Annotated in this window: 112 protein-coding genes and 1 pseudogene (2 of these 113 running past the window's edge); 72 read left to right on the top strand and 41 right to left on the bottom strand. The window is 45.3% G+C overall.

The genetic code is table 11. From position 1 onward, the window contains the following. Window positions 1–260, top strand: partial view of a TadE/TadG family type IV pilus assembly protein gene (locus tag J4N42_RS19910; protein WP_252031491.1) — the 3' portion only. Its footprint begins 172 nt before the window's first position; the window shows 260 of its 432 coding nt (coding positions 173–432); the start codon falls outside the window, past its left edge; its stop codon occupies window positions 258–260. Continuing rightward, complete coding sequence (locus tag J4N42_RS19905; RefSeq protein ID WP_252031488.1) at window positions 257–709, top strand: TadE family protein; 453 nt, start codon at window positions 257–259, stop codon at window positions 707–709. Before J4N42_RS19910 ends, J4N42_RS19905 begins: the two co-directional genes overlap by 4 nt. 83 nt (window positions 710–792) lie before the next feature. Here J4N42_RS19905 and J4N42_RS19900 read toward each other — a convergent pair whose 3' ends face one another. The 4 genes from J4N42_RS19900 to uraH all read right to left on the bottom strand — a co-directional run bounded on the left by J4N42_RS19900 (window position 793) and on the right by uraH (window position 5,724). Beyond that, the gene (locus J4N42_RS19900; protein ID WP_252031485.1) at window positions 793–2,154 is read right to left on the bottom strand and encodes an 8-oxoguanine deaminase; all 1,362 of its coding nucleotides are present in this window, start codon (window positions 2,152–2,154) and stop codon (window positions 793–795) included. Between the two features lie 100 nt (window positions 2,155–2,254). Beyond that, the gene (locus tag J4N42_RS19895) at window positions 2,255–3,664 is read right to left on the bottom strand and encodes a nucleobase:cation symporter-2 family protein (RefSeq protein WP_252031482.1); all 1,410 of its coding nucleotides are present in this window, start codon (window positions 3,662–3,664) and stop codon (window positions 2,255–2,257) included. Between the two features lie 205 nt (window positions 3,665–3,869). Beyond that, window positions 3,870–5,210 carry an NCS2 family permease gene (locus J4N42_RS19890; RefSeq protein WP_252031479.1) on the bottom strand — a complete coding sequence of 447 codons (1,341 nt, stop codon included), beginning with the start codon at window positions 5,208–5,210 and terminating at the stop codon, window positions 3,870–3,872. A gap of 160 nt (window positions 5,211–5,370) precedes the next feature. Then, a complete protein-coding gene (gene uraH / locus J4N42_RS19885) occupies window positions 5,371–5,724 on the bottom strand; it encodes a hydroxyisourate hydrolase (protein ID WP_252031476.1) in 354 nt (117 codons plus the stop codon). Window positions 5,725–6,122: 398 nt separating this feature from the next. Here uraH and puuE point away from each other — a divergent pair, with 398 nt between their 5' ends. The 5 genes from puuE (at window position 6,123) to J4N42_RS19860 (ending at window position 10,628) form a co-directional block, all read left to right on the top strand. After that, window positions 6,123–7,061 (top strand): allantoinase PuuE, encoded by a 939-nt coding sequence (gene puuE, locus J4N42_RS19880; RefSeq protein ID WP_252031452.1) that lies wholly within the window; start codon window positions 6,123–6,125, stop codon window positions 7,059–7,061. Between the two features lie 2 nt (window positions 7,062–7,063). Beyond that, window positions 7,064–7,579, top strand: a complete 516-nt coding sequence (uraD, locus tag J4N42_RS19875) for a 2-oxo-4-hydroxy-4-carboxy-5-ureidoimidazoline decarboxylase (RefSeq protein ID WP_252031449.1) — start codon at window positions 7,064–7,066, stop codon at window positions 7,577–7,579. Between the two features lie 173 nt (window positions 7,580–7,752). Continuing rightward, window positions 7,753–8,739: an allantoicase gene (gene alc / locus J4N42_RS19870; protein WP_252031446.1), complete on the top strand. Its 987-nt coding sequence runs from the start codon at window positions 7,753–7,755 to the stop codon at window positions 8,737–8,739. Between the two features lie 18 nt (window positions 8,740–8,757). Beyond that, window positions 8,758–9,336 (top strand): ureidoglycolate lyase, encoded by a 579-nt coding sequence (locus J4N42_RS19865; RefSeq protein WP_252031443.1) that lies wholly within the window; start codon window positions 8,758–8,760, stop codon window positions 9,334–9,336. A gap of 14 nt (window positions 9,337–9,350) precedes the next feature. Further along, window positions 9,351–10,628, top strand: a complete 1,278-nt coding sequence (locus J4N42_RS19860) for a urate hydroxylase PuuD (protein WP_252031440.1) — start codon at window positions 9,351–9,353, stop codon at window positions 10,626–10,628. A 215-nt stretch (window positions 10,629–10,843) separates the two neighbouring features. Here the strand turns inward: J4N42_RS19860 and J4N42_RS19855 are convergent, their stop codons facing one another. Beyond that, complete coding sequence (locus J4N42_RS19855; protein WP_252031439.1) at window positions 10,844–11,584, bottom strand: class I SAM-dependent methyltransferase; 741 nt, start codon at window positions 11,582–11,584, stop codon at window positions 10,844–10,846. 305 nt (window positions 11,585–11,889) lie between these two features. On the opposite strand from J4N42_RS19855, the gene J4N42_RS19850 reads away from it, so the two are divergent. From J4N42_RS19850 to J4N42_RS19830, 5 genes are all read left to right on the top strand, one after another. Then, on the top strand, window positions 11,890–13,032 hold the full coding sequence (locus J4N42_RS19850) for a sugar diacid recognition domain-containing protein (protein WP_252031436.1): 1,143 nt from the start codon (window positions 11,890–11,892) through the stop codon (window positions 13,030–13,032). Between the two features lie 179 nt (window positions 13,033–13,211). Next, a complete protein-coding gene (locus J4N42_RS19845) occupies window positions 13,212–14,576 on the top strand; it encodes a GntP family permease (protein WP_252031434.1) in 1,365 nt (454 codons plus the stop codon). Window positions 14,577–14,598: 22 nt separating this feature from the next. After that, entirely contained in the window at window positions 14,599–15,732 is a 1,134-nt protein-coding gene (locus J4N42_RS19840) for a glycerate kinase (RefSeq protein ID WP_252031431.1), read from the top strand. A gap of 313 nt (window positions 15,733–16,045) precedes the next feature. Then, complete coding sequence (locus J4N42_RS19835) at window positions 16,046–16,201, top strand: hypothetical protein (protein ID WP_252031428.1); 156 nt, start codon at window positions 16,046–16,048, stop codon at window positions 16,199–16,201. Next, window positions 16,188–18,380 carry a hypothetical protein gene (locus J4N42_RS19830; RefSeq protein WP_252031425.1) on the top strand — a complete coding sequence of 731 codons (2,193 nt, stop codon included), beginning with the start codon at window positions 16,188–16,190 and terminating at the stop codon, window positions 18,378–18,380. Before J4N42_RS19835 ends, J4N42_RS19830 begins: the two co-directional genes overlap by 14 nt. Before the next feature lie 86 nt (window positions 18,381–18,466). Here the strand turns inward: J4N42_RS19830 and J4N42_RS19825 are convergent, their stop codons facing one another. Next, window positions 18,467–20,488, bottom strand: coding sequence for an alkyl/aryl-sulfatase (locus J4N42_RS19825; protein WP_252031422.1), 2,022 nt, complete (start codon window positions 20,486–20,488; stop codon window positions 18,467–18,469). Between the two features lie 200 nt (window positions 20,489–20,688). Between J4N42_RS19825 and J4N42_RS19820 the strand changes: the two genes are divergently transcribed. Next, window positions 20,689–21,588, top strand: a complete 900-nt coding sequence (locus J4N42_RS19820) for a LysR family transcriptional regulator (RefSeq protein WP_252031419.1) — start codon at window positions 20,689–20,691, stop codon at window positions 21,586–21,588. A gap of 83 nt (window positions 21,589–21,671) precedes the next feature. Here J4N42_RS19820 and J4N42_RS19815 read toward each other — a convergent pair whose 3' ends face one another. Both J4N42_RS19815 and J4N42_RS19810 read right to left on the bottom strand, forming a co-directional pair. Continuing rightward, window positions 21,672–22,826 (bottom strand): BamA/TamA family outer membrane protein, encoded by a 1,155-nt coding sequence (locus J4N42_RS19815; RefSeq protein WP_252031416.1) that lies wholly within the window; start codon window positions 22,824–22,826, stop codon window positions 21,672–21,674. A gap of 73 nt (window positions 22,827–22,899) precedes the next feature. Further along, window positions 22,900–23,760, bottom strand: a complete 861-nt coding sequence (locus tag J4N42_RS19810) for an ABC transporter substrate-binding protein (RefSeq protein WP_252031413.1) — start codon at window positions 23,758–23,760, stop codon at window positions 22,900–22,902. A 449-nt stretch (window positions 23,761–24,209) separates the two neighbouring features. On the opposite strand from J4N42_RS19810, the gene J4N42_RS19805 reads away from it, so the two are divergent. The 5 genes from J4N42_RS19805 (at window position 24,210) to J4N42_RS19785 (ending at window position 27,315) form a co-directional block, all read left to right on the top strand. Then, entirely contained in the window at window positions 24,210–24,677 is a 468-nt protein-coding gene (locus J4N42_RS19805; protein ID WP_252031410.1) for a hypothetical protein, read from the top strand. A gap of 110 nt (window positions 24,678–24,787) precedes the next feature. Continuing rightward, entirely contained in the window at window positions 24,788–25,327 is a 540-nt protein-coding gene (locus J4N42_RS19800) for a hydrolase (protein WP_252031407.1), read from the top strand. A gap of 57 nt (window positions 25,328–25,384) precedes the next feature. Further along, the gene (locus tag J4N42_RS19795; RefSeq protein ID WP_252031404.1) at window positions 25,385–25,873 is read left to right on the top strand and encodes a GNAT family N-acetyltransferase; all 489 of its coding nucleotides are present in this window, start codon (window positions 25,385–25,387) and stop codon (window positions 25,871–25,873) included. Between the two features lie 248 nt (window positions 25,874–26,121). Next, on the top strand, window positions 26,122–26,748 hold the full coding sequence (locus J4N42_RS19790; RefSeq protein WP_252031401.1) for a LysE family translocator: 627 nt from the start codon (window positions 26,122–26,124) through the stop codon (window positions 26,746–26,748). Window positions 26,749–26,796: 48 nt separating this feature from the next. Next, window positions 26,797–27,315: a phosphoribosyltransferase gene (locus J4N42_RS19785; RefSeq protein WP_252031398.1), complete on the top strand. Its 519-nt coding sequence runs from the start codon at window positions 26,797–26,799 to the stop codon at window positions 27,313–27,315. 170 nt (window positions 27,316–27,485) lie between these two features. On the opposite strand, the gene J4N42_RS19780 is transcribed toward J4N42_RS19785, so the two are convergent. Together J4N42_RS19780 and J4N42_RS19775 are read right to left on the bottom strand one after the other, a co-directional pair. Further along, the gene (locus tag J4N42_RS19780; RefSeq protein WP_252031395.1) at window positions 27,486–29,057 is read right to left on the bottom strand and encodes a cryptochrome/photolyase family protein; all 1,572 of its coding nucleotides are present in this window, start codon (window positions 29,055–29,057) and stop codon (window positions 27,486–27,488) included. Then, complete coding sequence (locus J4N42_RS19775; RefSeq protein ID WP_252031392.1) at window positions 29,054–30,313, bottom strand: DASH family cryptochrome; 1,260 nt, start codon at window positions 30,311–30,313, stop codon at window positions 29,054–29,056. Before J4N42_RS19775 ends, J4N42_RS19780 begins: the two co-directional genes overlap by 4 nt. Window positions 30,314–30,468: 155 nt before the next feature. On the opposite strand from J4N42_RS19775, the gene J4N42_RS19770 reads away from it, so the two are divergent. Then, window positions 30,469–31,188, top strand: coding sequence for an SDR family NAD(P)-dependent oxidoreductase (locus J4N42_RS19770; RefSeq protein ID WP_252031389.1), 720 nt, complete (start codon window positions 30,469–30,471; stop codon window positions 31,186–31,188). On the opposite strand, the gene J4N42_RS19765 is transcribed toward J4N42_RS19770, so the two are convergent. Then, window positions 31,161–31,313 carry a DUF2256 domain-containing protein gene (locus J4N42_RS19765; RefSeq protein ID WP_353505359.1) on the bottom strand — a complete coding sequence of 51 codons (153 nt, stop codon included), beginning with the start codon at window positions 31,311–31,313 and terminating at the stop codon, window positions 31,161–31,163. The two genes, J4N42_RS19770 and J4N42_RS19765, sit on opposite strands and share 28 nt — an antisense overlap. Before the next feature lie 164 nt (window positions 31,314–31,477). On the opposite strand from J4N42_RS19765, the gene J4N42_RS19760 reads away from it, so the two are divergent. Beyond that, window positions 31,478–31,822 carry an antibiotic biosynthesis monooxygenase family protein gene (locus J4N42_RS19760; RefSeq protein WP_252031383.1) on the top strand — a complete coding sequence of 115 codons (345 nt, stop codon included), beginning with the start codon at window positions 31,478–31,480 and terminating at the stop codon, window positions 31,820–31,822. Between the two features lie 72 nt (window positions 31,823–31,894). Next, complete coding sequence (locus J4N42_RS19755; protein ID WP_252031380.1) at window positions 31,895–32,671, top strand: phosphotransferase family protein; 777 nt, start codon at window positions 31,895–31,897, stop codon at window positions 32,669–32,671. Window positions 32,672–32,784: 113 nt separating this feature from the next. Here J4N42_RS19755 and J4N42_RS19750 read toward each other — a convergent pair whose 3' ends face one another. Beyond that, window positions 32,785–33,981, bottom strand: coding sequence for a sugar efflux transporter (locus tag J4N42_RS19750; protein WP_252031377.1), 1,197 nt, complete (start codon window positions 33,979–33,981; stop codon window positions 32,785–32,787). A gap of 194 nt (window positions 33,982–34,175) precedes the next feature. Here J4N42_RS19750 and J4N42_RS19745 point away from each other — a divergent pair, with 194 nt between their 5' ends. From J4N42_RS19745 to J4N42_RS19715, 7 genes are all read left to right on the top strand, one after another. Next, on the top strand, window positions 34,176–35,072 hold the full coding sequence (locus tag J4N42_RS19745) for a helix-turn-helix domain-containing protein (protein WP_252031374.1): 897 nt from the start codon (window positions 34,176–34,178) through the stop codon (window positions 35,070–35,072). A 32-nt stretch (window positions 35,073–35,104) separates the two neighbouring features. Beyond that, complete coding sequence (locus J4N42_RS19740; RefSeq protein ID WP_252031371.1) at window positions 35,105–35,647, top strand: AAA family ATPase; 543 nt, start codon at window positions 35,105–35,107, stop codon at window positions 35,645–35,647. A 175-nt stretch (window positions 35,648–35,822) separates the two neighbouring features. After that, window positions 35,823–36,425: a sugar O-acetyltransferase gene (locus tag J4N42_RS19735; RefSeq protein WP_252031368.1), complete on the top strand. Its 603-nt coding sequence runs from the start codon at window positions 35,823–35,825 to the stop codon at window positions 36,423–36,425. Between the two features lie 36 nt (window positions 36,426–36,461). Next, window positions 36,462–36,920 (top strand): GNAT family N-acetyltransferase, encoded by a 459-nt coding sequence (locus J4N42_RS19730; RefSeq protein WP_252031365.1) that lies wholly within the window; start codon window positions 36,462–36,464, stop codon window positions 36,918–36,920. A gap of 80 nt (window positions 36,921–37,000) precedes the next feature. Further along, window positions 37,001–37,609 carry a LysE/ArgO family amino acid transporter gene (locus J4N42_RS19725; protein WP_252031362.1) on the top strand — a complete coding sequence of 203 codons (609 nt, stop codon included), beginning with the start codon at window positions 37,001–37,003 and terminating at the stop codon, window positions 37,607–37,609. A 92-nt stretch (window positions 37,610–37,701) separates the two neighbouring features. Then, on the top strand, window positions 37,702–38,505 hold the full coding sequence (locus tag J4N42_RS19720; protein WP_252031359.1) for a carbon-nitrogen hydrolase family protein: 804 nt from the start codon (window positions 37,702–37,704) through the stop codon (window positions 38,503–38,505). A gap of 39 nt (window positions 38,506–38,544) precedes the next feature. Next, the gene (locus tag J4N42_RS19715; protein ID WP_252031356.1) at window positions 38,545–39,057 is read left to right on the top strand and encodes a lipocalin family protein; all 513 of its coding nucleotides are present in this window, start codon (window positions 38,545–38,547) and stop codon (window positions 39,055–39,057) included. A 28-nt stretch (window positions 39,058–39,085) separates the two neighbouring features. Here the strand turns inward: J4N42_RS19715 and J4N42_RS19710 are convergent, their stop codons facing one another. Then, window positions 39,086–40,045 carry a LysR family transcriptional regulator gene (locus tag J4N42_RS19710; RefSeq protein ID WP_252031353.1) on the bottom strand — a complete coding sequence of 320 codons (960 nt, stop codon included), beginning with the start codon at window positions 40,043–40,045 and terminating at the stop codon, window positions 39,086–39,088. Window positions 40,046–40,275: 230 nt separating this feature from the next. On the opposite strand from J4N42_RS19710, the gene J4N42_RS19705 reads away from it, so the two are divergent. Beyond that, a complete protein-coding gene (locus tag J4N42_RS19705) occupies window positions 40,276–41,292 on the top strand; it encodes a DUF1214 domain-containing protein (protein WP_252031349.1) in 1,017 nt (338 codons plus the stop codon). An 80-nt stretch (window positions 41,293–41,372) separates the two neighbouring features. On the opposite strand, the gene J4N42_RS19700 is transcribed toward J4N42_RS19705, so the two are convergent. The 6 genes from J4N42_RS19700 to J4N42_RS19675 all read right to left on the bottom strand — a co-directional run bounded on the left by J4N42_RS19700 (window position 41,373) and on the right by J4N42_RS19675 (window position 49,993). Further along, the gene (locus tag J4N42_RS19700; RefSeq protein ID WP_252031347.1) at window positions 41,373–42,026 is read right to left on the bottom strand and encodes a S1 family serine peptidase; all 654 of its coding nucleotides are present in this window, start codon (window positions 42,024–42,026) and stop codon (window positions 41,373–41,375) included. Between the two features lie 292 nt (window positions 42,027–42,318). Beyond that, a complete protein-coding gene (gene guaD, locus J4N42_RS19695) occupies window positions 42,319–43,653 on the bottom strand; it encodes a guanine deaminase (protein WP_252031345.1) in 1,335 nt (444 codons plus the stop codon). A gap of 74 nt (window positions 43,654–43,727) precedes the next feature. Then, complete coding sequence (gene xdhC / locus J4N42_RS19690) at window positions 43,728–44,543, bottom strand: xanthine dehydrogenase accessory protein XdhC (RefSeq protein ID WP_252034106.1); 816 nt, start codon at window positions 44,541–44,543, stop codon at window positions 43,728–43,730. Window positions 44,544–44,640: 97 nt separating this feature from the next. Beyond that, window positions 44,641–47,031, bottom strand: coding sequence for a xanthine dehydrogenase molybdopterin binding subunit (xdhB, locus tag J4N42_RS19685; protein ID WP_252031343.1), 2,391 nt, complete (start codon window positions 47,029–47,031; stop codon window positions 44,641–44,643). Further along, window positions 47,024–48,469, bottom strand: a complete 1,446-nt coding sequence (xdhA, locus tag J4N42_RS19680; protein WP_286036683.1) for a xanthine dehydrogenase small subunit — start codon at window positions 48,467–48,469, stop codon at window positions 47,024–47,026. The genes xdhB and xdhA overlap by 8 nt, the downstream gene beginning before the upstream one ends. Before the next feature lie 324 nt (window positions 48,470–48,793). Beyond that, window positions 48,794–49,993 carry an MFS transporter gene (locus tag J4N42_RS19675; protein WP_252031341.1) on the bottom strand — a complete coding sequence of 400 codons (1,200 nt, stop codon included), beginning with the start codon at window positions 49,991–49,993 and terminating at the stop codon, window positions 48,794–48,796. A 475-nt stretch (window positions 49,994–50,468) separates the two neighbouring features. Here J4N42_RS19675 and J4N42_RS19670 point away from each other — a divergent pair, with 475 nt between their 5' ends. The 4 genes from J4N42_RS19670 to J4N42_RS19655 all read left to right on the top strand — a co-directional run bounded on the left by J4N42_RS19670 (window position 50,469) and on the right by J4N42_RS19655 (window position 56,314). Further along, the gene (locus J4N42_RS19670; RefSeq protein ID WP_252031339.1) at window positions 50,469–52,253 is read left to right on the top strand and encodes an IucA/IucC family protein; all 1,785 of its coding nucleotides are present in this window, start codon (window positions 50,469–50,471) and stop codon (window positions 52,251–52,253) included. Then, complete coding sequence (locus J4N42_RS19665; protein ID WP_252031337.1) at window positions 52,246–53,166, top strand: GNAT family N-acetyltransferase; 921 nt, start codon at window positions 52,246–52,248, stop codon at window positions 53,164–53,166. The genes J4N42_RS19670 and J4N42_RS19665 overlap by 8 nt, the downstream gene beginning before the upstream one ends. After that, window positions 53,166–54,932 (top strand): IucA/IucC family protein, encoded by a 1,767-nt coding sequence (locus tag J4N42_RS19660; RefSeq protein ID WP_252031336.1) that lies wholly within the window; start codon window positions 53,166–53,168, stop codon window positions 54,930–54,932. The genes J4N42_RS19665 and J4N42_RS19660 overlap by 1 nt, the downstream gene beginning before the upstream one ends. 71 nt (window positions 54,933–55,003) lie before the next feature. Then, a complete protein-coding gene (locus tag J4N42_RS19655) occupies window positions 55,004–56,314 on the top strand; it encodes a lysine N(6)-hydroxylase/L-ornithine N(5)-oxygenase family protein (protein ID WP_252031332.1) in 1,311 nt (436 codons plus the stop codon). A gap of 88 nt (window positions 56,315–56,402) precedes the next feature. Here J4N42_RS19655 and J4N42_RS19650 read toward each other — a convergent pair whose 3' ends face one another. After that, window positions 56,403–57,419: a helix-turn-helix transcriptional regulator gene (locus J4N42_RS19650; RefSeq protein WP_252031329.1), complete on the bottom strand. Its 1,017-nt coding sequence runs from the start codon at window positions 57,417–57,419 to the stop codon at window positions 56,403–56,405. Window positions 57,420–57,798: 379 nt separating this feature from the next. On the opposite strand from J4N42_RS19650, the gene J4N42_RS19645 reads away from it, so the two are divergent. Continuing rightward, complete coding sequence (locus J4N42_RS19645; RefSeq protein WP_252031326.1) at window positions 57,799–58,794, top strand: linear amide C-N hydrolase; 996 nt, start codon at window positions 57,799–57,801, stop codon at window positions 58,792–58,794. A 69-nt stretch (window positions 58,795–58,863) separates the two neighbouring features. On the opposite strand, the gene J4N42_RS19640 is transcribed toward J4N42_RS19645, so the two are convergent. Further along, entirely contained in the window at window positions 58,864–59,601 is a 738-nt protein-coding gene (locus tag J4N42_RS19640) for a GntR family transcriptional regulator (RefSeq protein WP_252031324.1), read from the bottom strand. A gap of 664 nt (window positions 59,602–60,265) precedes the next feature. On the opposite strand from J4N42_RS19640, the gene J4N42_RS19635 reads away from it, so the two are divergent. Genes J4N42_RS19635 through J4N42_RS19620 form a run of 4 tightly spaced genes read left to right on the top strand, consistent with a single transcriptional unit; the run spans window position 60,266 to window position 65,848 of the window. Then, entirely contained in the window at window positions 60,266–62,083 is a 1,818-nt protein-coding gene (locus J4N42_RS19635) for an extracellular solute-binding protein (RefSeq protein WP_252031321.1), read from the top strand. Window positions 62,084–62,094: 11 nt separating this feature from the next. Next, window positions 62,095–63,183 carry a microcin C ABC transporter permease YejB gene (locus J4N42_RS19630; RefSeq protein WP_252031318.1) on the top strand — a complete coding sequence of 363 codons (1,089 nt, stop codon included), beginning with the start codon at window positions 62,095–62,097 and terminating at the stop codon, window positions 63,181–63,183. Beyond that, a complete protein-coding gene (locus J4N42_RS19625) occupies window positions 63,183–64,223 on the top strand; it encodes an ABC transporter permease (protein ID WP_252031316.1) in 1,041 nt (346 codons plus the stop codon). Before J4N42_RS19630 ends, J4N42_RS19625 begins: the two co-directional genes overlap by 1 nt. A 2-nt stretch (window positions 64,224–64,225) precedes the next feature. Further along, complete coding sequence (locus J4N42_RS19620) at window positions 64,226–65,848, top strand: ABC transporter ATP-binding protein (RefSeq protein WP_252031314.1); 1,623 nt, start codon at window positions 64,226–64,228, stop codon at window positions 65,846–65,848. A gap of 81 nt (window positions 65,849–65,929) precedes the next feature. On the opposite strand, the gene J4N42_RS19615 is transcribed toward J4N42_RS19620, so the two are convergent. From J4N42_RS19615 to J4N42_RS19605, 3 genes are all read right to left on the bottom strand, one after another. Continuing rightward, entirely contained in the window at window positions 65,930–67,261 is a 1,332-nt protein-coding gene (locus J4N42_RS19615) for a GGDEF domain-containing protein (RefSeq protein WP_252031312.1), read from the bottom strand. 128 nt (window positions 67,262–67,389) lie between these two features. After that, window positions 67,390–69,114, bottom strand: coding sequence for an EAL domain-containing protein (locus J4N42_RS19610; RefSeq protein ID WP_252031310.1), 1,725 nt, complete (start codon window positions 69,112–69,114; stop codon window positions 67,390–67,392). Window positions 69,115–69,378: 264 nt separating this feature from the next. Continuing rightward, window positions 69,379–69,801: a PPC domain-containing DNA-binding protein gene (locus tag J4N42_RS19605; protein ID WP_252031308.1), complete on the bottom strand. Its 423-nt coding sequence runs from the start codon at window positions 69,799–69,801 to the stop codon at window positions 69,379–69,381. A 283-nt stretch (window positions 69,802–70,084) separates the two neighbouring features. On the opposite strand from J4N42_RS19605, the gene J4N42_RS19600 reads away from it, so the two are divergent. From J4N42_RS19600 to J4N42_RS19590, 3 genes are all read left to right on the top strand, one after another. Beyond that, window positions 70,085–71,734: a response regulator gene (locus J4N42_RS19600; protein ID WP_286036696.1), complete on the top strand. Its 1,650-nt coding sequence runs from the start codon at window positions 70,085–70,087 to the stop codon at window positions 71,732–71,734. 43 nt (window positions 71,735–71,777) lie between these two features. Beyond that, window positions 71,778–72,662: a LysR family transcriptional regulator gene (locus J4N42_RS19595; protein WP_252031304.1), complete on the top strand. Its 885-nt coding sequence runs from the start codon at window positions 71,778–71,780 to the stop codon at window positions 72,660–72,662. A 96-nt stretch (window positions 72,663–72,758) separates the two neighbouring features. Then, window positions 72,759–73,235, top strand: a complete 477-nt coding sequence (locus tag J4N42_RS19590) for an RNA-binding S4 domain-containing protein (RefSeq protein WP_252031302.1) — start codon at window positions 72,759–72,761, stop codon at window positions 73,233–73,235. 75 nt (window positions 73,236–73,310) lie between these two features. On the opposite strand, the gene cueR is transcribed toward J4N42_RS19590, so the two are convergent. Further along, window positions 73,311–73,697, bottom strand: coding sequence for a Cu(I)-responsive transcriptional regulator (gene cueR / locus J4N42_RS19585; RefSeq protein WP_252031300.1), 387 nt, complete (start codon window positions 73,695–73,697; stop codon window positions 73,311–73,313). 211 nt (window positions 73,698–73,908) lie between these two features. Further along, window positions 73,909–75,534, bottom strand: a complete 1,626-nt coding sequence (locus J4N42_RS19580) for a putative bifunctional diguanylate cyclase/phosphodiesterase (protein WP_252031297.1) — start codon at window positions 75,532–75,534, stop codon at window positions 73,909–73,911. A 281-nt stretch (window positions 75,535–75,815) separates the two neighbouring features. On the opposite strand from J4N42_RS19580, the gene J4N42_RS19575 reads away from it, so the two are divergent. From J4N42_RS19575 to J4N42_RS22635, 4 genes are all read left to right on the top strand, one after another. Further along, a complete protein-coding gene (locus J4N42_RS19575; protein ID WP_252031294.1) occupies window positions 75,816–77,009 on the top strand; it encodes an acetate/propionate family kinase in 1,194 nt (397 codons plus the stop codon). Window positions 77,010–77,197: 188 nt separating this feature from the next. Beyond that, window positions 77,198–77,503 carry a Fis family transcriptional regulator gene (locus tag J4N42_RS19570; protein WP_252031291.1) on the top strand — a complete coding sequence of 102 codons (306 nt, stop codon included), beginning with the start codon at window positions 77,198–77,200 and terminating at the stop codon, window positions 77,501–77,503. 289 nt (window positions 77,504–77,792) lie between these two features. After that, window positions 77,793–78,041, top strand: a complete 249-nt coding sequence (locus tag J4N42_RS19565) for a hypothetical protein (protein ID WP_252031288.1) — start codon at window positions 77,793–77,795, stop codon at window positions 78,039–78,041. 75 nt (window positions 78,042–78,116) lie between these two features. After that, complete coding sequence (locus J4N42_RS22635; RefSeq protein WP_286036681.1) at window positions 78,117–78,251, top strand: hypothetical protein; 135 nt, start codon at window positions 78,117–78,119, stop codon at window positions 78,249–78,251. A gap of 217 nt (window positions 78,252–78,468) precedes the next feature. Here J4N42_RS22635 and J4N42_RS19560 read toward each other — a convergent pair whose 3' ends face one another. Then, the gene (locus J4N42_RS19560; RefSeq protein WP_252031285.1) at window positions 78,469–78,807 is read right to left on the bottom strand and encodes a cytosolic protein; all 339 of its coding nucleotides are present in this window, start codon (window positions 78,805–78,807) and stop codon (window positions 78,469–78,471) included. Window positions 78,808–79,176: 369 nt separating this feature from the next. Between J4N42_RS19560 and J4N42_RS19555 the strand changes: the two genes are divergently transcribed. The 3 genes from J4N42_RS19555 to J4N42_RS19545 all read left to right on the top strand — a co-directional run bounded on the left by J4N42_RS19555 (window position 79,177) and on the right by J4N42_RS19545 (window position 83,567). Next, window positions 79,177–80,412, top strand: a complete 1,236-nt coding sequence (locus J4N42_RS19555; protein WP_252031282.1) for a membrane dipeptidase — start codon at window positions 79,177–79,179, stop codon at window positions 80,410–80,412. 294 nt (window positions 80,413–80,706) lie between these two features. Continuing rightward, window positions 80,707–81,933: a dipeptidase gene (locus tag J4N42_RS19550; RefSeq protein ID WP_252031280.1), complete on the top strand. Its 1,227-nt coding sequence runs from the start codon at window positions 80,707–80,709 to the stop codon at window positions 81,931–81,933. A gap of 383 nt (window positions 81,934–82,316) precedes the next feature. After that, window positions 82,317–83,567 carry a DEAD/DEAH box helicase gene (locus J4N42_RS19545; protein WP_252031277.1) on the top strand — a complete coding sequence of 417 codons (1,251 nt, stop codon included), beginning with the start codon at window positions 82,317–82,319 and terminating at the stop codon, window positions 83,565–83,567. A 137-nt stretch (window positions 83,568–83,704) separates the two neighbouring features. Here J4N42_RS19545 and J4N42_RS19540 read toward each other — a convergent pair whose 3' ends face one another. Both J4N42_RS19540 and J4N42_RS19535 read right to left on the bottom strand, forming a co-directional pair. Continuing rightward, window positions 83,705–84,118, bottom strand: a complete 414-nt coding sequence (locus tag J4N42_RS19540; RefSeq protein ID WP_252031273.1) for a VF530 family protein — start codon at window positions 84,116–84,118, stop codon at window positions 83,705–83,707. Between the two features lie 112 nt (window positions 84,119–84,230). Beyond that, on the bottom strand, window positions 84,231–85,118 hold the full coding sequence (locus J4N42_RS19535) for a LysR family transcriptional regulator (RefSeq protein WP_252031270.1): 888 nt from the start codon (window positions 85,116–85,118) through the stop codon (window positions 84,231–84,233). 106 nt (window positions 85,119–85,224) lie between these two features. On the opposite strand from J4N42_RS19535, the pseudogene J4N42_RS19530 reads away from it, so the two are divergent. The 6 genes and pseudogenes from J4N42_RS19530 (at window position 85,225) to J4N42_RS19505 (ending at window position 88,804) form a co-directional block, all read left to right on the top strand. Then, window positions 85,225–85,526 (top strand): annotated as a pseudogene (locus J4N42_RS19530) (putative quinol monooxygenase). Further along, the gene (locus J4N42_RS19525; RefSeq protein WP_252031268.1) at window positions 85,523–86,497 is read left to right on the top strand and encodes a Gfo/Idh/MocA family protein; all 975 of its coding nucleotides are present in this window, start codon (window positions 85,523–85,525) and stop codon (window positions 86,495–86,497) included. The pseudogene J4N42_RS19530 and the gene J4N42_RS19525 overlap by 4 nt, the downstream one beginning before the upstream one ends. A gap of 228 nt (window positions 86,498–86,725) precedes the next feature. After that, a complete protein-coding gene (locus tag J4N42_RS19520) occupies window positions 86,726–87,091 on the top strand; it encodes a hypothetical protein (RefSeq protein ID WP_252031265.1) in 366 nt (121 codons plus the stop codon). 142 nt (window positions 87,092–87,233) lie between these two features. Then, window positions 87,234–87,608, top strand: a complete 375-nt coding sequence (locus J4N42_RS19515; RefSeq protein ID WP_252031262.1) for a DUF4345 domain-containing protein — start codon at window positions 87,234–87,236, stop codon at window positions 87,606–87,608. A 46-nt stretch (window positions 87,609–87,654) separates the two neighbouring features. Further along, complete coding sequence (locus J4N42_RS19510) at window positions 87,655–88,101, top strand: DUF3291 domain-containing protein (protein WP_252031259.1); 447 nt, start codon at window positions 87,655–87,657, stop codon at window positions 88,099–88,101. 76 nt (window positions 88,102–88,177) lie between these two features. Beyond that, complete coding sequence (locus J4N42_RS19505) at window positions 88,178–88,804, top strand: HD domain-containing protein (RefSeq protein ID WP_252031256.1); 627 nt, start codon at window positions 88,178–88,180, stop codon at window positions 88,802–88,804. Window positions 88,805–88,858: 54 nt separating this feature from the next. Here the strand turns inward: J4N42_RS19505 and J4N42_RS19500 are convergent, their stop codons facing one another. Both J4N42_RS19500 and J4N42_RS19495 read right to left on the bottom strand, forming a co-directional pair. After that, on the bottom strand, window positions 88,859–89,887 hold the full coding sequence (locus J4N42_RS19500) for a methionine synthase (RefSeq protein WP_252031253.1): 1,029 nt from the start codon (window positions 89,885–89,887) through the stop codon (window positions 88,859–88,861). Window positions 89,888–89,981: 94 nt separating this feature from the next. After that, window positions 89,982–90,956, bottom strand: a complete 975-nt coding sequence (locus tag J4N42_RS19495) for a DUF1852 domain-containing protein (protein WP_252031250.1) — start codon at window positions 90,954–90,956, stop codon at window positions 89,982–89,984. A gap of 301 nt (window positions 90,957–91,257) precedes the next feature. Between J4N42_RS19495 and J4N42_RS19490 the strand changes: the two genes are divergently transcribed. Then, on the top strand, window positions 91,258–92,067 hold the full coding sequence (locus J4N42_RS19490; protein ID WP_252031247.1) for a sulfite exporter TauE/SafE family protein: 810 nt from the start codon (window positions 91,258–91,260) through the stop codon (window positions 92,065–92,067). 158 nt (window positions 92,068–92,225) lie between these two features. Here the strand turns inward: J4N42_RS19490 and J4N42_RS19485 are convergent, their stop codons facing one another. Next, entirely contained in the window at window positions 92,226–92,588 is a 363-nt protein-coding gene (locus tag J4N42_RS19485; protein ID WP_252031244.1) for a VOC family protein, read from the bottom strand. A gap of 214 nt (window positions 92,589–92,802) precedes the next feature. On the opposite strand from J4N42_RS19485, the gene J4N42_RS19480 reads away from it, so the two are divergent. The 6 genes from J4N42_RS19480 to J4N42_RS19455 all read left to right on the top strand — a co-directional run bounded on the left by J4N42_RS19480 (window position 92,803) and on the right by J4N42_RS19455 (window position 95,798). Then, a complete protein-coding gene (locus tag J4N42_RS19480) occupies window positions 92,803–93,156 on the top strand; it encodes a tRNA-binding protein (protein WP_252034104.1) in 354 nt (117 codons plus the stop codon). Between the two features lie 49 nt (window positions 93,157–93,205). Then, window positions 93,206–93,706: a GNAT family N-acetyltransferase gene (locus J4N42_RS19475; protein WP_252031241.1), complete on the top strand. Its 501-nt coding sequence runs from the start codon at window positions 93,206–93,208 to the stop codon at window positions 93,704–93,706. Between the two features lie 17 nt (window positions 93,707–93,723). Then, window positions 93,724–94,260, top strand: coding sequence for a GNAT family N-acetyltransferase (locus J4N42_RS19470; RefSeq protein ID WP_252031238.1), 537 nt, complete (start codon window positions 93,724–93,726; stop codon window positions 94,258–94,260). Between the two features lie 72 nt (window positions 94,261–94,332). After that, a complete protein-coding gene (locus J4N42_RS19465) occupies window positions 94,333–94,716 on the top strand; it encodes a VOC family protein (RefSeq protein WP_252031235.1) in 384 nt (127 codons plus the stop codon). A gap of 10 nt (window positions 94,717–94,726) precedes the next feature. Continuing rightward, entirely contained in the window at window positions 94,727–95,386 is a 660-nt protein-coding gene (locus J4N42_RS19460; protein ID WP_252031232.1) for a CatB-related O-acetyltransferase, read from the top strand. A gap of 190 nt (window positions 95,387–95,576) precedes the next feature. Then, window positions 95,577–95,798, top strand: a complete 222-nt coding sequence (locus J4N42_RS19455; RefSeq protein ID WP_005472135.1) for a VF530 family protein — start codon at window positions 95,577–95,579, stop codon at window positions 95,796–95,798. A 76-nt stretch (window positions 95,799–95,874) separates the two neighbouring features. On the opposite strand, the gene J4N42_RS19450 is transcribed toward J4N42_RS19455, so the two are convergent. Further along, window positions 95,875–96,087: a hypothetical protein gene (locus tag J4N42_RS19450; protein WP_252031229.1), complete on the bottom strand. Its 213-nt coding sequence runs from the start codon at window positions 96,085–96,087 to the stop codon at window positions 95,875–95,877. A gap of 337 nt (window positions 96,088–96,424) precedes the next feature. Here J4N42_RS19450 and J4N42_RS19445 point away from each other — a divergent pair, with 337 nt between their 5' ends. From J4N42_RS19445 to J4N42_RS19435, 3 genes are all read left to right on the top strand, one after another. Continuing rightward, a complete protein-coding gene (locus tag J4N42_RS19445; protein ID WP_252031226.1) occupies window positions 96,425–96,838 on the top strand; it encodes a VOC family protein in 414 nt (137 codons plus the stop codon). Window positions 96,839–96,865: 27 nt separating this feature from the next. Beyond that, window positions 96,866–97,312, top strand: a complete 447-nt coding sequence (locus J4N42_RS19440; RefSeq protein WP_252031224.1) for a GNAT family N-acetyltransferase — start codon at window positions 96,866–96,868, stop codon at window positions 97,310–97,312. 293 nt (window positions 97,313–97,605) lie between these two features. Then, entirely contained in the window at window positions 97,606–97,956 is a 351-nt protein-coding gene (locus J4N42_RS19435) for a hypothetical protein (RefSeq protein WP_252031221.1), read from the top strand. Between the two features lie 48 nt (window positions 97,957–98,004). On the opposite strand, the gene J4N42_RS19430 is transcribed toward J4N42_RS19435, so the two are convergent. Beyond that, complete coding sequence (locus J4N42_RS19430) at window positions 98,005–98,337, bottom strand: PBPRA1643 family SWIM/SEC-C metal-binding motif protein (protein WP_252031218.1); 333 nt, start codon at window positions 98,335–98,337, stop codon at window positions 98,005–98,007. A 176-nt stretch (window positions 98,338–98,513) separates the two neighbouring features. Here J4N42_RS19430 and J4N42_RS19425 point away from each other — a divergent pair, with 176 nt between their 5' ends. Both J4N42_RS19425 and J4N42_RS19420 read left to right on the top strand, forming a co-directional pair. Beyond that, complete coding sequence (locus J4N42_RS19425) at window positions 98,514–98,732, top strand: DUF6500 family protein (RefSeq protein WP_252031215.1); 219 nt, start codon at window positions 98,514–98,516, stop codon at window positions 98,730–98,732. A 55-nt stretch (window positions 98,733–98,787) separates the two neighbouring features. Then, on the top strand, window positions 98,788–99,117 hold the full coding sequence (locus J4N42_RS19420; RefSeq protein ID WP_252031212.1) for a hypothetical protein: 330 nt from the start codon (window positions 98,788–98,790) through the stop codon (window positions 99,115–99,117). Window positions 99,118–99,200: 83 nt separating this feature from the next. Here J4N42_RS19420 and J4N42_RS19415 read toward each other — a convergent pair whose 3' ends face one another. Further along, entirely contained in the window at window positions 99,201–99,458 is a 258-nt protein-coding gene (locus J4N42_RS19415; RefSeq protein WP_252031209.1) for a hypothetical protein, read from the bottom strand. Window positions 99,459–99,682: 224 nt separating this feature from the next. Between J4N42_RS19415 and J4N42_RS19410 the strand changes: the two genes are divergently transcribed. Continuing rightward, window positions 99,683–100,009, top strand: coding sequence for a 2Fe-2S iron-sulfur cluster-binding protein (locus J4N42_RS19410; protein ID WP_252031206.1), 327 nt, complete (start codon window positions 99,683–99,685; stop codon window positions 100,007–100,009). A 14-nt stretch (window positions 100,010–100,023) separates the two neighbouring features. Here J4N42_RS19410 and J4N42_RS19405 read toward each other — a convergent pair whose 3' ends face one another. Further along, complete coding sequence (locus J4N42_RS19405; RefSeq protein WP_252031204.1) at window positions 100,024–100,452, bottom strand: VOC family protein; 429 nt, start codon at window positions 100,450–100,452, stop codon at window positions 100,024–100,026. Window positions 100,453–100,779: 327 nt separating this feature from the next. On the opposite strand from J4N42_RS19405, the gene J4N42_RS19400 reads away from it, so the two are divergent. Beyond that, window positions 100,780–101,400 carry a substrate-binding periplasmic protein gene (locus tag J4N42_RS19400; protein WP_252031201.1) on the top strand — a complete coding sequence of 207 codons (621 nt, stop codon included), beginning with the start codon at window positions 100,780–100,782 and terminating at the stop codon, window positions 101,398–101,400. A 30-nt stretch (window positions 101,401–101,430) separates the two neighbouring features. Here the strand turns inward: J4N42_RS19400 and J4N42_RS19395 are convergent, their stop codons facing one another. Together J4N42_RS19395 and J4N42_RS19390 are read right to left on the bottom strand one after the other, a co-directional pair. Next, window positions 101,431–103,278: a methyl-accepting chemotaxis protein gene (locus tag J4N42_RS19395; RefSeq protein WP_252031198.1), complete on the bottom strand. Its 1,848-nt coding sequence runs from the start codon at window positions 103,276–103,278 to the stop codon at window positions 101,431–101,433. 407 nt (window positions 103,279–103,685) lie between these two features. Beyond that, window positions 103,686–105,665, bottom strand: coding sequence for a methyl-accepting chemotaxis protein (locus tag J4N42_RS19390; RefSeq protein WP_252031195.1), 1,980 nt, complete (start codon window positions 105,663–105,665; stop codon window positions 103,686–103,688). A 347-nt stretch (window positions 105,666–106,012) separates the two neighbouring features. Here J4N42_RS19390 and J4N42_RS19385 point away from each other — a divergent pair, with 347 nt between their 5' ends. Further along, window positions 106,013–106,333 (top strand): DOPA 4,5-dioxygenase family protein, encoded by a 321-nt coding sequence (locus tag J4N42_RS19385; RefSeq protein ID WP_252031192.1) that lies wholly within the window; start codon window positions 106,013–106,015, stop codon window positions 106,331–106,333. Between the two features lie 111 nt (window positions 106,334–106,444). On the opposite strand, the gene J4N42_RS19380 is transcribed toward J4N42_RS19385, so the two are convergent. Further along, a complete protein-coding gene (locus J4N42_RS19380) occupies window positions 106,445–107,065 on the bottom strand; it encodes a hypothetical protein (RefSeq protein ID WP_252031189.1) in 621 nt (206 codons plus the stop codon). Between the two features lie 167 nt (window positions 107,066–107,232). Then, window positions 107,233–108,627, bottom strand: coding sequence for an MATE family efflux transporter (locus tag J4N42_RS19375; protein WP_252031186.1), 1,395 nt, complete (start codon window positions 108,625–108,627; stop codon window positions 107,233–107,235). A gap of 95 nt (window positions 108,628–108,722) precedes the next feature. On the opposite strand from J4N42_RS19375, the gene J4N42_RS19370 reads away from it, so the two are divergent. Further along, window positions 108,723–109,577, top strand: a complete 855-nt coding sequence (locus tag J4N42_RS19370) for an AraC family transcriptional regulator (RefSeq protein ID WP_252034103.1) — start codon at window positions 108,723–108,725, stop codon at window positions 109,575–109,577. An 80-nt stretch (window positions 109,578–109,657) separates the two neighbouring features. Here the strand turns inward: J4N42_RS19370 and J4N42_RS19365 are convergent, their stop codons facing one another. Next, window positions 109,658–111,442: a choice-of-anchor I family protein gene (locus J4N42_RS19365; protein ID WP_252031183.1), complete on the bottom strand. Its 1,785-nt coding sequence runs from the start codon at window positions 111,440–111,442 to the stop codon at window positions 109,658–109,660. A 266-nt stretch (window positions 111,443–111,708) separates the two neighbouring features. On the opposite strand from J4N42_RS19365, the gene J4N42_RS19360 reads away from it, so the two are divergent. Beyond that, a complete protein-coding gene (locus tag J4N42_RS19360) occupies window positions 111,709–114,021 on the top strand; it encodes a methyl-accepting chemotaxis protein (RefSeq protein ID WP_252031181.1) in 2,313 nt (770 codons plus the stop codon). A 38-nt stretch (window positions 114,022–114,059) separates the two neighbouring features. Further along, window positions 114,060–115,343 carry the 5' portion of an ATP-binding protein gene (locus J4N42_RS19355; RefSeq protein ID WP_252031178.1) on the top strand. It continues 1,005 nt past the right edge of the window, so only the first 1,284 of its 2,289 coding nucleotides appear in the window; the start codon lies at window positions 114,060–114,062; its stop codon lies beyond the right edge, outside the window.

Genomic DNA, 115,343 nt, shown 5'->3' with positions numbered 1-115,343 from the left:
CTTCAGGCTGTGGCCCAATCATTGGTGAGGAGGGCAACATTAAGCAGTTAGTGGTCTACGGTACGCTCAGCGACAGTACAGACGCGATACTGTCTGATTGGGAAACGACCGATGTGTCTGTCTCATGTGAGAATAACCTCTTTGTTACCGTCTCTGCTGATTATACTTTTTCCCCGATTTTTGCCGATACGATACCTAGCACTGAGATCTCGTTAGCCATACCTATGAATGCGTCAACTGTCATGAGAATCAGCCAATGAAGAAAATGAATGGTGTCACCGTAGTTGAGTTTGCAATGACTTCCACTTTCTTAATGTTAGTGCTACTCGCCGTGGTTTCCATTGGCCATTTCATGTACTCCATGCAGGCCGTAAATGAAGCGGTCCGTGCCGCAGCTAGAATGGCGGCAGTTTGCCAAGTAGGCGATGTGGCTGTGAAGAATTATGTTGCCAGCTATAGCTATATTTCGTCTATCGGTAGTGACAATATCGAGATTGAATACCTCGATGGCAGTAGCAATGTACTCGTAGGGCCTAGCCCAGAGGATGTACGGTTTGTGAGAGCCAGAGCGGTGAACCTTGATTACCAATTTGTCGCTTTACTTACGTTCTTGGGCGAGAACGGATTAATGGCACTGCCAAGCTTTGAGACGACTATTCCCAGCGAAAGTTTAGGGCTGGTACCAAACGATACAGATACCAACTGCTAGTCTTCGTGAGTAATAAACAAGGCGAAAAATAAAAGGGCGACAATCAGTCGCCCTTTTTATTTTACGTGCCGATTCAAACACGTTTAAGCAGAAAGTGCTTTCTTACCCAGCTTTGCTGCTGCGGCTCTATGGCGATGAAGAAGATCTTGCATATCCACGCCAACGACTTGTCCATCAAGGACACGCCATTTACCTGCGACCATCACTCGGTCGGCTTGTTGTGCTCCGCACAGTAGGAGCGCTGCAAGTGGATCGTGGCTACCAGAGAAGCGAATATCGTCGAGCTTGAACATTGCAACGTCGGCTTGTTTACCAATATCGAGCACACCAATATCGCTGCGCCCCATCGCGGCTGCAGAACCTGCTGTTGCCCAGCGTAGAGCGTCGGTATGGGTGACATTGGCAGAGCCGTATTGGAGGCGCTGCAAATACATTGCCATACGCACTTCTGCAATCATATTTGAGCCGTCGTTAGAGGCTGAGCCATCAACGCCTAAACCGACTTTCACGCCAGCGGCTTCTAGGTCGTTGTTTTTACAAATGCCCGATGCCAACATCATGTTAGACGTTGGGCAGTGGCTGATACCCACCCCCGCTTTTCCGAGGCGTTTGATCTCTTCAACATTGAAGTGAATGCCGTGTGCTAGCCATGTTCGGTCGTTAAGCCAGCCTACGTCTTCTAGGTAGTCCACTGGGCGCATGCCAAAGCGTTCCACACAGAAATCTTCTTCGTCGAGAGTTTCACATAAGTGAGTGTGCATCATCACTTGTTCTTGCTTGGCGATACGCGCTGTTTCTTTCATGAGTTCTGTGGTGACAGAAAATGGAGAGCAAGGCGCAAGGGCGATTTGAATCATCGCACCCTCATGATGCTGATGGTAATCACGAATTAACCGTTGGCTATCATCGACGATCACTTGTTCAGATTGAATGGTATGTTGCGGTGGTAAACCGCCATCATCGACACCTAGGCTCATTGAACCACGAGTAAATATCGCTCGGACTCCCAATTTCTGCGCCGCTTCAACTTGTAAGTCGATAGCATGCTCTAGGCCTGTGGGCAGCAAATAGTGGTGGTCGGAAGCGGTAGTACACCCAGACATCATCAACTCAACCAGTGCAAGCTCGGTTGCCACACTCATCATTTCTTCGTCGAGGTTTGCCCAAACTGGGTACAGGCTTTGTAGCCAATGGAACAGCTCTTTGTTGAGGGCGTCTGGATAGGCGCGAGTGAGAGTTTGGTAGAAGTGGTGGTGAGCGTTAATCAGCCCCGGTGTGACCACGTGACGTGATGCATCGACACTGTAGTCGACGGTGACACTCGGTTCTTGATTAAGCGCGACAAGTTCTACGATGGTATTGCCTTGAATAACAATGCCACCGCGGGCGTCTTGCTGTGTGCCAGTGTAGATTGCAAGAGGATGTTTAATCCAAATGGTTTCCATTCATAAGTATCCTTAGCCATCTCAGCCTTTTCAGGGAAGAGGGTCTTTGTCGTTTTTTAGTGAGTTAACGTCCGTGCATTATGCACGGACAGGAATTCGATTAATCTTGCTGTGCTTTAAGTGTAGCGGGTGCAACAGTGTCTTCCGCTTCTGCACTCTCATTTTTTTCAACCAGCTCTTGTTCAACCTGAGCTTGGCTTTCTGCCAGTGCTTCTTGCTCTTCTTTACTGCTCGATTTTGGCAATAGTTGGTGAAGTAGCACGGTCACAATCGTACCTGTGGTAATGCCCGAGTGAAGGAAGTTAGCAATGTCGTGTGGTAAGTGCTGCAATAGGCGTGGCTCAAATGTCACGGCTAATCCCGATGCCAAACCTACACAGATAACCAGTGCGTTACGTTTGGTGTCTGCGGCTTTGATCAGCATGCGAATACCTGCGTACGCAATCATACCGAACATAACAAAACCAACGCCGCCGAGTACCGGTTTAGGAATGGTTACAGCCAGTGCCGCCAGTTTTGGAAATAGGCCACCTAGAATCAGTAGGCCACCTGTTGCTGCCACAACGTAACGGCTTGCAACGCCTGTAATACCCACAATACCAACGTTTTGGCTGAATGACGCCAGTGGCATTGCTGTTAGGATTGAAGATAGAGTACTGCCGATACCGTCGCCGAGTAGGCCACGTTTAAGGTCTTTACCGTCCACTTTGGTGTGACAGTTGTTGGCTAGCGCCATGAAGTCGCCAGTGGCTTCGGCAATTACGACAATGTAAACCAAGCTCATGCTCACAATGGCAGAGGCTTCAAAGGTTAGGCCGTATTTCAAAGGTTCAGGACCGCCTACCCATGCTGCAGAGCTGATTTGTTCTAAGTCCACCATGCCAAGAGATAAGGCAACAATGTAACCGCCAGCAAGGCCAATCACGATAGCTGAAGCCGCCACCGCGCCTTTACAGTAAACCGATACACCAATCACGATACCCAGTGAAACAATAGCTAGAAACAGTTTTGGCAGTGTTGCGAACTCTTCACTGACAGCTGGAGCATCACCGACCCAGTTCATCGCAACCGGTAAAATAGTGAGTCCGATTAAGGTCACGACTACGCCACTGACTACGGTAGGGAAGAGCTTACGAACTTTGTCCATGTAGAAACTGGCTGCAATCACAACGAACGAGCCGACTAAAGCTGAGCCCATGATGCTGGATACGCCGCCATCTTTACCGATGGCAATGGCTACGCCTAAGAAAGCAAAACTCGACCCCATTACAACAGGTAAGCGGATCCCGACAGGGCCAATACCGATACATTGAGCAATGGTGACAATACCTGACGCAAGAAGCGCTGCGTTGATCAGTGAGACAATCTCTTCGCTAGGCAAGCCGATGGATGCACCCACAATCAGTGGAACGGCGACAATACCGCCAATTGAGGCCAGCATGTGTTGAAGTGCAAGTAAAAGGGTAAGACCGTGAGGCGGTCGTTGGTTCAAGGTGTACAGAAGTTTCATGTGCTGTTCCTCTAAGAGCTGTCCTTTTTGGCTCTCGTTTGGTTGAAAAACAGTGACTTCTACAAACTGCGTAGGGTCAACGTTGCTAACTTGAAAAGTTGCTGACCAGATAGATTCAAGTTAGTTGTAGGGATAAAGTGGCAGGGGGCAAGCCCCCGCCGACTTCATTAAGTGTTGATTTGTGTTACGTAAATACGGTGTTGAATTAGATGTAAATCAGTTTGGCAATGAAGATAGCCGTTAGAAGGTACATAGAGATTGATACATCTTTTGTTTTGCCTGTCGCGACTTTAAGCACCGTGTAAGTGATAAAGCCAAGCGCGATACCGTTCGCGATTGAGAACGTTAGTGGCATCATCAGAGCAGTAATTGCCGCTGGAGCACCGTTAGTGAAGTCTTTCCAATCAACGTGCTGCATGCTGCTCATCATTACGAATGCTACGTAAATTAGAGCGCCAGATGTCGCGTACGCTGGAATCATACCTGCCAATGGCGATAGGAAAATAGCAGCAAGGAATAGAGCCGCAACCACGATAGCAGATAGACCAGTACGAGCACCTGCAGCAACACCTGCCGCACTCTCAACGTAACTTGTTACTGGAGGACAACCCACACACGCACCAGCAACACTTGAGATACTGTCGGCTTTTAACGCCTTGCTAAGACCTTCAATTTTACCTGTCTCTTTGTTGATCAGGTTCGCACGCTCAGCGACACCCATTAGTGTGCCTGCTGTATCGAACATGTTCACAAATAGGAAGGCAAGGATAACGCTCACCATCGAGATGTTTAGTGCACCTGAAATGTCCATTGCCATGAAAGTTGGTGCGATGCTTGGTGGCGCAGAGAAGAAACCATTGTATTCAACTAAGCCAAGGCCCATACCGATCAGAGTAACACTTAGGATACCGATCAGAACCGCACCAAAGACTTTACGCTCACTCAGCACTGCGATGATTAAGAACGCAACTGCTGCCAGAAGTGCTTCTGGACGAGTAAAGTCACCTAAAGAGACCAAAGTGGCAGGGTTTTCAACAACGATGCCTGCTGTTTTAAGGCCGATAAGACCTAGGAACAGACCAACACCTGCAGTCATTGAAAAACGTAAACTTTCTGGAATACTCTCGATGATCCATTGACGGATCTTGTAGAAGCTCATCCCTACAAAGAGGATACCAGAAAGGAATACTGCACCGAGTGCAACCTCCCAGCTGTAACCCATTTCACTTACAACAGTGAACGAGAAAAACGCGTTGAGGCCCATGCCTGGTGCCAAGCCGACTGGCCAGTTAGCAAATAAACCCATCAACAAACAGCCGATTGCAGCACCAATACAGGTCGCGACGAACACCGCGCCCATGTCCATGCCTGAAGCCGCCATAATTTGTGGGTTAACAAAAATGATGTATGCCATAGTAGCGAAGGTTGTTACACCACCTAGCAATTCATTCTTTACACTGGTTCCATGTGCTTTGAGTTTAAAGAAGCGCTCTAGTAAACCACCAGAGTTCGATTCGTTGAGCACTTCTGCTTTGCTTTCATTCATTTCAGCAAGTCCTTTTAATTATGATTTCCTTAAATTGACTCCAGCGCCTTAAGGTCACTTAGATACAGCTCAATTTGTATTTCCTATTTCTTGGCGATACATCTTGTATGCCGTGGTATTGCTCGATTGCTAACGATTAATTAGCGCTTGGCAATACGTATTAGCTCCCGCGGTAAGTTGAAAAACTGTAAGGCGATACCAGTAGTGGTACGTGGTAGTGTGAATCTTCGTCGTTAAGGCCAAAGCGGATAACCACGTCATCTAAGAACGCGACGTCATCAAGCTTTACACCTTTGCCTTTAAAGTAGTCAGCGACGTGAAACACCAATTGGTATTTGCCTGCTTTAAAATCGTTGCCTTCGAGTAAAGGGGCATCAGTCCTACCATCAAAATTGGTCACAACAGTGGTGACAGGCTGATACTGCTCGCCGTCATAGCGAAAGAGTTCCACTTTAATCTCTGAACCTGGAAGACCGGCCATGGTATCCAAAACGTGTGTTGTGAGTTTTCCCATACTATTGCAGCGCTTAGCGCTCTCCTTACTAGTTACTCTGGTATTTCAAAATCTGGTAAATCATCACCAGCGAAACAGAAAATCTTGTATACAAAGACGCCTCTATTTCGTGTTGTCTGATACTAATATGTACACATTGGATACAATTAGTAAAGCCTATTGTTATAAAAATGTTACTTGTAAATAGTGCAATATTGCGGAATTGTGAACTGTAATTGATAGGGTTAAGAAGTGCGCTTGTGATTAAGTTATTGAAAAATAGCGATATGTTGAAAAAATGTAGTTTAATAAACAAAATCTTTACATTAAAATAAAAAATTGTATACAATGAATGTAACAGCGATATTAAGTATGCACATTCAAAGTGCATAGAAGTGAAGAAAGTAAGGAGCACTTGGATGAATAAGGATTATTCAAGAAATCTTGTCGGGTATGGGCCAAATCCTCCTCATCCGAAGTGGCCGAACAATGCAAAGGTCGCCGTCTCTTTCGTATTGAACTATGAAGAAGGTGGAGAGCGTTGCTTGTTACATGGCGATGATGAGTCAGAAGCATTCCTATCAGAGATCCCAGCTGCGCAGCCAATCAAAGGCGAACGCCATATCAGCATGGAATCCATCTACGAATACGGCAGCCGAGCTGGTGTATGGCGAATTCTGCGTTTGTTCGAGGAGTACGATATTCCTCTTACCATCTTTGCAGTAGCAATGGCGGTAGAGCGTTACCCTGAAGTTGCGCAAGCGATGGCGGAAGCGGGCCACGAAATTTGTAGCCACGGTTACCGTTGGATCGATTATCAATACATGGACGAATCGCAAGAGCGCGATCACATGTACAAAGCGATCGAAATCATCAAACAGGTAACAGGTGAGCGCCCATTAGGTTGGTATACAGGCCGTACTGGTCCAAATACTCGCCGCATTGTGGCAGAAGAAGGTGGTTTCCTTTACGACTCAGATGCGTACGACGATGACCTACCATACTGGCACACTGAAACGGGTAAACCTCAGTTGGTGATTCCGTACACGCTAGATGTTAACGACATGCGCTTTGCAACCGCTCAAGGTTTCAACTCAGGTGAACAGTTCTTCCAATACCTGAAAGACACGTTCGATACCTTATACGCAGAGGGTGAAACCGCACCGAAAATGATGTCGGTCGGATTGCACTGTCGCCTTATTGGTAAGCCAGGCCGAATCGCATCACTACGCCGATTCCTAGATTACGTAAAACAGCATGATGATGTGTGGCTGTGTCGCCGCATCGACATTGCCAAGCACTGGCACGAAAACCATCCTTATAAAGAAGAATCAACTAACACGAAGCAGGGAGCATAAGCATGACTCAATTTAGATTTTGTAAACCAACCGAGATGAGTCGTGGCGAATTCGTTGCTCACTTTGCAGACGTGTATGAACACAGCCCATGGGTAGCAGAAGCTGTGTTCGAAGAAGGCTTAAACGCAGAAGATGACCACATTGAAAATCTACATCTAAAAATGGCGTCGACTCTGCTTAATGCTAACCAAGAAAAACAGTTAGCACTTATCAATGCTCACCCGGATTTAGCCGGCCGAGCAGCCATTAACGGTGAACTGACTGCAGCATCAACTTCCGAGCAAGCGGGCGCGGGCATTGATCAATGTAGTGAAGAAGAGTTCGCGAAATTTACCACTTATAACAACAGCTACAAAAGTCGCTTCAACTTTCCCTTTATCATGGCTGTTAAAGGGGCCAATCGTTACCAAATTCTTGAATCGTTCGAGATGCGATTAGGCAATGATAGTGAAACTGAGTTTGCTACAGCGATTAAAGAGATCAACAAGATCGCTTTATTCCGTCTCCGAGATATGTAAGTCGAGAAACGGCAACTATTTCGGAAAAGTATGTCGAGCGCGTGCACAAGCCTCGGTTTACTGCCAACGCTACTGATACGAAAACAAGAGCGTTGAAACACAGTAAACAGCAAAAGAACAGCACGTCGGTACTCATTTTATTATTAATTGATTAATTGGATAGGATGACAGCAATGTCCTTAGATTTTGAACAATACGTAAACCTCGCTGATGAAAAACTAGGCGCTGAAGCGCTATTCGCAACAGATGACTTCTTCGCTGATAAAAGCCGTCTACTTCGCCGTGAAGCGCCAGTATGGAAAGATGATCTATACGATGATAACGGTAAGTGGATGGACGGTTGGGAAAGCCGCCGTAAGCGTGGTGAAGGTTACGACTACTGTATCGTTAAACTAGGCTTAGCTGGCGTAATTGCTGGTGTAGATATCGATACTTCATTCTTTACTGGTAACTTCCCGCCATCTGCTTCTCTAGATGCATGTTACAGCCCAGAAGGCGCGCCAACAGACTCAACAGAATGGGAAGAAATCATTCCATCGACGAGCCTAGAAGGCGACAAGCATCACCTAAGTGAAATCGACAGCGACAAAGTGTACACACACGTTCGCCTCAACATTTACCCAGATGGCGGTGTTGCTCGTCTACGTGTTTATGGTCGCCCAAGTGTTGATTGGGACAGCATGGACGCATTGCAACAAGTCGATCTTGCGGCAGTTGAGAACGGTGGTCGCGCACTAGCATGTAGTGATGAGCACTACGGTAACAAATCAAACATCCTTGGCCCTGGCCGCGGTGAGAACATGGGTGACGGTTGGGAAACAGCACGTCGTCGTACTCCAGGTAACGACTGGGTTATCGTGGCGCTAGGTCACGCGGGTAAAGTGGATCGCGTTGTTGTCGATACGGCTCACTTTAAAGGTAACTTCCCAGACAGTTGCTCAATTCAAGCGGCTTACGTTAAGGGCGGTACTGATGACCAAGTCGCAACACAAAGCTTGTTCTGGCGTGAACTGCTTCCAGCACAGAAGCTGAAAGCGCACGACATTCATGAGTTCATCTCTGAAGTGGAAGACCTAGGTGCAATCACGCACGTTCGTCTGAATATCTTCCCAGATGGTGGTATCAGCCGCTTACGTTTATTCGGCACAAAAGCTGATTAATACGAAGAGGGAACGACGATGAGCAATGGAATTCGCAAATTAGTAATAGAACCACTTACCAAGCAAGCTTTCGCTGAGTTTGGTGATGTGATTGAAGTAGAAAACAGTGACTACTTTATGATCAACAATGGTTCGACAAGACGCTACCACAAACTGGCTGAGGCCGATGTGGAAGAGCAAGGTGGAAACGCGATCATCAGTATTTTCCAAGCCACACCGCTGGAATACCCACTGACGATCAAGATGCTGGAAAGGCATCCACTGGGTTCACAAGCGTTCGTTCCATTGCTTGGACAACCTTATTTGATTGTTGTTGCACCAAAAGGAGACAACCCATCACTGGCTGACTGCCGTGCTTTTTTAAGCAACGGTAAGCAAGGTGTGAACTACCACAAAGGGGTGTGGCACCACCCGGTTCTTGCGCTGACCGATCAAGATAAGTTCTTGATTGTAGACCGCGCAGGCGAGGGACATAACTGTGATGAAGTCTATTTCGACACTGATCGAGTATCGCTGCACTTGGAAGACATCCCAAGCAGCCATGTTGATGCAGCAACAAACAAGGATGAAGAGCAACGCGCTGAAGCGGCGTTGTGATACAGGAGTATATTATGGATCCACATATGACTGAATGGCTGAACTTAGCAATTCGCTGGGTTCACATGATAGTAGGTATCGCATGGATTGGCGCATCCTTCTATTTTGTATGGTTGGAAAACAACCTTAATCGAGTTAACCCTAAAACTGGCTTGTCCGGTGATTTATGGGCAATTCACGGTGGTGGTATCTACCACCTAGAGAAGTACAAACTGGCACCGCCAGAAATGCCAGAGCACCTGCACTGGTTCAAGTGGGAAGCGTACTTTACGTGGATCACGGGTGTGCTGCTACTAGGTGTGGTGTACTACCTAAATGCTGAAATCTACCTAATTGCACCAGGTTCTGGCCTAGATGCGTCAACCGCTATTGCTATCGGTATCGGTTCGCTTGTTGCAGGTTGGTTTATCTACGATTTCCTATGTGATTCACCGTTGGGTAAAACGCCTCTGCTACTTGGTATCGTGCTATTCGTTGGCCTAGTAGGCGCAGCTTACGGTTTGGCTCAAGTATTCAGTGGCCGCGGCGCATACATTCACGTTGGTGCGATCATCGGTACTATCATGGTGGGTAACGTATTCCGCGTTATCATGCCAGCACAGCGTAACCTTGTGAGTGCAATTGAAGAAAACCGCGAACCTGATCCAGCGTTACCAGCGAAAGGTCTGCTGCGTTCACGTCACAACAACTACCTAACGTTGCCAGTGCTGTTCATTATGATCAGTAACCACTTCCCAAGCACTTACGGGTCGGAGTACAACTGGTTGATTCTTGCTGGCCTAGCAGTATTCAGTATTTTGGTTCGCCACTACTTCAATACTCGCCACGGCAGCAACAAGTTTGCGTGGACTATTCCTGTTGCAGCACTTGGTATGATCACCTTGGCATTCGTAACATCACCGTATGCGAAGAAATCAATGGCACCGGTTGCAGCGAAGCCAGTGGTAGAGCAAGTACAACCTGCAGCCGATTCGGCGACGTCTGAAGTTGCATCGGCACCAGCTCAAGAAGCACACGCTGACACGAGCATGATTCCATTCCAGAAGATCAATGATGTGATTCAAGAGCGCTGCTCGGTATGTCACTCAGCAACGCCAACGCACGCGGCCTTTGCTGCAGCACCAGCTGGCGTGATTCTGGATACACCTGAAGAAATCAAGGCCAATGTGCCTAGGATTGTTGCTCAAACAGTAACAACTAAAGTGATGCCTTTAGGTAACCTAACTCAAATGACCGATGAAGAGCGCACGCTTATCGGTACTTGGGTCGAGCAAGGCGCCGTTATCCAGTAGGCCCTTGCAACACGGCTTGCTTGCCTGACTCCAATTTCAAGGTAAGCAAGTTGCAGCGATTTCACGAGTCCTCAAATCGCGCTATCGCTGCAACAATCTCTCGATTTTAAGCATTGCTGAATGCAGTGAATCCAATGCAAAACTAGCGTAATGCTCCCCCGGCCCCTGTTCCGGGGTTTTTTGCGTTTAGGCGCAGACTCATGTTACCGCGTTGCTTAACAGGTAAGTGGCTTCTGAGCGACGATAAAGGTGACTTTTTGCTGCTTAAGCCGTAGCGCGAACTTCATCCACCTAGGCATTTCGCCATAGTAGTAGCAATCACTGGAAACGATACGTGGAAAGCCTGCCAAAGTGAGCATTTGTCGCCAAGCCATTTCAGAGTGAAAGCCGACACCCACTCCAGCGGTATTCGCGCCCAGCATTTTGGCAAGGGGAGCGAGTGTTTTGGAAGCGGTAAACTCGTAGATGATTTGGCCCGGTAGATTACTGACAGGTTGTCCCTCATAGCAGTTCTCAAATATAGCGACAACACCTCCAGGCCTGAGCAATCGGTACGCTCTGCGTAAACTGTCTAGCTGCAGTTCGCACGATTCTTCATAACTGTTACTGACCAAATGTTGCAGTGTCCAGTTAAAGTGAATCAGATCTTGTTCAGGAAAGGTATCGAGGCTTTGGAAGGTTTTGTGCAGTAAGTGTTTTCTCGGGTTTGGACGATTTTGTTTGAGTACTGAAAGTGCAGGGTCGAGTACCGTAACCTGTGACTTAGCAAAGCGATGAAGTAGTTTGTCGGCAAAGTAGCCGCTTCCGCCACCTACATCGAGCATGCGTAACGTTTCGTCGGTTACGAAGTGCTTTTCAATGGTGTTGGCCACCAGTTTAAACATGTCGCTGTCGATATAGTCGATGTTGTCTCGTTCAATTTGGCTAGGCTCTAACAATCGCAGTGATGCAAACATGGAATACTCCTATACCTAGTGCTCCAATACCTAAGTGCATATTGGGGCGAAGGGTTAATTAGAACCACTAAAGCAACATTTGAACCACAGTAGAGAGCGAAATCCATCCCTTAAGTATCATAGAGTTAGAAGGGGGCGCTCATTTGATAACGAGGAAATGTCAGTTTGAGAATGAGCTTGCAAGTTAAAATGCATCGACTCGGTCTACGCAATTGATGGTGGTTAGGTGTATATTCTGCTGCTAATTGCCGGATTGGGAACTTACCCGAGTTCCAACACCTCAGTGAGTAGTAAAGGACTAGCTAATGCAGCTCAACAACCTCATCGCGAAGCAAATCGTTGAACGCGCCACTAAGATCATTCAATACCCAGTGAACGTGATGGATGAAAATGGCCAGATCATCGGGTCCAGTGATTCTTCTCGCTTACATCGAACCCATGAAGGTGCGTTATTGGCGATTCACGATAACCGCATTATTGAAATCAATAAGACCGTCGCCAGCACTCTGATTGGAGTAAAAGAGGGCGTTAATCTGCCTATTGTCTATCAGGAATCAGTGATTGGTGTGGTGGGGATTTCTGGTGAACCAGAAGAGGTGCGCCGATTCGGTGAGTTAATGAAGATGACTGCCGAGCTGATCGTTGAGCAAGCCGCGTTGATGGCTCAAATTCAGTGGGACAAGCGCCACCGTGAAGAACTTCTTCTACAGCTAATTCAAGGTTCGACGCTGAGTGACAATCAGCTGCTTTCTATCGCGGAGCGGCTCAACCTCGATTTGGCTCAACCACGCATCGCGGCAGTGATTAAGGTGATCCCAAAAACAGGGCAAACCCTAACGCTAGAACACTTGCAGAAGATGGTTCACTTGCTGGAGTACCCAGAGCGAGACAACATCGTCGGCATAGTATCAGTATCAATGAACGAAATTGTGGTACTCAAGCCAGTGACGCTGAACGAGCAATCTTGGTGTAAGTCGGAAGAAAAAAGGCGAGTTACTAAGCTTTTGCAAAGGGTAAAACAAGCAGGTGAGTTCTCGATTCAGATAGCGTTGGGTGATTACTTTGAAGGGCTGTCGGGCTTAGCGCGCTCTTACGAAACCGCACAGGCAACGCTCGCGTGCTGCCAAGGAAGTGGTGAGTCCATTCTCTTTTACCAAGAGCAGAAGCTTTCTTTGTTGCTAAGCTCACTCAAACAAGATGTGTGGCGAACTGACCAAATTAAGCAGCCACTGGTGAAATTGATCGAACACGACCCGAAAGGAGTGCTATTGAAAACGTTAGAAGCATTTTTTGAACAAGATTGCGACCTTGCTCAAACTTGTGCGGCAATACATATTCACCGTAACACCCTACGTTATCGGTTGGATAAAATAAATGAGTTTACTGGTTTGGAAATCAATAAGTTAGACCATAAAATGCAACTCTATTTGGCGCTTAAATGTATCTAACTAAAACCATAAAATTGTGCAAGTTGACAAATTTAAGGCCGTCTCAGCACCAATATTTGTCAACTTGCCTAAAGGAATAACACCACGTTCACTGAATAATAACGCCGTCCCTACAGACCTCTTAACATTTGCCATGAACAGGCAGGCTAAGAGCGAACAGTATAATAAACGGAGTTATCATGAGTCTTATTCTAATACTGCTGGGGGTGATAGCTTTTATCGTCCTCGCAACCACCAAATTTAAGTTACATCCTTTCTTGGCCTTGATCGTCGCTGCTTTCCTAGCGGCATTTGCGTATGGCCTACCTGCAGACAGCATTGCTAAAACCATCGCATCAGGCTTTGGTGGCATTCTCGGTTACATCGGCCTTGTGATTGTACTAGGTACTATCATTGGTGTGATCATAGAAAAGAGCGGCGCTGCTATCACCATGGCGGACACCGTCATCAAGGTACTGGGTGAGCGATTCCCAACTCTAACAATGAGCATCATTGGTTACATCGTTTCTGTACCGGTGTTCTGTGACTCTGGCTTCGTAATCCTAAACTCGTTAAAAGAATCTCTGGCGAACCGTTTGAAAACGTCAAGCGTTGCAATGAGTGTGGCATTAGCGACTGGCCTATACGCGACTCATACCTTCGTTCCACCAACACCGGGCCCAATTGCGGCAGCAGGTAACTTAGGCTTGGAATCTAACCTTGGCCTTGTCATTGGCGTGGGTGTGTTCGTTGCCGCTACAGCAGCGATTGCAGGTATGTTGTGGGCGAACCGCTTTAAAGACGTTGAACCAGACGGCGAAGAGCAGAAAGACGGCAAAATGCAAGAAGCGAAGCAAGACTGGAAAGAGCTGAAAGCGTCTTATGGTGAGCTACCAACGGCAAGCCAAGCATTTGCGCCTATCTTCGTGCCAATCTTACTGATCTGTTTCGGCTCAATTGCAAAATTCCCAAGCCTTCCGCTTGGCGATGGAACACTATTCGAGATTCTGTCTTTCCTAGGTCAGCCACTTACTGCATTGATCATTGGTTTGTTCCTGTCTGTTCGCTTGCTTAAAGGCGACAACAAAGTTGAAGAGTTTGGTGAGCGAATCAGCCAAGGCATTACTGCTGCAGCCCCAATTCTGCTGATCACTGGTGCTGGTGGTGCTTTCGGTGCGGTTCTAAAAGCAACACCACTGGGTGATTACTTAGGTACAACGTTATCAGCACTGGGTGTCGGTATCTTCATGCCATTCATCGTAGCGGCAGCACTGAAATCTGCTCAGGGTTCTTCGACGGTAGCATTGGTAACGACTTCTGCACTAGTTGCGCCAATGTTGGGTCAATTAGGTCTAGACTCTGAAATGGGCCGCGTTCTAACAGTAATGGCGATTGGTGCAGGTGCGATGACAGTGTCACACGCAAACGACAGCTTCTTCTGGGTTGTGTCTCAGTTCAGCCGCATGTCGGTAGGCTTAGCATATCGTGCACAAACGATGGCGACACTTGTTCAGGGTGTAACAGCAATGGCGCTGGTTTACATCTTAAGCCTTGTATTGCTGTAAATAGAATTAATAGGAAATAGATATGAAAGTTGTTATCGCCCCTGATTCATTTAAAGAAAGTTTAACCGCCAAGCAAGTTAGCGATGCCATCCAAAGTGGTATGCAACGTGTTTGGCCAACAGCTGAGTTTGTAAGAGTCCCTGTTGCGGATGGTGGCGAAGGCACTGTTCAATCACTTATCGATGCAACCAAAGGTCGACTAGTGCATGTGCAGGTAAAAGGCCCAGAGAACAAACCAGTAGAAGCGTTTTACGGTATCTTGGGTGATAACAAAACCGCGGTGATTGAAATGGCTGCAGCGAGTGGTTTACACCATGTGCCCGCTCACCACCGTGACCCTAAAATGACTACTAGCTACGGTACGGGCGAGTTGATCCGCCATGCTCTAGACCAAGGGATGAGTCGACTCATCATCGGTTTGGGGGGCAGTGCGACTAACGATGCAGGTGTCGGCATGCTAGCGGCGTTGGGCGCAACATTCACTCAACAAAATGGTGAATCGATCACGCTTAACGGGGGCGGCCTAACCAAGCTTGCGGCTATCGATACCAGCAAGCTGGATGCTCGATTGAAAGACTGCGAGATCTTGGTGGCGTGCGATGTTGACAACCCGATGTGCGGAGAGCGCGGTGCAACGGCGGTGTTTGGCCCTCAAAAAGGTGCAACTCAAGATGATATCGAGCTACTTGATCAAGCACTGCATGTGTTTGGTGAACAGACCGAACAAGCGACAGGCGTTGAGGTACTCAATATTCCTGGAGCTGGAGCTGCTGGTGGCATGGGAGCTGCACTGCTTGGTTTTGTGAATGCTCAACTTAAGCCGGGCATCGAGATTGTTCTCGATACGGTTAACTTGTCCAACATAGTCGCGGATGCCGATTTGGTTATCACAGGTGAAGGCCGAATCGATAGCCAAACCATTTTTGGTAAAACTCCTGTCGGAGTCGCAAAAGTGGCAAAGAATTACAATCTTCCAGTCATTGCATTGGCAGGTTGTACTGGCGCTGGGTATCAGGCGGTGTACGAACACGGTATCGACAGCGTTTTCTCAGCTGTACCAAGGCCTATGGCGGTGGAAGACGCATTTAAGGAAGCGGATTTTAACATGGCTGACTTAGCAGAAAACGTTGCTAGGTTGTGGCAAATGAGCCGTTAATTTAGGGGAGCTCAAACCCTAAGTATAGGACATAAAAGAGTCGCTAATAAGCGGCTCTTTTTTTATCCAAAAAATAAGCGGGACCAGATACTGTGGTGCATAAAACTAATTTATTGATAAATTGAATTTTATGCATAGGTGTGTGGTTGCTTATGTTGTTTGGTGAGGCTTTTATTCGATTTACATATAAACCATTTGGTTATGAGTTTCCTACTGTTAAATAAAGCCACAATAAGTGTGGTTAATTGATATCAACAGTTTTATTGGATGTCAGTGACGTCAATGGATATAGAACTCAGGGCTAGGAGGATTTATGACTGTACGAATACTCAAACCGATGCTTGCCGCGTTGTGCCTAATGGGCATGGTCGCATGTAGTGATAGTGAAGGAGCTTCGAGCTCCTCGGTGTCGACTTCTTCATTGCAATTACCCGAACAACTGGAGGTAGTGACCAATGAAAATGAATAAACTCACCCTTGCAATCAGCCTCCTTTTCCCTGTGACAGGCTATGCCGCTTTTAATGATGCTGGCACCGATTACTCCAATGCAGAGGTACGCTCTCATGTATGGAACGAAGCGCTCGAGCCAATTGAATTGGTCAATAGTATTCTCTGTTTTACCGCTCAGTTTAATAGCGTCGAGTTTGCCAATGCTGGCCCTTATGCTGTGTTAGCGGATGAAGCAGCCTGTTTTGACGACGAAGACGATGGCTCGTCGGGTCAATCGTCTGGGGCGAGCAATGCCGTTAGCTATATGAAAGCGATCAGCAACGTTACCCGCGCGGATGACAGCTCACCGCTCATAGTGAATGTTTGGTTACCTGAAATGGAAGCAGGTGACGACGACCAAGCAATCAAATTTAAAGCTGAGATTTCAGAAGGGGCCAGTGACTCTAATCCGTTCGGCAGCTTTACGTTCAATTTCGATTTCTACGACTCATTCAGCGCTGGTAATCAAGCGGGTGGTGGCGAAGTGATCACTGTCGATACCGTTGACGGCTCAATAGGCTTTACCTTGTATGAATCGAGTACGCGTGGCAGTGAAACCTACGAACAAAGCGCCAGCGTAGTGATGGCCAGCGACCGTTCGAGTGGTATTGCCCTGACAGGCTTCGACCAAGGTTCGAATGGTCAGCAGTCTTTTGCACTCGCGTTCAATACGACTCATGTACTCATGCAAAGTGTAAATGGTGGATTCAGCAGTTTGCCATACAAAAATGGCGTGAACAGTGGTACGTGCCTGAGCCGAACCGAGTTCGACAGCTATGTGCATCGCTATGATTTGTTTAACGCATCGACAGGTGCTCAAATCGAGCTAAACAGCGGCTTTCCGATTAAGTACGACAGTGACAGCGATGGTAACTATGACAGCTATGGCTTCATAGGCTATTGGGGGCTATGGACCGAACAAGACGGCGCGATTTCCGACGGCGATACCCTTGTGTCGGATAATGGTGGTACTGAAACCTCTTACACCTACGTGAATGCGCCAGGGCGACTGATTAAAAACAGTGTCAAAACACTCACTCTAGCCAATGCTCGCGGTGTCGATTTCTCTTATTGGGACGACGATATCTTTAATGACAACGACTATGACCAATGGGTGGTGAACTACTTAACGGTTGCCGATGACTCGGTGGGTGCCGATGGATTCTACAAAACTGGTAAGCTTAAATGGGGCAACAACGGCCCTGAAATTACTTCCCAAACGCCCAGTCTAATCAGCCTTGCTTCTTACGATTCACTTTACATGTTCTCGGATCAACTCGGTGGTGAAGTGAAGTATTTAGAAGGGCAAAGCGCACTGACTTACTATGAACAAACCTTTATTAATGGCAGTGAAACGGGCAGCGGTGAATTACTTGAATCAGGCTCGGTTACGTTAACCTGTCACGACAACTGTCCGATTGGTACTTTCGAGCTGAGCGATTTGAGTGAGTTTTCAGGCGCCAACAGTCCATTCGAAACAGGCAGCGGGCCTTACACTTACACCTTTGCCACAAGTGGAAGTAATTCGCTGACTCTGGTGAGCGTGTCGAGCAGTGAAGCAGTGCAATACCAGTCATCACTCACTCAAAGCGATATCGATAACACACCACATAATTGGGGGGTACGTAGTGGGCCGATGATTATTGGTTCGGTCAGTAACTCTTACGATATTTACGACCCAAGTGTGGTAACCGAATTCTACGTGTGGGAAACCGGTATTCAATCTTGGAACCAACTATCAACGGTTGCCGATGGCAATGGCGACGTGGTCAGTTTTGAAAGGCCACTCCAAGTGAGTTACCAGCACTCTTCAGCCAATGATAGAAGCGGTGATGCTGGCGATTATGACGGTCAAACCTTTCTAATCAACTACGGCGGTAATGGTGATTTATGGGGTATTCCGATGGATGAAAACTCGACTCGCTACCGCCCAGCGTTCTCGTTGGCAGATGGTGTGTTACTCGGTTCTTCCAATCAATATGTGGTGAAAGCAATTGAGATAGAACAGACCATGCAGTCTGCAACCGGTGAATGCAGTGCACTTGTGTTGCAAGACCCAGCGGTCGATGTTCCGACATCAGTACAAGGTGACGCTGACATTGGTGATATGCCAGAAGTGACCGATGACCCAGCCGTGATAGCAGGCGTAACACAATAGAGTTTCCGCTAATAAACAGAACAAGGCGCAGAACGTTTCCGTTCTGCGCTTTTCTTTTTCAATTTAACTAATGAGGGCTACAGCCTTTATTTAGTTGGCATTGGCAGGATTTCGAACATGCCGTCGAACTTATCTAGCGTGCCAGCCAGTTGTCCAAGCAGAGCCGCATCACCTTTGATTCCAGCTTGGCCAGATTCGAACAAGGCCTCTAGCGTTGTTTCACCGAGTACCACTTTAGTGAAGTCAGACTTATGAATAATCAACTCGAAGTCCACTTTTGGTAGCTCATCAACTTGAATGTTAGACATGTTCGCGTTCGACACTTCACCGTAGTAACGCTCTTCAATGTCTGGGTGGTACACACCGAAGTTGAAGTTTAGCTCTGCCGCTTCAGCTTTTGGTGCATTTAGGCTCACCGCGACAAAGTCTAAGAACATACCTGTCGGAGTGTTGGCAATTACATCAGAAGAGGCCAGCTTGATAGACTCTTGAATCTCGCCGGTACGTAGCTCAACAGCACCTTGCAGGTAAGAGTTACGCCACGCCATGGTTTCTGATTGGTAGCCTTGCTGCTCAAAGCTGTCTGCTAGTGCAAAGCGGTAGTCGATATTGCTTGGGTCACACTGTACTAAATCGTTAAACAGTTGAGATGCTTCCTGATATTCGCCTTTGTTGAAGTGTTCCATACCCGCTTTGTAAAGGGTATCTGCGCCCGCAGCGTTCACATAAACACAGGACTTTTCGGTGGTTTGCAATGGATTCGTGTTGACTGGGTTCATATCGTGATAACCCAAGTACAAGTTTACGACCGCACGGGCGTTGTGGCTGTATGAGCCGTGATAGCCATTGGTGTGCCAAGTGTCGATTTGAGACTGAGGAATGATGGATTCAATCTCTCTACCCACATCATGAATCGTGACACCGTGGTTAGCCAAACGCATCGCTTGGTTGTGAATGAAACCGTAGTTGTCGCGTTGAAGCGTCATGTACTCAGAGATCTCGTTGATGTCGGTATCGGCTTCGTTCCACACAGGTGCAGAGTGCGCTGCGTGAATGTTGTCTACTAGGCCGCTATCGACATAACGCAATTTCAGCTCAGTGAGGTATTTGGTCCAAACCAGTGAATCACGTACTTTCGCACCGCGGAAAGTGTAGATGTTGTGCATACCATCGTAGGTCAGCTCTGCCGTGTTTAGTGAGCGGTACTGAGGCACATAGAGCACGATTTCCGCTGGTGCTTCTGCGCCCGGCATATTGATCGCGTGGAAGTCTAACCCATCGATAGTGATGACTTTTTCACGTTCTTGAATTTCAGTGGTTGGCGCAACCAACGTCACTTCACCTCTTGAAGCGCCAAGGCCAAGGGCGTTGTCTACGATGCCTTTGGCATTGTTATCCAGCGTTGTGCCGTATTGGTAGTTTGCGCGGCGGCCCATAGCGGTACCCGCGATGACATTTTCATCCGCCAGTTCTTTAATGAAGTCTTTTGGTGCGTAGATCTTTGCGTTGCTGTCGAAGTCGCCAGATTCAAAGATACCGCGTGAACCACCAAAGTGGTCGGCGTGCATGTGTGAGTAAATCATGCCAGTGATTTTGTGTTCACCGTTGATCGCTGGAAGGTGCTTCTTAGCGAAATCCCACGAAGCTGCTGCTGCTTCTTTTGAAAGCAGTGGATCGTGGATCACATAGCCATTGTCGGTGCGGTAAATGGTCATGTTCGACAAGTCTGCGCCACGGATTTGATAGATGCCGTCTGTCACTTCATACAAACCGCCAGCTGCGTAGTTCAGCATGCCTTGACGCCAAATCGATGGGTTGACGGTAGACGGTAAGTCTTGAACCGACATATCTGCCATGTATTCAAAGCGATTCTTGAGCTCTCCCGCCTCGTGAGTGCCAAACTCCGCGATTAGGCCGCGCTTTGTGCGGTCAAAGGCTGTGGTGTCTTCCCACGGAAGTATTTTTGCTACAGCGGCATTGGCGCTAACGGTGTGCTCCGATGCTGGCTTACCTTGGTAAGTGTCTATAGACGCATAATCATTAGCGGATGCACCGAACGAAACAGCCACAGCAATAGATAATAGAGTAGGGGTAAAACGAGCTTTCATAACGAACCTCTTGGTATGGGAACTAGGTATGGCGTTAATTTAGCTGGTGAATACATAGCAATACATGCATGAGATTGTATTTTACACATAGCAGTTTGTTATGTGTTATTATGAGATGTATCAATTACAGATTGTGATGTTTGAATGGCTCTAGCTTTATGATTAGAGCGTCGAAATTGGCTACTACCTAGTGAGGCCGTGTGTTAGAAAATCTGGACTTAAACTTACTCAAAGTATTTGTCACTGTGTATCGCCACCGTTCTATTACGTTGGCAGCAGAAGAAATGGGCATGACCCAGCCTGGAGTCAGCGGGTTATTGAAGCGCTTGCAGCAGCAAGTCGGCTGCCCGCTGTTTGTGCGCTCTGGTCGGGGTATTGCGCCTACACACCATGCCCAAGAACTCGTGCGGCACGTTGAACCTGCGCTTATACAAATCAACAATGCTTTAGAGAGCTTAGAAGGCTTTAACACCTCGCAGGCTCGTAAATTCGTGGTGTATGCCTCTGAGCCAGTCATGCTCATGCTGCTGCCTATGATTGAGGCCGACGACACGTTAGGCAATGTCTCGATAGAGCTGCAGCCTACGCATTCTAACGAAGAGAAGTTAATCGATGATCTGACCCAAAACCAAGCCGACTTGGCGATTGAGTTTTCCAATCACTCGACTGTGTCGTTCTTTACCGAAGAACTGTTTGAAGACAGCGTGTGTGTTATCGCCAGAAAAGATCACCCGCGATTGTCTGGCAGCATCACTCAAGCCGAGTTTTACCAAGAAAAACATGTCACGCTGAAGTTGCGCCGTGAAGACGCGTATTTGGCTGATTACTTTACTGAAGAACGCTTGCCACAGCGTATTGTCGCAGCCGAATGTACTTCGTTACTTTCTCAGATGTCGATGATTGCAACCACAGATTGCATCGCCACCATGACGGGGAGTATGGCGAATTTGTTTGCAGACAAATTAGGGATCCAAGTGTTCCCACATCCATACACTGTAATTCCGGTGAAGCACCGTTTGTTAGTGCACAACCGCGAGAAAAATAGCCCCTCAAACAAGTGGCTAAGAAGCAAATTGAAGTCCTATTTTACAGCGGTTTAATTGCGGCCGCTATGATGAAAAACAAAAAGCGCAGAGCCAATGGGTCTGCGCTTTTTTGATTCGTTCCTAACCGCAAATGTAGTCTAGAAGACTTCGTTTACGTGAAAGTAGAATGCCGTTTCATCGTTACCAATCCCGATATCGGCGCGCACATTCACTTTGTCCTTGATCTTGAATCGCAGGCCCGCGCCTACGCTGGTGAGTAAATCTTCATTCAGTTGATTCACTTCTGGTGCGACAGAGCCGACACCGCCCCAGAACACCGCGCCCACACGCCAGAAAATCGGTAAGCGATATTCCACTTGGCCCATTGCCATATGGTTATCGCGATAGCGGCCTTCCACATGCCCGCGTAGGCCGTGAGAGCCGCCAATATCTGGCAAGCGGTTCCAAGGTACATCACCACTGGTGAAATCCCCCTGAACCTGCCACGCAATTAAACCGGGGAACTCGCCTAAATCGATGTAGTTGGCGAGCTCAAAGTTGTATTTTCCGAACCAATCGTTGGTGAGGGAAGAGTGGTAATAACCAGCGGTGACATCAAATAACACACCTTCAGAGGCGTTCAATACGTTGTCACGTGAGTCGTAAACCGCACTTACTTTTGCGCCGTAACTGGTGTTCTCTTCTAAATCGGCGGATTTATCTAACGAGCCTTGGCCGTCATCCAATTCAAAATCGCTGGCTTTGGCGTAGGTGATGTTTGCCCCTAGGCCTAAGTAGAAATCATCGGCGACTTTGGTTAGCAAGGTTGGCTCAAGCAAGGCGATTTTTTCAGAGTAGTTGATCTTGTTCTCATCAACGCTGCCTGCATCGTGTCCGACACCGTAGTACACGCCAGCATCATCGAATAACTCGAAATCGACGTAAAAGCGGTTTTGGTCGCCAGCAAAGAAATGACGATTCTCGAACGTGATCCCTTTAGACCCATTAGTCGAAATGTAAGGGTTAATTACCATGGAAGATGGCTGGGTCGTACCGCCGTGCGTGTCACCATAAAGGCCGACGTACAGCAGGCCAACACCAAAGCCTTGTTCTGGTGTGTAGAACAAAGCCGGAATGTAGCTAGAATCGATGCCTTTACTTGGATCGTATTCTTCTTCCGCGCCGAAAATCGCTAGGATGTCATCCAGTTTTTTTGTCGTCTCAGAAGGCGTAGTTTCAAAAAGAGGTTGGACGGCAAAAACTGGGCTAGCAAGGCAACAGGTAAGTGCTGTAACTCGCGATAAGTAAGTCATTCATATACCTTAAAAACATGGGTTGCTTTGAGTATACCCAATAATTCCATATACCCAAATGAAGCGGGCGAAGTTACATACACGAATCGTGGCTGATCCAATGTGCGATGTGGAGTTGGTTTCGCTCGAGCCACTGCGCAGCGGCATCATCAACAGATAGCTTTTGGTCGTCGACTAAAGCAGCGGCGAGAGCGATTTGGTGATTATTAAGCGAGAAAGAATGAACTACATCCCACGCGCAAGGTGAAAGTAGATTAAGCCGTTTGGATGTGGCGATTTTCAACCAACCTCCAACAGGGTTACCGCAATCCCAATTGTATTTAGGGTTCACCCCCCATGTCGCATCATTTTCACAAGCCGGATCGTATTTGGGAAACTCGACAAACTTCCCTTGGTACTTTGCTTCCACCCAGTTGGGCGACCAATTAAATATCAGCAGCGGCTTTTGAGTGGATAAGTGCTCTTCGATTTTTTGGTTAATCTCGTCGCCGTCTTTCAGAACGCGAATCTCATAAGGGATTTCAAGTGCCCGAATTCGAGCCGCATCGGGCTTTTCCCAAGGGCCACTGTAATACACGCCAAGCTCGCCTTGTTCGGCAAAAATCTTAGAGCAATGCTTCAGCGCTCGCCAGTTAGGCAGACCCGGGCAAAGTGGCTCAACATAATCGGGATACCACCAATCTTCGCGTGTTTTCGCTAGGTGGGTGCCACCTTCTCGAATACTGTCTGACGCGAGCAACTGTTGGAACTTGGCCGCCATCGAACCTTCCCATACCTCTACCTGAACATCCCCCTGAGACTGAGCCAACTTGTACCACTGTGAATCGGCATCGGTATATACATACTCAACCGGCACTTCGACCTCGGTTAATAGGTTCCCAAGCACTTTAGTTAGAACCTGCTGGCTCGACCAATCTAATGACAACAGCTTCACGGGCTCGGCACCCAGAACAGGTGGAGCAAGGTTAACAGCGCAATAAAGTAGAAGAGGAAGCTTTACATTCATGGCTCTAACAGACGTTGGTAACAACTAATTAAAGTTAAGTGCCGAACAAAGCAGATTACAAGTTGTGATGAGATTGAGTTAGGGCTGATGTGGACTTGGCTACAACTGGTGGTTTTGACCGTTCATCACGAATGAAGCTCTACTGCTCATTTACCCATAGCGGATAGTTTTAAGGATGAAGTATGTTAGATAGAAATATTCTGCATTTCGCCCGATCGCACAGTTTTCCTCACGCTAAGTGATTGTTAAAAAAGGGTATTGATGCATACAATAGGCACTGACAAAGAATTAGAAAGAAAGTTTCTACATTTAATTGCAGAATTTTTCTGTCTAATAACTGTTATGTTTCAATCAGTTTTTCAGTCATAGGATGTAACATGTTGAGTTTTAATTCGTTTTTACCCAAGCAAATCGATAATACCTATACTGGCAATAAAATAGCCCTTTGGTTTTTCTATTTATTGACCGCTATTACGTTGTGGCGTAGTCAGCATCACTTGTTTGCAGCAGATGGTGGGGCACAATCGATTGCCACCATACCTCTAGATACATACTCTTTTGAAGCATCATCTACAATAATCGGTATATTTTCGCTTTGGGGCTTATCACAATTAGTCATAGGCTTTATATATCTAGTAGTTTGTTTACGATACAAAGCGTTAATACCTCTGATGTATTTCCTTGGTGTTATTGAATACGGAATGAGAGCATTTTACATAGGTGCCTACAAACCAATAGAAACGGTAGGTAATGCTCCAGGGGCGCTCATTAATCTACCATTTATGCTGCTATTCACCCTCATGCTCGTGCTTTCTCTATGGAAAACGAGCAGACTCGACAACTAGAAACATAACAAACGACTATGGCGTTAATAACTAGGATTTAGGTTAAGTCTTAGTGTATATCTCACACTAACACGATGTTCTAATCCCACACCAAACTAAGGATGGTAAACATGTTATCACGAGATAAAACTGGGCTTGTTGTAGTCGATGTGCAGGGCAAGTTGGCTCGCTTGGTTCATGATAGCGACACACTTATTGCTAATTGCGCGAAAATGATCGCCGGTGCTAAAGCCCTTGGTTTGCCTATTGTGCTGCTTGAACAAAACCCTGAAAAGTTGGGTAGTACCGTCGACGAACTAAGGGCTGGGCTTGGTGACATCAATCCAATCACAAAGTTTACTTTCAATGCCTGTGAGTCTTCCGAGTTTCTAGCAATCATCAAAGATACGGATGTGGATTCGTGGCTGGTGTGTGGCATTGAAGCGCATATATGTGTCTACCAAACAGCTACGGGCTTAGCTGAACGAGGTTTCAATGTGGAGCTAGTCAGCGATTGTGTTTCCTCCCGAACGTTATCAAATGTCCAATTGGGTATCAATCGAATGAGGGGCAACGGCGTTCAAATCACCGGCCTAGAAATGTGCCTTTATGAGCTTGTAAAAGATTGTCGAGAGCCTGAATTCAAGCAGGTGCTCAGTCTAATTCGTTAGAGTTTTTGCTATTAGATATGGTTTAAACGATTCTGAATACCGCCAAAATAAAGATTCATGGAGAACACCGTGCACGTAAGGAAAGCGTCCAAACAAGATTCTAGTCAGTTGCTAGAATTGATTAAGCTAAAAGCCGAGTTCGACCGCAGCATGAAAGGGTTCGACGGCGAAATCTCTACCTCAATTGAGAAAATAGAACGCACCTTATTTGGAGATCATCCATTTGCTCATGCGTTGTTATTGGAGGTTGCTGGCGAGGTGCTGGGTTTTGCTCTGTTCCACTATCGCTATTCTTCTTTTAGCGGCGATCCGTCTATTTGGCTTGATGATCTGCTCGTCGTGGGTGAACGTCGTTCCAAGGGATACGGCAGAGAGTTAATGCAAGCATTGAAAGCGCAGGCTAAGCAATCGCTGGCTTCCCATATTTCATGGACAGCGAGCCCGCATAATACGCGTGTGCACGAATTCTACAAAAAGCTGGGCGCAGATGTTGAACGCATGGATGGCCAGCGGCCTTACTTCCGCTGGGAAATGTGCGATAAATAACAAGCTCAATGTGACTTTTCACTTATGGCATTTAGATTAAAGGTTGGGTTCTGCTTTTAAGGCACTATATCCATACTAGGCCACCGCATTTCTGACCACTTAGCACAGCGTTAAGTGTCCACCGTGAAGCCGGATTAGCAGGGCAGCTAAACATCGAAACGAAAGTACCGTAACGTACAGCGTGCAGTCTAGTTAAGAGAACCCTCAATGTTTGGCGGTTACCCTTACCCAATTAACAAGGAGGTTTTATGTTTCCACTCGAGGTATTCGCCACGTACACATTGGCGTGTTTGCTATTGGTCATCTCGCCGGGCCCAGACAATCTACTCGCTATTGGGCGAGGGCTGAGTCAAGGGAAGCTAGCCGCTGTTATGTCTGGAATGTCATCTGGGGCTGGGATTTTGTTTCATGTTGTCGCCGCCACTTTTGGCCTAACTTTACTTATTCAAACTTCTGAGTTTGCGTTTTACGTAGTCAAATTGGTGGGTGCGGCTTACCTGATTTGGTTGGGGGTGAAAGTGCTCCGTTCTCGAAATCTATTCTCATTAGAGCCAGCGAAAAAGCAGTCACTTAAAGTCATTTTTTCTACCGGTTTTCTTTCTGCGGCACTCAACCCTAAACCAGGTATGTTTGTTCTCGCTTTTGTTCCTCAATTTGTTAATCCAAATTTAGGTTCTGTCACCACGCAAATGATAGGCTATGGTGTCTGGTTCGCAGTGTTAACCGCAATAGGTTTTAGTTTGATGGGCGTGTTCTCATCTCAGCTGTCTGAATGGTTTAGAAACAAACCTCAGCTAGTAACAGGGTTAAATATTGGGGCAGGCGTAACGTTTGTGTCTTCTGGGCTCGCGGTAGCATTTATGAAGCAGCGGTAGCCAGATGCAAACGAGGCGTTGTGACCCAATCCAATTTAGGAGCAAGATATGAAATCTCAACATATTGGCGAGCTAGTTTTGAGCGAGCAACAAATCCAGCAGGGTGTTGAAATAGTCGCTGAAAAACTCAACGACCGGTTCAGTGACGCGGTGATCATTAGCGTAGTGCCGGGCGGTATTTTGTTTACAGCGGACTTAGTGCGTAAGTTAAATTTCGACATCAAAATGGACTATATTTCTTGCCCGCATACACCCGGAGACAGCAATAACCAATCTGAGATTGTGTTTCATGAAAACATCGCGCTGCAAGGTAAAGACGTCATCATGATAGACGATGCGATTGAATCTGGCGGCACGATGAAAAGGTTAGTGGCTCACATTCAAGAGCACTACGACGTCAAATCACTTTCAATTGCTACGTTGTTTGTGAAACCGAACCGAGTCGATATTCCTGTCACGCAATTTTACGCTTATGAAATGACCACGGATGATTTACTGGTTGGCTATGGGTTACCTTGGCAAGACAAGCTTAGGAATGTGCCATACGTGTCCAAACTAGTGAAATGACTAACCTGCTAGCTCAATTGACAGCTTGTTATCTCTAAGCCGAAATCAGTAAGTTAGTTTTGGGGTTCGCAATCGTTGTTATTGCGAACCCTAAATTTTTGGAAGTAAGGGAGTCAGCCTGTGTTGGCTGTAGCGTTAGTGTCACCGTGTCATGAAGCGTTAGCTCAGCGCTAAATGTCGTTTAGATGTTTAAGCAAAGATTCCGCACGCGCAAGTATCGCGGTTTTATCGCTAGGTGCGACTTTTTCCCATTGTCTATACATCATACTCATTCTCGGGTTTCTGGAAAACTTGTCGGTATGAGTGTCGATGAATCGCCAATAAAGGCTGTTGAATGGGCAAGCATCATCGGATGATTTTTCTTTAACGTTGTAATGGCAGTCTTTGCAGTAGTCACTCATTTTGTTGATGTAGTTACCGCTCGCAGCATAGGGTTTGGTGGCGATTAGCCCGCCATCGGCGTACAAAGCCATACCTCGTGTATTCGGTGCTTCTACCCACTCTATGGCATCGATATAGATGCCCAGATACCAATCGTCTACTTGTTGAGGTGCAATTCCCGTAAGCAGTGAAAAGTTGCCTGTTACCATTAAGCGTTGTATATGATGCGCATACGCATATTCTAGCGATTGTGATATGGCCTGCTGCATGCAGGTCATTTTGGTTTTCCCTGTCCAGAAGAACTCAGGCAGATTGTTATCCGCTTCAAGAGCGTTAAGGGTGAGATAGCGTGGCATGTTGCTCCAGTAAACGCCACGGACATATTCGCGCCAGCCAAGAATCTGCCTCACAAAGCCTTCGACTTGAGCAAGACTAATGGTGCATGGTGATTCTTCGTAAGCCGTTATGGCACAACGGATCACTTGCAATGGATGTAGCATTTTACTGTTCAGAGCAAACGATAGACGCGAGTGGTATAAGCTCCACTTTTGGTCAACCTGATGCGTCATTGCATCTTGAAATAGGCCAAAGTTAGGTAGGCAAATGGTACAAAAGTGCGTGAGAAGGTCGATGGACTGCCTTCGACTTACCGGCCAAATCAGTTCATCACCGCACGTCCCGATGGTATATACACCGTGTCTTTCTATGCGCTGTTTGACCTCTCCGATAGGTGTTGAGAACAAAAGAGGCATCGGAATGCGACTGATATCTTCAGCTTTGAGCTTACTGCGATTCTGATGGTCGTAGTTCCATTTTCCACCCAGAGGTTTGTCATCTTCCATGAGTACATCGAAGCGCTTACGCATCTTCCGGTAGAACGACTCCATCAAGGTATGTTTGTTCGCCGTAAACTCACGATCGATTTCTTCAAATGGCAGTAAAAAATGCTCGGTGTCGAATTCGAATACTCTAAATGAGCTGCTATGAACTTGTCTTAGTTGGTTTAGAAGGCGGTACTCATCGGGGCGCTGATACTGAAAGGTCGTAGCTTGAAAGCGTTCGCAGAGCTCCACGATAAGATCGGGTAGCGTTGCATATGGCGCGGTGTCATCTAAAGTCAGGTGTAGAACGTGATGCCCCATTTGTTGTAGTGCAGAAGAGAAGTTTTCCATGGCCGCAAAAAAGGCACAAACCTTTTGGATATGGTGCTTGGCATAGTCGGTTTCCTGCTGAAGCTCAGCGATGACGTACAATGTGTCGTTCTCGGGTGACGTAAACCAAGAATGGGATATGTTCAGTTGATCTCCTAACACTAAACGAATTCTATCAAATTGATGGCCATGTGATGTTGCTAGGTTCATTGTGAATCCCCCAGCCAGCGGTTGGTATAGAGGTTGTCTGGGTCGTACATTTGGGTTTGCTTTTCTATATTGAAATGTCTTTTCGGTCTCGGGTCTGCACCTACGCCTGCTAAGTACTGCCAGTTACCCCAATTACTGGCGACATCGTAGTCGACCAACAGGCTCTCAAAATGAAGCGCACCATAGCGCCAGTCCAAACCCAGCTCATTGACCAAGCAGCTTGCGACTAACTGGCGGCCTCGATTAGACAAGAACCCTGTTTCTTTGAGTTGGTTCATACAGGCATTGATGATTGGGTATGGCGTTTCTCCGTTTTTCCAGCTAGTCAATGAACTCGGGTTGTAGAGAGTATTAGGGCGCTGCTGTTTAATGCCCTCAAAGGTGAACAGGGCGTCACCATGGTGATGCGCATACCATTGAAAATATTCTCGCCACAGAAGCTCAAATAAGATCCACTCGGTTGATTCATTACGACCAAACTTGATCTCAAACTGTTTAAGTCGCTCCACAATCGTTCTTGCCGATAAACATCCACTAGCAAGCCAAGGTGAAAACTTGGTGGAGTAATCCCAGCCGTCTAAGTCATTTCGCGTCTGTTTATAGCTAAGTGGAAAAGAGCCGGAAAAATAGTGATTTAAATGTAATAACGCTTCATATTCGCCACCTTTAAACATCGTAGCTTGACCGCAGGCGTTGGGGGCCCGAATCTCTTGTGAATGAAGTGGTGAATCTGGCAGTTCCTCAATATCAGGCATCGGATTCGGAATTGGTAAACCTTCGACCTTGCTTCGAAACTTGGAAAAAGAAGCAGGCAGATCGTCTATTTCAAACGGAAGGTTACTTCGGTCGAACAATGTATGGCTCGCTACAGTTTGGAACTCAAGATTTGGGTGGTTCGCTGCAATAGATTGCCAAACGGCATTTTCATTGAACCCGGCGTGCTCGCTGCGAAAAACGTGAGTTATGCCAAAACGATGGATTAGCTCGCTTACCGATTGCATATTAATCGACTCAAGGCAAAGCAACGGATGTTCAACCTCAGCCAACGAATCGTAAAGTGCTTTAAGCGCTTGGCGAAAGAAATATTCTCTGTTTTTACCAAAAACGACCGGGCGATCATAAGGGGTGAGGTATTGCGGGCTGAGCCACTTGCCTGCTACGCAAAGCAGCGTACCACATTGCTGAACTGCTGAGTGAAGTGCCGGGTTGTCATGCAACCTTGAATCGTTACTAAATAGAAATAACCCTCTAACCATTTATTCTCTTCCTATTTTGTATATCACATAGCTATACGGCGCCGCTGTCGTTTTGGGTCACATAGGCGAGAAATAGGGAACTGAAACATGAAGATAAGTGATCGATTCATTCACTGAGTTCGTTTTGATTTCTACCGGTGGTGTTAGGAGGTCTTATGCGAGTTTTGATAGTGGGAGCAAGTGGGGGGATTGGTGGTGCAATTGTTCGTGAGCTCACTAGTCGCAATGGCAATTGGGTGGTGCACGCCACCTGCCGGAATGACTCTTGCTTTGCTAGCAATACGTCGGTTAGTTGGCACCAAGTTGATATCTGCTGCGAGGTGCAAGTGGAACAGCTAGCCTCACAGGTTGGGGAGGTAGATTGGATTATCAACACCGTTGGCGTGCTTCACTGGGACAACTTCAGCCCAGAAAAGCGCCTCAAGCAAACAAGCACTGAGCAACTGATGGAGTCGATACAAACCAATGCGTTGCCGACACTTCTGATTGCCAAGTATTTTGAAGCAAACCTAAAACGTAGCGCATCGCCTAGGTTAGTGACCATCTCAGCGCGAGTTGGAAGCATCGAAGACAACCGGTTGGGTGGTTGGTACAGCTACCGAGCGTCGAAGGCGGCGCTAAATATGATCATTAAAACCCTTAGTATTGAGTGGGGGAGAACGCTTAAGCATGCGTCGATATTTGCTTTTCATCCGGGGACCACTGATACGGATCTGTCCAAGCCTTTCCAAGCTAACGTACCAAGTGGAAAGTTGTTTACTGCCGAATACGTTGCTCAGGCCTTGATTAGCGTGCTTAACCAGAGTTGTAAGCCGGGAGAGGAAACGTTGAATGGAAAATTTATTGCTTATGATGGTAGTGAAATTCCATGGTGACGATTTCGACGGCATCGCTCTGAACAGTATTTCACTTCATCCCAGTGTTTTTCCCATTTTTTACGCCATGTAAATGGCCGTTGGCATACTGGGCAACACTTAGTGGGTAAATGCGCTTTTTTCATAAATCTCACCACTCCTTTCGTTACTAGTAAGAGAGGTATATACGGCGCAATCGTGACTGCGGTTCAAACAAACAATTAGAATGTCGTTTTCCTGCTGTGAGTCATATCAATCAGTCTTGCATTCGCTAAACTGCACTGAATGTTAATGAATAATTGGGTAACTCATGATTGCTGTAATTTTTGAAGTTCAAGTCGCAGACGGTAAAACATCTGAATACCTTGATATTGCCAATGAAATTAGGCCATTACTTGCAGAAATAGACGGCTTTATTTCTATTGAGCGCTTCCAGAGCCTGACGAATGAAAGCAAAGTATTGTCTCTGTCTTTCTGGCGTGATGAAGAGTCGATTCAAGAGTGGCGTCGTTTAGAGGGGCACAGGCTTGCTCAAGCTAAAGGCCGAAACGGTGTTTTTGAAACTTATCGATTGAGAGTAGCGGGGGTAATTAGAGATTACGGCATGTCGGAGCGTGCTGAAGCCCCTAAAGACAGCCTCGAGGTACACGGTTAGGTAAAGTGCTAACCTGATATCCCTAAGCAACACTATGCCACTGTTGGTAAATGTGCGAGACATGGAGCGTTAATGGGTACCCAAGACTTATCAAAAATGGGCGCTGCTAGAGTTTCTATTGAGTCAATTGACGGCGTAGATTGTGTTCTCAAGCAAGGAGCTTCGCCAGTGGAGGTAGGCTTTTATCAATACGCTGCACCAAACTTAGTAGGGGTGAACTCTCCTGAATTGTTGAAAGCAGATGGTAACTGCCTTTACATAGAATACATTCCACATCAGATACCGCTTAGTGAGCTTCGTATGGAGCGTGCACTATATGCTCAATTGGCAAGTCTACATCGTTCTGATTATGTTCCGACGTTCACTTTAAAGAACCATCAATGGAGTGTTGCCGAGACAGAACTAGCGCTGCAAAAGCTTAACCTTCCATCAGGCTTGGAGTCTTCCGTCAAACGAATCCAGTCTTTGTCTAGCGTGATATTCGATTGTGATTCCTTGATATCTGGAGATAGCAATGATGGTAACTGGGGAAGAAAAAACAGTGGTGAGTTAGTGCTATTTGACTGGGAGCGATTTGGGTATGGCAGCCCTGCTATTGATTTAGCTCCATTAGTTCAGGGGCTCGGGCACATTCCTGAGTATAAAAGGATCATTGATCAATACACGCAGCATAATTCTCAGTACCCAGGAGCAGAGCTCCTAAAGCACTTGGTCATTGCAAAGTGCTGGATAATCGTTGAAGTCGTCAACATTCTCTCTGATAGAGAAAAGCCAGATTTACCCACTTACATCAACTGGTACAAGGCCAATATACCGAAGTGGTTAGATAGTGTAGAAGGTGTTCTATAGTAATAGTGCGGGTACCAGAGCCATGACCAGCATCTGAAGATAGCTGGAAAAACTCAAAGAGAATGCTACTGCGTTAGGCATGGCATTCCCTTTTCGTTTAAGTGTTGGCTTTGCTAGCCTTCAGAAGCTTGATATTGCATCGCTTCGCATACCGGTTTGCTTTTTACCTCGAACAACGCCAATAAGCCTACTGCAACAACTAACCCTGCAAGGCTGACATAAAGGGCACTGTAGTAGTCGTACAGTTCACCAATCACACCGACCGCTAAGCTCGACACTAAGGTGCTTACGCTTAGCATATTCGAGAACAGCGTGGATGCAGTACCAAGTCTGTCTTTCATCATGTCTTGCAGTGCAACCATGCCGATGGTTGCCCATACGCCGATGAAGAAGCCATTAAACACTTGCGCGATTAACATCGCGATGAAGCTGGTCTGCGAAAGCATCACTAGGTAGAACCCAACCCCACTTAATGCTGCAATAATCATCAATCGAACTGCGCCTAATCGATTGGCCAGAGAACCAGCAGTGAGCATCACAGGAATCTCACACGCTGCAGCCATACCAAAAAGTAGCCCTAGCCAACTTGGGTTCACCATCAACTCTTGCGACAAATACAGCGGCATACTTGTGATGTAGAGGTTATTTGCGCCAAACGCACAGACCAATATCAAGCAGTACAGCACTACCATACCGCCTAACGGTTTATTGATTTCAGGCGACTCGGATTTCTCTTGTTTGGATACAACTTGCCCCGGAACAAACTTAGCGGCCAGTATGATACCGATAAGCACGGTCACAGAAGATACTGCGAATGCAGCGCTGAAGCCAAACTTAGCGTTAAGCATAAACGCAATAGGTGGGCCAAATACCCAAGCAATGGCGAGCCCTGCGCGCATTACAGCCAAAAAGTTGGTACTGTTGCTGACATAGCGATCGCCGTATTCTCTTCCTAAAGCGAACAATTGGCCAAACGAAGCGCCGCTGACACTGCCAAACAGAATGACGACGGCAACGGCTGTCCAATAATCACGGATAAACACAAAGCTAGTGACGGTGATGAAATAACTCGATAAAGACACTACTAGGATACTTTTTCTGTTCCAGTTCTTGTCGGAACGTTTCGCGATATAGTGAGAAACGGCGACAGAACTCCCTACTGCAGCGACCATATAGACGCTCAGCATCATTGGGCTGGCGCCTAGCTCTTGCACGATGAACAGGCTCGACAACGGATAAAAGAACGCGCCACACAGACCACAAATAAACGAAATGCACACAAATAGCAGTGCAGTTTTATCTTTAAACAAGCGACGCCTCCAGAATTTACATAGATCTGTTTGATAGCGGGTATCTTAAAGAATCTACTCAGCGTACATTAATGATATTCCGCATACTTCTGGTACTATTCAGTCAATGTCGATATTGGTTTTTGACAGCTAAGTGGAAAGCCAGTTAAGTAGAGAGCCTGTAAAGTATTGTTTAAGTCACCCTTGGAGCCGATATGAAGCCATTTAAAGAGAATGTTGTTGCTGAACCTAGCTTCGATTGGTTGTATCGAGAATTTACCTGCACGGTTCGAAAAGACGAGTTTGCGTGTTCTTGGCACTATCACGCCGAGTATGAATTGGTTCTGTATCTAGATCCCAACCAAGAGTTCAAAGGTAACTTCTATGCGGGAGATGCAATAGGGCCAATCAACCACAAATCTCTACTTCTTTATGGCCCTGGTTTGCCTCATATGTTGGCTGGCAGTTTTGGCTCCAAAGATTCTGAAGTTGTGAAAGATCATCACACCATCATCATCTGGTTTTCTCATCAATGGTTAGTGCGGCTACAAGCATTGATCCCTGAAGCAAGGCAGTTGAAAAGGTTGTTGGACCGATCTGCCTATGGTTTATCGTTTAGCCCAGAGGCAGCGAACGCAGTGGCGACGACGATGCAAGAAATGCGGTACATGGATAGGCAGTATCAAGCGGCGAAAGTGATTGAAGTGTTGATTGCGTTATCTAATGATCACGAAGCTAAAAAGCTTTCCTCTTCACCATACTACCTTAAGCCACTATCGGAAGATTCCGAATACAACCAGCGTATAGAACGAGCTTCGCGCTACATCGAAAAGCATTATGGTGAACCCATTAAGATTGTTGATGTGTGTAAGCTATTACACATTAGCGAAAGCTCGGCTTACCGTTTGTTTGAAAAGCACTACGGAATGAGTTTTTCCGATCACTTGAAGCAGTACCGCGTGGGCAAAGCCTGTGAGTTGTTGGCAAGCACGGAATACCCAATCGCGCTGGTGGCAGAGAAAACGGGTTTCAATAATTTGTCTAACTTTAATCGCCAGTTTAAAGGGTTAAAAGCGATGACCCCGACTCAGTTTCGCCGAAGGTTTAATTAGCGTGGATTTTCTAAAAGACGAAGGAAACAAGGTTGAATAATAAAGTTGTTTTTACCGGTGGCCCAGGTGCTGGAAAGACGTCGGTGATCGAATACTTAAAGCAATTGGGCTTTCCCAGTGCTCCGGAAGTTGGGCGCAAGGTCATCCAAACTCAAGTGGCCACTGACGGCAGAGCATTACCATGGAAAAATAAAGCTGAATTTCGAGATGAAATGGTTGCAGAGGAGCACAACAACTACCTCCAATACGGTTGTTCGGAGCTTACTTTTTTCGATAGAAGTATTATTGATTGCTACGGTTATAGCCGGCTTGAAAATATATCATTGTCAGAAAGCTTGTTGATGTATTGCAATGATTTGAAATATCACAACGAGGTATTCGTATTCCCTCCTTGGGAAGCTATTTATCGAAATGATTTAGAACGCAAACAGAGTTTTAGAGAGGCTGTAGAAACCTACGATCACATTACGAGAGCATACGAAGAGTATGGCTATGACCTGATTGAAGTACCCAAAGTATCGGTAGAGGAAAGAGCCGAGTTTGTTCTTAGCAGTTTAAGCGTGCCTTCCCCTTAATCAATTCGCTGCATTCAAGCATGTGTGGCAATATTTTGTAGAAACACCTATCAATGGACTCTATCGGATAAAAGTCTCAGAAAATAATGGTTAGAGTGGTTCCCTGCCAATAGCTAAATCTTGTATGTTAGAGCCATGACTTTAACGTTGTACCCAATGCATTGAGTGTTAGAAGATGAGTGAACCCGTTAGCCAAGAAGAAAGCTGTTTACAAAAAAGCAATCGAGAAAAAAGCCACATAAGTGGAATGTTATACAACCCAGATACTGAAGGTTTACCAGAAGATCGAATAAAAGCCGCTAAACTTTGTCACCAAATCAGTACTTGCTTTGAGCCCAAGGAAAAGAACCTTCTAATACAAGACTTGTTTGGCAAGTCGGACGAAACGACCAGTTTAAATGGGCAGTTCTTTTGCGATTACGGCTATAACATTAAAGTTGGCAAAAACTTCTACATGAATACCAACGGCGTTATTCTGGATTGCGGTAAGGTAACGATTGGCGATTTCGTGATGATAGGGCCAAATGTGACACTTTGTACTGCTGGGCACCCGCTTGATGCAAAAACACGTTATACCTATGAAGAATTCGCCAAGCCGATTCATATTTCGGACAAAGTTTGGATTGGCGCTAACGTGATTGTCTTGCCCGGTGTGACCATCGGTGAGCGTGCTGTGGTTGGAGCGGGAAGTGTGGTCACAAAAGATGTTCCTGCCGATACGGTTGTCGTCGGGAATCCGGCAAGAATAGTAAAAGAAGATATCAACGCTGGTGATTAACCAACGTGAAAAACGAATAGGACACTTGGAAAGAGTATGGATATTCTGAAAGCCCAAAAAACGGATGTAGACGCAATAACGGCACTGGTTGCTGAAGTATCAAAACACGATGTATTGCCATTGCTTAATGAGCAAGGTCAACAAGAGTATCAGCAGCGCGTGTTACCAGATCTAAAGACGACGCTAGAGGGCGACAATTTTGTGAGCCTAAAGGCTGTATTAGATGGGCAAATGGTGGGTTATGCAGCGCTTCGAAATGGTGATTACCTGACTCATTTGTTTGTGTCCAATAAGCTCCAAGGCTCGGGACTGGGTACTAAGCTACTAAAACGCATTCTTGAATCAACAGAAGAAAGCGAGATTAGTCTTCGCTCCTCGGTGAACGCAGTCGGCTTTTATCAGCACCACGGTTTTGTGGCAACGTCCGAAGAAAGCGATTTTAACGGGATTCGCTTTGTACCGATGAGCTTAGTTAGAAGCGCTTCTTCATCTTGATTTTCTTGGTCGTTGAAAGGTGGTTCTCGACTTTACTAATGGATTAGTGGAAGCCCAATAAGGAAATAGAAGATAGCGTTATGGTGAGTTATTTTGCTGGGTTTTCATTGGGGTTATCGCTGATCTTAGCGATAGGTTCTCAAAATGCATTTGTCCTAAAGCAAGGCTTAAAAAACCAGAATGTATTCGTCATTTGTGCTGTTTGCGCCATTTCTGATGCGATACTTATTAGCTTGGGCGTAGCCGGGTTCGGTGTGATTGTTAACCAGTTCCCACAGATAGAAACCCTTGCTCGGTATGGTGGGGCGATATTTCTATCCGTTTATGCCGTTCTAAGCTTTAAGTCTGCTCTCACCACCGATCATGCGCTTGAAAATGGAACGGATGCGCCGAGTTCGTGGCTCAAGTCGGTATTGATGTGTTTGGCTTTCACTTGGCTAAACCCACATGTGTACCTTGATACCGTGGTTCTGCTTGGTTCAATTTCTACTCAATACCAACCTAATCAAGTCGAGTTTGCCGTAGGGGCGATAACGGCATCGTTTGTGTTCTTCTTCTCACTTGGGTACGGCGCTCGATTCCTCGCTCCCTTTTTCAAAAGTCCCAAAGCATGGAAAGTTCTGGAAGTGCTGGTTGGTGTAATTATGTTGGTGATTGCTTTCTCTTTGGTGTCTGGAGCGAGATCTTAAAACGCTGGGCATGGGTTGACTAACGTTTGTAATCATTTCCACATCACCTTATATTCACGGCCTTGTTACATATCGATTAGTAAGGGTTCGACATGGAAGGTGTCAGCGTCACTCTCGTTCAGCTTTGCGTAGAGTATAAGAATAAACAACGAAATCTTGCGTCACTGGCGCAGCAGCTAAAGCAGTGTGATTCCGTTGGCGACATTACTCTGCTGCCAGAAATGTTCTCCACTGGCTACATATTCGACTCACCGGAAGAAATTCAGTGCTTGAGTGAAGAGTTCACCTACAGCCCAACCATCGATGCTTTAACCGAACTAGCTCAGCAATACTCAACGCTATTTGTTGCGGGAGTGGCCGAGAAGGATGGCGACAACTACTACAACAGCGTTGTGGTAGTGGATGGTACGGGCTTGAAGCATACCTATCGAAAGATCAGCCAAAACCGTATCGACAAGCGATACTTCGACCGTGGCAGCGAACTGTTGACGTTCAGCCATAAAGGTTTGAACTTTGGCGTCGCGATTTGCTTTGATATATGGTTTCCAGAAATCATGCGCGGCTATCAAAACGCAGATGTGATACTTCACCCTGCAAACTTTGGCGGCCAGCAAAGTTTTGCCATTGCTCACTCTAGAGCGTTAGAAAATGGGCAGCATATTCTCACGTGCAATCGAGTTGGTGAGGATGTGACGAGTGAGTTTACCGCGCACTATTGTGGCAGCAGTCGAGCATACAACGCTCAGGGAGAAAACACGCTTACGCTAGGAGAGAGTGCGGCGTGTGAGACCGTCGTGATCAATGACTTGAGTATCGCCCCCCAATATAACGGAATTAGCTTAAATCAAGAGATTGATGAGATTCGCAGTTTATTGAATTCTAAGCCATTATCATAACAAAGTGGTGTTTCTGTTAATCGCTAAGTGAGGTGTAGTATGAAAAAACTGTTCATTGCAATGTTGGTGTTAGCGTTAACAGGTTGTTTGGGGATGCCTCAATCTGTTCAGCCGGTAAGTGACTTTGAGTTGAATCGCTATCTTGGTAAATGGTATGAGGTCGCTCGATTAAATCATTCTTTTGAGCGCGGGTTGACGCAAGTATCCGCTGAATACTCACTACGAGAAGATGGCGGTGTCATGGTCATTAATCGTGGCTTCGATGAAGAAAATCAAGAGTGGAAAGAGGCGGAAGGAAAAGCGTATTTCGTTGATGAAGAAACGAAAGGCTACCTAAAAGTGTCGTTCTTTGGGCCCTTTTATGGCTCTTATGTAGTGTTTGAACTCGAGAAAAATAGCTACGACTATGCGTTTGTATCAGGCCCGAGCAACGATTACTTGTGGCTATTATCTCGAACGCCTGAAGTAAGCCAAGAGGTACTGGATAAGTTTGAAGCCATGTCTAAAGCCAACGGCTTTGACGTTGAACAGCTTATCTACGTTGACCACTAATCCACTCACTTTCTCTTTGTGCGCACATCTAGGTTGAACTGGTAGCAAGAATGCTCGTTGATTTATCTTTGATAATCTCAAACAACCATTTGTGCGCTTCATTGTCTTTATTGCGTGAGTGAAGAACCAAGTATATCGGCAGTATGTATTTGGGTTCATCACGAAGCGAATATATCTCTACAAAATCTTCTTCGAACTCTGGCAGCAAGTGCAGGCCATTCGAGCCAAACAACACGCTGTCGGAATCTCTAAGCGCCCTAAAAATATTCCCTGTTTGCACTGTTCTTAAACGAGGTTTTTGGTGCTGATGAATCAAATCTTGAAGCACCTCCAAAATAGGCATTCGAATTGATTGGTTGGAATCATCTTCAATTAAGTTGCCGATAACGGGGTAGCTAAGGATTTGGCTTAGTTGTGGTGAATCAACAGAAAGTAGAGGGTGACCTTTGCGTACAAACAGCATTGGGTAAAGATCACCAATGTAGCAAGATTCGTATTTTGCAGACTTTAACTTTTCATAATGGAATGCGAAATCCAGTTGATTGTTATCGAGTAACTGGAGTGCATTGCTACGAGTGGTGATCTCTTTAATACTGACATTCGGTGCACGGGTTTGTAAGTACTGATAAAGATCAGGAATGAGTACGGCGCCGATAAAAGGAGGCACAGATAAGCTAAACGTATCCTCACATTTGCTTTCTATAAATTCTTCTCTGTTTAGCATACGAGATAACAAAGGAAGTACACCGTCTAACTCTTTTTCTAGCTGTAATGCCTTACTCGTAGGGCTAAGGCCTGTGGCGCTGCGGGTAAAAAGCGGGTCGTCGAATATCTCCCTTAGTTTTTTCAGTGAACGGCTTATAGCAGGCTGAGAAACAAACATCTTATCGGCAACTCTAGATACATGCCTCTCCTTAAGCAGCAAATCCAACACAATAAGTAAGTTGAGGTCCACTCGTGCCAAGGATGTTTTCTGCTTGCTGCTCATACCATTATTCTCTGTGGTTATAATGGTATGTAATTATTGGTGATTAGACGAGAAATGCAAATAAATTTACTATTTTCGTGCTGCTTGAGATAGGTACGTGAGCAGTTATAAATGATAGGTATAAACATAGTTAACAACGCTAAAATCTGACCATCAAAGCGGAATCTTCCTGTATGAAAATGGGACTTTGCTGGCTACGTAGTTGTTACTCATCGACTTAGGAAATTCTAATGAAGCATCTAATTCCAACACTCCTTCTTTCGGCAATGACCCTCCATTCTGCACAGGCAGCTGTCGCGATTGATGGCAAGGAATACGAATCGACAATCCCAGTAACAATGGAAAACTTTGATCGGGTAGAGGCAGCAGTTAACTTCAATAAATGGGCGAGCAAAGGGATCAACAATAGCTTCGTTCACCTGACAGACTATTACCCTGCGGGGCCTGCTCCAACTATTCGTGCTAACCGAGACACTCTTTATACGGTTGGATTGTACGACAACTCAAAGGGCATCCACATAGAACAGCCTGATAACGATATTTTCCAGTCGGCTTTGATTTTGGATGAAAACGGGTTCGCGTTGGATTACGTTTGGACTCCTGGCGGGATTGATGTCAAACCGACAGACGGCTTTGTACTGACTATTTTCCGAATCGGACTTGAAGAGGGTATTGAAACGGCCCGTGAAGCACAGAAGACACTTTCTGTAACTAACTTTGGCCCTAACCACTACGTCACTCCAAAGTACGACAAACAAGGCCGCGATGAGCTTTGGTCTAAGCTGAACAAGCAAGCTATTGGTTCTGGCATATTTTTAGAATACGCGTTTGATGAAGACACCATCGATCCGCTCACGCGTTCGCTGTCGAATGCTGCTGGCTGGGGAGGAATGGCATTTAGCGTAAACAACTATCAAATGTCGAATAACATTAAAGGTACTCAGTGTATGCAGACGACATTTGAAGACCCACGTGTCGACGAGTTCTGGTCATTCACGTTGTACGATGCGGAAGGTTGGCTGCTGCCACTAGGCGACAATGTGTTGAATAGCCGCGATGCTGTTGCGAATGAGGATGGTAGTTACACGCTGAGCATTAACTGTGGTAAAGATGCTATTAATAACATCACGACTGATGGCGTTGATGAGTGGTCTGTAACATGGCGCACTTATGGTTCGAGCTACAAAGTGAAATCAGGCCAGTGGAACCCATTACTGACGTTGAAAAACAGCGATATCAATGGTTGATAGCTTTAGTGAAAAGCCCCTTTTATAGGGGCTTTTTAATGCGCGCCTAACTTGAGTGACGTACAACACTAGATATTGGATTAAGATGTTAAAGGCTGGTTGTTTGCTGGAAAGTATTGATGCCCAGTTACTGCTTCCAACCAATCACGAACGAAGAAAAGGGATACAAACACTGCCGGGCTTTCATAGCTTTTATCCGCCCATGTGACATCTGAGTTGGTAAAGCCGTGATTCACGCCAATCAACTCACCCTTCCCGTTGTATACACCACCGCCAGACATGCCCGACATAATGATGCCGGTTGTGCCAGACATTTGGCATTTCTCCCAACCATTAACGTAAATGTCGCCAATGTATTTCCCTTGGCTCGAGGAAAGAGGGAAGCCGATTGGGTACCCGACATGCGTGACTTTTTCTCCGCTATGGACAACGCCAACATGAGGATCGTCGACATCGTGCTTGTTGTACACTAGCGCAATATCACAGACAGGGTGGTAGTACACTTCGGCTCTCGTTAACGCCAGAATAGGCTTGTTGTGTGCAGCGGTGACTACCCAGTCGTCGTCTAATCTTGCTGAGGATCCTTCCAGTGCGAGTAGCAACGGAATACCAACAAAAATCTTCTCATTCCCAACTTCCAGTTCGTGGGCGATGTTTCCGTTGAAATCTGGAGTAGGCAATCCATTTGCGCATCCTGCAATAAACAAACTCGCTAATAGTAAGAGCCTAAACATTGGCTGCACCTCATATATTACTGACGTTGAAAAATGCAGATAATATTGAGTGGTGAAATGTTTTATATAGGAATTTTCTGGTTCTAATATGAATCAGAAAGCGCTGACAAAGTGACGAGAATTGTTCTTACCAGCTGGGAGACAGTAAAAATTCGTGTCAGTGCAGTGTTAGGGTAAAGTCTGAGTAGTGTCGAGTTGGGTGTTTTCTCAAAAATGAGAATTGCGATATGGTAGGGGGGAATTATGTGCTGGTTTCAAAGAAAACGCCCTCAATCAGAGGGCGCTTTATCATTTAGCTTACTAACTTCTTTTGGTCTTCAACGTGGACGTCGTAGGCTTTTTCGCCGAACACGTAAGTTTCGCTTACGGTGCGGTCGTCACCAAGGCTCATTAGCACGAAGAGTTTTTCTTCAAGCGTTTTCGCTTGCATCATTCTAAAGCGCATAAGCTGAGTGGCATGCAGGTCGAGTACCACGAAATCTGCTTCTTTGCCGACTTCTAAGTTACCAATTTTATCTTCAAGGTGAAGAGAGCGTGCGCCGCCAAGCGTTGCTAAGAACAATGACTTCGCTGGGTGCAGTTTTTCTTGTTGAAGCTGCATAACTTTGTACGCTTCACTCATAGTTTGCAAGATTGAGAAGCTGGTACCTGCACCTACATCTGTCCCCATACCGACTCGAACGCCATGCTCTTCCAGCTTTGGCAGTTTGAATAGGCCAGAACCTAGGAATAGGTTCGAAGTAGGGCAGAATGCGATGGCAGATTCTGTTTCCGCTAAGCGCTTACATTCACAATCTGAAAGGTGGATACCGTGAGCGAACACCGAACGTTTGTGCAGTAGGCCGTAGTGGTCATACGCATCTAGGTAGCTGTCGCGCTCTGGGAATAGGTCAAGTACCCATTCGATCTCTTTCTTGTTTTCAGAAAGGTGAGTGTGCATATACACATCTGGGTATTCTTCTAACAGTTGGCCGACTTTCGCCAACTGTTCAGGTGTGCTGGTTGGAGCGAAACGTGGCGTAACCGCATACAGCAGACGACCTTTGTTGTGCCACTTTTCTATCAGCTCTTTTGATTCCTGGTAGCCAGACTCAGGCGTGTCTGTCAGGTAGTCTGGCGCGTTACGATCCATCAGGACCTTACCTGCGATCATACGAACGTTGCGCTTTTCTGCTTCTTCGAAGAACACATCTACCGACTCTTTATGAACCGTACCGAACACTAGTGCTGTAGTCGTACCGTTGCTCGCCAGTTCGTCTAGGAACAGTTTCGCCACTTTATGCGCGTAGACTGGATTCTTGAAGCGACGTTCTTCTGGGAAGGTGTAGTTTTCTAACCAATCCAGTAGCTGTTCGCCGTAAGAAGCGATCATACCGGTTTGTGGGTAGTGGATGTGAGTATCGATAAAACCAGACGTAATCAGTTTATCTTTGTATTCTTTCACTTCGAGAGTTTTAGGTTGGCGAGCTAGAACATCATCGGCTTCACCAAGGTCAACGACGTGACCATTTTCGACCACCAAAATTCCGTCTTCGAAATATTGGTAAGAGTCTTCAATTCCGACATCCTTCGGGTCAGCTACGCTATGTAGAATGCTTGCTCGATAAGCTTTGCGTTGCGTTGTCATGCTTTACTTCCTTTTTCCTACTCCCAACACAGTATGGCGTGGGAGTGAAGCGACTGTTGTAGTTTTGATGTCGCTTAAGCTGTTTTACTGTGCGGCGTAGGGCGCTTTTGTTCAAGCGCGTGGCCTTGATAGTGTGCGATTAGTTCACCCGCAACCGATACCGCAATTTCTGCTGGGTGCTTACCATTCACAGAACTGATTCCAATTGGGCAAATCATAGTGTCGATTTGCTGTTGGGAATAACCGCGCTGCTCTAAACGCATGTCGAATTTCTTACGCTTAGTGAGTGAGCCAATCATGCCGAAATAGCAGCTATCTTCACGGTCGATAATGGCTTTGGCTAAATCAAAATCGAGCTGATGATTGTGGGTCATCACCAGATAGTAGCTATTCGGTGGCATGTGTTTGACTTCGCCTACAGGGTCGTCGCTGACCAACTTCTTTACTCCCTGTGGCAATTCTTCTGGGAACACTTCGTCGCGTTCGTCAATCCAAGTGACTCGGAAAGGAAGGGTAGAGACAATGTGCAAAAGGGCTTTAGCGACATGACCTGCACCAAATAGAACGAGATGATTTTGCTGGGTACCAATTGGCTCGAAGCTTAACGTTGCCATTCCGCCGCAACACTGACCAAGACGTGCACCGAGATTAAAACGTTCAACTTTTAATGCTTTCTCACCTGCGATTAGCATCTCGCGCGCCATTTTGGTGGCGATATGCTCTAAATGACCACCGCCAATCGTGGCGATAAGTCGGTCGCGAGTGACCAGCATTTTGGTTCCAGCGTCTCTAGGAACTGAACCGCGGTCTTCCAACACTGTGACCATTACACACGGTTCATAGTTCTCTTCTAGTTTGGCAAGTTCATGAATCCAGTTGTCCTTAAACATCATTGTCTCCTTGAGATTCCGACTTCTCATCCCTTGTTATTCTTGTCTCTGCTTTGACGTTATGCGCCAGAAAGCTCTGGCGCGGGATTTCGAGTTTCTACGCTGTTTCTGATTGTGCGCCAGTGGTGTTTTTAGCACCTTGGCTCACTTCCTGTACTGCCATAAGCACACGCTCAGGAGTCGCAGGGGTGTTCAATTTAGGGATTGCGCCATCAACGGCCACAGAGGCCACTGCATCTTTCAGTGCGCTCCAAACCGACATGCCAAGCATGAACGGAGGCTCACCAACCGCTTTCGAGTTGAAGACGGTGTCTTCAGGGTTGCTGCGGTTTTCTAGTAGATGCGTTCTAAAGTCGATAGGCATATCCGCAATGGCTGGAATCTTGTAACTTGCAGGGCCGTTCGTCATTAAGCGGCCTTGCTCGTTCCAAACTAGCTCTTCGGTCGTTAGCCAACCTGCACCTTGCACAAAGCCACCTTCAACCTGACCGATATCGATCGCTGGGTTTAGTGATGCACCTACATCGTGCAGGATGTCAACGCGCAAGATTTTGTACTCACCAGTTAGGGTGTCGATGATCACTTCAGAACAAGATGCTCCATACGCGTAGTAGTAGAATGGGCGTCCACGTGCTTTTTCGTGATCGTAGTAAATCTTAGGTGTACGGTAGAAACCGGTACTCGACAGTGAAATCTGGTTAAACCAAGCGAGTTGAACAAACGCTTCGAATGTCATGATTTCATCGCGAATTTGAATCATACCGTTCTTGAACACAACTTCTTCTGGCGACACTTTGAAGTGCGCAGACGCGAAGTCAATCAAGCGCTGCTTAATGGTTAGGGCTGCGTTTTGCGCGGCCTTACCGTTGAGGTCGGCGCCCGATGAGGCTGCGGTCGGTGATGTGTTCGGAACTTTGTCTGTGTTTGTAGCGGTGATCTGGATACGTTCGACATCGACTTGGAACTCCTCTGCAACAATTTGTGCCACTTTGATGTTCAAGCCTTGGCCCATTTCCGTACCGCCGTGATTCAAATGAATACTGCCATCGGTGTAGATATGGATTAGAGCACCTGCCTGGTTCAAGAAAGTCGCAGTAAACGAGATACCGAATTTCACAGGTGTGATTGCAAGGCCTTTCTTCAGAATAGGGCTTTGCTTGTTGAACTCTGCAATTTCTTTACGGCGAGCGTGGTAGTCACTGCTTTGTTCAAGTTTTTCGGTGATCTCAGGAAGAAAGTTGTCTTCAACGGTTTGGTAGTAGTGCGTGACATTACGGCCTTCTTCTCCATAATAGTTCGCTTTACGTACTTCCAACGGATCTTTTTTCAGGTAGCGAGCAATTTCGTCCATGATGTGTTCAATAGTCATCATGCCTTGTGGGCCACCAAAACCACGGTAAGCGGTGTTAGACGCAGTGTTTGTCTTACAACGGTGACCAGTTACTGTTGCATCACCAAGGTAGTAGGCATTGTCAGAGTGGAACATTGCACGGTCTACAATTGAGCTCGATAAGTCTGGTGAGTAACCACAGTTACCTGACACCACAATGTCGGCACCTTGAATCACACCATTGTCATCAAAACCTACTTTGTATTGATTGTAGAACGGGTGACGTTTACCTGTTTGCTGCATGTCTTCGTTACGAAGTAGGCGCATTTTGGTTGGTCGACCGGTTAAGCGAGCAATCACGGCAGCCATACAAGCTGGAGAGGCTGCTTGGGTCTCTTTACCACCGAAACCACCACCCATACGGCGCATATCAATCACGACTTTGTGCATTGGTACACCTAGAACTTCAGACACCAGCTTTTGAACTTCCGTTGGGTTCTGAGTTGAGGTGTAAACAATCATGCCGCCGTCTTCTGTTGGCATCACGCTACTGGTTTGTGTCTCTAAGTAGAAGTGTTCTTGACCACCAACCTCTAGGTCACCTTCGATGACGTGTTTTGCATTCGCCAGTGCTTTGGCTGAATCGCCGCGCTTTTGCTGGTGGCTTTCGGTCACGAAGTGCTTTTTAGCCAGAGCTTCTTTAACATCAAGAATCGCTGGTAGTGCTTCATATTCGATGATTGCTGCGTGTGCGGCTTTTCGAGCCGTTTCTAAATCGTTTGCGGCTACCGCAATGACAGGTTGGCCGTAGTATTCTACTTTGCCATCAGCCAGTAGAGGGTCGCCCGGCAAGATTGCACCAATGTCTAGTTGGCCAGGTACGTCTTCAGCGGTAATCGCAATCGCAACGCCTTCAAACTCGTAACAAGGCTCTAGGTCGATCTTGGTGATCTTCGCGTGCGCTTGTGTTGATAGGCGAGCGTATACGTGTAATTGGTTTGGAAACTCTAGGCGGTCGTCAATGTAAACCGCTTCACCTGTTACCTGCTTAGGTGCACTGTCGTGCTTAACGCTTTTACCTACGCCGGTTTTCAAGTCTTGTTTAGCGATAGCCACCATTTCCTCGTGGCTCATCGAGTTGTGGTGTGCATTAGACATAAGACGTTACCCTTGTTTCGATTTGGTTGTTCTTGTTCTGCGTTTCGATGTAGTAGCGACGCAGCATGTTCGCAGCCGTAAGTGAACGGTACTCTTGGCTCGCACGGAAATCAGAAAGCGGCTCGAAGTCGTTGTACAATTCAGCCATGGCTTTTTGAATCGTTTCGTCGTTCCAAGCTTGGCCTACCAGTGCAGCTTCACAGCCATTGGCGCGTTTCGGTGTAGCCGCCATACCGCCAAAGGCGATGCGCGCTTGTGTTACCACGCCATTATCAATTTGGATGTCGAAAGCACCACATACTGCTGAAATGTCATCATCCAGACGCTTAGACAGCTTGTACGCTTTGAACGTATCCTGCGTAGGTTTCGGAATGATGATTTGCTCGATGAATTCGCTCTCTTGTTGTGCGGTCACTTTGTAGCTAATGAAGTAATCTTCGATTGGCATTGTGCGCGACTCGTCACCACAGCGCAGTTTGATCTGTGCATCAAGCGCAATCAGTAGCGGTGGGGTATCCCCGATTGGTGATGCGTTCGCAACGTTCCCACCAATTGTGCCTTGGTTACGTACTTGCAAAGACGCAAAGCGGTGCAACAGCTCACCAAAATCTGGGTAGTGCTTTTTCAATAGCGAGTAAGCATCACTGATTGGTAGGTTTGCACCGATCACTAGGCTGTCTTCTGTTTCCTCACAGATCTTCATATCTTCTACAAGGTTGACGCTGATCAGCGTTTCAATCTCACGATGGAATTGAGTCACTTCTAGTGCCAAGTCTGTACCACCGGCAACCAATTTCGCACTTGGGTGCGCTTTGAATAGTTTCGCTAACTCATCAGTAGATTTCGGTGAGAATGCGGTTAGGTGGCCGTAGCGAAGGCTTGCCTCTTTATCTTGAATGCTTTCCAGCTTTTCAATGGTGCGGCGTTCAAGTTCTGCAAATTGGTCTAGCAGTGGTTTTTCAGTCGAAAGAGACAGCGCCGCATCTACGATAGGGCGGTAGCCGGTACAGCGACATAAGTTACCTGCCAGAGATTCCATTACATCTTCTTTGTCCGCGTTTGGCTTATTCTTGCCAAGCGCAAACATCGACATGATGAAGCCCGGAGTACAGTAACCACACTGAGAGCCGTGGAAGTCGACAACGGCTTGCTGAACTGGGTGCAGTGATTTGTCTTTGTTTTGTAGATCTTCTACGGTGATTAATTGTTTACCGTGAAGGGCTGAAACAAATGTAAGACAAGAGTTCACTGAGCGGTACTCTAATTGACCGTCAACCAGTTCACCCAATACTACGGTACATGCACCACAGTCGCCTGAACCACAGCCTTCCTTGGTACCTGTTTTATTTATCTTGGTGCGAAGGTAGTTCAACACCGTCATATTGGGCGACAAGTTCTCTTCTTGTCTGATTTCTTGATTGAGTAGGAAAGTAATCAAGAGACCTCCTTGTACATTGACACTATGATTCCAATATTATTTTTCTGACCTTTGGGTCAATAATTGGATAATTTGACCTGAAGGTCAACTATTTATTTACAAAAATGCAACAACGAAGATTGTATTACTTTTTTGTTTTGCTCTAGTGTCTATGTAACTTTATGTAATATATTAACTTTTTGTTAAATCTTCCATGTTTAAATAATTGCAAAAAATTTAACCATGTTTACATAATTGTATGCAATTTTCGGAGGGTTTGCAGATGCTCAAACTTGAGTAAAAACTCAAATTTAAGCGTAAGAATTAAGAGTATTGTCGATAGGGCTACGTGCTTTTTGAACGGTAAACCACGAGTGAGATTACCAACACAATGGTAGAAAGCGAGATACCAATAAAGATAGGGTAGTTTGGAGAATAAGTGGATGTGACCGCAAGGAGCGACGCTAACCCGTAACCAAGGGTGTGAGACATAGAAATGAATCCAGACGTTGCCCCCGGGGCATCGGGGTTTTGTTCGGTCGCTCCAGCAGTATAGGCGGGTACAAGTAACGCCGCTCCACTAAACGCGATAGCCATCGCCGCAACAAATACCCAGACGTTAGCCGATAAAAACAGGGTTAGCCCCAACACCATAGCGCCAGCACCGAACTGATACATGGTTTTTAACGAAACACGCTTTTTCTTGATCACCAAAACTTGAGTACCAAGTGTGAATGCCGCCCCAACGGTTAAGAGTACCCCAATCCAGTCACTGATTTTGCTGGTTGGCCATTCGGTTACGCTACCAATCAAAGGTGAGAAGTTATACTGAAGGAGCGCAACCACCGTACACAGTAGCAGTCCTGATGTGAGGTAAGGCAGCAGAGAACGTTCGGGCATCGATAGCCATGAGGGTTTAGTGTGTGGGTCTGTTGGCTTCTTTTTCTCGAAGGTGGGAGAAGGCAACCAGAATGCCGCCAACAGCGCGATAGCAGGAAGAATCACCATCATCATTAGTGGTGCGAAAGGGGAGACCTTCAATAGAAATATCGACAAAATCGGTCCAACTAATCGACCAGTACTTAAGCCTATGCTGACGCTGGTAATGGCTTGAACTCGATTCCCTTCACCACAAAGCAAAATGGCCCAGTGCTGACTGGCTGGCACCATGCCAGCTACCGTACAACCGTATATAACCCTAGCTATGACAAGGCCTGCAAGACATAGCGCTACCCACTGCGACTCTAGGTGGCTCAACATGGTAAAGCTTACCAGCATTAAGAAACTGATTGTCATACCAAATAGCGCTTGTATCACGACTCGTTTGGGGCCGGACTGGTCGCTCTGTCTTCCCCAATAAGGAGCGGCAGGTAAAAACAATAGGCTGCCGATCGCAATCAGAATCGACCAAGTAGGAAGAGAAAAAGCCGAATGCTCTACCAAGAAAGGTAACGAAACCAATAAACCATTTTGTCCGATCCCCATTAATGCGGCAATGAGCCCGATGATACTAAGTTGAGTGGATGAGCTTTTTATGTCAGACATAACTGAAACCGAGTGGTTGTATATTGATTAACAGGGTGAATGAGCAAAGCAACTTGCTATTAATGATCTCTATGAAAATGATTCTCATTTGCTTGCGTCGACAAACTAACGGTTTGCTGGACTTAAAACAACCCTGAATTTAGGAAGGAAAATTTAAAAAATAGGTGAATGAAAACCTTCGAAGCATGTTAGGTGGAGTTTTTGAACATTGACGTTTTAGGCAGATTGGCGGCCTGTATCATTTGACGCTGTAGGTAAAGATTGGGCTCATCACTCATCGATAGCTTCTTTAAATGATTACTTAACGTACTGTTTTTGATGGTGAATGTGTCGGGAGGCAATATTGACTGTTGGACAATTGATGGACGAGTAAAGTAACAAAAATGGGTAGAATGTCACATATGTAGCACATAAACTGATTGCTTATAATAATGAGAATGATTATCTTTTGCGTAAATTAAAACGGAGAAAGATAATGAATCGTCATAACGATCAGCTCAATCGGATGTTGGCTAGCAACGATGCCCCTGCGGCCTGTTTTCTCAACGCGTTAGCGAGGGAATGCAACCATATCAGTTATCAGCATGGAACGACTGGTACTCAGTATCAAATACCTTTGTCCCAAGGACGTACGATTAATATTCCACTTGCTCATTATTCCTTGCTAGGAGGGCACGAATATGAGTTTCCAGCGCAGGTAACGACTGCTCAAGGAGAAGATTCTGAACTGATTACATTTCATCAGCTGATTGAACTCATTCTTGAAGAGCCTGCGTTAGTCGGTGTTATTTCCGATCAGCAAAAACAAATATTCATCGACCGAGTGAGAGAAAGTTATACCAACACTTGCCTTGCGGCCGAGGGTAGCCCCTACGGTGAAGCTCTGTTTCAGGGGGCGCTCAACTTTTCAACCGCCGAACAAGGATTGCTGATTGGCCACTCTTTTCACCCTGCACCGAAAAGCCGAGAGCAATTCAGTCAGCAAGACGCTCAGAAGTACACGCCTGAGTTTGGTGCGCGTTTTCCACTCATTTGGTTGGCCGCGTCTCGCGATATTACTTTGGCTGGAAGCTCAGCTGGCGTCTCGGTAGATAGCCGAATTGAAGAGCTACTATTCCACGACCATGCCTTGCAGCACTCTGTCGCGAATGCGCTTGAACGTGATGAAGTATTACTGCCAGCACACCCATGGCAGTGGCATGTGATGTCTGAGCTAGAATCGATACAAACGTACCTAGAACGAGGCAAGCTTCGTGTTTTGGGTGAGTTTGGCGCTGAGTGGTATCCTACTTCGTCGACACGGTCCCTTTACGCACCAAACCTTCCGTACATGCTGAAGTTCTCTTTAAGTGTCAAACTGACTAACTCTATTCGCAACCTTTCGCTGAAAGAGGTGATCCGTGGTACTCGGCTCAATGACTTGTTTGAGAGTACTTCGCTAAGCGAAAATCTGGGCAATGGTGAAGGGTTCCAGCTTATGCAAGAACCTGCCTATCTGGGGTTAGTTGATCTACAAGGTAACGCTATTGACGAAAGTCTTGTGGCATTTCGTGATAACCCATTAAAGCAATCACCAGAGCAAGAAGCGGTGGTGCTTGCTACTTTAACCCAGCAAAACCCTTACGGAGGTTCCAGTCTTCTGGCTTCGAGAGTTGCTCATCTTGCAGCGCAAACATCGACCTCGATACTGGATTGTGCTGAGCATTGGTTCAGTGCTTACTGCCAACACACTGTCGTGCCATTGTTTAACCTGCAAGCAAACTATGGTGTCGTTTTTCTTGCTCATCAGCAGAATATAGTGATGCAACTGGAACAGGGCTTGCCAGTTGGGATGTATTACCGTGATTGCCAAGGTACGGGCTACACAGACCTAGCGTTTGAGTTGTTTAGTGAGCAATTGTCAGATGCTAAGCAGGATGTAGAAAACTACTGGAATGAAGACAAAGTAAGGCGCTATTTCGCTTACTACCTGATCATCAACTCGACATTTAATGTGATTAGTAGCTTGTCTGCGGGATGTGACATATCAGAGGCGAAACTGATCGAAATTCTGCACAGCCATTTAGCGCAATTGCTGGATTCAGGTGTGAAAGACGACAAGTGCTTGCGTTATGTACTGAATAGTGACGCCCTGTGCTGTAAGGGGAATTTTTTCTGTTATCTGCAAAACTTCAACGAAAACTCCATCCCAGATCCATCGGTGATCTATTTCGATTTAGATAACCCTCTCGCTACAGTTAAGGAGTTGAGTCATGCATGATTTCAGTACCTTTGTTTTTGAGCAAACACCACAGCCTCGTATTGTCGTCACTCTTCAGGATGGAGACATCAACCTTGATGGGATACTTGAAGGTTTGGTTGAAGATATCGATCGGCTATTTACCCATAACCCAGAATTGCGATCGGTAGCAGTAGAGTGTGATGCGCCCAACGTAAGCCAGAAATTGAAAGTGGAGCTACCAATTTTTTCTGGTCAAGAACTTCATAAGTCTGCGTTCTATCAAAGTGGTTTCAACTGGATCAAACATAAGCGCTCTGATTTATATCCGCTTGTAGAGGTACAATCTGATGCTCGGTATCGCCATCATCCTCTGCGTCCACCAATGCCTGAAGGTACGGTTTATCAGCGATATGACGGGCAAGCAGAACTGAACGTTTCGTTTCGCGTATTTGATGTCAATAAAGACATGGAACGCTTCACCAAATGGATGAACGATCCACGTGTTGCCCACTTCTGGGAGCAGGCATGGAGCCAAGAAAAGTTATTGGAATTTGCCCAAGAGCGATTAGCCGATTCACATATTGTGCCATTAATTGGCGAGTTTAATGGGCAACCATTTGGCTACATTGAAGCCTATTGGGTAACGGAAGACAGATTGGGCCCATATTACGATGTGGCGGCATTCGATCGCGGAATTCACTTGTTGGTGGGTGAAGATGCTTTTCGAGGCCCTAAGTTCTTTAACTGTTGGATGCGAGCAATTAGCCATTATTTGTTTATTGACGACGCCAGAACACAGAGAATTGTGTTGGAGCCGCGCCATGACAACCAACGCCTATTCAACCGAATCGTGCCAATGGGCTACAACAAGTGCTTTGAGTTTAACTTTCCGCATAAGCGTTCTGCGTTATTGATGCTTGAGCGTGGGGCATTCTTCGAGGAGCAGTGGTAATGGATCAAACTGCGCTTCATCAATACTGGTCGATTGCCAATCACAAGCTGGTGGCAAAAATGATCAGTGAGTTTGCTTATGAGCAAGCATTTAAGCTTGTGCCTCTTGGGAAGGGTTACTCTCTCACACTCGATTCAGGTGTGGTTTATCAGTTCATGGGCAAACCTAATATTTGGGGGCAAGTTGTCATTGAGCCTCAATCACTGATTCGGTCCGACGCAGATGGAACACCGACGTCTCTTTCTTCCGCACACTTCATGAGGGACATTCAACCAATGTTGAACATGCCTGATGAGGCTATGGCAGAACATTTGGAAGACCTGAATGCAACACTACTTGGTGATTGTAAGCTAATGCGTCGCAAGGAAGGCTTAACTGCTGAGGCTTTCGCTTTTCTCTCTTGCGAAGTGCAGCAAACCTACTTTGATGGCCATCCAAAGTTTGCGTTCAACAAAGGCCGAAGAGGGTGGGGAAGCGATGATTTACATCTCTATGCTCCAGAGTCTCAGCGAGCCTTTAAACTCGATTGGGTAGCGGTCCAGAACGAGATTGTCCAACGCGCGACGAATGAAAATGTGAACTGGCAGCAGTTAGTCAGCAGTGCTGTAAGCCCAGCCGATCTTGATATGATGAACTCTCAGTTGGCCGCTCTAGATGTCTCGCCTTCGGAATATTGTTTCATCCCAATGCATCCGTGGCAGTGGAAGAAAAAGCTATCCCTTTTATTTGTAAAAGAGCTAGCGGAAAAGCAATTGATTTATCTCGGGGCTCACGGTGATGATTTCTTACCGCAGCTATCGCTTCGCACGTTAAGCAATCAAACAAGGCCAAATAACTTTGATATTAAACTGCCGCTTACTGTGATGAACACCTCTTGCTACCGAGGTATTCCGGGCCGATATATTTTGGCGGGGCCAACGGCATCGGATTGGATTCACTCCGTATTTGAGCAAGATGAACTACTTCGCTCTAAACAAGCGGAAGTGTTGCAAGAGCCAGCAGCGGCATTTGCTGCACAGCAAGATTATGCAGATCTTGAGGGTGCGCCTTATCGCTACCATGAGCTGCTTGGTGTCATTTGGCGTGAGTCGGCTCAATCGAAGCTGAAGCAGGGTGAAAGTGCCATTCTCATGGCCGCCTTGATGGAAAGCGATAATGACGGTAATCCACTGATAGAGCAATATGTTAAAGCCTCTGGCCTCTCGATGCATGGTTGGTTAACGCGACTGTTTGATGCCGTTGTTGTTCCTTACTATCACTTGCTCTGTAAATATGGCGTATCGCTGATTGCCCATGGTCAAAATGTCACTCTAGTGCTGGAAAACAGCCAGCCTAAGAGAATATTGCTTAAAGATTTTCAAGGCGATATGCGGTTGGTTGAGTCGGATTATCCTGAACAATCCACTCTTTGTGACTCAGTTAAGCAAGTGACGACAAGGCTTCCAGAAGATCTCATTATCCATGATCTGCAAACGGGTCACTTTGTTACCGTGCTGCGCTTCATTTCACCATTGGTAGAAAAACTGGGTTTCAGCGAACCCGAGTTCTATGCCTTATTGGGCGAAAGAGTGAAGGCTTATATCGATGCTCATCCCGACTACCAAAGTCGTTATCAAGCATTTGATTTGTTCAAACCGAGGATTCTACGTATTGGATTGAATCTAGCAAAGTTTCGACACGGTACTGATTCTAGCGCTTCGCGCATGTTACCTGACATGGACGACATGCTCGACAACCCACTGTATTTATCAATCAATTCAAACTAAACAGCCGAAGAGCTGAAATGGCGCTTAACGGGGTGTTAAGCGCTTAAATCAACTAATAAGGATCGTTTCCCATGGAACGCACTAACAACGTTAAATTAGATTTGGCGGGTATCGGAGTTGGCCCATTTAACCTCAGCATCGCAGCTTTATTAGCGCCAAAGCAGCAAATGAATGCAACGTTTTTTGAAAGCCGAGACAGCTTTGCTTGGCACCCAGGCCTTTTGCTCGACAATACCAACATGCAGACGATGTTTTTAAAAGATCTCGTCAGCGCTGTCTGCCCTGAAAACCCATATTCGTTTTTGTCTTACTTGGTAAAGAACAAAAAATTCTACCGATTCTTATCGGCGGAGCTGAACTGTATCAGTCGACATGAATTTTCGGACTACTTGGCATGGGCTGCGCATCAGTTGAATAACGTTCAATTTTCTACCAGAGTCGAGCACGTAGAATATAAAGGTGACCACTTTGAGCTGGAGACCAATCAAGGTGTTTACCATGCAAAAAACCTTTGCATTGGTACGGGGAAAGTTCCGTCGATGCCAGATTGTGCAACACCTTTTATCGGCGACCGAGTCTTTCATGCGGCAGAGGTTGGTTTGCGAGAGCGCGACTTTACTGGCAAGCGAGTTGCAATTATTGGTGGTGGTCAAAGTGGGGCGGACATCTTTCTCAATGTACTTCGAAGCAAATGGGGTAAAGTGGCGTCTCTTGATTGGATTTCACGCCGTTCAAACTTCCAACCGCTAGATGAAGCATCGTTTACCAACGAGTTCTTTACACCTGATTACGTGAACGCATTTGTTGGACTGCCAGCTTCAGTGAAAAGTGCTGAAGTCACGGCGCAAAAACTTACCTCTGACGGCGTGACGCAAAAGGCGTTGCTAGAGATTTATCAAGAGCTTTACCATCGATTTGATGTGCTTAAGGAAGATAAATGGGTTCGCCTATTACCACACCGTACGTTAGAGGGAATGAAAGATGTGGGCGGTCAATATCACATGACAATTGGTAACGCGTTAAGTCGCCAAAACGAGCTGCATCAAGCCGATATTGTGATACTCGCGACCGGTTTCAAAGCGCCTTATCCTGTTTGTCTAGACTCAATTCTGCCACTACTCGATTTGGATGAGCATAACCGTTACCAAATGACGCCAGATTTCGAATTGAAATGGCAGGGCGCAAGTAGCAATAAGATCTTCGCCGTCAACGCTGGTATGCATAGTCACGGGATTGCTGAGCCACAGTTAAGCTTGATGGCATGGCGCAGCGCTAGAATCATCAACCGATTAGCGGGTAAGCCACTTTATGATATTGATTCGGGCAAAGGTATGATTGAGTGGATTAGCCCTGCAACTATTGAAGAACTGGTTGAAGCGTAACGGCCTACTATAAATAACCAACTCACTTTTTAGGAAGTGAGTTGGTATTTGAATTGTCACAGTTAAAGTGACGGTGTCACCTATATATCTAAGGTGACACTTCACTTGGTGATTCTCCCGTCCAACGCTTGAATGCGCGAGTGAAAGAACTGAGTTCAGAAAAACCAAGCTGAAAGGCTATTTCTGTCATGTTGTTATTTGGGTTTTTTAGCAGCGTGAGTGCTTTCTCAAGGCGGTAGTTGTTCAATAACGTTTTGAATGTTGTCTGAGCATCAGCCAAGCGACGGTTTAGAGTTCTCGAACTGGTTAATAGCCTTTTTGCCACCAAGTCCACATTGATGCCTCTCAGAGTGTCTAACTCGTCCAGCACACGACAAACTTGCAGTCTAACGTCATTTTTACTTAGCTTGGCCGCTTGTTCCTTTACTCTAAGTAAGTTGTGCTCCATAAGCTGTTCATGAGCGAATGGAGAAACCGCCTTGAGCGCTTCGCGGTGAAAAACAATTTTCCGGATCGGACCTTTCTCTATATCCGGCACTCGATAACGTTGGCAAAACTTATCAACTAGGGCTTGGGGATAGTGATGGAAGGGGGCATACAGTCGGCAAGGAACCGATTGGCTATGGTTGAGAGTCCGTAGCATTTCCAAGATTAGGCACACGACTAATGAAATACCTGTCTGAGTGACGGTGTATGAGTCAGGGGTTCGATTGTTGATGATCCACAGCTCAGTGTTATCTCCATCTTCAACAAGTGAAAGGTGCGCTTGTGGAGCGAGTACAATGAAGTACTCACATAGGTTTTGTAAGCATTGATGCAATGTTTGTGAAGACCACAGAGCAACGGAGAAACTATCAAACGTTAATGGCGTTGCACACTTTGCCGCTTCAATACTTAAGTCAAACTGGCTGTTTTCGATCAACTCTTGATGAAACTTTTGTACTACTCGAATATCGGGGTGCTTTAGGCTCGACTCCAGCAACTCTTGGTAGCTATTCAATGACTCTAACTCGACTTGATAGTTCCGACCTGCTTGTATCAACAGATCTACCCAACCCGAATGCAGATAATAACGATGATCGTTGTACTCTGAGGTAGCGCGCATTGTGGCCTCTTTGCAGCTTTTTTATTGTCTAATTAAGCCATGATTGCTGTTGTGTTTGTCATAAATATAAAAACATCAACACATTAAGTACAGCGGTTTTAGGAGAGGTTTTGTCGATTTAGCTAGTTTTTAAACCACTAATGTTTTGAATTTATGCCAAATGTTGTCAGCAATGGATACGTGTCGAATAAAAGTTAGATCAAACTTCTGGGGTTGGCTACTGGAGTTAGTTATCAATCTGCTTGACTCAACACGCCAAGTGTTTAACTCGATGCGTCAACGTGCGTTACAGCTAGAACAGCTCAAGAAAAAGTCCCAAATCGTGGTCTATGTTGAATTCATCAAGATTAATTGACCAAAACCTAAATAGGGGAAAGTGATGAAAAGTTTGATGAAGAACGCAGCCATTGCCAGTTGCATTTTATCGGCGTTAGGCGCTTCTACTATCGCCAGTGCATGTTCAAATGTATTTTGGGATAGCCCGCAGGGTGTGGTGGTCACACGAACAATGGATTGGATGGAGTCGACTCACCCATTGTTGCTTAAAGTAGCGGCAGGAGAAAAACGTAACTATCACGGCTACGATACCGCTGACCGCGAATATGTAGTGAAAAATGCTTTTGTTGCCATTGCTGCGTATGGAAACTTGATAGGAGAAGGGGTGAATGAACATGGACTGCAGGCCAGCGTGCAATATTATCGTGGAATGCAATTGGCAGAAGGAAATGAAACGACTTTAAGCCAGAATGAACTCGCAGGGTACCTGCTTGCAAATTACGATGACGTACAGCAAGTCGTCGACAACATTAAGGACATTCGAATTGGTTTAACTTCCATTCCGGGTATGCAAGAGCCGCCGCGTTGGCATTATATTGTTTCTGACGAGTCAGGCGATCGTGCGGTGATTCAGTATGATGAAAACGGCGTTAAGGTGTATCGCGGCGAAGATGCTCAGGTAGTGACTAACTCAAGTCAGAACGAGCTGCTGGCGGCATGGGAGAAGAAATCAGAACAGTTGGAAGGTTTTGGTGGCTACGGTAGTCAGTTTCAGCTCAATGCGGGCAATACCGACTCTGAACAACGGTTTGTATTCGCAAAGTATTTTGTATCACAGCTTCGTAGTGCCAATTCACCATTGCAAGCAATGATGGCGGTAGAAGGCACTGCATTTAAGGTGCCTCAGCAAGCGGCTTATCGCCCTCAAGATGGCATGGATACTTACGCTACGGAATACACGATTACCTACAACTTAGAGTCCGGCGACGTGGTGTTCAAGTATACGGGTGAAGACTGGAATCAAAGTGAATGGAATTTTAAGGAGCTGCTAAGCTCTGAAAAGACAGTTAAAAAGCCACTTTATCTACCGCGCAGTTAGTTATCTTCTTAGCGCAGCCTAGAACAAAAAAGCCCCCGAACGTTCGGGGGCTCTTCAGTTATTATGGTTTTAAGCTTTGTTGCTTTTTAATACGTTTGAGAACACAACGTGGAGATCGTTGGACGCAGAGGTACTATCAAGGTTCAGTTTAGAGCGAATATGCCCTAAGTGCTCTTGCATAAGATCAAGTGCGCGCTCCTCATCACCAGCCTCAATCGCATCAAGTAGTACGGTGTGTTCATCTAAAGAACAGTTAGAGTGACTGCCAGTCTCGTATTGTGCAATCAATAGAGACGTTTGCGATACCAAGCTGCGCTGGAATGCCAGTAAAGGCGCGTTTTCTGCCATCTCGGCTAGCTTGATGTGAAACTCACCAGATAAACGTAATCCACTACCGTAGTCACCTTGGTCAAACGCTTCGTTTTCTTTAACAACTAACTTTCGGCATTCATCAATTTGTGCTTTAGTCGCATTCTGAACCGCTAATTCAGTGATCGCGAGCTCCATCACTTCACGTGCTTTAAAGATCTGTTTCGCTTCTTCCACGGTAGGAGCTGCCACCATTGCTCCGCGATTAGGACGAATAACGACAACTTGCTCTAGCGAAAGGCGTAATAATGCACGGCGAATAATCGTTCGGCTGACGCTGAAAATTTCTGCTAATGCTTCTTCACTCAGTTTTGTGGCAGGTGGTAAGCGTTGCTCAAGGATCGCGTCGAAGATATGACAATACACAACGTCATCTTGTGTTTGCCCTGCGACCTTAGTTTTGATGTTCTTACTTACCGAGTTTTTCAGGTTTCCCATTGGTGTCGATAATCCTCAAAAATATCTGACATTTCATAAAACAATATTACTTCACTTTGTATACATGTGGCTATACAAACTGAGAAGTGTGACTCAATAGCCAGAATTTTGGCGAATGCGCTCAATATGTGCGAGCCATGGGATTTACTGACCTCGCGGTCAATTGATGGAATGAAAAACGCCTCATCAAAGTGATGAGGCGGATGGAAGCATTTAGAGCCAATATTTTTATGCCAATAGTTTTTATGAAAGCTGACGTTGTAGGCAAACGAGTTTTGTTCGACGACTCATCAAATTTAGTCGCTGTATTAAAATTGCTCAAATTTATTGAGTGAAATGAAATTAGTTTCACTTCAACATGTGATCTCAATTCCAACATGTTACGCGTGGAATTCGAGTTGTTCGAATCCTATCCACTCGTGTGGGATTAATCGGAATTTGAAGCCGCTTTTAATGTCTATACCCATTACGCTGGACTAGAGCAAAATTTTTGGATTTAGATAGGGTAACTCACGTTGAACTGAGCATCATGGTGTTGTTTGGGTATATACTTATCCAAGTATTTGAATTATTAATAGTAATTAATTGATATTTACTGTGTCATTTCAGTGCCAATGGCTGAAGCCACTTAGGGGTGGGCACAAAGGGTTAAAGGGAGAGGTGCATGAAGCGAAAGCAGCGCAATATTTTGGGTTTTACCTTACTGATGTTAAGTGCAAGCCTGCACGCTAAGGTAATAGAGACCACCACACTGGTTGGATTTGGCGAGGCGAAGTATCCCGCGGATTTTACCCATTTTGATTACGTTAACCCTGATGCACCTAAATATGGCAAAGTCGTTTATGGCCAAATGGGGACATACGACAACTTCAACCGTTATGCGTCTCGCGGTGTTGCTGCGGCAGGTAGTGGCAATATTTATGACATGTTGATGTTCTCACCAAGTGATGAAATAGACGCTTATTATCCACTGATTGCCAGCAATGTTCGTTACTCAGACGATTACATGTGGCTTGAGCTAGATATTAACCCTAACGCTCGTTTCCACGATGGCAAGCCAATTACAGCCCATGATGTAGCCTTTACTTTCGATAAGTTTATGACCGAGGGGGTACCGCAGTATCGCGCTTATTACAGTTCGATTAAGTCTGTGACCGCAAAGTCTGATCTTGTTGTTCGTATTGAAATGTCGGAGCCAGATCGCGAGAAGCTGTTTAGCTTTGCGCAGTCTACCCGTGTGTTGCCAAAACACTTTTGGCAGGATAAAAAATTCTCTGAGCCTTTGAACGAGCCACCAGTAGGAAGCAGCGCGTACAAAGTGATTGATTACAAGCCTGGGCAAAGTGTGACTTATGGGCTTGTGAAAGATTACTGGGCAAAAGATTTACCAGTGAATGTCGGACGCAACAACTTTGAGACCGTGCAGTACGATTACTACCGCGACGATACGGTGATGCTGGAAGCGTTCAAAGCGGGTGAGTTTGATATTCGAACCGAAAGTGAGCCTAAGTTCTGGGAGAACTCCTATACGGGAGTAAACTTTGATAAAGGCTACATCAAGAAAGAAGAAATTCCACACCAGCAACCGCAATCAGCTCAAGGCTTTGTATTCAACATTCAAACTGAAGTGTTCAAAGATCCTAAGGTTCGGGAAGCAATTAATTATGCGCTCGATTTTGAGTGGATGAACAAAAACCTGTTCTACGGCGAAAACAGCCGTACTCGCAGTTACTTCCAAAACACGGACTATGCGTCTGTTGGTTTGCCGTCTGAGGAAGAAAAAGCGGTACTAGAACCAATTAAAGACAAAATCCCACCACGTGTGTATACCCAAGAATATCAGCCGCCAAAAACGGATGGCTCAGGCCGCATTCGCAGCCAAATGCGCACAGCGTTCAAGCTGTTTAAAGAGGCAGGGTGGGAGCTCAAAAATAAGGTGATGACTAACACCAAAACAGGGGAGGCGATGAGCTTTGAACTGCTTATCTACAACCCAAATGTTGAAACTTACGCAATCCCATTTCAAAAGAACCTAAGACTAATGGGAATCGACATGAAAATTCGAACAGTCGATCGCACTCAGTACATTAAGCGTTTGCGTGATCGTGACTTCGATATGGTTTCATCGGGCTACTTTGCCAACCCATACCCTAGCTCTGACTTGATGATTGTATGGAACTCCAAGTTTATCGATTCAACTTATAACACGGCTGGGGTGATCGATCCTGCGGTGGACTATTTGACCGAGCAGATTGCGAAAAATCAGCAAGACCCAGAAAAGCTACTTGCACTAGGGCGTGCCTTTGACCGTGTGTTGCAATGGAACTTTTACATGGTGCCTCAGTGGCACTTTAGTAAATACCGTGTGGCAATGTGGGATAAGTTTGAACGTCCCGAAATTCGCCCTGATTACCAGTTAGGTCTTGATACTTGGTGGGTTTCTAAAGAGAAAGCAGCCAAGCTACCTAAGAAAAGACGCTAACCGAGGTAGTAATGGCCGCGTATATTTTTAGACGACTGTTACTGGTCGTGCCCACCTTATGGGCAATCATCACTATTAACTTCTTTATTATTCAAGTGGCCCCAGGAGGGCCAGTTGAACAAGCGATTGCTCAAATGCAGGGGCTTGAGTCTGGTTTAATGAGCCGAATCACTGGTGGAGGAAGCTCTGCTGATACAGCGGCATTTGAAGATGTTTCTGGTTCGGGCTACAAGGGCTCTAGAGGACTTGATCCCGAAGTAGTGGAGGAAATCAAAAAGCAGTTTGGTTTCGATAAACCTATCCATGAACGTTACTTCGAAATGCTGAAAAATTACGCTACCTTCAATTTCGGTGAAAGCTTGTTTAAAGGTGGTAACGTAATCGATCTGATTGTAGAGCGTTTACCCGTTTCAATATCGCTGGGTTTGTGGAGCACGTTGATTATCTACCTGATCTCCATTCCTTTGGGGATCATGAAAGCGATTCACCATGGCTCACGTTTTGATATTTGGTCCAGTGCTGTTGTCATTGTTGGTTACGCAATTCCGGGATTCCTATTTGCGATTATTCTGATCATTCTTTTTGCGAGTGGAAACTATTTCAGTTGGTTCCCATTGCGCGGACTAGTTTCAGCGAACTTCGACCAGATGACGTGGTATCAGCAAGTTATCGACTATTTCTGGCACTTAGCGTTGCCAACACTGGCGATGGTGATTGGTGGCTTTGCGACGCTGAGCATGCTAACCAAAAACTCCTTCCTTGATGAGATTAACAAGCAATATGTTGTTACTGCGCGTGCCAAAGGTTTGGATGAAAGTAGCATCTTGTACAAACACGTATTTCGTAACGCAATGCTGATTATCATTGCCGGCTTCCCAAGTGCATTCATTAGTATTTTCTTTACTGGCTCAATGCTTATTGAAGTGATGTTCTCACTTGAAGGCATTGGCTTGCTTGGATTCGAGTCAACCATACAACGTGATTATCCCGTTGTATTTAGTTCCCTATATATCATGACGTTACTAGGATTGATTTTGAGTATTATTTCCGATTTAACCTATACATGGGTTGATCCTCGTATTGATTTTGAGGCGCGTTAATGGTGTTAAAAAAGAAACATAAAAACCCAATTAACGAAGCCCGCTGGCAGCGTTTTCGTGCCAACAAACGAGGGCTTTGGTCGCTGTGGATTTTTGGGGTTTTGTTCGTGCTTAGCTTGTTTGCTGAGCTGATTGCGAATGATAAACCCCTGTTGGTCGAGTATGACCAAGCTTGGTATTTTCCGGTTCTTAAGCCATATGCGGAAACGGAATTTGGCGGGGAGTTTGAAACCGAAGCGGATTACACCGATCCCTATGTGACCGATTTAATTGAAGAGAAAGGTTTCATCATCTGGCCTCTGATTCGATTTAGCTACGACACGATTAATTTCAATATTGTAGGCTCGGTTCCCTCTGCTCCCGACGCCGTTAACTGGCTAGGTACCGATGACAAAGGCCGAGATGTGTTAGCTCGGATCATCTATGGATTTCGAATCTCGGTACTGTTTGGTTTTGTTCTGACCATAGTATCAAGCGTGATTGGCGTGGTGGTCGGTGCGACTCAAGGCTACTACGGTGGCTGGCTAGATCTGCTGGGGCAGCGCTTCATAGAGGTGTGGTCTGGGATGCCAACTTTGTTCCTACTGATTATTCTATCGAGCTTTGTAGAGCCTAATTTTTGGTGGCTACTCGGCATAATGGTGCTGTTTAGTTGGATGAGCTTAGTTGGGGTTGTTCGGGCTGAATTCTTGCGCTGTCGTAACTTCGACTATGTGCGTGCAGCTCAAGCGATGGGTGTCGATGATAAACGTATTATGTTGCGCCATATGCTGCCAAATGCGATGGTCGCGTCGTTGACCATGATGCCATTCATTCTGTCTGGTTCTGTTACCACACTCACTTCACTAGACTTCCTTGGTTTTGGTTTACCTGCAGGTTCTCCGTCTTTAGGTGAACTCTTGGCGCAAGGTAAAGCGAACTTGCAAGCCCCTTGGCTCGGGATCTCCGCTTTCATGGTACTTTCACTGATGCTGACTTTGCTGGTGTTTATTGGTGAAGCGGTACGTGACGCCTTCGATCCGCACCAACAAGGAAGATAATCATGGGACAAACCGTATTGGATAACATTCCGTCGAATGACACTGTACTGAGTATTGAAAACTTGTCTGTTGGTTTTGGCCGTGGCGGAAAAGTGGAGCAGGTGACCAACAAAGTGTCGCTGTCGATCAAAAAAGGCGAGACGTTAGCATTAGTAGGAGAGAGTGGTTCAGGAAAGTCTGTTACGGCTAATTCAGTACTCAAACTGCTTCCTACAGGCTCAGCTCATTATCTTGAAGGCAACATCAAGTTTGATGGTACCGACATGCTCTCTTGCTCGGAGCGCCAGTTACGCGGTATTCGTGGTGGGCGGATTGGCATGATTTTCCAAGAGCCAATGGTGTCGCTCAATCCGCTACACAAAGTTGGTAAGCAGTTGGTTGAAACCCTCGCAATTCATCGCGGGATGAGAACTAAAAAAGCAGAACAATTAGCGATCAGCTGGTTAGAGAAAGTGGGTATCCGCCATCCGGAAATAAAGATCAACGCTTACCCTCATGAACTGTCTGGCGGGGAGAGGCAGCGCGTTATGATCGCGATGGCGCTGATTAATGAACCTGAACTGCTTATTGCCGATGAACCTACTACGGCGCTAGATGTGTCTGTTCAAGCGCAAATTCTTGACCTATTGAAGGACTTACAGAAAGAACTTGGCATGGCGATGCTGTTTATTACACATGATTTGAGTATTGTCCGTCGTATCGCCGATCGAGTCGCTGTGATGCAAAACGGTGAGCTGGTGGAAGTGGATGAATGTAAGAAGCTCTTTAGTTCACCTAGCCACCCTTACACGCAAAAACTAATCGATTCCGACCCGCGTGGCTTGCCTGTTGAGGTTAAAACTGGCTCTGAAACCTTACTGAATGTTCAAGATCTGAAAGTCTGGTTTCCTATTACAGGCGGGATATTTAAGCGTGTGGTATCCCATGTGAAAGCGGTAACCAATATGGCTTTTGAGTTGAAGAAAGGGCATTCGATTGGTTTAGTGGGAGAAAGTGGTTCGGGCAAATCGACCACAGGAATGGCGATCTTAAAACTGGTGAGTTCTGAAGGTTCTATTGCGTACTTAGGGCAGGAACTACAAAATTTAGATCGTAAAGGTATGCTGCCGTATCGCAGTAAGATGCAGGTGGTACTCCAGGACCCGTTTTCAGCGCTTAACCCTAGAATGTCGGTTGCACAGGTGATAGGAGAAGGGCTACGTGTTCATGCCGAATATGACGAAGAACAGCTGGATGCGCTCATCTGCGATGTAATGAAAGAGGTGGACCTAGACCCAAGTGCTCGTCACCGTTATCCCAATGAGTTTTCCGGCGGGCAGAGGCAACGTATTGCGATTGCTAGAGCGCTTATTTTGAAACCGGAGTTTATCTTATTGGATGAGCCTACGTCTTCTCTTGATCGAACCGTTCAAGCTCAGGTTTTGGATCTTCTCAAGTCATTACAAAGCAAATATGGTCTGACTTACTTGTTCATTAGTCATGATTTAAATGTCGTGAAATCTCTGTGTCACTACACAATTGTGATGAGGCAAGGAGAAATAATCGAGCAAGGAGAAACTCAGTCGCTATTTACACAACCCAATCACGAATACACTAGGGAGCTAGTTTCGCTGTCATCGTTCTAGCGTTCTTAAAGTAACTCGTCTATCTGCAACGGCCCCGAGTTTTTCGGGGCCGTTGTGTTTTGAAAGATATGGCGCTGAATATTACGCTGCTTTGTCGCAATAGGCCTCAAGTTTATTGCGCCCACCTTGCTTGGCTTTATACAGCATTTGATCGGCTTGTTTTAAAGATTGAGGCAAAGAACTAACCACTGGGCTAAACCCTCCAGAGATGGTGACATTCGGTGCCTGATTCATTGAAGCGATATCAGTTCGTATACGCTCGAAAATTTGCGCTGCGATTGACTTGGAATCGGTATGTATGATGACAACAAATTCCTCTCCGCCAAATCGAAATGCGTAGTCGCTGTCGCGAATTCTTACTTTTATCGCTTGGGCGACGCGCTTAATCACTTGATCGCCAATGTCGTGTCCATATTTGTCGTTCACTTGCTTAAAGTGGTCGATATCAAAAATCCCGACGTAACTTTGATGGCGCAAAGTTGAGCGTTGCTCCAACTTACGTAGATAATGTCGGTTATACAACCCAGAAAGTTCATCTTGGTAGCTGATCTTACTCAATGCTTGATGCTCACGGCGGAATTTATACAAGTAGTAGCCACAGCCTGACGCTAAGGTAATCAAGCCTAGAATCAGGTAAAAGTACTTGGGAATGAATTCTGTCTTATCGACCACTTTAATCAGATACGCAGTACTATCGTTGAGCATTTCTACTTTACGATAAATAAAGTAGTCATCGCTGTTTTCAAGCATCCCCGTGTAGCGCCTGCTGCGGCTAAGTTGTTCCCATAAAGCCACTTCGGTATTGTTGATGGAAGAAGAGCTACGATGAGACGGGGCACTACTTGCATAGACAAAGCCACTAGGGCCAACTAAAAGAATGTTATTCCTAGTCGACTTGGCAAACTCATCGAGCGCGACTTCAACCACCAAGTAGCCAATGTGTTGAGTGTTGGCATAGAGAGGGGAAAACTGAGTATAACTGAGCTTGCTCGGCTCGATAAAAGCCTGTGAGCTGTGGCTGTTTTGAGGTGATGCGAAAAACGGGTTAAAGGAGTGGATCAGACCTTGGTGACGATAGCTTGAACTTGGGTTAGTAGACACGATATGAATATCAGATATCAGGTTTTGGCCGGCCAGCAAATTGTCAATTAGGTCATCGAATGCCAGAGGCGACTCGAAGTATTGTTTGGCAAGTTGGGTGCTACGCAATGAGTTTAAGCTTTCGATATGATGCTTTCTTTGGATAAGAGTATCGTTGATGGTCTGAAGCTGAAACGCGATGTCATTTTGTTTATCCCGTTTGAGATAACTGACAGGAGTATTAATGACAAAGATCGCGAGTAGCATGATGAGAAAACAGCGGAGTTCGATACCAGAAGAGCTGCTGAGTGCTCGCGTGTAATACAAAACCATAGTTAGAAAACCAAACCTCAAAACCGCACTTGCTAAACAATCCGTTGTTCATAGCTGGGTAAGCATTTCTATTCTAGAGTTTGACGGTGACGGTTTTGTGACAAAGTGTCGTTCGAAAGCGATTGTAGCTACTTATATTGATTAAGTGTGTAGCGGCTCGCACTTGCCAGTGAGAGGGGCTTTGATAGCCAGTAGCCTTGCAAGTAGGAAACTCCCATCTCTATGAAACTACGCTGCATTTCAGCATTTTCTATACCTTCAACAACGATATCAACGTTGTTCGAACGGCAAAGCTGGGTGACAAAACGGAGGTATTCGCGTGAAGCGACATTATCTAATGAACGCCATGCCATCGACTTATCAATTTTGATTTGATCGAGTGGTAAATCGAAGAAGCTATTCAGTGAGCTGTAGCCTGCACCAAAGTCATCAAGTGATAGCTTAAAGCCGTAACCACTTAACTTGTTCAGTTGCTCTAAAGCGTGTTTATTGCCGTCCAGAATAAAGGTTTCAGTGAGCTCTAGTACAACATTCTTAGCAGGGACGTGCGCCAGTTCAGCAATGGTTTTTACCCTTTCAGGAAAGTGGCTGTTAAGCAGTTGTAGCACTGACACATTCACGTTGACTCTAACCTCTCGAGAGTGCTTTTGGTGGTACTGATGAATAAACTGGCAGGCCTTTTCAAAAACTAAGTACCCTAGGTCGACAATCAAGCGCTTCTTTTCTGCTACCGGAATGAACTCGTCTGGATAAATTTCGCCAAATTCTTTGCTTCGCCAACGTACTAACGCTTCAAAGCTTGCAATGCGGTCTGTTTGCGCACAAATGATTGGCTGAAACTTAACACTGATAATGTCGTTTTTAATGGCTTTCTTCAGGCTCTGCTCAATAAAAAAGTGGCGTTCTACTTTGCGTTGCGTGTCGCCACTGTATATCGCTAGCTTAGGTCCAGTTGTTGAACCAGTAAATTGGCAGGTGCGACAAGCGATTTTTACAATTTCTTCAGCAGGAAGGTTCTTATCGATACTAGGGTAGATACCTAAGCTAATATCTTTGCCATACAGATGTTCATTGTCAGACAACGAGTTATGGTACTGCTCCATAATTCGCTCTCCAAGATGTCTCAGTTCGTCACCTTCGTAATGGCCTTTGACTAGTACTGCAAAATCATCAGAACGTATCCGATAGTAATCGGCAAAGTCATCGGGTAGATCTTGCAACGCTGCAATAAGGTGATCAAGCAGCTCCTTTAATATTTCGGGGCCGTACTGGTTGATGTAAGACTTAATATCATCGACTTGGATATAAACCAGCGAATACTCACTGTCGTTGGTGTGAACAATTTCCTCGATATCGATCAGCAGCTTACTTCTATTGGATAAACCAGAGGCGCTATCTCGAAAAGCGGCCTGCTGAATGTAAGACTCCATGAGTTTTTGATCGGATACATCGCGATGGCACCCGATCATAAAGGTTTTGCCGTCTTTGACTTTCGTGATCGAAGAGCCTTCAATCCAAAGATACTGCCCGTTTAACATGCGGACACGATACTGAGTTGTTACTTTACACTCATCAGTCTGCATGTGGTCATCGACTTTTTGTTGGAAAATCGCCTTATCGAGCGGGTGCACTAGCTCTAGCCAATCATCAAAGTGAATATGGCCGGAAGTGATACCAAATTGGGCATAAAACGACGGGTTGTAAAAGAACACATCACCCTTATGAGATAAGTAAAAAACACCTTCAACGAACACGTCGAACATATGAATAAAGTGGTTATCCATGAACGCATCGAAGTCCGCACCTGTTAAAGGTGCTTGCGATAATGTGTCGACTTTAGAAAGAGGCAGCATCAAGAAACTAACAGTGGGCGTTGAGGAGAGACAATACGAGTAAAGGTGTTAGGTAAATAGGCATGTATTGTCATTCTATCTTGCCAGTTTATAGGCAAGCTCCTTTGGTTTATCGGCCAATCCTTTGGCAGGCCTGTTAGTGAATGGTTAGGTAAGCTGCAGATTATTAATGCAGAATATCAACATTCGATGAAACTATTATTACCAGTAATATCATAACCGATAGATGAATCAACAGTTCATCTCATCAGGTTTGAGGTTAGATCACTTTCTGGTGGGATTTGTGTCATCAATTGATGAAACCGTGAGCTCAGTGTACCCCGTGGCCGGATCAAACGCGCGATCAAACTGTAAATCAGTGTAACTGTGTATGACTAACTCGGCGGTGGTGTCGATGATGCTACCGTTCAGCAGATGCCCGCCAATAACCTCACCATTCTGTTTAGAAACGGAAATGTGTATGTGCTGATGCGCAGGCGTTAACGTTCCCATTAGCGAGACAATTTCGAGCGGTTCTTTAAGTGTTAGCGATTGTTGCGCTCCAGCTAGTCTCACCTGAAGCTGCGACAAGCAACCGACACAAGAAGCAACGGTTCCAGCCGTAACTTTACGATCGTGAACCAGTTTTTGAATCGCTTGTTTGAGGTCGGTTCCTCTTTCTAGCCGAATAGCAATGGGAGAAATCATAGTTCTTCTTGAGCTTAGTGTGCTTGATTGTTATGGATAATATCTTAAGCCGCTCCAGAACAATAAGTGAATATCGATAGACTTGACTTATAAATTGTCAAACTACCTCTTTAGGAGTGTTCTGATGCGAGTTTTATAGATGCTGTGTAAATGCCTTTTGATTTAATGATTTACTGAATGAATGGGTACATAAATCCTGACAAAACTCTTAAAAAAGCACCATTTTGATCCTTGTTTCTTTTCTATACTCTAGCGGCAATTTTTGCCCAAATCCCTAAGTCGTATGTCCGGTGTTGTTAGAAACTTTAGCAAGTCTAGAGTGCTGATTGCTGATAATTCCCCATTGGTTCTCTCCAACCTTAAGCTCGTGTTGAGAGAAATGGGTTTCAGTGCTCGCCTTATTGTGTCCGCTAAAGACGTGCGTACGATGCTGACGATGGCGAGAACTCAACAAGTTGATGTTGTCATCTGCGACTATAACTTCTGCTCCCAGATAAACGGTAAGCAAATACTCGACGAGTTTCGAGCGGAAAAGTTACTTCCTCCGCATGGCGCGTTTGTAATGCTTTCAGGTGAAACGCAGCCGAGTGCAGTTAGGACAATATTAGAATCAGAACCTGATGAATATGTGTTAAAGCCATATTCCGGGTTTGAGTTAAAGCGTCGCCTTGCGAACGTATGTGCTCGCAAACAAGACCTAGCGTACTTGTCAGAGTTAGATAGCGAAATGCCGATCGAAGACGTAGAACACGTCTTCGAAAGTGCGCTAAAACAAACACCGGAGTACGAGAAAAGCATCTTGCGCCTTCGTGGCGATTACTACCTCAAGTATCAGCATTTTGAATTTGCTTTAGATCTGTATAAAAAATGTTTGCGCCGTAATGCTAGCCACTGGGCAATACTCGGAGCGGTAGATGCGTTGTTAGCGCTTGGGCAACCGAAAAAGGCAGAGCATTATCTTAATCAATGGGTTGAGAAACGCGATGGCACAACGCCGAGAGTCATGGAAGCCTACGCACGCATCTACTTAAAGCAAAAACGAATCGATGATGCGCATTTACAGCTATCTAAATCGCTGGCGCTCACTCATAACAATGCGGACCGTATTGCTGGTCGGGCGATTTTAAATGAAGCGCTTGGGCTTTTTGAACGGGCATTTGTTGATCGCTTACTTCACGCTAAGCTGGTGCGATACACTTTCCGCGACGTGCTGGCCGTCCAGTTGGACGTGTTCCGCATGAAGATACAGATGTCAACGTCGAATCATAGTTTGAAAGCTCAAGAGATTCGTAACGATCTATACCAAATGTCGAAACGCATCAATGATGACAACAAGCTGTTGGCATTGAGCATCGTCGATTGTCATTTGGAAATCGTCGACAACAATCCCAAAGTGGCTCGAATTAAACTCAACAACCTGCTAAAGAACTATACTGAACTGGATTTGGACAGCAGTTGGTATTTACTATATCTTCTGTATATAACTCATAATCATCAATGGTTTAATCGCATTTTTCAGCATGTAAAAATGCATTTACCTGAATCGACGGACAGTAATCTGATGAGCTTGTGTTGTCGCGCTAAGTTTGACTTCATTGCACAGTGGCAACGAAAGAAACATTGTCAGCAACAGAAGGTTTTGTTGTCTATCGACGAGGCGAAAGAGTCCGATATAGAGCGGGCGCTGAACGTCGCAATGAACTTTTTCAAGGCAAGGCCACTATCGGCACACGCTGCCGTAGCACTGATAGATTTGATTGGTAGAGCGTTACCGAGAAACTTGGAAGCAGAGCAGGTTCGAGATTTAATCTTTAATTGTGAAGGTTTGATCGCTTATTCGGCCAGTTTGACTGCTCAAGAGAGACAAATTGGTTTAGAAGCTGCGAAGCGTGCCAAGCACAGGTTCAATACCGAGCTTAGCTGCGCCACATAGGTCTACATTCGATGATTGTTGTTCCATTCAGGAAGGATTACGCATGAAATCTCAGCTGGACTTAAACTTACTGATCGTACTTATCCTACTCGATAAGCACCGCCAACTGAAACCGGTCGCGAAGGTGCTCGGTAAAACAGAAAGTGCTGTTAGTAAGCATTTGTCTAAGTTGCGCGAACAACTCGGCGACCCTCTGTTTGTTCGGGGAGCCCACGAGTTTGAACCGACCGATTTTACGCTTGAGCTGCTACCAAAAATCTCCTCTGGGTTGGAAATGATCAATACTGCTGTTGTTCAAGATGAGTTCGACCCGAAAACTTACAAAAAAGACATCGTGATCGCTTTGCCTAGCTTGGGGCAATATTTAGTAGGGGATACCTTGCTAATGGATCTCATGGAAACTTTTCCAAACGCAGTTGTCAAAATCACCACGTGGTCTCACAGTTCTGTAGGGGATATCCTAGCCAACGATGTTGATGTGGGCGTGCAATATTTCAATGATGAACAAACAAAAGCTGTGTATCAACATCATATTGGCAAGTTTAGGCCTGCGATTGTTGTTTCCGACCAGTGTGAAGAAACGTCATTTGACGAGCTGCTTAAGATGCCGTTTGTACTGATGGAAATGAAAGGCTGGGTCGATAACAAACCAATAGCCAAAAGGCTTCTTGAATCGAAAGGATTGAAAATCAACAAACGTGCGGTGGTGGATAACATCACTTGCTTGTTGAAAGTTATTCGCGAAATCAATGGAGCGACGCTACTACCGCAAATCGATAAACCATTTGATGGTTACCGTTGTGTCGAGTTACCTGCGGAGCTGGATTTTGATGAGTTACCAGTCGTGGTGGCGAATTACAAACTGGCTAATCGTGATAACCCATTGCACCGATTATTGATTAAGAAGATCAAGCAACATATCTTTTAAATATGGGCTGGTGTCTATATTTAGCACTGAAGATGAGTTTATTTAAGAGTGGGTAGGGTATACACTCCACCTCCCAAGTTGATTGATAGAACCCTTATGAACCAAGAAGAATACGAAGAACAGCAATACGATGGCGAAGAAATTGAGATTGAAGCGATTGGCATCGAAGTCTCATCTCAGCCCATTGAATTATACAAAGTGTTTAAAATTGCAAACTTGGTTGGCGGTGGTGGCGAAGCAAAGCACATTATCTCAGAAGGGTATGTAGCGGTTAATGGAGAGTTGGAAACACGCAAACGACGTAAGATGTACGATGGCGATTTCTTTGAGTTCAACCAAGAGTACTATGTTGTTGTGTGCGATGCTCCAGTGACAGAAGAGCCGGAACTTAACCAGCCATTACCTGAACCTAAGAAAAAAGCGCCTAAAGGGAAAGGCAACAAGCCTTCAGCTAAATCTTCTTCCAAAAAGTCGGGGCAAGGTTCGACTAAAAAGACTAACAAGAAAAAAGAGTCGGCCAGTAAACCGACACGAGACAAAGATAGCGGTCGTAACTCTATCGATTTCTTCTAACTCAGCTTCTCTAGCTGAAAAACGCCAGGCTTTAGTCTGGCGTTTTTGTATTTGTCATTTCGTTGTTAGCTGCTGCTACTTGGTAAGATCCTCAATGATTGGACAGCGGCTTTCAGAATCTCCAGGGCAAGCTGTCACCCAGCTCTGCAACTGCTTTTTCATTTCAGTGAGTTCGTGAATCTTAATCTCGATCTCTCGCAGCTTCTCTTCTGTACGAGCCTTTACTTCACTACTTTTTCTGTTTGGGTTGTGTGCAAGTTGCACAAACTCTTTGCATTCTACTAGCGAAAAACCAGCATTTTTTGCACGCGAGACTAGGTTAAGCTCTTGGACATGTTTGTCAGAATATTCTCTGTACCCAGATTCACTGCGATTAGGAGGAGTGATGATGCCTTTGTCCTCGTATAGGCGTATCGACTTATTTGATAGCCCAGTTAATTTCGCAACAGCGCCGATGTTCATGTTTATCCCCAGTATCTGTATGGAATATTTGGAGTGTACGCTAGGTGTAGCTTGTTATTCAATTTAGAAAGCGAATTAAAGTGGCCGAGAAAGACAAAACGGATGTGGCACAAAGGTGTTTGACTAACGACAGTTTTGTTTAATTAGGCGCAGTGTAAAGTCATTCGAGTAGGGTTGAGTTACTATAACGATTCTATCTCGGAAGAGAATATTACGTCGACATCCCTCCTGCTTTTTGGCTTAGTGCTGGAATTCTTGGAGGGTTGTGATTAAGCGTCCAACTGATCGCTTCTTCTAGAGGTTTTGCTGAGCAATAATAATAGCCCTGGATGTAGTCACAATCGTATTTCTTGAGTAGGTCGAGTACATCTCTGTCTTCCACGCCCTCTGCTACCACCGTGTAACCCAGACCATGAGCGAGAGAAATAGCATTAGCTACAATCGACTCATTGCGATGGTTGGATTTCAATTGAAATAGGAAAGACCGGTCAATTTTGATTTGATCGACAGGTAAGTCTCGTAATAGCGACAAAGAAGAATAGCCTGTGCCGAAGTCGTCTAGGCTGATTCGAAAGCCCAACTTCTTAATGTCGTTGAGCATTTCTATCGGGCTGCGTAAGCGGTTAATTGCGGTGGTTTCGGTGATTTCCAATACAACATGTTCCGCAAACTGAGGGTTTCGCTCTACTAAGGTTTCTAAATGATGGAACAGACTTTTGCCAAGCAAGTCTTTGGCTGACAAGTTAATGTGAATATCACATTCAATATCGTGGACTTGGAATTTGACTAAGTCTTCAGCTACTTGCTCCAATATCCAAGCTGTTATGGATGATATCTTGTTACTTTGTTCCGCAATTGGAATAAAGTCGACGGGGCTAATAAAGCGCCCGTGATCATCGACCCAGCGAATTAAGGCTTCATATCCCTCCACAATGTCGTTTTTGCCACACATAATGGGTTGATAGAACATTCGGAACGAACACTTCTCGAGTGCTGTGTCGATCTGACGTGAGATTTCCAGTTTCTGTTTTGCACCAAGCGACATATCTTGATTGTAGAAAGCACTGAGCCTGCCAGATTTTTTCGCATAGTACATGGCTAAATCGGCGTGATTGATAAACAGCTCTGAAGTGGTGGCGTCGCTATCTGAACCGCAGACACCAATGACGACGCTAGTGGTTAACTCAAAACCATCAATAGAAAATGGCTTACGAAGCACAGTATCAATTTGCTTACAGAGTTTTTTGATCTCCTGATGGTTGGTTGTTTGGTGGACCAATACAAATTCATCGCCGCCGACACGGGCAAGGAAGTCTGTAGGTTCAAGCAAACTGTTAATTCGTTGACCAATTTGAACTAGCATTTGGTCACCACAAAAGTGGCCCATACCATCGTTAATTTGCTTGAAGTTGACCACATCGATCATCAACACCGAAAAATCCCCACCAACTTCACAGGTGCTGGTAATGACGTCAATGCAGTGTTTTCGGTTGGGTAGGGCAGTTAAGGAGTCATGCAATGCGTTGTGCTTTTCCTCTCCTGCTAGGCTGTTTAGCTGCAAGATGGTCGCCAAACTAAAAGTAATCACCATATATACAAAAATGCTACCGCTGAGCAATATCAACGAGAGCCCGAACAAGACAGGGCTACTGGTTTGTGGGCTGTGTAGCAGGGAAATCAGTACAAATGTATAACCCGCGATAAAGCCGCAGATGAGAACCAATAATGCTTTCCAGCCAATTTGTATTGACGCGCGACAAATTTTCCGGGCTGGGATGTAGGCCGCCACCAAGAAAGCGATGCCAATCATAATGAAAGCGATAGAAAAGGTTGCCAAGAGTCAACTCACCCATGCTGCGATACCAGTTATCAAATTAAGTTTAGAGGTTCATATGAATTTTGCTGGCTAGGTTTACAACATTCGCGTTGGTAAGAATTATTTCTTAATAATTCAAGGCGAAAAATAATTCCGCTTTTGCGTTGGATCAAGAAAAATCCGTTTGTTTTGCTTCAATTATTAAAACAAAGTTGAAAGATTCAAAAATTATTGAATAATGTGAGCATACAAACAAAGAAGTTTTTGCTTCACAAATCATTCTGAAACAGGATACATATCTCATGTCGAACTCGTTTGTTCTAGTCATCAACTCTGGTAGCTCATCTCTTAAGTTTGCAGTTATCGATTCAATCACTGGCGATGCAGTTGTTAGTGGCCTAGGCGAATGCTTTGGCTTACCTGAAGCCGTGATTAGCTGGAAGTACAACGGAGAAAAAACAGAAGAAGCAATTACTGCAGCCGATAATCATCACCAGCATGCAATCGATCGTATTGTTGGCTTAATGGAATCATTAGGCTTTACACAAGATTTAGTTGCCGTGGGACACCGTATCGTTCACGGTGGTGAGAAATTCACGTCAACGGTTCGTATCGACAACGAAGTTCTTGCTGAAATTGAAAGCCTGTCTGACCTTGCTCCGCTCCACAACCCGGCAGGTGCAATCGGTATTGAAGCGGCAATGAAAGCTTTCCCTAGCCTTCCGCAGTTTGCTGTTTTTGATACTGCTTTCCACCAAACGATGCCGCAAAAGGCATTTACAGGTGCGATCTCGAACGAGCTGTACAAAGAATATGGTATCCGCCGATACGGTTTCCACGGCACTAGTCATTATTTCGTTAGCCGTGAAGCGGCAAAAATGCTGGATAAGCCAGTTGAAGAGGCGAGCTTCATTTCAGTTCACCTAGGTAACGGTGCCTCTGTTTGTGCTATTGAAAACGGCCAATCTGTTGATACTTCAATGGGCTTCACTCCGCTTGCGGGCCTTATGATGGGTACGCGTTCTGGTGACCTAGATCCAGGTATCATCGAGTTCCTAATGAAGAAAGGCTGGAGCCAAGAGAAAGTTTTTGAAACGCTAAACAAGAAATCTGGTTTCCTTGGTGTATCAGGCTTAACTTCTGATGCTCGTGGCATTCTAGAAGCGATGGAAAATGGCCATGAAGGCGCTAAGCTAGCGTTTGAAGTCTTCACTTACCGCGTTGCTAAGTACATAGGTTCGTACCTAATTCCACTTAACAAGTTGGATGCGGTAATCTTCACGGGTGGTATTGGCGAGAACTCATTAGACATTCGCCGCGAGATCCTAAACAACCTAAACCTACTAGGCTTTGTTGAAGACAAACAAGGCAACGAAGATGCGAGATTTGGTGCAGCAGGTATCATCGCTAAGTCGGAACTTCTAGACGCCGTCGCGATGGTTATCCCAACCAACGAAGAGTTCGTTATCGCACAGCAGTCGGTTGAACTGCTTTAAGCGAACGAAACCTCATTTAAAAAGCGAGCCTAGTGCTCGCTTTTTTGTTTTTGTGTGTGCTTGAACCCGAACATTCACCTTCTGGCCCTTTTGCTCAACAGGCAGCAGAACAAATTGCGTTACCCAATATCGTTTAAGGCGGTGTAGACTGAAGCGTTTTTACAGTTGTTAAACAGGAAACTAGCTTCATGCGCAAATCAGATAAGAAAGTCGAGAATCTAATTAGAGACGTGTTGACCGATGTTTGTGAAGGTACGTTAAAAAGCTACGATGGTTTTCTTTGGGTGACTCATAAGGTGAAATACTCTTCTTTTCCACAAAGCCTAGAAATTGTCTGCGTATTCGAAACGAACCAGGATAGAGCACAGTTTCTAGCGGGAGAAGGTCAGCAGCATGTCGCAACAACCATCCAAAAGGCGTTTGATAAGGTTGGGGTGCAACTAAAGAACGCAGGTAAGCAAATTAGTTACGAAACACAGCAAAATCGCGTGTGATGTCATCAAGGAAAGTGAGCTAGGGTTGTAGTTAGCATCTAAGGCTAAGGACTTATATTCCGAGTTTCATTGTTAAAGCCTGGGGCCAATACGCTCTAAGCCCTAATCAAAAGTCGTGTCGTCCTTCGCGAACTCACTCACCTTCGCCCCAAAGAGTAATCCTCATATTTTATTCGTATCCAGTCACCCTAACTAGTACAGATCACAATCCACTGTACTTAATGTGTATTTTTCTTGCTAAAAAGGTAGAAAAATATGTAGTATTGTCTGGCTGAGGTTGAGAGTCGATATGTCATTAAAGAAAAAACAATCCAAAGTATCACTAAACATTAAAATTTCATCGGACTTAGATTTTCGTCTTAAACGAGCTAGAAAAGCAGCACGTGACCAGGGTTTGATGTTCAACGTATCTCAAGAAGTCGAAAAATTCCTTGAGAAGGAAGTAAAGAAAGTGGAACGCCAGTTATCCATAGATGAAGAGATTAAAGATAACCTAGAGCAACTTGGCGGGCTGAATTTAGATAAGTTAATGAAATAAATGGACTAATGCTAGAACTTAAACTGGTGTTAATTCGAATAGATATATGAACTGCAGATAAGCTTGGAGATGATTATGGGAACAATAATTGGGTTATTGATTTTGGCTGTAATCGATGTACTGCTAAAGCGTAATAGCGGGTTGCACTTGCATCAATGGATCGCAAAAAAATACAGTGATTACCAAAAAAACAAGAAACATCCTTCTTAGTGACAAACTCCGTCATCTCACGGATTTGATTTGCGGTATGTTTCGATTAAGAATTCTTAAAAATAAAACGGCGGCCAGTACATTTACAGAGATACTTTGAGAGTCGGTACTTTCTCTACTTTATAGAAACCCTAACTCAAAATGTCCCACTCTAGCTAACAGTGCACCACTCTAGCTAACAGTGCCCACTGGCCGATTTCGACGTGCTGAATAATATTCAGTCGATTCGAGTAATAAAGGTTTGCTCGTCATCCATAAAAGCGACATAGCCGCCGTGGTAGATAAACACCCGTCCACGCCCCTCAACAATACAAGCAAGCTGTGGGTTCAGATCTTCTTCGATATCCTGACTTTGATAAGTGCCGGTATCGGTGATTACACCTTTGAGCTTAGGTAAATACCCGTAAGTGCGTTTCGCTTGATCGATTAGGCTCAACTCGCTGGTGGTAGAAAAGCAGGATGGGATGGACCCTGCGTCTTCGATGAACATAGGTTTCAGCTCTTCAAAAGCGGTAATTACCAGCCAGTCGATGCCGTTAACATGGTGGATAAACATTAATTATAAATACCTAGGGTTTCGGTAATTCTGATGCGGAGATTGTAGCACTATCAGGCAAGAACGCAGTAGAGAATTGGTAGCCGAGCGTGGTTATCATACTCCACTTTGAGGATGCATGAAGCAAGCGTGAAACGCGTTCTTATATCTTGTTGTCTATAAGTCTCATACTCTTCAATTCTATCGCTACTCAGTATTACAACCTGTCCACCAGCCGTCAGTAGCGAGACAAGTGGGAAAGGTAATTAGCTTTATAGTCCTAAGTACGAAGCACCTTTGGCGTAAAATGCATATTTTTAGTAAGGTACTCCCTTATTATCTTCTGCATCAACAGCGCACTTTAGCGCTAAACAGTGTAGAGGCTACGTCATGAAAAAATTACTTCTTGCAGCAACAATTGCATCCCTATCTGCCACGGTAAATGCATCAATAGAGACAAAAGACTGGCATGAATTTGCTTCCCCTGAAGCAAAGGCATTCGCTAAAGAAACCATTGTACTGGACTTCTATGCATCACCGAGCGCGGTTGGCTTTACAGAAGATTCTGACGTTGCTCAATATATTGATCTCGCACATCAGCGTGGTGTGACCGGTGCTTCCGTCACTATTGCCGCTCCACACACACCAAACATGCTGGCTTTTAAGTCTGAACACGCTAAGTGGACCAAAGCTTCATCTGTCGCGAAAACACCTATTCGATACGTTGACAGCGTTGAAGACTTTCGACTAGCACATGAAAACGGTGAATACGCGATTATGTGGGCAAGCCAGACAACCATGCCTTTAGAAGGGGATGCATCAAATGTCGCGGTAATGGCTGAGCACGGTATTAAAACCATGCAGCTTACTTACAACGAAACAGAGCTTACCGGTTCTGGCGTTATCTCGATGATTAATGGCGATAAGTCAGGCTTAACTGAGTTTGGTAAGGAAGTCATTGATGAAATGGTGGCGCATGGTATTACCGTTGATTTGTCACATACTTCTCACTACACGACACAAGACATTACAGATTATATGCAGAAGCATCACAAAGGTGTGCCTGTCATCTACTCACACTCGCCAATTGCGTCGACCTATGGTTGTGAGCCTCACGAAACGTTGAGCGAAACCAAACAACGTATGGCGGAGGAAAATCTACAAAAAGATCACCCCGACTACCGTTTATCTGCCTGTTACCGACTCATTTCTGATGAGCAAGCTAAGACAGTTGCAGAGATGGGGGGCGTTATCGCCGTTACCGGTACAGAGTTTATGATGGATGGTATTTGGCCAGAAGATATTACCCCAAAGCAGTTCGCTGAGATGATTGATGGGGCAGTAAAGGTGGCTGGTATTGACCACGTTGGTATTGCAACCGATGACATGATGACAACAGCTAAAGTTGTGCCTTTTGCCGTTGCCAATGCCGATAAGTATGCGGATAACGGATACATGGTGGCTGCCTTCAATAGAGGAGCAACAGGGTGTGCTGAACTGTCTAAACACATAGCAGGGGTCGTCGATTCTTTGTGGGAAATGGGGTATTCAAATGAAGACCTTGCAAAACTGTTCGGTGGTAACTTGATGAGAGTTTACGAACAAACATGGACGCCAAAAGCTTAATGAATATGGCCCACTGAATGTGGGCCTTAGTGATCCAATAAGGCGTAAAAATGTTGAGTTGAAGCGATAAAACGTTTTCCTTCATACAGCATATTGTTTAAGTTGTTTTTATCGGTTAAATTTATGAAAGTTATTGATTAATAACCTTTGTTAGAGGAGCACTTTTTGAGTTTGGTTGCTATCAAGCTTTGAATTACCCAAGCATTGAGTGCTTCAACACAGTACTAACTGTTTAGAACAATGGATTGATAAGCACCTATATCTAGATAGGTGACATATAAACAAGGACACGTCATGAAAAAACTCTTACTTGCTACAGCGATTGGATTAGCGTCTACCAGCACATTCGCATCAATAGAGACTAAAGACTGGTATGACGAAGCTTCCCCTAAAGCCAAACAGTTTGTTCAAGATAATATTGTTTTAGATTTTTACGCTTCTCCAAGCGGCACTGGGTTCATTAAGGATTCACAAGTCGCTGATTACATCGACTTGGCGCATGAACGCGGAATTACCGGCGCTTCTGCAACAATAGCGGCTCCAAATACACCTAACTTACTTGCCTTCAAATCAGAACATGGGAAATGGACTAAAGCGACTTCTACTGCTAAGACTCCTATCCGTTATGTAGAAACAGTCGAAGATTTTCAACTCGCTCATGACAATGGCGAGTATGCCGTTATGTGGTCGGCTCAAACCACTATGCCGTTAGAGGGCGATGCTAAAAATGTCGCGGTCATGGCTGAGTATGGTGTCAAAACGATGCAGCTAACTTATAACGAAACAGAGCTTACTGGTTCTGGCGTTATTTCAATGTTGAACGGAGATACCACAGGGCTTACTGACTTTGGTAAAGAAGTGATCGATGAGATGGTCAAACACGGCATCACGGTCGATTTGTCCCACACATCACCGTACACAACTAAAGACATCACTGATTACATGCAAAAACACCATAAGGGTGTGCCGGTGATTTATTCTCACTCACCAGTAGCGTCTACGTATAACTGTGAACCACATGAAACGATCGAAGAAACGCAGCAACGTATGGCTAAGAACAACCTCAAAAAAGGTGACCCTGAATATCGCCTAGCTGCATGTTATCGACTACTTTCAGACGAACAAGTAAAAACGGTCGCGAGTATGGGAGGCGTGGTATCGGTTGTTGCTGCAGAATGGATGTTAGATGGCATTTGGCCAGAAGATATTACCCCTAAACAATTTGCAGAGATGATTGACGGTGCGGTTAAGATCGGTGGCGTAGATCATGTTGGTATTGCAACAGACGATATGATGACAGTTTCTAAAGTAGTGCCTTTTGTCCAAGCAAACCCAACAAAGTACGCAGATAACGGCTATATGGTGAATGCCTTTAATCAAGGTGCTACCGGTTGTGCTGAGCTTTCTAAACACATGGCTGGGGTCGTTGACAGCCTTTGGGAAATGGGGTACTCAGATGAAGACCTAGCTAAAATATTTGGTGGCAACTTAATGCGGGTTTATACCCAGACTTGGAAATAGCTACCCGCGGTCTCAGCACTATCGGTAAAAAAAGTCACGCCCACAAACCTCTATTTGTGGGCGTTTTTATTAGTAGTGAGGGGACAACTATTGCATCAGCTTGAACACTCTTCCAGTAGCAATACTTTTACCAAAGAACGGCGGGAGGGCAGTTCAAGCTGTTCTCTGTTATCGCTGACAGTATTTGCGGCCACAGTAGTTGGAGGCTGAAATCAATGTGCGCTCTGATCTTAGGGCCATTACCCAGCGTTCCTTAAAAGGAACAACCTGACTTTTGTCGCTATCTTCTCGCTAACATTCTGTTTGGAGCATTATCGCTAACATCCGAGTGGCAAATAGCATAAGATACACGGCCTTTAGCTAGTATTGAGCCACTCATCGTAATGACAGATAAAAAACAGCAAGCGACCTTTGCCGATCTTGGTCTGATTCCAACTCTAGTCGAGAGACTACAAGAGTTAGAGTATAGCCAGCCAACTCCAATTCAATCCCATACTATTCCTCATGTTCTTAGCGGGCGTGACATGGTTGGTGGTGCCAATACTGGGTCGGGTAAAACTGCGGCTTTTGCATTGCCCATTCTGCAAACAGTTGTTCAGCAGGAATCATCACTGAGTCGCCGTGGTAATTTTGTTTCTCACCTGATTCTTGTTCCAACTCGTGAATTGGCATCTCAGGTGGCTTACAACATCAAATCGTACTCGTACCATCTTAGAGATAAGATCAAAACGGTTGCAGTGTTCGGTGGCGTTTCGGTGAACCCTCAAATGCAAGCTCTTCGTGGTGGTAGTGATATTGTTGTCGCGACGCCGGGGCGTCTGCTAGATCTAGTATCTAGCAACGCTATCAAATTGGACCAAGTAAAAACACTGGTCCTTGATGAAGCTGACCGTATGTTAAGTCTTGGCTTTACTGACGAACTTAATAAGATTCTTGCGCTGCTACCAAACAAGAAACAAACATTGCTGTTTTCTGCTACCTTCCCTGAAAAGGTAACGAGTTTGGCTCAGGGGTTACTCAATGACCCGGTTGAAGTCCAATTACAAAGCGCAGAAGCCAGTACTTTGGTGCAGCGAGTGTTTAGTGTAAACAAAGGTCAAAAGACCGCAGTGCTTGCGCACTTAATCAAACAGCACCAGTGGCGACAGACTTTGATTTTTGTTAATGCCAAGAATGCCTGTAACCACTTAGCTCAAAAACTGTCTAAACGAGGCATCTCCGCTGAGGTTTTCCACGGTGATAAAGGGCAAGGAGCACGAACTCGAGTGCTTGATGGCTTTAAGTCTGGAGAGATTCAAGTGCTTATTGCGACCGACATTGCTGCCCGTGGCCTTGATATAGAAAAGCTTCCGGTGGTTATCAACTTTGACCTTCCGCGTAGTCCCGCTGATTATATGCACCGAATAGGGCGTAGTGGTCGTGCAGGAGAGGTTGGCTTGGGGCTTTCGCTTATCGACTATGATGACTATCACCACTTTAAAGTGATCGAGAAGAAAAACAAGTTTCAGCTTGAGCGCGAACAGGTCGAGGGTTTTGAGGTGGAAGACGACCAAAGTGAAGCCTATTTTGCACCAATGAAACCACGTGCAAAGCCTGCTGGTACGGGTAAAAAGAAGAAAAAGCGCAATCAGTAGAGTTTAGTTTATGAGAGGGAAGGCTTAAGAAGGAGCTTTCCCTTGTAAACGATGCTCTGAAAATCGCTTTTTACACATTTTATAGAGCCCTACTTGAATTGTCAGGTAGGGCTCTTTTTTATTTGTGCGATTGTGAATTATCTGCGCGTCGAACGTCCACGAGGTGCTCGTTTCTTAAAGGCAGAAGCGGCTTTCGCCTGTGATTTAAGAATAGAATCTACGGTTAGTACCATCGGCTCTTTAGGCTTAAGACCATGAGGGAAAGTGCGTGCTCTCGGTGGCAAGTCATACTCTTCTGCGCTAGCTCGAGGCATGCGCTTGAATCGATACAAATAAAAGTTTTCCAACTTCTCTCTCGCCCAATCCGTTTTCTTTAGATATTTAACGCTACTGGCAACTGAAGGGTTGGTATTAAAGCAGTTAAAGCGCATTGCAGTATCTAGAATCTCCCATCCATAGAAATCCACCAACTCTTGCAACATCGTCTCTAGTTTTAGTCCATGCAATGGGTTGTTTTGTTGCAGCTCGATTCTTTCTTCGTCAGTCATCATTTTAGTGGCTTCACTCAATACAGTGCGGGTTTTGGTGAAGTATACAGTGTAGAAATATCTAAAGCGATGTGGTGATTTGAAAAACTGTCGTTTAGCTTTTACCAACCTCTCATTACTGTTCTGAGTGGCTTACGGCATTAAGCACGAAATCAACGAAGGTGCGATTTTTAAGCGATAAATGTTTCGAGCGGTAGAGCATATTGATTGGTTTGGCGGTCGGTACAAAGCTTTGCAGTACCTCAACCAGAGACCCATCCTCGATTTCCTGCGCGACCTGAATTCTTGGCTGAAGCAGTACTCCGCAGCCTTGTAGCGCAGCATATTTTAAGACATCACCATTATTGGACGTTAGGCGGGTATTGCTTTGGCTAAACATATTCGAAGGCAGATTGGCGACTTGCTGGCTTTCTCCTTGGTGATACTGGAAACCCAAGCAGTCATGTTGGTTAAGATCGTCGATTGAGCTAAGTTTGCTGTGGCTTTTCAGATAGTTTGGAGCGGCGCAATAAGTCATATGGTAATTGCCCAATTTTCTCGCCACCATTGCTGAGTCTACTAATTTACCAATTCGAATGATGACATCCGCATCGGAGTGAAATGGATCGATAAGGCCGTTGTCTAGCACTAAGTCGACATTGATTTCTGGATATTGTGCTAGAAAGCTTGCCACTATTGGGGTGATCACTTTTTTACCATAAGTGATAGGGCAGTTCACTTTAACCGTGCCCCGTGGGCGATTGATGAGCGTATGGATTAGGTTATCTGCATTAGCTATATCTTCGATTATTGAGTGGCACTCTCGGTAATAAAGCTTTCCCGCTTCGGTCAGAGACTGTTTTCGAGTGGTACGGTGGATAAGCTGCGTACCGAGATTTTCTTCCAGTGAGCGTATGTGTTTACCAACCATCGTCGGAGAAATATCGAAATGGTGTGCTGCACTGCGAAAGCTTCCTTGTTCTACCACGTAGGCGAATACCTTCATGCTTGTTAGTTTGTCCATTGAACACTGTAGGTTGATAAAGAATTAACTTTTAATGAGTTTATCAATCAAATGGTGTTAATTAAAGTTGGCTATGATCCATAACATAAAGAACTAGAGATTGAGAATGAGCCAAGTAATTTTTGTCACTGCCGAGCTAAAAATGAGTTTGGATAGACCAAGAGACGAAGTTGTCGAATTGATTGAGCAGTTTTGCTGCGATATGAGAAGTGAACAAGGGTGCTTGAGTGCCTTGCGACCTATGATGATAAAGATCCTCAGCGCGTTGTTTTGTTAGAGAGCTATCAAGATAGAGCGGCAATTGAAGCGCACTTTACCATGCCACATACCCAGGTATTTATCGATTCACAAGTGGCTGAGTTAGTGCAGGCGTTTGAAACTAAGCAGAAAGGAGAGGCAGTGTTATGAAATGGGCAGTACTAGGAACGAGCTTTATTTCTGGCGTTATGGCGGAGGCGATCCAAGGCGATGTAGGAAGCGAGCTTTACGCCGTTGCAGGACGTTCGCAGGATACGTTAGAAGCATTTGCCAAGCAGTATCAAATAGAGCACACATTTTTAGACTACGATGACCTACTAAACGATGATCAGATTGATATCGTATACATTGCATTACCAAATCACTTACACCATGAATTCATCATCAAGGCTGCTCAAAAAGGAAAAGCGATTCTGTGTGAAAAATCGCTATCGGTAGACATGCAAAAAACAGAGCAAGCATTGCAAGCCGTGAAAGAGCACCAAGTCTTTTTTGCTGAAGGTTTGATGTACTTGCATCATCCACTTATTCGCGAGTTGGTATCGATACTTGAATCTGGTGAGATCGGAGAATTACGCTCTATCCATACCTCTTACATCGCCTCCATTGCCCAGTTTGTGAATCCGGCAAGCAAAGGTGCGCTGTACAACTTAGGCTGCTACCCAATCTCGTTGATGTATTTAGTCATTAAAACAATGCTAGGAGAGCAGGCGTTGGGTAATAGAACCATGAATGCAATGGGCAGACGTGGTCTCGACGGCAATATTTGCGAATCAAGCTTAATGATGAGCTTCGGAGAACAAAGTACAGCGCATGTACATACTGCGGAAGACCATGGTTTGAAGCATCAATTTTCGATTCTTGGAAGTAAAGGCTGCATTGCTTTAGATACCAACCCATGGCTTCCAACGGAGAGTAATCAATTCAGTGTCGAGATATATGAAACATCAAAAAGAGAAGTTTCAGTAACGGGGAGCGGCGATGCGTTCTTTTATCAAGTTAGGCAGGTACGCCAGGCCATCGAAACTGGCCATAAAGAGCTACCAAGCCCATGTGCTACTTGGCAAGACTCCTACAATATCATGCAGCTACTAACCGAGTGGGAAGCGTTAAGTGACTAATAGCGGGCTCAATAGGTAACCCATTTAAACCGACCAATTTATAAGCGAGCCTCTCGGCTCGCTTTATTTTTAGGATGCACAATTCTGTTGTTGGAATCTAAGGTTTCAGTACGTATATACCAGAATGTTGTCGTTCAGCTGCTATCAGAGTTTCAGAGGTGTATATTGTTTGTATGTTGCAGAGGTTATTGATACCTCTGTCCAATCACTGCTTTGGATGGGACCCTGATGAGATTTCTGACATTCATATTTTTAACGGTTTTGTTATCTGCTTGTACTACAACGCCAAATAAGCTTCGCGACTCTGACCCTGTGTTTGAGTCGTCGCAGCGGATTGAAGCGTCTACTTTCGCTAATTGCGTGGTAGAAAAATGGGAAAATTTGGATTACTTACTCTACAGCCCGGTAGTCAATATTCACGAGTCTTCATCAGGGTATGAAATCACGCAGTATTTGGATGGGGTACTAACGCACTTAGCTGACATTGAGAGAGCAGATGCCGGATCTAAGGTGACCATTTATACCGAGTCTTTAAGTCTCGGAGATGATCCAGCAGTAATCTCAGTAGTGAGTTGTGGCGATACTAAATCGTAGCAGAGGCTTGTGGAACAAGCCTGTTTCACTCATGCTTGTGTTTTTAAGTTCATGGCTTTGCTAAATCAAATTGCAAAGCTGTAAAGCCTAAAACCTAATAACTACCAAGCTCAAAAGTATAAGGCTTTCTAAAGGAGTAGATATGCCCAAGTTACTGGTTTACGCCACTGCGCTCTTCTTTCTGGTTTATGGTGCGCTCTTCATCGTCATTCCCGCCGAGATCGCTTATTTGATAACAGATTCGAGCCCGGAACCTACCAGCGCAACTATCGATTTTCGCGCAACCTATGGGGGAGCGCAGCTTGCTATTGGAGTCATATTGCTTTGGATAGTCAGGCAGAAGAACGACTTAGATTTGGCTCTAGTACTGGTCTCATTTGTTTTGTTGCTTATGGCTTTAGGTCGCTCGATTGGAATAGTCGTTGATGGACAAGCCAACACCTTAATGTATGTGTATTTGGTAGCAGAAGTGGTGTTTGGCATTTTGGCTTTAGTCCTAAGAAAACACATCTCGTAGGCGAAAGAGATCCGCATAGAACACATTGATTCAAGGAAGAACAGTTATGAGGTTGGCTCAATTAAATATAGCATTGGCAAAATATCCCTTAGATGCACCAGAAATCCAAGAGTTTGTCGACAATCTAGAGTTAGTGAATGGAATCGCTGAGAGTAGTGAAGGTTTCATTTGGCGCCTTAAAGATGAGTCTGGCGACGCCACTAATATCAAAGCTTTTGATGACCCGAACATGATAGTCAACATGTCTGTTTGGGAAAGTGTGGATTCACTGAAAAATTTCATGTTTCGTACCCATCACCGCGACTTTATGCGTAGAAAAGGAGAGTGGTTCCACCGCCTTCCTGAAGATACATATGTACTGTGGTGGGTTGAGGACGGACATATTCCGACATTGGAAGAAGCACTTGAGCGTCTAGAACACCTTAGAAGCAGCGGCGACACACCGTATGCTTTTACTTTTAAAACCAACTTTACCGCTGCTGAAGCAATTTAATATAGGTGGGTTGTTGGTAATCTCGATGTTGGTTGGGCATACAATCACAGAAACAAATACATAGATAGGAAAAGGCGTGGTAGAAGAATTTGAAAGTCAGTTTATCGACTTTATTCAAGCAGAAATGAAACAGGACTTGGCTCATGACATGAATCATGTCTTTCGAGTGGTGAAAACCGCCAAGATACTGTCCGCAGCTGAAGGCGCAAAGCTAGAAGTCGTGTTGCCTGCCGCGTACCTCCATGATTGTTTTGCCTTTTCAAAGAACCACCCAGATAGGGCTAAAAGCTCTTTGATGGCGGCGGAGAAAGCACTCGGATTTCTCGTAAAGATTGGTTTTCCTGCGCAGTACCATCAAGCAATCGCACATGCTATTGTCGCTCATAGTTTCAGCGCTAATGTTAAGCCAGAGACTCTAGAAGCTAAAATTGTCCAAGATGCCGATAGACTTGATGCACTGGGGGCGATTGGCATCGCTAGATGTCTTCAGGTGAGCACCAACCTCGGCGTAGGTTTGTATGATGTAGCCGACCCATTCTGTAATGAACGTGAGCCCGATGATCGTGAAAACACAATCGATCACTTCTATACCAAGCTGCTTAAATTGGCCGACAAAATGAATACCGTTTCTGCTATGCAAGAAGCAGCAAGAAGAACGGATTTTATGAAAGGGTATTTGAGCCAACTTGCAACGGAAGTGTAGCTTAGACATCAGGAAAATTGGGCGCTAACAGCGCCTATTTATCTTTACGCGCTTCTAAGTAGTCAGCTCAGCTCGGACTAGCTCTGCACCTGCGCTTAAAGCGTTAAGTTTGGCAGTAGCAATTTGTCGTGGTAGAGGTGCCATTCCACAGTTAGTGCAAGGGTACAGCTTATCGGCATCGACATATTTGAGCGCTTCACGCAGTGTGGATGCAACTTCCTCTGGGGTTTCGATGTTCTCAGTTGCAACATCAATGGCACCAACCATGACCTTCTTGCCTCGAATAAGCTCTAAAAGCTCGATAGGTACTCGAGAATTGTGGCACTCTAGCGAGATGATATCGATGTTAGATTTCTGCAGCTTAGGAAATACCGCTTCGTACTGGCGCCATTCGGACCCAAGGGTTTTCTTCCAGTCGGTATTCGCTTTAATGCCGTAGCCATAACAAATGTGAACCGCTGTTTCGCATTTCAACCCCTCAATTGCACGTTCAAGACAGGCGATGCCCCAGTCGTTAACATCGTCAAAGAATACGTTAAATGCGGGTTCATCAAACTGGATTATGTCGACTCCAGCCGCCTCCAGTTCTTTGGCTTCTTCGTTAAGGATTTTTGCAAACTCCCAGGCTAACTTTTCTCGGCTTTGGTAATGGCCGTCATAGAGTGTGTCGATCATCGTCATCGGACCGGGAAGCGCCCATTTAATAGGTTGGTCCGTTTGTTGGCGTAGGAACTTTGCGTCGTCTACGAATACTGGCTTTTGACGACTGACAGGGCCAATAACCGTAGGAACACTTGCGTCGTATCGGTCGCGAATCTTGACTGTTTTTCGGTTCTCGAAATCAACACCGTTCAGGTGCTCGATAAATGTTGTCACAAAGTGCTGGCGCGTTTGCTCGCCATCGCTGACGATGTCGACGCCAGCCTGCTGCTGCTCATGTAATGACACCCGCAAGGCATCGTGTTTACCATCGATGAGTTCATCGCCTTGTAGTTTCCAAGGAGACCAAAGTGTTTCTGGCTGCGCTAACCAAGACGGTTTAGGTAAACTGCCGGCTGTCGAAGTAGGGAGTAGAGTTCTCATAGTCAATGCCGCTTAATTTTCTTCAATTTCGTTAGTGGACCGATATAGTAAATAGACTGATACGGTGAGTAAGCCGATAGCGTTGTAATAGCGATTACACGTAGTTCGAAGACCATTGCTCGAGAACATTCTGGTAAGGCTTAATAAAGTGCTCTTCGGCGAACTTGCCTTGTTTAATGGCTAATTTACTGCGCTCTTCTCGGTCATAAACAATATGCGTGATCGAGTGGTCTTGGTTCTTTAAGTTCGGCTGGTAGCAGTTTCCAGCGACGGCGTTGGCATTGTATATCTCTGGGCGGTAGATTTTTTGGAACGTTTCCATTGTGCTAATAGTACTGATCAGTTCAAGGTTGGTGTAATCATTAAGCAGATCGCCAAAGAAATAAAAGGCTAGGGGAGCAACGCTGTTTGGCGGCATGAAATAGCGCACTTGTAAGCCCATTTTTTTGAAATATTGCTCGGTTAGCGATGATTCGTTCGGCTCATATTCGAAGCCTAGTACAGGGTGTTGATTTTCGGTTCTGTGGTAGGTTTTGTTATCAGAAACACTTAAACAAATAACGGGAAGCTTTTTAAAGTGTTGCTGATATGCGCTTGAGTTGACGAAATACTGAAATAGCTTGCCGTGAAGAACGCCAAAATTATCGGGAATACTAAATTGAGGTTGGTCTTTATTATGGTCGAGTAATAGCACGCTAAAATCATAATCTCTAACGTAAGACGAAAAGTTATTACCGACAATACCTTCAATACGTTCACCCGTTTTGTGGTCAACAATATTGGTTTTCAATACCTCGATAGATGGAAATGCTTCGCCGCTGCCTTCAATATCCATGTCTACTGAAATGATGTCTAGTTCAACTGAGTAGCGATCACCTTTAGGGTTGTCCCAGTGCGCTAACGCATTGAAGCTATTGTCAATCATGTTCAAGGCATTACGCAGGTTTTGCTGGCGACTTTCGCCTCTTGCCAAGTTCGCAAAATTGGTGGTAATACGAGTGCTGTCTGCTGGTTGATAATTCTCATCAAGGCTGAGGCTTTTAATAGTAAAGGTAAAGTCTTGGCTCATGGTGTTGGTTCCTACGGTGAATGCTGAATTTATTACTTACGGACTGTATTTTTATTTCTTTATTTTCTAGTCGGATTCTTGCTGCAGTGTATTTAAAAAAGCCTCAATACAAGCAGCGTTACTGAACGCTTGAAACACATTTATAGCGTCGTTCTACACGTAAATAACAATGGTATTACTTCACAATCAACATGAGGAATATTCATGTTTCATTCTCATTTAAACAGTTATATTAATTAACCGATTTGAAGTTGATTATTTAATTGGGCTGATTAGCCCTTAAAAAACTAAGGTGAAATGAGTGAGTGAATTACTAGTTTTAATTGCATACTGCGCGATGCTAGGTAGTGGCGTTGGGTTTCTAGCAGGGCTGTTAGGTATCGGTGGTGGGCTAGTCATTGTTCCTATCCTTAGCATCATTTTGCTTCATTTTGATGTTTTGCCCTCCGATCAAGTTGTGGTTTCTGCAATTGCAACTTCATTGGCTTCAATCTTATTCACGTCGACTTCATCGGCAATCGCTCACCATAAAAATGGCAATGTTCCTTGGGAACTTGCACCTTGGATAATGACAGGAGTCGCGTTGGGCGCGTTGGTTAGCGGCTTTCTGGCTGCATTGTTACCAGAGCACATCGTACGCATTGTTTTTGCTGTAAGTGTGGTGCTCATCGCGTTGAAGATGATGATAGGTAGCAAAAATGACTCACCAAAAGAGCGCAACATGCCTAACAAAGGGCTACTTACAATACTTACCACCATCACCGGCGGGTTATCGGCGATGATTGGAATCGGTGGCGGTGCATTGCTAGTCCCATTGCTTACGTTTTTCTCTATTGATATGAAAAAAGCCATTGGCTGCGCGTCGGCCTGTGGAATAGTTATCGCCCTGTTTGGCTCTATTGGATACATCACTTCAGGCAGCAGTCACTTTGCATTAGAAGATGGTTTCGCAGGCTTTGTATATTTGCCTGCACTCATTGGTATCGTGAGCACGTCTTGGTTTACTGCACCTATGGGAGCGAAAGCGACCCAATCTTTACCAGTACCGACGATCAAGAAAATCTTTGCAGCCATTTTGTTGGCAATGGCTGGGAATATGGCGATAAGCTAGTAAGGATCCTATTAACGGGTATTACTGTTATTGATGAAGGACTAACAGCTGAATGCGAAGCATCGCATGAGAAATAGAGCGTTCAGGTGCTTTCTGTGATGTCTTAGACAATGCCAAGCGTGATGAACATGAGTCACACTTGGCATTTTCTATTTCCACTAACCTGCGAACACTCGGATACGGTGGCCATCCGGATCTAGTGCAACGAAGTTGAACCCAAATACAGATTCCTCTGGAAGCTGAGCGAACTTGATACCTTTTAGCAACCAAGAGCGATAAATCTTTTCTAGCACGGCTTTGCTTTCCACTGGTATTGAAAGCTCGGTGCCTCCTCCCGTGACGACACTGGTTGGTGTCAGTGAATCAATCTGCTTGAGTGTAACTTTCACATTAGAGGCAAATTCAATCACGGCAAAACTTGGTGAGAGCATTTCTGCGGTGCAATCAAAGAGCTGTGCATAAAAAGCTGAACTGGCTTTAACTTCAGTAACGTAAAGTACAATCGAATCAATTTTGAACATGTTCCTTCTCTAATGAACGTAAAGTGTACAAGCACTATATAGAGTGCCTGTGTCAAAACCTGTCAGCAGTCTAATCAGGGAGCAGATCTCACCTAAGTCTCAGTGTCGCCGTAATGTGTTTGAACCGTTCAGGTTAACTACGGCACAATGGCATGAGTGGTATCAACGGTTACCTGAAAAAATTAACTATTATCAATGGATTGGGGAGTGGTATATGAAGTGTGCACCGATTAAAGAGCAAATCACCTTCGATGAATTTGCTAAGGTTGATATCCGTGTAGGGACTATTGTCGCGGTGAGTGAAGTGGCGAAATCCGACAAATTAATGAAGCTGACGGTAAACTTTGGGGACCATACTCGCTCTATTCTGGCTGGGATTAAGCAGGAACGGGAAAATCCAAATGAGATCGAAGGTAAGCAAGCACTGTTTGTTGTCAATCTACCAGAAAGGAAAATGGCGGGTGAAATCTCACAGGGAATGCTGTTTGACATCGGTTATGAAGACAAACTACAGCCTTGCTTAGCGTGCCCAGAGAATGAAATTCCTAATGGTGCTAGAGCAGGCTAAAGGCACTGATTTTTTGCATTGAAACAACTCCCTAGAAAGGACATTTTTAATGATTCGAACAGAAAGGTTGCTTCTTACTCCTGTTACTGCCGATGACCTTGATATTTATGTTGAGCTGTTGACTTGTGCAGAGACGACTCGCTATCTACCTGGAGGTGAGCCCTTTAGCCTCAAATACATCGAAGACTACGTACCTAAAAAAGTTTCGCATTGGGCTGAGAATGGCTTTGGAACATTTATTGTGTCGCTGGTAGAGCAGCCGGAAATAAAAATCGGATATTCAGGGGTAGAGATACTCGAACAAGTAAGCCTCTGCGATATCAGATATGGCCTTCTTCCTAAGTATCAGGGACATGGTTATGCTTATGAAGCGGCTAAAGCTACGTTAGATTATGTGTTCGAAAATAAGCTGGTGGATGAGGTATATGGTGTTGCGGTGACAGACAACCAAGCCTCCTTGAATCTGCTCAAAAAACTGGGTATGACAGCGTCTAACGCTTGTTTGTACGATAGTAACGATCTCATCACTATGTCGATAAAAAGGCGTTGATACAGCGAGGAGTCCGTATGTTCAAGCTGGAAACTAGTCGATTAATATTGCGCGACATGAAGCTAAGTGATGAAGAGGCATTTGTCGCTATGTCTCAGGATGCCAAGTACCAGCGCTTTTATGACGAGAATGACTGTGCGCCAACTAAATACCGAGAGCTAACCAAATTGTTTGTTTCTCAGGCCATAGAAAAACCACGTACTTCTTACCAACTTGCGGTAGAAAGCAAGGTTAGCGGGCAATTTATTGGTACAGTTTGTTTACGGTTAGAGCAAAATGGACAGGCTTCTATGGGGTGCGCTTTCGAAAGGACAGCACAAGGTTCTGGACTGAGCATTGAAGCCGCCTCTGAGTTGGCAAACTTTGGCTTTCGTAAGTTAGGATTACACCGGATCTATGCCGAAACGATAGGTGACAACCTAGCGGCGATAAAGCTATGCCGAGCTTTGGGTATGAGGCAAGAAGCACGATTTAAAGAGCATCGTTTCTTCAAAGGAAGGTGGTGGGATACGGTTGTATTGGCGGTGCTTGAATCGGAGTGGGAACGCCTCTAACTTAGTTTTTACATTGGTTGTGGCGAAGCTTGCTATTATCGTGACAAGTAGACATTACGGAGAAAATAGACTGTGTCGATAAATATTAAGACTCACTTGATGTTCGAAGGGTTAGCGCAAAAGGCAATTGACTTGTATACGTCCGCAATTCCTAACTCCGACGTGAAAAGCATCAAACATTATTCCGATGGGACAATAGAGCAAGCTCATATCACGCTTAACGGTAATGACTATATGGTTATTGATAGTCCTGTGAAGCATGAGTTTACCTTTACTCCGGCGATGTCGATATTCGTTACTTTCTCGGAAGAGTCTACCCTAGTCGAGGTATACAACATTTTGTCTGCCCACGGCAATGTGATGATGCCACTCGACAACTATGGATTTAGCGATAAATTCGTTTGGTTCACCGACCAGTTTGGTGTGTCGTGGCAGCTAAATATGGAAGCAGAGTGAGTGGCGTTAAATGAATGCGAATAACATTTTCCCTATAAAAGATTTTACCAACACTGTTTTCTTAAAGCCTTTAGTCGACAAGAGTGAGGTGACTAACGTTCATGTCGGAGAATACAGCTATTACAGTGACTTCGAAGATCCCACTCAGTTCTTAACCAAGAACGTGCTGTATAACTTTGGGATATCGGGCAATGCATTACATATTGGTAAATTTTGTGCATTGGCCAACGGGATTCAGATCATCATGCCTGATGCCAATCACGTGACCTCTGGTGTGACTACATTTCCATTTGCCGTGTTTGGTGACCGTTGGTCAGAAGCCTTGCCATTATCGGAATACCCATTCAAATCTTACCAAGATACGGTCATTGGCAATGACGTTTGGGTGGGTTATGACGTGACTATCATGCCTGGTGTCACTATTGGTGATGGTGCGATCATTGGCGCTAAGTCGGTGGTATCGGGTGACATTCCTCCGTACAGTATCGCAGTGGGCAACCCTGCAAAAGTAGTCAAATTTCGTTTCGACGAAGAGCAGCAAGCTACGCTTAAAAAATTAGCTTGGTGGGACTGGGACATTGAACTCGTAGAACAAGCGATGCCGATACTTGTGAAAGGAGATGTTCCACAGCTTTTGAAGTTTGCTAATGAGCATGGGGTGGCTAAGTAAGCTTTTCTACTTTTCCAGAGGGCATCCCTAGAGAAATCTAGTTAATTAATAAAAATGGGTCACTGTCTTTTCATATTCGGTGACCTTTTATCTAGGTGCAATGTGATGGCTTCACAATTAAGAGCCCTCTACTGCGGTGAATCTGTTACACTGCCGCCCAAACTGAATACATTTAGATGCTGGATAAAGAATGAGCCAAGAACAACCTAACAACCCATTACACGGATTAACACTCGAGAAGATCTTAGTTCGTTTGCAAGAACACTATGGTTGGGAAGGCTTGGATGCGGAAATTCAGATTAATTGCTTCTACAACAACCCATCAATAAAGTCGTCGCTGAAGTTTTTACGCCGCACTCAGTGGGCTCGCGACAAAGTTGAAGCCTTGTATATTGATACGTTCTGCAAATAGCCAGCAATGGCAACAAGTTATTGAGAAAATCACGGGCAAGCCTAGTTGGGCTTGCCCGTGATCTAATATCATGCTGTTATTTGAAGCTTTGTTTGGCTATACCATCTAAGACAGAAATGGACTGCGCATTAGATGCGCGGTCAAAGTGCACGTTGACTTGTACTCCCGCCTTTTCGAATACCACTTCATCAAAATCGGTCATTGCAATCTTGTAGCCCTTACTTGCAAACAGCGTTGTTATTTGAGTACGTTGTCTAATTTCTAATGCGGATGAAAGCAGTTTATCCATGTGGTATTCCTCTCTCAATCAAGTAAGTGTGGTTCAATTTTAGTATGAACTTGTATGCTTATCCATTCAGGTTGGTTGAGCATAAATGTGGTGGTTCCAAATTGCATTGTTGATAGCAATAGCTTTCGCAGTATATAGACTGACATTTTATGCATTGAATGACTTTGTGTGACAGCGTTAAAAGGCTAGCTATTTATTACCGTCTACCTTGTTAGTAACGCGAAATACCTGCTTACAAAACGGTGAGTAGAAAGGTTATTGATACCAATTGTCAGATAGGCGTATCTCTGCGCCGAGACTGATATAGAATGAATGTTTTACGACTTGAGAAACCTTGATGCCTAATTCTATACAACAGCAAATCGGTAATATTGCACTAGTGGTTGAGAACTACGATGACGCGATCGATTTTTACACGAACAAACTCGAATTTACTTTGGTTGAAGATACTGATTTAGGTAGCGGAAAGCGCTGGGTGCAAGTGTCACCACCCAACTCCAATGGAACGAACTTGCTCTTGGCTCAGGCGAGCAATCCCCAGCAATTGGAAGCGGTTGGAAACCAAACAGGAGGGCGAGTGTTCTTATGTCTTCAAACTAACGACTTCTGGCGTGATTATGAGCGAATGACAGCGAAAGGCATCACGTTCAATGAGCAACCTCGTGAAGAGGAGTACGGGATAGTTGTGGTATTCGAGGATTTGTATGGTAATAAATGGGATCTACTCGAAATGAAAAACTCTGCTGAATGATAGGGCTTAAAGGGGCGTTATAAACATATGCACGATTTTTGCCATCGGATTGTCGATATTAATGATAGTGACTTTCAACAGCTAACCTATGAGCTGAGTGGAGTGCTCAGTGTGCTCACTAATGATTCTGGTAATAGCTCATTTAATCAAGATGCGTTCGACTCTAATTCTGATGCTGCGATTGTTGTCTACAGCTCAAGCCATCCCGTTGCTTGCGGTGTGTTTCGTCTGGTATCGGAGCAAATCTGTGAGTTAAAAAGAATGTATTCAAAACAGGTAGGAGCTGGTGGCTATCTTCTGGCTGAACTAGAGCGAATAGCTAAAAAGAAAGGATACCAAGAAGCCATTTTGTCTACGAGAAGAGTAAACACAAGAGCCATAGCCTTTTATCTACGTAAGCAATATTGCGAGTGCGAGCCCTATGGACGTTATGTTGGGGTAGACCGCTCGATATGTTTTCGCAAGAAGCTATAAAGTTTGCTTGTGAGAGCCGGTGTTTCAATGCTGTGGATTCGTCGGAAGTGCTTTAGTCGTCATCTCTTTTCCAAAGCTCACGGATTGTTACAATATTTTAGGCTTTGCTTACGAATGGGATGAGGGTGTTAAGATAAAATAAATACATATTAATCAATATCTTATTGAGTGTATTTCGCAGGGCTAGTGATTGGTTATTCTATGTAAAACACGCTTACAAAATGTCACTATTGTGTGTGTAAAGCCAAAGATATGATGCGAGCTTCTTACAAGATGCTCAAGGCACGAATGTCATGAAAATACTCGCTGTTACCTCTCTGGCTCTTCTCGTATCGGGCTACGTTGCATACGACAAGCTCTACCATCAGCCACAGCAAAATCAAATCGAAGCAACCGGAATGCTGTTTCAAATTGCCCATAAAGAAGGATGGCTTAACTTAATGGAAGCGTTGAATGACCTAAATAGTGGTCATGGTATTAGCCATCGAAGAGCTGAAGTTACGGCCAGTGAGGGGAACACTGTCTTTGCTGAGGGGCGAGTGCACTTTTACTCTGATGTACAGTCTGTGTGCAAAGATGTAACCTTCTCTTTTACGAAGAAGTCACTGAATGACTATACGCTGATGAGCCAACAAGAGTGCTAATAGAGTGACTCGAGCTCACAGTAATTACGGTGAGCTCATAGCGTTAACCTATCCGCAGCACTTCTTAAATTTCTTACCGCTTCCGCAGCTACATGGGTCGTTGCGGTTAGGTGTCTTTTCGAAAACCGTTGTTTTAGGTCTATTTAATACGGTTTCAAGTTCGATGATATTTTCTTCTGCACTTGCGTCAACGACGATATTGGCAAACAGGCTGTGAGCTTGTAACGTTTGCTCAATCTCTACTTTTCTTTCTTCAGTCGCTACTTGGATTGCTAATGGCGCTTCTTCAGAGCCTGGCTTTACATCTCGGTTAACGTTATAGCCCGACATTACGTGGTTCTGGCGTGTTTCGATTCGGCCCTTAAAAAACATTTTCGACATGCTAAGTTCTCTGATTGTGGGTGAGTAGGAGAGCGAGCGGTGGATTATACCCATGTAGGCCAAGAGATAAAGCGATAAAAAGGTGTCGGACTGTGATGTGAGCTTGTCACTACGCTTGCGCATGTTTGAGCGTATGTGTAGCGTTATTCAATAACCAATCATAGGGAATTGAAGTCGTGCGAGAGTCGTTACGGGAAAAAATACTGCAGATCTGCAACAAGAAAATCGAGCAAAAGGGCGATAACGTCGGCGTGTCGTTTTATGCTTTCTTTGCCAATAAGAACGATGATCCAGAATTGTTGATGGAAGCCGCGACATGGTGGATTCAGACTCACCAATTAGACCATTTTGAAAAGGCCCATAAAATCATAGCCATGGTGGAGGAAGGGGCGTAACGCTATTCGCTAAGTTGGTGTTGGTGAAGTAGAGAAGAATCAAGGAGAGGCAATAATGGCATCGCAGATTTCGATTGAGCTTTTTCGCTCGTATGGCACTCATGCACTAAAAAAAATATCGATTGAAATCGATAAAATTACCTTGGTGGTTGCTCCATGGGAAGAGCTCGATAAAGAAGCCACAGCGGTATTCGAACGCATCAAGATTTTGTATATAGAGGCGGAAGGAAAGGTTCCAGGAGAATCTCTCGATTATGAAATGCCTTGGGATATTATTCGATTGGACTCACAGCCAGTCGCAGACGAAGTCTGGGAATTCGGTTTATGTTGCGACAACTTTATCATTGGCTTTAGTGGTCAATGGCCTGAAATAGCGTTTGAGTAACTGCAACCAACTATTCTACAAGAAAATAAAAAGGCGAGCGTTAGGCTCGCCTTTTTTGATTGCGTTACACTACGCCAAGCCTACTACCCAAGTAGAATGGACGTCTCGATGAGATGATGAGCGTGGTCCATAAACTGAGGAAACTCGCTCGAGATATGGTGGTATCGTTCGTCTAACGAGTCGGCAACAGCGATAGCTGTAAATGTAGCGATCGCTTTAGTTTGGTTGTGTGAAAGAAATTCTCTCAGCCCTTTGAGCTGTACCTTATTAGCGTTTTCTACCTTGTAGATAGCGTCATTGATCATCTCGATGGTGAGAGTGAATCCGGCATTGCTGTTCATAATCGTTCTTGTAATTAGTGTTTTATAATGAAGTGGTTTTCCCAGTATCACGTCAGTATATTCGCACTAGGTACGTTAAATTATGATTAAGATCAGGTGGTTGTTAGTTAGGCGACGTGCGATAAATAAAGCGAGTTGTTGATCTCAATGCATGTTCGTTAGCGTCGCTCAGAGTTACACTCTGCACTGTTTGGGGAAATCTCCCTGTTTAAGAGAGTTACGTTATGTTCAGTTTCAAGCCGTCAGTGTTAAACGTCGATGGTAAACCGGTATTGCTAAGACCTGAAGACTCTAATTTAGTGGAGTCGGCGCGCCGTGCAAAAGTGAATATTCCGGCACCATGTTTGAAGAATCAGCGCAAACAGGGATGTTGCAAGGCTTGTCTCGTTGAAGTAGATGGTACAGAAGCGTTTGCATGCTCGACAAAACCAAAAAGTAATATGAATGTGGTGGTGCGCCGAAAAGATTTAGATGAAGTCAGAAAGCAATCGATTAAGAATTTTAAAGCGAAGATTAAAGCGGGAACAGCGACACCGTGTCAGTGCCGCTGAGGGGGGAATCCCACCTATAGTAGATAGTCGTTCTTTAATTCGGGTGCTGTCGAAAGGTATTCAATAAACTCGAATTGGATGTTGTGATCTTCCATGTAATAGGCATTTTTGCGATGAGGGTGGGGGTTGCCACGGTGATCAACTTCGTATCCCGCCTGACTAAGACGCTCCTCAAGCTCCGATAAGTTTGGCACAACGATACCTATGTGCTTCACACCGGTAAACTCTGCTGTCCAGTCTTCCGCGTCACCTTTGCCTGTGGATGAAAGTGCGATGTATGAGCTCTCGTCCCCGACGTGGCACCACTCGATCTCTTTGCCTGCATCATTGGTGTATCTGCCGCCGCCTCGAACAGACCACTCAGGCAATGCAGAAGTCAAAAAGCGGATGGTTTTTTCTGGGTTAATAACACCGATGTTGGCGTGTTCTACGTAGCTTTTCATAATTTGTCCTTTAAGTATTTGTATTAATGACGAAATCAGAGCCTTCATTCTCTAGGTCTGGAGATACTCTAATACCTAAAGTTAACTTGAGGTAAAGTGCTAATTTCAATTATTTTTGTGCTGCCACTAGTCAAAGTGGGAGATTGCGAAATAGTGGAGCTAAGCTACCACTAAAGGGTAGTTATTCTGCTAAAAGTCTAAATGGTTCCTATACTTATTGTATTTGGAACGGCAACCTTCAACATTAGTATGACCAGAAAGCTGTTATGCTTAATTACATTGCTATTTATGACTTGTCTGAGCCCCAGAAGCTTTGCCGATCATGAAATGCATTTTTTCCTACCTGATTTTCCCCCTTACACTACCGTTGACTCGAACGGCGATATCGTCGGAATTGGTATTGACAAAGTATTGCCAATACTTGAAGCCATTGAGGTCAATTATACGCTTGAAGTGGGGTCTAACCATGGTAGGGCGCTCTCTGAGCTGAAGCTTGGCCGCTCCGATGGCATGTTTATGGCTTCGCAAAATGATGAACGCGACCGCTACGCCGTCTTTTCTGAATCTGTAATGACCAACCGTTGGGTATGGGTAGTACGAAGACAAGACGCCAAAGGGTTTCAGCCCAGTTCTCCATCATTTCGTGCGACAGGCTCGGTGACTAGTTTGCTTAACACTAATACTCATTATTGGTTGATGCGAGAGGGCTATAACGTTGCACCGCCAGCGAACGATATCAGAAAGCTAGTACAAAAGCTGAACAACAAGGAAGTGGATGCGATTATGGTCGCAGAGGTGGTGTTGTTAAGTGAAATTGAAGAGCCAGACCGCTATCAGATAGTGCTTCAAGAAGCGAAAGAGTTTGGGATTTATGTATCCAAGGAGTACTTGGAGCATCACCCTAATTTTATGAAGAATCTAAATCGGGCTATTTTGCAGTACCGCTAGAATGCCTAGCGGTACTTTTCTATAAGCGGCTTATTTGGTCTTAAAGAAGCTCAGTTCATGTTTTAGCTTTTCGGTAGCGGTAGAGATGCCCTCATTGATAGAAAGCGTCTCGTTGGTGTTCTCCAAGCTATGTGCAACGAGGTTATTGATTTCCTCTAATCTTTCTGAACAATCGATAGTCACTCGAGATTGCTCTTCCGATGTTGTTGCTACCATAGAGTTGATGTCGGTAATATCGCTGATCTCTTGCTTGATACTGTTAAACACCACCGCAATTTGTTCACTCAATTCCTGAGATTCACTCACAAGATTACTGTTCTGGACCATGATTTCATCGGCAAGCTTTGACTGCTCTTGTAACTGGGTGATGATTTCTTGAATTGAGACTGTCGACTTTTGTGTCTTCTCTGCGAGTGCTCGAACCTCATCTGCTACCACTGCAAATCCTCGGCCTTGCTCTCCCGCGCGAGCCGCTTCGATTGCAGCGTTTAATGCCAGCAAGTTGGTTTGTTCCGATAGGCCGTTAATCACCTCAACGACAGAACTAATGTTGTCGGAATAGGTGCGTAGTACATTTACGATTTTTGCAGACTCATCCATGGAGAGCATAATCTGGCCAGAAATTGCTTGTGACTGCTCTAGTGTGATACTGCTTTGTTCAATCGACGCCATTGTTGATGTTGTTGACGTTTCTGCTCGCTCCGCGTTGCTGGCGACTTCTGCTGCGGTAGCGGAAAGCTCGGTTGATGCGGAGGCCACTTGCTCAATCTCGCCAAACTCTTTCTGCGCATTGTCTGCGTTCATTCTGATTGAGTTCGAAATCTGCTGTTGGGCATGGGCAAGCTCGGCCATGATGTTATCGGCGTTTGTCATTACCTTGGAAACTGAACCTTGCAGAGATTGTAAAGAATCAGAAATGATATCAAGTTCATTGTTGGCTTTCGGGAACGACCATTCAGTAAATCGCCCGTTACCCATGGATGAAATAGAGTCCACAAGGGTAGGTAGGTGTTTGAGCTCTCTTTTCAGTGCGATATAGGTAATCAGCACACCTAAGACGCCCATCCCAAGAAGGACAAGTATTGTTGACACAATAAACGTGTTACCAGTGTCAACCGATTCACTTTGGCTCGATACAGCGTAGAGTACATTTCCGTCTTCTAGAATATGACGAGATACACTAAACCAGCGGCCACTTGGCGTTTGATACAAAGTGGGTTCAAGCGTAGATCCTTTGTAGCTTGGGCGAACATCATAAATGTTTTTATCTACCCAACTTTCTGGAACGCCCCCCACTAACATCACCTTACCCGAAGGGTCTGTGATGACAAAGTTAACGCCCAAATCGGGCATAAGCTCTGATAGATTTACATCAATACCGAGAACACCAGACGTTTTAGAGTTTGAAATCAAAGGAACGCTCACGGTAGCTGTCAAATCACCGGTATGGGAAATATAAGGCCTAGTAATGTGGGATTGCTTACCATTTATGACTACTTCAGTGTACCACTCTCTATTCATCGTCTTAGCGTTAAAGTCGGGTATCCAGCCGCCGCCGTTAGTCTCTGCGGCGAAAACTCTCCCTGATAAGTCTGAGAAGAAAACTTCTATATAAGCACTATCGCTGTTTAAAATCTTTTGAATACTCGTTTTTACGTCGTTTTCATCGAAAGACTTGTTCGGGTTGAACAATATAGATGCAGATATGCCTGTCGTTGTCTCGACCAGTTGGTCACGCATGTTTTCATAGGAAACAGTCACGGATTCAACAACAACATTATCTGCTCTTTTAATGTTTCCTTCTTTCCATTGTGACAGGTAATGATAGGTACCAGCACCGACTATAGAGATGACTATCGCAGACATCAATATGAACATAGATATGATCTTTTTAATCATTTTAGAGCCTCGAGCAAGCAAAAGTGCAGACTTACAAAGTTGTTAATAGTGCAAATTTGATAATAGTTATGTAAATGAATATTACCAACTTTGTAATTGACGGCACTAATAAATAAGCTAAATGAATGCTTTTGCTTCTTATGATTTTCTTATAGTTGTTTGGATTTTTTGAAAAATAATGTTGAACGTTGCATTTTATTTGGGGTTTACATCACACATATGAGCGTTGGGAATGAGAGGGATTTAGATCTTTTTGCTTTTTTTGTGCTTCAAATAGGCTCTGCATCCAAAAATGGTTAGGTTTAACTGATGTTTCTGTCAAAAATATAGGCCTAACACTTTGTACAAGTATTAGACCTTAACTATTTATAGGTAGGGGAGCGTTGCTAAATTCTGAAAGTGTTCGCTAGGTTTTTCAGTGAGGTTGCCAATTGAGCTTGCTCGCTGGCCGTGGCTGCAATTTGGCTTGCTCCTGTTGTAGACTCTGTCGACTTTTCTTCAACACTCATGACGTTTTGTGCGATGTCTTGAGTAACCACGGCTTGCTCTTCTGTTGCCGTAGCGATTTGTTCAGTCATACCGAAAATGTGGCTGATAGATTCTGAAATTCCAGATAGCGCTTCTTCCACTGAGCGAGAGTCTTCCACTGCGGCAGACGCTTTCTTCTGGCTATTGTCGATGACATTGAATGCAGATTCGACATCGGATTGAAGTGAATTGATAAAGCCCTCGATTTCCATGGTCGAGTTTTGAGTGCGCTGAGCCAGCGTTCTAACTTCATCGGCAACGACGGCAAAGCCTCGTCCTTGTTCGCCTGCTCGAGCGGCTTCAATCGCTGCGTTTAGTGCTAGCAAGTTAGTCTGTTCTGCCACCGACTTAATCACATCAATTACGCTGTTAATGTTATTGCTGCTCTCATGTAGGTGAGTAATTTTCTGTGCGAGGCTATCGATTTCTGTGGCTAGGCTTTCAATCGACTGATATGAACTACGCACTGTTGTCACACCACTCTGCGCTTGGTCATCGGCCAGTTTCGCAGATTCCGCTGTTTCTTGAGTTTTGGTTGCCACTTCATTAACGGTTGTGGAAAGCTCTTCAATCGCAGTCGCTATCAAGCCAATTTGATCTTGCTGTTCTACCATAGACTCAGAGTTGTATTGGCAAGTTTGCGAGGTTTCTTCTGCGGCGGAAGCAAGGGTCATACTTGAGTTCGATAGATTATCAATCACACCTGAGAACTTTTCGAGTGTGGAGTTAAGTGAGATTGCAATGATGCCCAACTCACTCTTACCCGCGTATTGGGTACGTGCAGTTAAGTCGTTGTCGTCGCGTACTTTTGACATTACTGAGGTGAGATCTTTCACTCGTGAAGACAAATCGCGAATCGTCATAGCGCTCACGATACATACCACTAATAGAATTGCGATACCGAATGAAACGCTGGTGATTAAGGCTGTCTGCGCGGATTGGTATCGTTGCTCTGTTAACGCGATTAAGCTATTTGCTACGTGGTTTTCGGTCTTTTTCAGTTGGCCAATTCGCCCCGTTGCTTGACTGAACCAGTGAGTAGGATCCACATTGAAACCACTCGCTTTGGATTCAGCAAGTTCACGCAGCTCATTCACAGCAATTACAGAAGGGGCTTTCATCTGCTGGGCAAAAAACTGATTGTTGTCGTCGTTAGCAAAGACTTTGAAGTTCGCAAAGTAGGTATCCTGCTGAGTAACCAGCGAGATAAACCTCACTAGCATGCCAGGACCGAACTCATCTTTAGCAAAGGTGTTACTTAATACAGCACGTTCAATTCCCGCACGCTCTTTACCCTGTAGGAAGTTATAGTACGCAACTACTTCTTCGCTAATGTGTGCGTCGTTACTGATGTGCGTAATAATGCCTGATACGCTCAGCAACATTTTGTTCAACTGAGTGTAATAGGCTAGAGCATCACCAAGTGCGATGGTTTGAGCATCTACTTGTCCGCGGATTTGTTGAATGCGGTTTAGGTGTTGGCTGATTTGGTTGTTCAGCTGATTGATCTGTTCGGAATCAAACTGATTGTCTTGCCAGTAATCGAGGCGCTGCTGTCTTTTTGAATCCGCTGCTTGGCGCTGCTTTCTGAGTTCATCTTTAAACTGTGTTCCTTTTGAACCTAAAAAACCCGCTGTCATACCGCGTTCTTTTTGAATCTCATGCACTAACTCACTGTATACCACAGAGAGTTTTGTTAGTTGGCTGAGTGTAGACATCTCTTTTACTGTCGAGATGTTGGTTGAAATAGACGACACACTAAGCCATAGAAAAGCGAGCAGTGGCAAAGCGACCAAAGAGATGATTTTATGTTTGAATGAAAAGTCGGATAGATTCATAGTTTGTTCCTAGCGACATGTTGACGATGCGAATATAAGTAAATGTTGCTGTTGCGCTAACAAAGGTCACATATTATTTATGGTTATTATTATCGGGCATGAAAGTAGTTATTATGTGCTACAACATCAATAACCCTAAAGGAGTATAGCTGCTGGATTATGCCTTGATGCGAGATATTTATTACAAATTCCAATAAAACTGTGATCTTAGTTTTGTCCCAAGTATAGGTCTCTGAGTTTGCTAGGGAACCGTTCTTCAAAGTGAATTCGAAGTTTGTTTGATTTCGCTCAATTTCAAAAGAACAGTGCTATCATGGGCGCTGTTTTGCTATTTTTGGTATTTATGAATGTTTCATGCCCATATATATTTTGCATTAAAAAACTTAGATTCTATCAAGCAGCTTAGAAACCGAATTCAAAGTGAACGGAACGACGTGTTACAGGTGTTCGAGCCCGTCAACAGGCTTGTGGGCCCCCATAAAATGCCGATGATGGAGCTGCATTTTGCCGATAATAGCCGCAATTTCATTGAATGGTTGGATGAAGCGAGAGATGGGATGTCGGTACTGATTCATCCTGTCAGTGACGAACATTTACTGGATCACACGGAACGTGCCGTGTGGCTAGGGCGTGAGTTAGGTGTCTTTGAAGAGAAGTTGTCCGCATAAACTAAGTTTAATCGATGAAACTAAAACAGTATCAGCGCTAAGCCGGTCAAAACGCGAAAAGCTCACTTCACAGTGAGCTTTTTCATTATATAGACACAATCAAATCAAAATTTAGAACGCCATCTGCCATTTGAAGTACAGCTCTTCATCCGCAGAATTGATACCAACACGAACTCGGTGGTTGTCGACTTGTTTGCCAACGAATGTGTCGACGGAGTGCGAATCGTAGTCGCCTTCACCCACGGTATAGAATGGGTCTAAGCCTAGGTGAAAACCGCTGCCAATATCTACACGTGTATACATACCAATTGTGCCTGTCAGCATGGTGTCTGTGATGTCGTTGTCATTGAAACCAACCATCGCTAATGGGTAGAGTTTAACTTTCTCGTGCACTTTGAATGTGTGAATGTAACCCACGCTACCAGAAACAGTATCGGTTTCATGGTTAAAGTAGGCTTCACCGTACACACCTCGGCCGTCGGTCATCCAAGCGTAACGTGCGTTGATTGCATCAGCACCATTTTTCGTCTCGATAGATAAAAGGTTTTTACCCCAAGCAAATCCTGCGCTTAAATCTACATTCCCTTCCGAAGTAAAACTGGTCCCAACTGATGAATATACCGCGGTAGGATCGCTCATATCTACACCTTTTTTGGCTTGTTCCTCAGCAACAGCGGGAACTGCGATACATGCACTCGCAAGTGAAAGAGTGAGCAGGGAGTGGAATCTCATTAGAAGTACCTCAATAGGACAGCCATTATTCTAGACACAGGAATAATATATTGATGTATTTATCAATGCTGAGCGCAATCAGGCTCCTTAATGAGACCGAAAAAAGGGCCTTTACTCAAATTAAACAAGTAGAGGCCCTTGGTGTGAGTTCTGTAATTGAGTGACGGCTACGAACTGGTTTGTGGTTGAGTATTGGTATCGTCGACCAGATTGTTGATCCACTTTTTCGACTGAATTCGGTGAGAAGTGAGTAATATTTTCACCACTTCTTCTGCCAGTATGATGGCCATAACAATATGCAGTGGCCAGCCTAACACCACGCCAGTGTAGTAGGCGAGGGGAATACCAATTGCCCACTGGCCGAACAAATCGATAAAGATGCTGTAATTGATGTCGCCACCGCTTTTTAGCACGCCACCAATGCCAACCATATTAAACACTCTGAGCACCATGCCAAAGGCCATTACCAAGCACACTTTAACGGCGCTATCTGCATCTTGGATTGGGCTACGTACCAGCAATTCTCGAATCAACGGCTCAGCGGCCAAACAAATTAGGGCGAGAACTAAGGCTAACGCACAAGCGGTGAGAACGTACCACCAAGAAGTGTCGGAAACACGCTGATACTCCTTCGCGCCAATTTCATTGCCGAGTATGATCGAGGCTGCCACGGCAAAGCCAAGAAAGGCAGAAATGAGTACCGACTCTATCGGAGCAAGTAGGGAGATAATCGCAAGGGCACCCACACCAAGCTGGCCCACGATAATGTTGTAGACCAAGATGCCGCCAGCCCAAGCAGTGTCGTGAATGATCATGGGTCTCGCGACATTAATATAGCGTTTACGGTGCTCGGCTGTGCGTGCTTCTGCCCAGTTATGTGCTTGTGGGAAAAGATGCCCATAATGACGCTTAGCCATATAAAACAGCACCACGGTATGAACGGCTCGGGAGATAGTCGTACCAATTGCGGCACCGATTACCCCAAGTTCAGGGAAACCAAATAAACCGAAGATCAAGAGAGCGTTTAATGCTGCGTTAACGATTATCGCAACAAGGCTGACAGTGGTTGGGAGTTTAGCTTCACCTACTGACCGAAGGGCGTTTTCAAGCGGCACTACCAATGCTGTAGCCAGCAAGCTTACACCAGTCACCATCAAATAATCGGTTGCTAACGCGACATATTCAGGGTCATCAGCAACGATAGAGACAACGGCCGTTGGCGCGAACGTATACAGCAAAATGAAAGGGACACTGAACGCGACAGCTATCGCCCAAGTTTGTGCCAATGTACGTCGAATGCCATCAAAGTTATTTGCACCAAAGTATTGTGAAGCTAGCACACTAACTGCGCCACTAGCCCCTACAATCATGATCAGGTTAAAGAAGAAAATGCGGTTGCCTACGCCGACTGCTGCGGTGGCAGACTCGCCTAATTGGCTGACCATAAAAATGTCTACCACCCCCAACAATGAAAACAGCATTCCCTGCATCGAGACTGGTAATCCAATATCGATGAGCTTGCGCCAAAATTGTTTATCTAGGGAACGGTAGGTGGTTAGCATCGCAAAACTCCTTAAAGCATATGCAAAGAAGTTTAAATAGTTACGGTGATTATGTATTGTTTAAACTTATCAAAAACCTTTGCAAAACTATCATTATGCTCGACAGGCAAGAACGATTTACCATTTCAGATAAAACCAAACATGAATTTATCGACCATAGCCACGTGTTGAGGCTAGAGGAGTTAGGCATTGTTCAGTGCGGTATTGCTACCTGTCGAGACGATTTCTCAGTGTTTCGTAAGCATCAACAAAAACACATGCTGCTTTACACTGTAAAAGGCAAAGGCTGGTTAGAGAGTCACGGTCAAAAGTTTCATCTCGAACCTGGGTCTCTCATTACTGTTCCTGCTGGCGTTGAGAATGGGTTTGGTCTCAGTGAAGAGGATTGGCAAATCGCTTGGATTTTTCTTTCCCCTGAGCATGATTGGGAACACTTCTGTGATAGTGATATCAAGTATACGCTCACGCCTGTTGCTGAAGTGATTTATGCATCTATTCTAGCGCTGCTTCGTTCTATCGCACTACCGATTGACCTTGGAGGCGGGGTGGCAATCAAAGTAGTGGAGCAGATTGAGCTGATGATCAATACCCCAATGGAAACGGAAGAATCGCGTAACACCAGCCGGATGAGACACGTGTTTTACCAAGTGCAACGTCAGTTACATAAAGACTGGACGGTGGCTCAGCTTGCGAGCATGCTGCCCTGTTCTGAACCTCACTTCCACCGGTTATGCCAACAAATCTATGGTCACAGCCCTAAGGTGCACCTCACCCGCATGCGAATGGAATACGCAGCTCGATTGCTGGGCTCAACAGTTTGGTCGATTCAACATATTGGAGAAATTGTCGGATATCCGAATGCGGCTAACTTCAGCACTCGCTTTAAGCGTTGGGGTGGAATGACACCAAGGGAATTTCGAGTTCGGTTGGAAAACGCAAATCGCCTCTAGCAGAGGCGATTTATGAGGAGAACGATCTCGGCTGAATCTAGTCAGAACCCTAGTGACTCAAGCGAGAATCGTTATAGATATTACAAGTCGATACGGTAAACGGAAGTTGTACCACTCACTTCATTGCCAACGGCAAGTAAGTGCTGTCCGTTACGTTGGAAGTACTTGATGGATTCTGGCCCTAAATCGCCTGCTTTCGGGTTGTATTGGCCGTTGTCACAATCGCCGTCGTCCACTTTAGTACAAACTGGCTGGCTGTAATCACGATTATTCACATAGCGGATAAACATAGCATCAACAGGGTTAGTCACGTCGTAAATCATAATACCTCCCTGGCGCTCTAATCCTATAAACGCGTAGTGGCGGCCGTTAATATGAGCGACTTCAATGGCTTCAGGCTCTACGCCTTTATCATCACTGCGATCGTCGCCACTGCTGTTGTTGTCATTGGTGCTGTTAAAGTTCTCTTTCTCTGACAGTAGTGCAATGTGTGCAAATTGATCGCCGCTATCAAACATGAGTTCTCCGTCTTCACGCCAGATAGAAAAAGAACGAGTGCCGAATGCTTGCACAGGTTTATCAGCCGCAATAGGTGTCTCGCTTGCAATCACTTTGAGACGGCCAAGTTGTTTTTTGTCTTTCAAAGCGGCTGCGAGTGGGTGATCTTGCGCTACGTTCAATTTCTTGCCTCGAACCTCATCAGTGTAAGTGATACAGAAATCGACTTCAGAGTCATATTGTTCGCTTTCTTTGTAGTCATCACCGTCCCAATCGTAACCCATCTCATCACATTGCTTTTGAGTCGTCTTCAATCCGTACTCACGACCATCGCCTTCATTTGCGGTGACAATGTAACTTACTCCATCAACCTCGTAATTAGCGATTGAGTCTGGCATGTATAACCCCTCAAGCATTGGATAGGAAACTAGGTTGCCAGTGACTTTATCTTTGTTAGATGCATCGAGTTGGTGGCTTTGCCAAGATTTTCCACCAAACCCGTAAATAGCGTCGATTTGAGCCGTTTCGACATCGATTTTCGCCATAGCGTTGTTTTCTTGTAGTGCTACAAACAACTTGCCTTTGTCATCAAAAGTTAAGTATTCCGGCTCTAAATCTTGTGCAACGGTAGCGTTAGGAGCGGAGATGCGTACCTGTTGGCCTAGCTCTGAATGGCGCTTCTCACCCTGATTGAATTCAGTGAAACGGATTTGTTTGACGTTAGCATTCTCTATGCCTTCAGCCAGATCAACCAGCGTAATGCTGCCTTCTGGATCGACACTATAGTCTCCAGACGGTTCGCCTTCGTTAGCCGTAGCAATGTAACGGCCATCTTTTGAAAAACTCACCATATCTGGCAATGCGCCAGTAGGGAATGTTGTTATAAGCGCTAATGTATCTGAACGGTACAGCGCGATAATACCGTTTTGCTGTTTGTCTTTGTTTTCAATTGCAACCGCTACCAGTCCATTGTGCGTAGAGACGCTATTCGCTGCGCCAATTTCAACGCCAGACGCTACAGCAGCGGACTGCAAATCAATGTTTGCGATACGGGTTGGAACCGAATCACTGCTCATTGAATGAATGTCGACTTGCTTAGCTTGGGCGTTCACGACGTATAGCTTATCGGTACAACTATCGTAACTCACGATTTCAGCAGCCGAGGTTCCGAACTCTGCGTCTGCAATTGAACGACCAACGAGAGTCAAACCACTAATGGAGGACTCGCCTTGCTCGGCAACTTGAGGCGTTTGGCATTGGATATTGAGTGCTGATGTCGCAGCGGTTGGTGTGCTTGAGGTTTGGCTACATGCAGCAGCAAAGAGTGACAGCCCTGTCACAGGTAAAATGCGGTAGTTGAAAGACAAAATTTTCCCTTACTGATTATTCTATTTAATAGTGCTTTGAAGCGTTGAGGAAAATACATAATGAATATGAACGATAAGTTGTGGATTTATGACGATTTTATTGCTCGTGCCTAAAATGGAAGCCGTATGGTGTGTGAAAACACCACCATTTGCACCTACACTCATAAAAAATAATAAGACAAATTTCATATAAACCAGTTGGCTTACTTGTTTAGCTTTGCCCCTTTGGCAAGGAATGCACTAGCTTGTGGGCTAAGGGTTATATTATGAAGATTGCTACCAAAATCATTGTTGCATGTACTGTTTTATGTGCCATTGGCGTAGTTGTGAGTGGTGGGTTTGTTGGGTGGAAAACATCAGGCCTATCGGAAAACGCGCTATACCAAAGAGCGTCTAGTCAGCTCATCTCTGTAAGAGAAATCAAGAAAAGTGAAATCGAACGCTACTTCGACCAGATTCACTATCAGTTAGAGACGCTCGCTGATGACGTGTCAACCAAGCAGGCAATGCGGGCGTTCAAAGACGCGTTTGCGCAGTATCCTACTTTCCAAGTATCGCAAGACGATAAGCAGAAACTCAAAAACTATTATTCGTCCCAGTTTGGTGCGACCTATCGCGACGCAAACAACGGTCAATCTGCTAACGAACTGCAACGGTTAAGCCGTATATCGGACACGGGAATTGCCTTGCAAGCCCGTTATATCGGGGTGAATCCAAATGGGTTAGGAGATAAGCACCAGCTTAAGGCTGATACATTAGGTAATAGCTATGATAAGGCTCACGAGATCTATCACCCACCAATTAAACACTTTTTAGAGGCATTCGGTTACTACGATATCTTCTTAGTCGACAACGATGGCAACGTAGTGTATTCGGTGTTTAAAGAACTCGACTTCGCGACTAACTTAAACAGTGGCCCTTATCAGGGGAGCGGGATTTCTAAAGCCTTTAGTGCCGCGGTTGGAATGCAGGTCGAGCAGTTTCATCTAGAAGACTTCGCCCCTTATTATCCATCTTACGAAGCGGCAGCATCGTTTATCGCGACACCTATTTATGATGGCTCTACTAAGTTAGGGGTGCTGATCTTCCAAATGCCAGTGGATGAAATCAATGAAATCATGACATTCAGCGGTAATTGGAGCTACGCAGGTTTAGGGGCAAGTGGAGAAACTTACTTAATTGGCCCAGACAAATTGTTACGCAGCCAATCACGCTTCCTAATTGAGGATCCTGAAGGCTATTTCAGTGCGCTGAGCTCATCAGGAGTAAGCCAACAAATTATCGGCCAAATAAAAGGTAAAGGCTCTGCCATTGGGCGTCAGGAAGTGGCTACGCAAACAGCCACTCAGGCGCTTGGTGGGCAAAGTGGTATCAGTGTCGTGCCCGACTATCGAGGAGTAAGGGTATTTTCTGCTTATGCGCCAATTGATGCAGCCGGCCTGAAATGGGGAATCCTCACCGAGATTGATGAAGCGGAGGCGTTAGCGGACGTTCAAACACTCAATAAGTCCGTAATGAGCAGCGTTATCGTCGCAATTCTCATTATTGTAGTTGTCTCCGTGGTGCTGTCTTACTTTGTTGGGGGCAGCATTTCCAAACCGATTCGCTTAGCTTCAGAGAAAATTCAGGCCATTAGCCGAGATAACGACCTGACAGCAAGGCTCGAAGAACATGGCAAAGATGAGATGACGGAACTGGCAGTATCGTTAAACGCTTTGTTTGAGCACTTACAGAACATGATAAAACAGTTTGCAACCGCGACGGACACGCTGAATGTAAATACACAGACCATGGCCAGTAACATGGACAGTACTCGCAGCGCGGTAGGTGAGCAAAATCATCGTACCGAGTCGGTAGCCACTGCGGTGAACGAAATGAGTGTGTCTATTTCTGAAGTGGCTCAATTTGCTAATCGAGCTGCAGACTATGTGAAAAATGCTAATGACACGGGTACGCAAGGCGTAGCGGTTGGGCAATCTTTAGGTGACGAGATCTCTCAACTGAGCGACGAAATGCGTACCGCTGTTGATGCGATTACACGACTTCACGCAGAAAGTAATTCGATTGGTGAAGTGCTGGATGTGATTCAAGGAATCGCAGAGCAAACTAATCTACTGGCATTGAACGCAGCGATTGAGGCAGCAAGGGCGGGCGAGCAAGGTCGCGGCTTTGCTGTGGTAGCGGACGAAGTGCGTTCATTGGCGGGCAGAACTCAGTCGTCGACGGAAGAAATTCGCGCCAAAATTGAGTCTTTGCAGAGCGAGACTAATGCCGTAGCGAAAGGCATTGAAAGCGCTAATGCAACGGTGATTAAAGGGGTAGAGACTTGTTCAGAAAACACAGAAATGTTGACTCAAATTGTCTCAATGTTAACTGAGTTGAATGAAATGAATGTACAGATCGCCGCTGCTACAGAAGAGCAGCGTGCAGTGACAGAAGACATAAGTAGTAGTGTGACTTCGATAGCAGACGCGTCAGCTGAAGTGTCATCTCAGGTGAATGATGTGGATGATGTGCTTAAGGGCTTGTCTGATCAAGCGAATGACTTGAACCACGAAATGGCTCAGTTTAAGTACTAAGTAAGGCGCAAAGTTAAGGTATGCAGAAGGGGTTACTCATGTCGGAAATGGATCCGATAACCTTGCTTTGGTTACTGCTGTGTTCTGCGCTAGCGTTCCTGATGCAAGCAGGTTTTACCCTCATTGAGACAGGGAGTATTCGCGCGAAAAACTCCGTTAATGTCGCAATGAAGAATCTTGCTGACTTTGTCGTCGTCAGTTTTGTATTTGTGTTTTGGGGCTTTCACCTCACGGGAGGTGAAAGCCTTTTTTCGTTTGAGCATTGGCCAATTAACCCAGATAGCGCGCCAGTGTTACTTTTCAATATTATGTTTGTGACAACCGCTGCGACGATTGTGTCCGGATGTGTTGCCGAGCGAATGAGCTTTAAAGGCTATGTAATTGTCGCATTTTTTGTCGGTGCGCTGTCTTACCCTGTGATTGCCTACTATGGTTGGAATCCGCACTCATGGTTTGTGTTAAACCATTTTACTGACTTTGCGGGTAGCACCATTGTCCACGTAACTGGTGGGATAATTGGCTTAATTGGCACTTGTATAATCGGCCCAAGGTATCTGCGTTTCCATCAGGGTAAGAATGCGTTGGCATTCCCTTCGTATAACCTAACCTTAGTGACGCTGGGCGTGTTCTTTCTCCTGTTTGCTTGGATGGGATTTAACGGCGGGAGCTTGTATCAGTTTAACTCCAGCATTTCCTCAATTTTGCTCTATACCTTGCTTGCAGGGGCCACCGCCGGAGTGGTTGCTTTGCTGTTGGTGCTGAATAAGAAGCACATTCCTATCACTTATGTCATGAACAGCATTTTGGGTGGTTTGGTCGCGGTGACAGCCAGTGTTCATTTGGTGTCGATATATGATGTGCTGGTGTTAGGGGCACTAGGGGCATTCACCGTACTGCTAGGAGATAAGTGGTTAATTAAAAAGGAAATTGACGATCCCGTCGGCGCAGTACCCGTGCATCTTTTCTGTGGTGTGCTCGGGACAATCTATGCAGGTTTTGTGGCCAGCCGAACGACAGGGGAGCCATTATTCTACATGCTGTTGATTCAATTGCTTGGCGTGTTATTGGTGCTTGCGTGGGCAGGCCTGACGGGGTTTTTGATATTCACATTGCTTAAGCGCAAAGGGTTGCACCGGGTGACGGAAAATGATGAGAAAGTCGGCCTGAACATCAGTGAACATGGTGTGACCATGAGTTGGTTTGAAGCTGTCAAAACCATCGAGAAAATTAGCGCACAAGGAGACTACACCCGCCGTGTTCCCGTCGAAATCGGTACGGAAGCTGGAGATGTGGCGACTTCTTTTAACCACCTACTTGATGAA

Origin of the sequence: Vibrio sp. SCSIO 43135 (assembly GCF_023716665.1) — a bacterium.
Taxonomy (GTDB): domain Bacteria; phylum Pseudomonadota; class Gammaproteobacteria; order Enterobacterales; family Vibrionaceae; genus Vibrio; species Vibrio paucivorans.
Note: the sequence above shows the minus strand (reverse complement) of the source record. Positions and strands in the feature narration are given on the sequence as shown.

Coding starts and splice junctions, on each gene's coding strand:
- J4N42_RS19565 (WP_252031288.1), top strand. CDS start 77,793: ATGTCATTAAAGAAAAAACAATCCAAAGTATCACTAAACATTAAAATT.
- cueR (WP_252031300.1), bottom strand. CDS start 73,697: ATGAACATCGGCGCTGTTGCGAAATTAACTGGGCTATCAAATAAGTCG.
- J4N42_RS19360 (WP_252031181.1), top strand. CDS start 111,709: ATGAAGATTGCTACCAAAATCATTGTTGCATGTACTGTTTTATGTGCC.
- J4N42_RS19575 (WP_252031294.1), top strand. CDS start 75,816: ATGTCGAACTCGTTTGTTCTAGTCATCAACTCTGGTAGCTCATCTCTT.
- J4N42_RS19385 (WP_252031192.1), top strand. CDS start 106,013: ATGTTTCATGCCCATATATATTTTGCATTAAAAAACTTAGATTCTATC.
- J4N42_RS19545 (WP_252031277.1), top strand. CDS start 82,317: ATGACAGATAAAAAACAGCAAGCGACCTTTGCCGATCTTGGTCTGATT.
- J4N42_RS19415 (WP_252031209.1), bottom strand. CDS start 99,458: ATGAACAGCAATGCCGGATTCACTCTCACCATCGAGATGATCAATGAC.
- J4N42_RS19780 (WP_252031395.1), bottom strand. CDS start 29,057: ATGAACCTAGCAACATCACATGGCCATCAATTTGATAGAATTCGTTTA.
- J4N42_RS19390 (WP_252031195.1), bottom strand. CDS start 105,665: ATGAATCTATCCGACTTTTCATTCAAACATAAAATCATCTCTTTGGTC.
- J4N42_RS19640 (WP_252031324.1), bottom strand. CDS start 59,601: ATGGGAAACCTGAAAAACTCGGTAAGTAAGAACATCAAAACTAAGGTC.
- J4N42_RS19710 (WP_252031353.1), bottom strand. CDS start 40,045: ATGAGCAGCAAGCAGAAAACATCCTTGGCACGAGTGGACCTCAACTTA.
- J4N42_RS19845 (WP_252031434.1), top strand. CDS start 13,212: ATGAGTCTTATTCTAATACTGCTGGGGGTGATAGCTTTTATCGTCCTC.
- J4N42_RS19615 (WP_252031312.1), bottom strand. CDS start 67,261: ATGGTTTTGTATTACACGCGAGCACTCAGCAGCTCTTCTGGTATCGAA.
- J4N42_RS19485 (WP_252031244.1), bottom strand. CDS start 92,588: ATGTTCAAAATTGATTCGATTGTACTTTACGTTACTGAAGTTAAAGCC.
- J4N42_RS19620 (WP_252031314.1), top strand. CDS start 64,226: ATGGGACAAACCGTATTGGATAACATTCCGTCGAATGACACTGTACTG.
- J4N42_RS19375 (WP_252031186.1), bottom strand. CDS start 108,627: ATGCTAACCACCTACCGTTCCCTAGATAAACAATTTTGGCGCAAGCTC.
- J4N42_RS19570 (WP_252031291.1), top strand. CDS start 77,198: ATGCGCAAATCAGATAAGAAAGTCGAGAATCTAATTAGAGACGTGTTG.
- J4N42_RS19605 (WP_252031308.1), bottom strand. CDS start 69,801: ATGATTTCTCCCATTGCTATTCGGCTAGAAAGAGGAACCGACCTCAAA.
- J4N42_RS19420 (WP_252031212.1), top strand. CDS start 98,788: ATGGCATCGCAGATTTCGATTGAGCTTTTTCGCTCGTATGGCACTCAT.
- J4N42_RS22635 (WP_286036681.1), top strand. CDS start 78,117: ATGGGAACAATAATTGGGTTATTGATTTTGGCTGTAATCGATGTACTG.
- J4N42_RS19660 (WP_252031336.1), top strand. CDS start 53,166: ATGGATCAAACTGCGCTTCATCAATACTGGTCGATTGCCAATCACAAG.
- J4N42_RS19535 (WP_252031270.1), bottom strand. CDS start 85,118: ATGGACAAACTAACAAGCATGAAGGTATTCGCCTACGTGGTAGAACAA.
- J4N42_RS19800 (WP_252031407.1), top strand. CDS start 24,788: ATGTTATCACGAGATAAAACTGGGCTTGTTGTAGTCGATGTGCAGGGC.
- J4N42_RS19560 (WP_252031285.1), bottom strand. CDS start 78,807: ATGTTTATCCACCATGTTAACGGCATCGACTGGCTGGTAATTACCGCT.
- J4N42_RS19495 (WP_252031250.1), bottom strand. CDS start 90,956: ATGAGCCAAGACTTTACCTTTACTATTAAAAGCCTCAGCCTTGATGAG.
- J4N42_RS19555 (WP_252031282.1), top strand. CDS start 79,177: ATGAAAAAATTACTTCTTGCAGCAACAATTGCATCCCTATCTGCCACG.
- J4N42_RS19655 (WP_252031332.1), top strand. CDS start 55,004: ATGGAACGCACTAACAACGTTAAATTAGATTTGGCGGGTATCGGAGTT.
- J4N42_RS19625 (WP_252031316.1), top strand. CDS start 63,183: ATGGTGTTAAAAAAGAAACATAAAAACCCAATTAACGAAGCCCGCTGG.
- J4N42_RS19600 (WP_286036696.1), top strand. CDS start 70,085: ATGTCCGGTGTTGTTAGAAACTTTAGCAAGTCTAGAGTGCTGATTGCT.
- J4N42_RS19410 (WP_252031206.1), top strand. CDS start 99,683: ATGTTCAGTTTCAAGCCGTCAGTGTTAAACGTCGATGGTAAACCGGTA.
- J4N42_RS19865 (WP_252031443.1), top strand. CDS start 8,758: ATGAGCAATGGAATTCGCAAATTAGTAATAGAACCACTTACCAAGCAA.
- J4N42_RS19650 (WP_252031329.1), bottom strand. CDS start 57,419: ATGCGCGCTACCTCAGAGTACAACGATCATCGTTATTATCTGCATTCG.
- J4N42_RS19855 (WP_252031439.1), bottom strand. CDS start 11,584: ATGTTTGCATCACTGCGATTGTTAGAGCCTAGCCAAATTGAACGAGAC.
- J4N42_RS19460 (WP_252031232.1), top strand. CDS start 94,727: ATGAATGCGAATAACATTTTCCCTATAAAAGATTTTACCAACACTGTT.
- J4N42_RS19775 (WP_252031392.1), bottom strand. CDS start 30,313: ATGGTTAGAGGGTTATTTCTATTTAGTAACGATTCAAGGTTGCATGAC.
- J4N42_RS19590 (WP_252031302.1), top strand. CDS start 72,759: ATGAACCAAGAAGAATACGAAGAACAGCAATACGATGGCGAAGAAATT.
- J4N42_RS19455 (WP_005472135.1), top strand. CDS start 95,577: ATGAGCCAAGAACAACCTAACAACCCATTACACGGATTAACACTCGAG.
- J4N42_RS19900 (WP_252031485.1), bottom strand. CDS start 2,154: ATGGAAACCATTTGGATTAAACATCCTCTTGCAATCTACACTGGCACA.
- J4N42_RS19850 (WP_252031436.1), top strand. CDS start 11,890: ATGCAGCTCAACAACCTCATCGCGAAGCAAATCGTTGAACGCGCCACT.
- J4N42_RS19515 (WP_252031262.1), top strand. CDS start 87,234: ATGCCCAAGTTACTGGTTTACGCCACTGCGCTCTTCTTTCTGGTTTAT.
- uraD (WP_252031449.1), top strand. CDS start 7,064: ATGACTCAATTTAGATTTTGTAAACCAACCGAGATGAGTCGTGGCGAA.
- J4N42_RS19860 (WP_252031440.1), top strand. CDS start 9,351: ATGGATCCACATATGACTGAATGGCTGAACTTAGCAATTCGCTGGGTT.
- J4N42_RS19510 (WP_252031259.1), top strand. CDS start 87,655: ATGAGGTTGGCTCAATTAAATATAGCATTGGCAAAATATCCCTTAGAT.
- J4N42_RS19700 (WP_252031347.1), bottom strand. CDS start 42,026: ATGTTTAGGCTCTTACTATTAGCGAGTTTGTTTATTGCAGGATGCGCA.
- J4N42_RS19405 (WP_252031204.1), bottom strand. CDS start 100,452: ATGAAAAGCTACGTAGAACACGCCAACATCGGTGTTATTAACCCAGAA.
- J4N42_RS19635 (WP_252031321.1), top strand. CDS start 60,266: ATGAAGCGAAAGCAGCGCAATATTTTGGGTTTTACCTTACTGATGTTA.
- J4N42_RS19735 (WP_252031368.1), top strand. CDS start 35,823: ATGAGTGAACCCGTTAGCCAAGAAGAAAGCTGTTTACAAAAAAGCAAT.
- J4N42_RS19450 (WP_252031229.1), bottom strand. CDS start 96,087: ATGGATAAACTGCTTTCATCCGCATTAGAAATTAGACAACGTACTCAA.
- J4N42_RS19770 (WP_252031389.1), top strand. CDS start 30,469: ATGCGAGTTTTGATAGTGGGAGCAAGTGGGGGGATTGGTGGTGCAATT.
- J4N42_RS19430 (WP_252031218.1), bottom strand. CDS start 98,337: ATGTCGAAAATGTTTTTTAAGGGCCGAATCGAAACACGCCAGAACCAC.
- J4N42_RS19790 (WP_252031401.1), top strand. CDS start 26,122: ATGTTTCCACTCGAGGTATTCGCCACGTACACATTGGCGTGTTTGCTA.
- J4N42_RS19445 (WP_252031226.1), top strand. CDS start 96,425: ATGCCTAATTCTATACAACAGCAAATCGGTAATATTGCACTAGTGGTT.
- J4N42_RS19440 (WP_252031224.1), top strand. CDS start 96,866: ATGCACGATTTTTGCCATCGGATTGTCGATATTAATGATAGTGACTTT.
- J4N42_RS19540 (WP_252031273.1), bottom strand. CDS start 84,118: ATGATGACTGACGAAGAAAGAATCGAGCTGCAACAAAACAACCCATTG.
- J4N42_RS19595 (WP_252031304.1), top strand. CDS start 71,778: ATGAAATCTCAGCTGGACTTAAACTTACTGATCGTACTTATCCTACTC.
- J4N42_RS19675 (WP_252031341.1), bottom strand. CDS start 49,993: ATGTCTGACATAAAAAGCTCATCCACTCAACTTAGTATCATCGGGCTC.
- J4N42_RS19665 (WP_252031337.1), top strand. CDS start 52,246: ATGCATGATTTCAGTACCTTTGTTTTTGAGCAAACACCACAGCCTCGT.
- J4N42_RS19765 (WP_353505359.1), bottom strand. CDS start 31,313: ATGAAAAAAGCGCATTTACCCACTAAGTGTTGCCCAGTATGCCAACGG.
- J4N42_RS19610 (WP_252031310.1), bottom strand. CDS start 69,114: ATGCTGCCTCTTTCTAAAGTCGACACATTATCGCAAGCACCTTTAACA.
- J4N42_RS19760 (WP_252031383.1), top strand. CDS start 31,478: ATGATTGCTGTAATTTTTGAAGTTCAAGTCGCAGACGGTAAAACATCT.
- J4N42_RS19895 (WP_252031482.1), bottom strand. CDS start 3,664: ATGAAACTTCTGTACACCTTGAACCAACGACCGCCTCACGGTCTTACC.
- J4N42_RS19835 (WP_252031428.1), top strand. CDS start 16,046: ATGACTGTACGAATACTCAAACCGATGCTTGCCGCGTTGTGCCTAATG.
- guaD (WP_252031345.1), bottom strand. CDS start 43,653: ATGACAACGCAACGCAAAGCTTATCGAGCAAGCATTCTACATAGCGTA.
- J4N42_RS19550 (WP_252031280.1), top strand. CDS start 80,707: ATGAAAAAACTCTTACTTGCTACAGCGATTGGATTAGCGTCTACCAGC.
- xdhB (WP_252031343.1), bottom strand. CDS start 47,031: ATGTCTAATGCACACCACAACTCGATGAGCCACGAGGAAATGGTGGCT.
- J4N42_RS19830 (WP_252031425.1), top strand. CDS start 16,188: ATGAAAATGAATAAACTCACCCTTGCAATCAGCCTCCTTTTCCCTGTG.
- J4N42_RS19890 (WP_252031479.1), bottom strand. CDS start 5,210: ATGAATGAAAGCAAAGCAGAAGTGCTCAACGAATCGAACTCTGGTGGT.
- J4N42_RS19500 (WP_252031253.1), bottom strand. CDS start 89,887: ATGAGAACTCTACTCCCTACTTCGACAGCCGGCAGTTTACCTAAACCG.
- J4N42_RS19370 (WP_252034103.1), top strand. CDS start 108,723: ATGCTCGACAGGCAAGAACGATTTACCATTTCAGATAAAACCAAACAT.
- J4N42_RS19840 (WP_252031431.1), top strand. CDS start 14,599: ATGAAAGTTGTTATCGCCCCTGATTCATTTAAAGAAAGTTTAACCGCC.
- J4N42_RS19470 (WP_252031238.1), top strand. CDS start 93,724: ATGTTCAAGCTGGAAACTAGTCGATTAATATTGCGCGACATGAAGCTA.
- J4N42_RS19805 (WP_252031410.1), top strand. CDS start 24,210: ATGTTGAGTTTTAATTCGTTTTTACCCAAGCAAATCGATAATACCTAT.
- uraH (WP_252031476.1), bottom strand. CDS start 5,724: ATGGGAAAACTCACAACACACGTTTTGGATACCATGGCCGGTCTTCCA.
- J4N42_RS19720 (WP_252031359.1), top strand. CDS start 37,702: ATGGAAGGTGTCAGCGTCACTCTCGTTCAGCTTTGCGTAGAGTATAAG.
- J4N42_RS19795 (WP_252031404.1), top strand. CDS start 25,385: ATGGAGAACACCGTGCACGTAAGGAAAGCGTCCAAACAAGATTCTAGT.
- J4N42_RS19480 (WP_252034104.1), top strand. CDS start 92,803: ATGAAGTGTGCACCGATTAAAGAGCAAATCACCTTCGATGAATTTGCT.
- J4N42_RS19395 (WP_252031198.1), bottom strand. CDS start 103,278: ATGTTCATATTGATGTCTGCGATAGTCATCTCTATAGTCGGTGCTGGT.
- J4N42_RS19435 (WP_252031221.1), top strand. CDS start 97,606: ATGAAAATACTCGCTGTTACCTCTCTGGCTCTTCTCGTATCGGGCTAC.
- J4N42_RS19380 (WP_252031189.1), bottom strand. CDS start 107,065: ATGAGATTCCACTCCCTGCTCACTCTTTCACTTGCGAGTGCATGTATC.
- J4N42_RS19745 (WP_252031374.1), top strand. CDS start 34,176: ATGAAGCCATTTAAAGAGAATGTTGTTGCTGAACCTAGCTTCGATTGG.
- J4N42_RS19905 (WP_252031488.1), top strand. CDS start 257: ATGAAGAAAATGAATGGTGTCACCGTAGTTGAGTTTGCAATGACTTCC.
- J4N42_RS19725 (WP_252031362.1), top strand. CDS start 37,001: ATGGTGAGTTATTTTGCTGGGTTTTCATTGGGGTTATCGCTGATCTTA.
- J4N42_RS19825 (WP_252031422.1), bottom strand. CDS start 20,488: ATGAAAGCTCGTTTTACCCCTACTCTATTATCTATTGCTGTGGCTGTT.
- J4N42_RS19670 (WP_252031339.1), top strand. CDS start 50,469: ATGAATCGTCATAACGATCAGCTCAATCGGATGTTGGCTAGCAACGAT.
- J4N42_RS19705 (WP_252031349.1), top strand. CDS start 40,276: ATGAAGCATCTAATTCCAACACTCCTTCTTTCGGCAATGACCCTCCAT.
- J4N42_RS19525 (WP_252031268.1), top strand. CDS start 85,523: ATGAAATGGGCAGTACTAGGAACGAGCTTTATTTCTGGCGTTATGGCG.
- J4N42_RS19645 (WP_252031326.1), top strand. CDS start 57,799: ATGAAAAGTTTGATGAAGAACGCAGCCATTGCCAGTTGCATTTTATCG.
- J4N42_RS19630 (WP_252031318.1), top strand. CDS start 62,095: ATGGCCGCGTATATTTTTAGACGACTGTTACTGGTCGTGCCCACCTTA.
- J4N42_RS19715 (WP_252031356.1), top strand. CDS start 38,545: ATGAAAAAACTGTTCATTGCAATGTTGGTGTTAGCGTTAACAGGTTGT.
- J4N42_RS19815 (WP_252031416.1), bottom strand. CDS start 22,826: ATGACTTACTTATCGCGAGTTACAGCACTTACCTGTTGCCTTGCTAGC.
- xdhC (WP_252034106.1), bottom strand. CDS start 44,543: ATGTTTAAGGACAACTGGATTCATGAACTTGCCAAACTAGAAGAGAAC.
- J4N42_RS19475 (WP_252031241.1), top strand. CDS start 93,206: ATGATTCGAACAGAAAGGTTGCTTCTTACTCCTGTTACTGCCGATGAC.
- J4N42_RS19785 (WP_252031398.1), top strand. CDS start 26,797: ATGAAATCTCAACATATTGGCGAGCTAGTTTTGAGCGAGCAACAAATC.
- alc (WP_252031446.1), top strand. CDS start 7,753: ATGTCCTTAGATTTTGAACAATACGTAAACCTCGCTGATGAAAAACTA.
- puuE (WP_252031452.1), top strand. CDS start 6,123: ATGAATAAGGATTATTCAAGAAATCTTGTCGGGTATGGGCCAAATCCT.
- J4N42_RS19730 (WP_252031365.1), top strand. CDS start 36,462: ATGGATATTCTGAAAGCCCAAAAAACGGATGTAGACGCAATAACGGCA.
- J4N42_RS19520 (WP_252031265.1), top strand. CDS start 86,726: ATGAGATTTCTGACATTCATATTTTTAACGGTTTTGTTATCTGCTTGT.
- J4N42_RS19400 (WP_252031201.1), top strand. CDS start 100,780: ATGCATTTTTTCCTACCTGATTTTCCCCCTTACACTACCGTTGACTCG.
- J4N42_RS19755 (WP_252031380.1), top strand. CDS start 31,895: ATGGGTACCCAAGACTTATCAAAAATGGGCGCTGCTAGAGTTTCTATT.